This is a genomic window from Dehalococcoidia bacterium (assembly GCA_041653995.1).
Classification (GTDB): Bacteria; Chloroflexota; Dehalococcoidia; order GIF9; family UBA5629; genus CAIMUM01.
In genome coordinates, this window is the sequence record JBAZEK010000001.1 from 230,687 (window position 1) to 346,029 (window position 115,343).

At 52.1% G+C, this 115,343-nt stretch carries 101 protein-coding genes, 5 tRNA genes, 1 rRNA gene and 1 riboswitch (2 of these 108 running past the window's edge); of the genes, 53 read left to right on the top strand and 54 right to left on the bottom strand.

The window, feature by feature from the left end:
- On the top strand, positions 1-805 hold the 3' portion of the coding sequence (locus tag WC359_01100) for an SDR family oxidoreductase (protein ID MFA5399032.1). Its footprint begins 8 nt before the window's first position; only the last 805 of its 813 coding nucleotides appear in the window; the start codon falls outside the window, past its left edge; it ends in the stop codon at positions 803-805.
- Positions 806-1,018: 213 nt separating this feature from the next.
- On the opposite strand, the gene WC359_01105 is transcribed toward WC359_01100, so the two are convergent.
- From WC359_01105 to WC359_01115, 3 genes are all read right to left on the bottom strand, one after another.
- The gene (locus tag WC359_01105) at positions 1,019-1,228 is read right to left on the bottom strand and encodes a YtxH domain-containing protein (protein MFA5399033.1); all 210 of its coding nucleotides are present in this window, start codon (positions 1,226-1,228) and stop codon (positions 1,019-1,021) included.
- Entirely contained in the window at positions 1,221-1,505 is a 285-nt protein-coding gene (locus tag WC359_01110) for a hypothetical protein (protein ID MFA5399034.1), read from the bottom strand. Before WC359_01110 ends, WC359_01105 begins: the two co-directional genes overlap by 8 nt.
- A 312-nt stretch (positions 1,506-1,817) precedes the next feature.
- Positions 1,818-2,432, bottom strand: a complete 615-nt coding sequence (locus tag WC359_01115) for a TetR/AcrR family transcriptional regulator (GenBank protein ID MFA5399035.1) — start codon at positions 2,430-2,432, stop codon at positions 1,818-1,820.
- 171 nt (positions 2,433-2,603) lie between these two features.
- Between WC359_01115 and WC359_01120 the strand changes: the two genes are divergently transcribed.
- The 4 genes from WC359_01120 (at position 2,604) to WC359_01135 (ending at position 7,613) form a co-directional block, all read left to right on the top strand.
- Positions 2,604-3,356 (top strand): SDR family oxidoreductase, encoded by a 753-nt coding sequence (locus WC359_01120; GenBank protein MFA5399036.1) that lies wholly within the window; start codon positions 2,604-2,606, stop codon positions 3,354-3,356.
- Between the two features lie 42 nt (positions 3,357-3,398).
- Positions 3,399-4,691 (top strand): thiolase family protein, encoded by a 1,293-nt coding sequence (locus tag WC359_01125; GenBank protein MFA5399037.1) that lies wholly within the window; start codon positions 3,399-3,401, stop codon positions 4,689-4,691.
- Between the two features lies 1 nt (position 4,692).
- Positions 4,693-6,252, top strand: coding sequence for a long-chain-fatty-acid--CoA ligase (locus WC359_01130; protein MFA5399038.1), 1,560 nt, complete (start codon positions 4,693-4,695; stop codon positions 6,250-6,252).
- Positions 6,253-6,323: 71 nt separating this feature from the next.
- On the top strand, positions 6,324-7,613 hold the full coding sequence (locus WC359_01135; GenBank protein MFA5399039.1) for an MFS transporter: 1,290 nt from the start codon (positions 6,324-6,326) through the stop codon (positions 7,611-7,613).
- Between the two features lie 70 nt (positions 7,614-7,683).
- Here WC359_01135 and WC359_01140 read toward each other — a convergent pair.
- From WC359_01140 to WC359_01160, 5 genes are all read right to left on the bottom strand, one after another.
- Positions 7,684-7,760: transfer RNA gene (locus tag WC359_01140), tRNA-Ile, on the bottom strand.
- A 98-nt stretch (positions 7,761-7,858) separates the two neighbouring features.
- Positions 7,859-8,923 carry a branched-chain amino acid aminotransferase gene (locus WC359_01145; protein MFA5399040.1) on the bottom strand — a complete coding sequence of 355 codons (1,065 nt, stop codon included), beginning with the start codon at positions 8,921-8,923 and terminating at the stop codon, positions 7,859-7,861.
- 35 nt (positions 8,924-8,958) lie between these two features.
- Positions 8,959-9,040, bottom strand: a tRNA-Leu gene (locus WC359_01150).
- A 211-nt stretch (positions 9,041-9,251) separates the two neighbouring features.
- Positions 9,252-9,608 carry a hypothetical protein gene (locus tag WC359_01155; GenBank protein ID MFA5399041.1) on the bottom strand — a complete coding sequence of 119 codons (357 nt, stop codon included), beginning with the start codon at positions 9,606-9,608 and terminating at the stop codon, positions 9,252-9,254.
- A 114-nt stretch (positions 9,609-9,722) separates the two neighbouring features.
- Positions 9,723-9,798, bottom strand: a tRNA-Lys gene (locus WC359_01160).
- A gap of 157 nt (positions 9,799-9,955) precedes the next feature.
- On the opposite strand from WC359_01160, the gene WC359_01165 reads away from it, so the two are divergent.
- The 3 genes from WC359_01165 (at position 9,956) to WC359_01175 (ending at position 13,129) form a co-directional block, all read left to right on the top strand.
- Positions 9,956-10,372 (top strand): archease, encoded by a 417-nt coding sequence (locus WC359_01165; protein MFA5399042.1) that lies wholly within the window; start codon positions 9,956-9,958, stop codon positions 10,370-10,372.
- A 13-nt stretch (positions 10,373-10,385) separates the two neighbouring features.
- Complete coding sequence (locus tag WC359_01170) at positions 10,386-11,840, top strand: RtcB family protein (GenBank protein ID MFA5399043.1); 1,455 nt, start codon at positions 10,386-10,388, stop codon at positions 11,838-11,840.
- A gap of 98 nt (positions 11,841-11,938) precedes the next feature.
- Positions 11,939-13,129 (top strand): acetyl-CoA C-acetyltransferase, encoded by a 1,191-nt coding sequence (locus tag WC359_01175; GenBank protein MFA5399044.1) that lies wholly within the window; start codon positions 11,939-11,941, stop codon positions 13,127-13,129.
- Positions 13,130-13,316: 187 nt separating this feature from the next.
- Here the strand turns inward: WC359_01175 and cimA are convergent, their stop codons facing one another.
- The 13 genes from cimA to WC359_01240 form a co-directional block, all read right to left on the bottom strand.
- Complete coding sequence (cimA, locus tag WC359_01180) at positions 13,317-14,918, bottom strand: citramalate synthase (GenBank protein MFA5399045.1); 1,602 nt, start codon at positions 14,916-14,918, stop codon at positions 13,317-13,319.
- 4 nt (positions 14,919-14,922) lie between these two features.
- Entirely contained in the window at positions 14,923-16,026 is a 1,104-nt protein-coding gene (gene leuB / locus WC359_01185; GenBank protein MFA5399046.1) for a 3-isopropylmalate dehydrogenase, read from the bottom strand.
- 1 nt (position 16,027) lies between these two features.
- A complete protein-coding gene (gene leuD / locus WC359_01190; GenBank protein MFA5399047.1) occupies positions 16,028-16,528 on the bottom strand; it encodes a 3-isopropylmalate dehydratase small subunit in 501 nt (166 codons plus the stop codon).
- Positions 16,528-17,781 carry a 3-isopropylmalate dehydratase large subunit gene (leuC, locus tag WC359_01195; protein MFA5399048.1) on the bottom strand — a complete coding sequence of 418 codons (1,254 nt, stop codon included), beginning with the start codon at positions 17,779-17,781 and terminating at the stop codon, positions 16,528-16,530. Before leuC ends, leuD begins: the two co-directional genes overlap by 1 nt.
- A gap of 57 nt (positions 17,782-17,838) precedes the next feature.
- A complete protein-coding gene (locus WC359_01200; GenBank protein ID MFA5399049.1) occupies positions 17,839-18,243 on the bottom strand; it encodes an MgtC/SapB family protein in 405 nt (134 codons plus the stop codon).
- Entirely contained in the window at positions 18,233-19,780 is a 1,548-nt protein-coding gene (locus tag WC359_01205) for a 2-isopropylmalate synthase (GenBank protein ID MFA5399050.1), read from the bottom strand. Before WC359_01205 ends, WC359_01200 begins: the two co-directional genes overlap by 11 nt.
- A 44-nt stretch (positions 19,781-19,824) precedes the next feature.
- The gene (gene ilvC, locus WC359_01210) at positions 19,825-20,814 is read right to left on the bottom strand and encodes a ketol-acid reductoisomerase (protein MFA5399051.1); all 990 of its coding nucleotides are present in this window, start codon (positions 20,812-20,814) and stop codon (positions 19,825-19,827) included.
- A 40-nt stretch (positions 20,815-20,854) separates the two neighbouring features.
- Positions 20,855-21,424: an acetolactate synthase small subunit gene (gene ilvN, locus WC359_01215; protein ID MFA5399052.1), complete on the bottom strand. Its 570-nt coding sequence runs from the start codon at positions 21,422-21,424 to the stop codon at positions 20,855-20,857.
- Positions 21,425-21,456: 32 nt separating this feature from the next.
- Positions 21,457-23,151, bottom strand: coding sequence for a biosynthetic-type acetolactate synthase large subunit (ilvB, locus tag WC359_01220; GenBank protein ID MFA5399053.1), 1,695 nt, complete (start codon positions 23,149-23,151; stop codon positions 21,457-21,459).
- 15 nt (positions 23,152-23,166) lie between these two features.
- Positions 23,167-24,834: a dihydroxy-acid dehydratase gene (ilvD, locus tag WC359_01225; protein ID MFA5399054.1), complete on the bottom strand. Its 1,668-nt coding sequence runs from the start codon at positions 24,832-24,834 to the stop codon at positions 23,167-23,169.
- A 162-nt stretch (positions 24,835-24,996) separates the two neighbouring features.
- Positions 24,997-27,858 (bottom strand): glycoside hydrolase family 38 C-terminal domain-containing protein, encoded by a 2,862-nt coding sequence (locus tag WC359_01230; GenBank protein MFA5399055.1) that lies wholly within the window; start codon positions 27,856-27,858, stop codon positions 24,997-24,999.
- 69 nt (positions 27,859-27,927) lie between these two features.
- Entirely contained in the window at positions 27,928-29,820 is a 1,893-nt protein-coding gene (locus WC359_01235) for an HD domain-containing phosphohydrolase (GenBank protein MFA5399056.1), read from the bottom strand.
- 18 nt (positions 29,821-29,838) lie between these two features.
- The gene (locus tag WC359_01240) at positions 29,839-33,360 is read right to left on the bottom strand and encodes a PAS domain S-box protein (GenBank protein ID MFA5399057.1); all 3,522 of its coding nucleotides are present in this window, start codon (positions 33,358-33,360) and stop codon (positions 29,839-29,841) included.
- Positions 33,361-33,601: 241 nt separating this feature from the next.
- On the opposite strand from WC359_01240, the gene WC359_01245 reads away from it, so the two are divergent.
- The 14 genes from WC359_01245 (at position 33,602) to arsD (ending at position 42,822) form a co-directional block, all read left to right on the top strand.
- Positions 33,602-33,955: a metalloregulator ArsR/SmtB family transcription factor gene (locus WC359_01245; protein MFA5399058.1), complete on the top strand. Its 354-nt coding sequence runs from the start codon at positions 33,602-33,604 to the stop codon at positions 33,953-33,955.
- 34 nt (positions 33,956-33,989) lie between these two features.
- Positions 33,990-35,057, top strand: a complete 1,068-nt coding sequence (gene arsB / locus WC359_01250; protein MFA5399059.1) for an ACR3 family arsenite efflux transporter — start codon at positions 33,990-33,992, stop codon at positions 35,055-35,057.
- Between the two features lie 70 nt (positions 35,058-35,127).
- Complete coding sequence (locus tag WC359_01255) at positions 35,128-36,165, top strand: permease (protein MFA5399060.1); 1,038 nt, start codon at positions 35,128-35,130, stop codon at positions 36,163-36,165.
- A 17-nt stretch (positions 36,166-36,182) separates the two neighbouring features.
- The gene (locus WC359_01260; GenBank protein ID MFA5399061.1) at positions 36,183-36,434 is read left to right on the top strand and encodes a thioredoxin family protein; all 252 of its coding nucleotides are present in this window, start codon (positions 36,183-36,185) and stop codon (positions 36,432-36,434) included.
- Positions 36,435-36,561: 127 nt separating this feature from the next.
- Positions 36,562-37,146 (top strand): nitrophenyl compound nitroreductase subunit ArsF family protein, encoded by a 585-nt coding sequence (locus WC359_01265; protein MFA5399062.1) that lies wholly within the window; start codon positions 36,562-36,564, stop codon positions 37,144-37,146.
- Positions 37,146-37,865 carry an aromatic aminobenezylarsenical efflux permease ArsG family transporter gene (locus WC359_01270; protein MFA5399063.1) on the top strand — a complete coding sequence of 240 codons (720 nt, stop codon included), beginning with the start codon at positions 37,146-37,148 and terminating at the stop codon, positions 37,863-37,865. The genes WC359_01265 and WC359_01270 overlap by 1 nt, the downstream gene beginning before the upstream one ends.
- A gap of 60 nt (positions 37,866-37,925) precedes the next feature.
- Positions 37,926-38,612 (top strand): hypothetical protein, encoded by a 687-nt coding sequence (locus tag WC359_01275; protein MFA5399064.1) that lies wholly within the window; start codon positions 37,926-37,928, stop codon positions 38,610-38,612.
- 10 nt (positions 38,613-38,622) lie between these two features.
- Positions 38,623-39,327: a PKD domain-containing protein gene (locus WC359_01280; protein ID MFA5399065.1), complete on the top strand. Its 705-nt coding sequence runs from the start codon at positions 38,623-38,625 to the stop codon at positions 39,325-39,327.
- A complete protein-coding gene (locus WC359_01285; protein ID MFA5399066.1) occupies positions 39,327-39,770 on the top strand; it encodes a thioredoxin fold domain-containing protein in 444 nt (147 codons plus the stop codon). Before WC359_01280 ends, WC359_01285 begins: the two co-directional genes overlap by 1 nt.
- Positions 39,771-39,808: 38 nt before the next feature.
- Positions 39,809-40,453: a PKD domain-containing protein gene (locus WC359_01290; protein ID MFA5399067.1), complete on the top strand. Its 645-nt coding sequence runs from the start codon at positions 39,809-39,811 to the stop codon at positions 40,451-40,453.
- Positions 40,454-40,541: 88 nt separating this feature from the next.
- The gene (locus tag WC359_01295) at positions 40,542-40,871 is read left to right on the top strand and encodes a metalloregulator ArsR/SmtB family transcription factor (protein ID MFA5399068.1); all 330 of its coding nucleotides are present in this window, start codon (positions 40,542-40,544) and stop codon (positions 40,869-40,871) included.
- A 46-nt stretch (positions 40,872-40,917) separates the two neighbouring features.
- Positions 40,918-41,475 (top strand): hypothetical protein, encoded by a 558-nt coding sequence (locus WC359_01300; protein MFA5399069.1) that lies wholly within the window; start codon positions 40,918-40,920, stop codon positions 41,473-41,475.
- A gap of 19 nt (positions 41,476-41,494) precedes the next feature.
- Positions 41,495-42,196 carry a cytochrome c biogenesis protein CcdA gene (locus WC359_01305; protein ID MFA5399070.1) on the top strand — a complete coding sequence of 234 codons (702 nt, stop codon included), beginning with the start codon at positions 41,495-41,497 and terminating at the stop codon, positions 42,194-42,196.
- 146 nt (positions 42,197-42,342) lie between these two features.
- A complete protein-coding gene (arsD, locus tag WC359_01310) occupies positions 42,343-42,822 on the top strand; it encodes an arsenite efflux transporter metallochaperone ArsD (protein ID MFA5399071.1) in 480 nt (159 codons plus the stop codon).
- Here arsD and WC359_01315 read toward each other — a convergent pair.
- Positions 42,819-43,445 carry an L-threonylcarbamoyladenylate synthase gene (locus tag WC359_01315; GenBank protein MFA5399072.1) on the bottom strand — a complete coding sequence of 209 codons (627 nt, stop codon included), beginning with the start codon at positions 43,443-43,445 and terminating at the stop codon, positions 42,819-42,821. The genes arsD and WC359_01315 overlap by 4 nt on opposite strands.
- A gap of 193 nt (positions 43,446-43,638) precedes the next feature.
- Between WC359_01315 and guaA the strand changes: the two genes are divergently transcribed.
- The 6 genes from guaA to WC359_01345 all read left to right on the top strand — a co-directional run bounded on the left by guaA (position 43,639) and on the right by WC359_01345 (position 52,084).
- Entirely contained in the window at positions 43,639-45,225 is a 1,587-nt protein-coding gene (gene guaA / locus WC359_01320; protein MFA5399073.1) for a glutamine-hydrolyzing GMP synthase, read from the top strand.
- A gap of 21 nt (positions 45,226-45,246) precedes the next feature.
- Positions 45,247-46,041 (top strand): metallophosphoesterase, encoded by a 795-nt coding sequence (locus WC359_01325; protein ID MFA5399074.1) that lies wholly within the window; start codon positions 45,247-45,249, stop codon positions 46,039-46,041.
- Positions 46,042-46,372: 331 nt separating this feature from the next.
- Positions 46,373-49,317, top strand: a 23S ribosomal RNA gene (locus WC359_01330).
- A 46-nt stretch (positions 49,318-49,363) separates the two neighbouring features.
- Positions 49,364-49,438 (top strand) — tRNA-Met (locus tag WC359_01335).
- A gap of 174 nt (positions 49,439-49,612) precedes the next feature.
- Positions 49,613-49,855 carry a CopG family transcriptional regulator gene (locus tag WC359_01340; GenBank protein MFA5399075.1) on the top strand — a complete coding sequence of 81 codons (243 nt, stop codon included), beginning with the start codon at positions 49,613-49,615 and terminating at the stop codon, positions 49,853-49,855.
- Between the two features lie 693 nt (positions 49,856-50,548).
- Positions 50,549-52,084, top strand: coding sequence for a hypothetical protein (locus WC359_01345; GenBank protein ID MFA5399076.1), 1,536 nt, complete (start codon positions 50,549-50,551; stop codon positions 52,082-52,084).
- 208 nt (positions 52,085-52,292) lie between these two features.
- On the opposite strand, the gene WC359_01350 is transcribed toward WC359_01345, so the two are convergent.
- The 3 genes from WC359_01350 to WC359_01360 form a co-directional block, all read right to left on the bottom strand.
- On the bottom strand, positions 52,293-52,946 hold the full coding sequence (locus WC359_01350; GenBank protein MFA5399077.1) for a cytidylate kinase-like family protein: 654 nt from the start codon (positions 52,944-52,946) through the stop codon (positions 52,293-52,295).
- A gap of 148 nt (positions 52,947-53,094) precedes the next feature.
- Complete coding sequence (locus WC359_01355; GenBank protein ID MFA5399078.1) at positions 53,095-54,324, bottom strand: cation:proton antiporter; 1,230 nt, start codon at positions 54,322-54,324, stop codon at positions 53,095-53,097.
- A gap of 162 nt (positions 54,325-54,486) precedes the next feature.
- On the bottom strand, positions 54,487-55,635 hold the full coding sequence (locus WC359_01360) for a hypothetical protein (protein ID MFA5399079.1): 1,149 nt from the start codon (positions 55,633-55,635) through the stop codon (positions 54,487-54,489).
- Between the two features lie 315 nt (positions 55,636-55,950).
- Between WC359_01360 and WC359_01365 the strand changes: the two genes are divergently transcribed.
- The 3 genes from WC359_01365 to WC359_01375 all read left to right on the top strand — a co-directional run bounded on the left by WC359_01365 (position 55,951) and on the right by WC359_01375 (position 60,584).
- Complete coding sequence (locus WC359_01365) at positions 55,951-57,024, top strand: DUF4325 domain-containing protein (GenBank protein ID MFA5399080.1); 1,074 nt, start codon at positions 55,951-55,953, stop codon at positions 57,022-57,024.
- A 154-nt stretch (positions 57,025-57,178) separates the two neighbouring features.
- Complete coding sequence (locus WC359_01370) at positions 57,179-58,954, top strand: hypothetical protein (protein ID MFA5399081.1); 1,776 nt, start codon at positions 57,179-57,181, stop codon at positions 58,952-58,954.
- A gap of 64 nt (positions 58,955-59,018) precedes the next feature.
- Positions 59,019-60,584, top strand: a complete 1,566-nt coding sequence (locus WC359_01375) for a putative Ig domain-containing protein (protein ID MFA5399082.1) — start codon at positions 59,019-59,021, stop codon at positions 60,582-60,584.
- Between the two features lie 137 nt (positions 60,585-60,721).
- Here WC359_01375 and WC359_01380 read toward each other — a convergent pair whose 3' ends face one another.
- Positions 60,722-61,762 (bottom strand): iron-containing alcohol dehydrogenase, encoded by a 1,041-nt coding sequence (locus tag WC359_01380; GenBank protein MFA5399083.1) that lies wholly within the window; start codon positions 61,760-61,762, stop codon positions 60,722-60,724.
- A 343-nt stretch (positions 61,763-62,105) separates the two neighbouring features.
- On the opposite strand from WC359_01380, the gene WC359_01385 reads away from it, so the two are divergent.
- The 4 genes from WC359_01385 (at position 62,106) to WC359_01400 (ending at position 65,248) form a co-directional block, all read left to right on the top strand.
- Positions 62,106-62,801 carry a DUF1538 domain-containing protein gene (locus tag WC359_01385; GenBank protein ID MFA5399084.1) on the top strand — a complete coding sequence of 232 codons (696 nt, stop codon included), beginning with the start codon at positions 62,106-62,108 and terminating at the stop codon, positions 62,799-62,801.
- Positions 62,802-62,809: 8 nt separating this feature from the next.
- Positions 62,810-63,562, top strand: a complete 753-nt coding sequence (locus WC359_01390; GenBank protein MFA5399085.1) for a DUF1538 domain-containing protein — start codon at positions 62,810-62,812, stop codon at positions 63,560-63,562.
- Positions 63,543-63,878, top strand: coding sequence for a P-II family nitrogen regulator (locus WC359_01395; protein ID MFA5399086.1), 336 nt, complete (start codon positions 63,543-63,545; stop codon positions 63,876-63,878). The genes WC359_01390 and WC359_01395 overlap by 20 nt, the downstream gene beginning before the upstream one ends.
- A gap of 152 nt (positions 63,879-64,030) precedes the next feature.
- A complete protein-coding gene (locus tag WC359_01400) occupies positions 64,031-65,248 on the top strand; it encodes a hypothetical protein (GenBank protein ID MFA5399087.1) in 1,218 nt (405 codons plus the stop codon).
- 91 nt (positions 65,249-65,339) lie between these two features.
- On the opposite strand, the gene WC359_01405 is transcribed toward WC359_01400, so the two are convergent.
- The 9 genes from WC359_01405 to WC359_01445 form a co-directional block, all read right to left on the bottom strand.
- Positions 65,340-66,260: a CARDB domain-containing protein gene (locus WC359_01405; GenBank protein MFA5399088.1), complete on the bottom strand. Its 921-nt coding sequence runs from the start codon at positions 66,258-66,260 to the stop codon at positions 65,340-65,342.
- A 125-nt stretch (positions 66,261-66,385) separates the two neighbouring features.
- The gene (locus WC359_01410; protein MFA5399089.1) at positions 66,386-67,528 is read right to left on the bottom strand and encodes a TlpA disulfide reductase family protein; all 1,143 of its coding nucleotides are present in this window, start codon (positions 67,526-67,528) and stop codon (positions 66,386-66,388) included.
- 110 nt (positions 67,529-67,638) lie between these two features.
- Entirely contained in the window at positions 67,639-69,507 is a 1,869-nt protein-coding gene (locus tag WC359_01415; protein ID MFA5399090.1) for a PAS domain S-box protein, read from the bottom strand.
- Positions 69,504-69,899 carry a response regulator gene (locus tag WC359_01420; protein MFA5399091.1) on the bottom strand — a complete coding sequence of 132 codons (396 nt, stop codon included), beginning with the start codon at positions 69,897-69,899 and terminating at the stop codon, positions 69,504-69,506. Before WC359_01420 ends, WC359_01415 begins: the two co-directional genes overlap by 4 nt.
- A gap of 8 nt (positions 69,900-69,907) precedes the next feature.
- Entirely contained in the window at positions 69,908-71,617 is a 1,710-nt protein-coding gene (locus WC359_01425; protein ID MFA5399092.1) for a transporter substrate-binding domain-containing protein, read from the bottom strand.
- A gap of 127 nt (positions 71,618-71,744) precedes the next feature.
- Positions 71,745-73,205, bottom strand: coding sequence for an HD-GYP domain-containing protein (locus tag WC359_01430; GenBank protein ID MFA5399093.1), 1,461 nt, complete (start codon positions 73,203-73,205; stop codon positions 71,745-71,747).
- Between the two features lie 27 nt (positions 73,206-73,232).
- The gene (locus WC359_01435) at positions 73,233-73,724 is read right to left on the bottom strand and encodes a Rab family GTPase (GenBank protein ID MFA5399094.1); all 492 of its coding nucleotides are present in this window, start codon (positions 73,722-73,724) and stop codon (positions 73,233-73,235) included.
- Positions 73,725-73,797: 73 nt separating this feature from the next.
- Complete coding sequence (locus tag WC359_01440; protein ID MFA5399095.1) at positions 73,798-74,814, bottom strand: hypothetical protein; 1,017 nt, start codon at positions 74,812-74,814, stop codon at positions 73,798-73,800.
- Between the two features lie 2 nt (positions 74,815-74,816).
- Positions 74,817-75,530 (bottom strand): hypothetical protein, encoded by a 714-nt coding sequence (locus WC359_01445; protein MFA5399096.1) that lies wholly within the window; start codon positions 75,528-75,530, stop codon positions 74,817-74,819.
- Between the two features lie 209 nt (positions 75,531-75,739).
- On the opposite strand from WC359_01445, the gene WC359_01450 reads away from it, so the two are divergent.
- From WC359_01450 to WC359_01460, 3 genes are all read left to right on the top strand, one after another.
- Entirely contained in the window at positions 75,740-76,663 is a 924-nt protein-coding gene (locus WC359_01450; protein MFA5399097.1) for a nitroreductase family protein, read from the top strand.
- Between the two features lie 108 nt (positions 76,664-76,771).
- Positions 76,772-78,061, top strand: coding sequence for an MFS transporter (locus tag WC359_01455; protein ID MFA5399098.1), 1,290 nt, complete (start codon positions 76,772-76,774; stop codon positions 78,059-78,061).
- A gap of 140 nt (positions 78,062-78,201) precedes the next feature.
- Positions 78,202-78,828, top strand: a complete 627-nt coding sequence (locus tag WC359_01460; GenBank protein MFA5399099.1) for a glycerol-3-phosphate acyltransferase — start codon at positions 78,202-78,204, stop codon at positions 78,826-78,828.
- Positions 78,829-78,890: 62 nt separating this feature from the next.
- Here WC359_01460 and WC359_01465 read toward each other — a convergent pair whose 3' ends face one another.
- Positions 78,891-81,980 carry a CFI-box-CTERM domain-containing protein gene (locus WC359_01465; GenBank protein MFA5399100.1) on the bottom strand — a complete coding sequence of 1,030 codons (3,090 nt, stop codon included), beginning with the start codon at positions 81,978-81,980 and terminating at the stop codon, positions 78,891-78,893.
- A 322-nt stretch (positions 81,981-82,302) separates the two neighbouring features.
- On the opposite strand from WC359_01465, the gene WC359_01470 reads away from it, so the two are divergent.
- The 9 genes from WC359_01470 (at position 82,303) to WC359_01510 (ending at position 92,362) form a co-directional block, all read left to right on the top strand.
- Positions 82,303-83,121 carry an SDR family oxidoreductase gene (locus WC359_01470; protein ID MFA5399101.1) on the top strand — a complete coding sequence of 273 codons (819 nt, stop codon included), beginning with the start codon at positions 82,303-82,305 and terminating at the stop codon, positions 83,119-83,121.
- Positions 83,122-83,217: 96 nt separating this feature from the next.
- Entirely contained in the window at positions 83,218-84,261 is a 1,044-nt protein-coding gene (locus tag WC359_01475; protein ID MFA5399102.1) for a DRTGG domain-containing protein, read from the top strand.
- Between the two features lie 156 nt (positions 84,262-84,417).
- The gene (gene thrS / locus WC359_01480; GenBank protein MFA5399103.1) at positions 84,418-86,160 is read left to right on the top strand and encodes a threonine--tRNA ligase; all 1,743 of its coding nucleotides are present in this window, start codon (positions 84,418-84,420) and stop codon (positions 86,158-86,160) included.
- An 85-nt stretch (positions 86,161-86,245) separates the two neighbouring features.
- The gene (infC, locus tag WC359_01485) at positions 86,246-86,818 is read left to right on the top strand and encodes a translation initiation factor IF-3 (GenBank protein ID MFA5399104.1); all 573 of its coding nucleotides are present in this window, start codon (positions 86,246-86,248) and stop codon (positions 86,816-86,818) included.
- Positions 86,819-87,016 carry a 50S ribosomal protein L35 gene (gene rpmI / locus WC359_01490; GenBank protein ID MFA5399105.1) on the top strand — a complete coding sequence of 66 codons (198 nt, stop codon included), beginning with the start codon at positions 86,819-86,821 and terminating at the stop codon, positions 87,014-87,016.
- 18 nt (positions 87,017-87,034) lie between these two features.
- Positions 87,035-87,394 carry a 50S ribosomal protein L20 gene (gene rplT, locus WC359_01495; GenBank protein MFA5399106.1) on the top strand — a complete coding sequence of 120 codons (360 nt, stop codon included), beginning with the start codon at positions 87,035-87,037 and terminating at the stop codon, positions 87,392-87,394.
- Between the two features lie 19 nt (positions 87,395-87,413).
- Complete coding sequence (pheS, locus tag WC359_01500) at positions 87,414-88,451, top strand: phenylalanine--tRNA ligase subunit alpha (protein MFA5399107.1); 1,038 nt, start codon at positions 87,414-87,416, stop codon at positions 88,449-88,451.
- A 14-nt stretch (positions 88,452-88,465) separates the two neighbouring features.
- Positions 88,466-90,868 carry a phenylalanine--tRNA ligase subunit beta gene (gene pheT, locus WC359_01505; protein MFA5399108.1) on the top strand — a complete coding sequence of 801 codons (2,403 nt, stop codon included), beginning with the start codon at positions 88,466-88,468 and terminating at the stop codon, positions 90,866-90,868.
- 96 nt (positions 90,869-90,964) lie between these two features.
- Positions 90,965-92,362 carry a CoA-binding protein gene (locus tag WC359_01510; protein ID MFA5399109.1) on the top strand — a complete coding sequence of 466 codons (1,398 nt, stop codon included), beginning with the start codon at positions 90,965-90,967 and terminating at the stop codon, positions 92,360-92,362.
- Here WC359_01510 and WC359_01515 read toward each other — a convergent pair.
- The 5 genes from WC359_01515 to WC359_01535 form a co-directional block, all read right to left on the bottom strand.
- Complete coding sequence (locus WC359_01515) at positions 92,328-94,037, bottom strand: proline--tRNA ligase (protein MFA5399110.1); 1,710 nt, start codon at positions 94,035-94,037, stop codon at positions 92,328-92,330. The two genes, WC359_01510 and WC359_01515, sit on opposite strands and share 35 nt — an antisense overlap.
- A 106-nt stretch (positions 94,038-94,143) precedes the next feature.
- Positions 94,144-95,190 carry a flavodoxin-dependent (E)-4-hydroxy-3-methylbut-2-enyl-diphosphate synthase gene (gene ispG, locus WC359_01520; GenBank protein MFA5399111.1) on the bottom strand — a complete coding sequence of 349 codons (1,047 nt, stop codon included), beginning with the start codon at positions 95,188-95,190 and terminating at the stop codon, positions 94,144-94,146.
- Entirely contained in the window at positions 95,187-96,245 is a 1,059-nt protein-coding gene (locus WC359_01525) for a M50 family metallopeptidase (protein ID MFA5399112.1), read from the bottom strand. The genes ispG and WC359_01525 overlap by 4 nt, the downstream gene beginning before the upstream one ends.
- On the bottom strand, positions 96,245-97,378 hold the full coding sequence (gene dxr / locus WC359_01530) for a 1-deoxy-D-xylulose-5-phosphate reductoisomerase (GenBank protein MFA5399113.1): 1,134 nt from the start codon (positions 97,376-97,378) through the stop codon (positions 96,245-96,247). Before dxr ends, WC359_01525 begins: the two co-directional genes overlap by 1 nt.
- A gap of 162 nt (positions 97,379-97,540) precedes the next feature.
- Positions 97,541-97,957, bottom strand: a complete 417-nt coding sequence (locus WC359_01535; protein MFA5399114.1) for a hypothetical protein — start codon at positions 97,955-97,957, stop codon at positions 97,541-97,543.
- A 212-nt stretch (positions 97,958-98,169) separates the two neighbouring features.
- On the opposite strand from WC359_01535, the gene WC359_01540 reads away from it, so the two are divergent.
- The 3 genes from WC359_01540 to WC359_01550 all read left to right on the top strand — a co-directional run bounded on the left by WC359_01540 (position 98,170) and on the right by WC359_01550 (position 100,515).
- Positions 98,170-98,424: a hypothetical protein gene (locus tag WC359_01540; protein MFA5399115.1), complete on the top strand. Its 255-nt coding sequence runs from the start codon at positions 98,170-98,172 to the stop codon at positions 98,422-98,424.
- A gap of 116 nt (positions 98,425-98,540) precedes the next feature.
- Positions 98,541-99,317 (top strand): enoyl-CoA hydratase-related protein, encoded by a 777-nt coding sequence (locus WC359_01545; GenBank protein MFA5399116.1) that lies wholly within the window; start codon positions 98,541-98,543, stop codon positions 99,315-99,317.
- Positions 99,318-99,345: 28 nt separating this feature from the next.
- The gene (locus WC359_01550) at positions 99,346-100,515 is read left to right on the top strand and encodes a 3-hydroxyacyl-CoA dehydrogenase family protein (protein ID MFA5399117.1); all 1,170 of its coding nucleotides are present in this window, start codon (positions 99,346-99,348) and stop codon (positions 100,513-100,515) included.
- A 73-nt stretch (positions 100,516-100,588) separates the two neighbouring features.
- Here the strand turns inward: WC359_01550 and WC359_01555 are convergent, their stop codons facing one another.
- From WC359_01555 to WC359_01615, 13 genes are all read right to left on the bottom strand, one after another.
- On the bottom strand, positions 100,589-101,431 hold the full coding sequence (locus tag WC359_01555) for a phosphatidate cytidylyltransferase (GenBank protein ID MFA5399118.1): 843 nt from the start codon (positions 101,429-101,431) through the stop codon (positions 100,589-100,591).
- A gap of 71 nt (positions 101,432-101,502) precedes the next feature.
- Complete coding sequence (frr, locus tag WC359_01560; protein ID MFA5399119.1) at positions 101,503-102,060, bottom strand: ribosome recycling factor; 558 nt, start codon at positions 102,058-102,060, stop codon at positions 101,503-101,505.
- Positions 102,057-102,794 (bottom strand): UMP kinase, encoded by a 738-nt coding sequence (gene pyrH / locus WC359_01565; protein ID MFA5399120.1) that lies wholly within the window; start codon positions 102,792-102,794, stop codon positions 102,057-102,059. The genes frr and pyrH overlap by 4 nt, the downstream gene beginning before the upstream one ends.
- Before the next feature lie 2 nt (positions 102,795-102,796).
- On the bottom strand, positions 102,797-103,300 hold the full coding sequence (tsf, locus tag WC359_01570) for a translation elongation factor Ts (GenBank protein ID MFA5399121.1): 504 nt from the start codon (positions 103,298-103,300) through the stop codon (positions 102,797-102,799).
- A 68-nt stretch (positions 103,301-103,368) separates the two neighbouring features.
- Positions 103,369-104,121, bottom strand: coding sequence for a 30S ribosomal protein S2 (gene rpsB, locus WC359_01575; GenBank protein ID MFA5399122.1), 753 nt, complete (start codon positions 104,119-104,121; stop codon positions 103,369-103,371).
- A 153-nt stretch (positions 104,122-104,274) separates the two neighbouring features.
- Complete coding sequence (locus WC359_01580) at positions 104,275-105,405, bottom strand: acyl-CoA dehydrogenase family protein (protein ID MFA5399123.1); 1,131 nt, start codon at positions 105,403-105,405, stop codon at positions 104,275-104,277.
- Positions 105,406-105,434: 29 nt separating this feature from the next.
- A complete protein-coding gene (locus WC359_01585) occupies positions 105,435-106,619 on the bottom strand; it encodes an acyl-CoA dehydrogenase family protein (GenBank protein ID MFA5399124.1) in 1,185 nt (394 codons plus the stop codon).
- A gap of 193 nt (positions 106,620-106,812) precedes the next feature.
- The gene (greA, locus tag WC359_01590; GenBank protein ID MFA5399125.1) at positions 106,813-107,637 is read right to left on the bottom strand and encodes a transcription elongation factor GreA; all 825 of its coding nucleotides are present in this window, start codon (positions 107,635-107,637) and stop codon (positions 106,813-106,815) included.
- 98 nt (positions 107,638-107,735) lie between these two features.
- The gene (gene speB / locus WC359_01595) at positions 107,736-108,623 is read right to left on the bottom strand and encodes an agmatinase (protein MFA5399126.1); all 888 of its coding nucleotides are present in this window, start codon (positions 108,621-108,623) and stop codon (positions 107,736-107,738) included.
- Positions 108,620-109,015 (bottom strand): S-adenosylmethionine decarboxylase, encoded by a 396-nt coding sequence (locus WC359_01600; GenBank protein ID MFA5399127.1) that lies wholly within the window; start codon positions 109,013-109,015, stop codon positions 108,620-108,622. The genes speB and WC359_01600 overlap by 4 nt, the downstream gene beginning before the upstream one ends.
- Before the next feature lie 8 nt (positions 109,016-109,023).
- Positions 109,024-110,244 (bottom strand): CinA family nicotinamide mononucleotide deamidase-related protein, encoded by a 1,221-nt coding sequence (locus WC359_01605; GenBank protein MFA5399128.1) that lies wholly within the window; start codon positions 110,242-110,244, stop codon positions 109,024-109,026.
- 20 nt (positions 110,245-110,264) lie between these two features.
- Positions 110,265-111,560, bottom strand: coding sequence for a phosphomethylpyrimidine synthase ThiC (gene thiC, locus WC359_01610; GenBank protein ID MFA5399129.1), 1,296 nt, complete (start codon positions 111,558-111,560; stop codon positions 110,265-110,267).
- A 46-nt stretch (positions 111,561-111,606) separates the two neighbouring features.
- A riboswitch (TPP riboswitch) is annotated at positions 111,607-111,715 on the bottom strand.
- Positions 111,716-111,785: 70 nt separating this feature from the next.
- Positions 111,786-113,444 carry a hypothetical protein gene (locus WC359_01615; protein MFA5399130.1) on the bottom strand — a complete coding sequence of 553 codons (1,659 nt, stop codon included), beginning with the start codon at positions 113,442-113,444 and terminating at the stop codon, positions 111,786-111,788.
- Positions 113,445-113,611: 167 nt separating this feature from the next.
- On the opposite strand from WC359_01615, the gene WC359_01620 reads away from it, so the two are divergent.
- The 3 genes from WC359_01620 to WC359_01630 form a co-directional block, all read left to right on the top strand.
- A tRNA-Asp gene (locus WC359_01620) sits at positions 113,612-113,685 on the top strand.
- 92 nt (positions 113,686-113,777) lie between these two features.
- Complete coding sequence (locus WC359_01625; protein MFA5399131.1) at positions 113,778-114,404, top strand: glycerol-3-phosphate acyltransferase; 627 nt, start codon at positions 113,778-113,780, stop codon at positions 114,402-114,404.
- A 25-nt stretch (positions 114,405-114,429) separates the two neighbouring features.
- Positions 114,430-115,343, top strand: partial view of a glycosyltransferase gene (locus WC359_01630; protein MFA5399132.1) — the 5' portion only. It continues 250 nt past the right edge of the window; the window shows 914 of its 1,164 coding nt (coding positions 1-914); its start codon is at positions 114,430-114,432; the stop codon falls past the right edge of the window.

Consider the following 115,343-nt stretch of genomic DNA (forward strand, 5'->3'; position numbering starts at 1 on the left):
CTTCCTGAATAGGATCGTTATTATTACAGGCGCTTCCGGCGGTATAGGTACGGCACTGACAAAGGAGATGGACAGGAGAGGCGCAAATCTCGTTCTGGCTGATATTAATTTAAACGGCCTGAAATCGCTGGCCTCCGACCTGAAATCAGATCCTCTGATCGTTCAATGCGATATCACAGACAGGGCGGACGTAAAAAAGCTCGTGGAAGCAGCCGTAAGTAGGTTTTCAAAGATTGACATATTGATCAACAACGCAGGCATTATCAGGCCGGCTCTTTTCGAAAACTGCGACTATGAAGATATCGACGCCCAGATGAAGGTGAACTTCATGGGGGCGGTCAACTGCAGCAAGGGCGTCCTGGCTGTCATGATACCTGCAGAGCAGGGGCATATCGTGACTATTTCCTCGCTGGCCGGTCTGGTTCCTGAAACCTACAGCTCGATTTATACAGCATCGAAATTCGCCTTGAGGGGATTCTTCCTGACTCTTGCCATAGAACTGAGCAAGCATAACATCAAAGTATCAACCATTTTCCCCGATTCCGTCGATACCCCCATGCTGAAGTACGAGGCCTCCCACGGGGGATCTCCGCTTACATTCCTGGGCGAAGCACAAAAACCCCAGAAAATCGTTCAGGCTGTCATAAAAGCGATCGAAAAAGGCAGCCCTGAGATATGTGCTCCCGCTGCGACCGGTATTTTTTCCAAGATAATCATGTGCTGGCCGTGGATCGTTACCAAACTCTGGCCGGTACTGGAACGGATAGGGAAAAAAAATATAAAATCCCGTATAGAGAGGTGTTGAAATGGCTGAAGCGATAAGAGTAATTGTCATTCAGTGATAGTGGGAGGATAAGATGATACGGCTGCGTTGATAAAGGGACGCTCCAGAGCCAAAGCAGCAATTAAGATTGAGGCCTGGCTGTAACAGGGGTATGTTACACGCCAGGCCTTAGAATTGTACTGATAGGACTAAAGAAACTAAATCAGGTAATATTATTTGGAGAAGATAGTTTTATTACTCTTCGACTTTAATAACGGAACCGACAGATTCCTTGATTTTACTGGCTGCCTTTGCAGCCTTCTCTTTAACTTCCAGCGCTTTTTCTTTGACCATGCGCCTGGTTTCTGTCCCGGGTTGAGGCGCATACAGTAACGCAATAGCAGCACCGATTACTGCTCCCATAAGTAATCCGGATAAAAAACCTGAACTTGCATCTCTATTCATCTTGATCCTCCTTTTTCTTAAATATACTGCCAAATATGCTGATGCCCTGCATTATCCCCTGGATCATCGTACCAAACCGGCTTACCGGCCTTACAACTTCCGCATTAACGTAATCTACAATTTCGCTGACCTTGTTTACCATTAAATCCGTTGAGTCAAGCACCGCAATAGTTTTACGATAAAACAGGAAAAGAATGATCGATATGAACACCATTGCTATAGTAGCTACCAGTCCCCAGATGATGAGGATGATATCGCGCCAAGAAGATAATTCCACCAAGTACACCTCCTTAATCAGTGTAACCGACGATTTCAAAAGATGGATTGGGAAGGCAAAACGGCAAAGATTTATCCATAATCAATTTTCCCCATGAATTATCTCCTCCTAATACTCTTTTATCGGTTTGTTCCCCAAACCTATTTGTTAAAGTAAATCGACCCCCACCGTGGAGAACATTATGCATAAAGCCGCATGCAACGAGGAACAGCTTTAAGTATGGCTCTGGTAGATATGATGGTATGATTTGAATTAGTACCGAGCATTCAGACTTTTGGATGATATAAAGGTACTAATGGCTGGTTTTATCAGTTATTGATGTGTAGACAAACCGCTTATCAATACTTTCAGCATGTCTTCTCCCGCCTCCTCAAGGTCAACCTTGCTTCCTGGAAGACACCAGTCGTAAACTATGCCTCTGAGGCTTCGCACTATTATATTTGTGATCTGCTTACTGCTTAAATCGGTTCTCAGTTCTCCAGCTTTTTGAGCTTCCGCTACAAGAGATTCACCAACTATATATAATGACCGCTTCTCCGAGTTGATGTAAGATGCTCTTTTCTTGAATCCCATCTCACTATGAAAAACGGCTTGCATAGTTGGTTTACCGGTTTGGATAATCTTATTAAGCACTAATCGGTTATATGCTACTAATTGATCAATACATCCCTTGAAGTTTGCGATCTCTTTTAAGGCATCCGTCCGGTAGTATTCATCATATGCAATAAAACCCTCCATTATGATCTGGTCCTTGGACTTGAAATAATTATAAAAGGCACCTTTTGAGAGCCCCATTTTATTGCAGATATCATCAACGGTTACCTTGGAATATCCCTTTTTGGCAAATAAAGATACTGCGGTATCGAATATTCCTCTCCTTGTAGATAACGCACGTGCTTTCCGCATTGTCATCTTGGATTTCGGCATATTTAAATTCTCCTTTAGCTTGTCCTTTCAAATATTAACATAAATATTACACTTAATCCTATTTAGAAAAAAGCATTTTGCCCAGCTGCTTGACACTTATCTATACATATAATAACATATTAACATACTGAAGTAACCGACTGCAGTATGTTAGCGTAGGAGAGGATTGTCATGGATTTAAGCTTCCGTAATAAAGTTGTTGTTGTGACTGGTGGGGGCAGCGGTGTTGGCCGTGAAATCACACGCCTTTTCTGTGAAGCCGGGGCAACAATCATTGTTGCCGATTTAGTCCTGGAAAAGGCTGATGAGACGGCCAGGATTTTATCTGGTTTGCCCGGTAAAACTATTGCCATGAAAGCCGATATAACCAATTACGTAGAAGTAAAAGAGATGATGGCAGAAGCAGTAAAAATTACCGGGAAAGTTGACATCCTTGTGAACAATGCGGGATTCGGTGTCCTGAAAAACTTTGGTGATACTACGCCGGATGACTGGATGGTTGATCTCGGTGTCAACCTTTTCGGGACACTGCATTGTACACGAGAACTAATCAACCACATGATCGTGCGTAAATATGGCAAGATTATCAATATCGTTTCAGACGCTGGTAGGGTCGGAGAAGCCTTTCAGGCTACGTACTCGGCCGCAAAAGCCGCGGTTATGGGATTTTCCAAGGCGCTTGCAAGGGAAGTTGGACAGCATGGCATCAACATAAATTGCGTATCACTCGGGGCAACCAAGACCCCATTAATAATGCCATTTATCACGCCGGAAATAGAACAACGTTTGATAAAAGCATACCCGCTGCGCAGATTAGGCCTGCCCCAGGAACCAGCTGCGCTTGTTGTTTTTCTGGCATCAGATAGTGCGGCATGGATCACCGGCCAGGTATATTCGGTAAATGGCGGATTCTCAATGATATAGATTTCAGTTAATCAGTATCGGGATACAAAAGGAGGTTAATTTGTGAAAGAGGTATACGTTATAGGTTCTTTCTCCACGCAGTTCAAGAGATGGACCGATAAATCGGTAAAAGACCTTACCAGGATGGCTTTCCTTGGCGTGCTCGAGGATGCGGCGATAGATGGCAAAGGCATTCAATCTACATGGTTTTCGAATTGCGGCTGGGGATTTGGAATGCCACCCAGAGAAAATGATCCTGGCTCCGTAGCTCAGATGAGTCTGAGGGGTCACATTGCACTGGCTCCACTCGTCCAGGAAGGTTTGTTCCCAAAGTCAATTCCGATCTATAACGTGGAAAGTGCGTGTTCAAGTGGATCTGTGGCTTTTAATGGGGCCTGGAAAGATATTTTGTCCGATCAGTGTGACCTTTCCCTTGCCATAGGCGCTGAAAAGGTCTTTTTCCCCAACCATCTCGATAAAGTTATAGAGAATATAGGCAGCGGGACAGATATAGCCGAACTTCCCCGTTTGGCAGAACAATACAGGAAGATTTGCGAGATTAGCAATAAAGAATGGGGGATGAAGACCGACCATACCTTGCTTATGGATGTTTACGCCACGCTGGCGGCATGGCATATGTGGAAATGGGGCACCACGCGTGAGCAAATTGCAGCAGTGGCCTCTAAAAACCACTTCCATGGTTCATTGAACCCCTTAGCCCAATATCAGTTTGAGGTACCGGTTGACAAGGTACTGAATGACTATGTTGTTAGCTGGCCGCTCACGCGTGCCATGTGCGCACCGATCGGGGATGGTGCAGCAGCAGCCCTGCTATGCTCAGCCAATTACTTAAACAGGTTACCCGTAAGCATACAAAAAAGGGCTGTCAAAGTCCTTGCAAGCGCGGTAGCAACGGGATACAGGCAAACAATAGACGGTCCTTCGATCTCATATTGGGCAGCAGAACGGGCATATAAAATGGCCGGCTTAAAACCCGAGGATATTTCGCTGGCAGAAACTCACGATGCCACTGCAATAGCGGAGATTGCAATTACAGAAATGCTCGGGTTCTGTCCTATGGGACAGGGTGGGAAATTAGCCGAGTCAGGCGCGACCAGGTTTGACGGTGTAAAGCCGGTAAATACGTCAGGCGGGCTCGAATCCAAGGGGCACCCGATAGGTGCGACAGGCCTTTCACAGATAAATGAAATTGTCCTGCAACTTCGCGGTGAGGCAGATAAAAGACAGGTTAAGGATCCGCAAATAGGACTGATCGAAAATGGGGGCGGTGTTGTCGGATTTGATGAATTCTGTTGTGCAGTTACGATTTTAACAAGAAATAAAGGAGGCAAATAGCATGTCAGGAGATATCCAAACAGCGCAGGCTCTTTTTATCAACGCTTTCAAGAAACACAGGGACCGTTTATTTTGCAGGGTGGATGGCCTTGATTACATATACGCCGATATTGACAAGGACTCTAACAGGGTGGCCAATGGTATTCGAAACCTCGGATATACCACGAATGATCGGCTGGCTATTATCCTCCCCAACGGTGTTGATTATGTTGTGGCGGATTTCGGAATATTAAAATCCGGCACCACTCTGGTGCCGCTTAATCTCAATGTTAGTGAGAGTGATATCGCCTATATCTTAAAAGAGGCGGATGTCAAAATGGCAATCATCGATGCGTCATTCGTAGACAAAATGAAGGCTATGATAGATAACCTGCCTGCGCTCAAACATATTGTTGTCGTAGGCGGAAATTCTGGTGGAAAATTCATCAGCTGGGATGATTTTAAGAACAATCAGCCCGATCGCGAAATAATTCCTGATTCTGCACCTGACGACGATGCAGTTATCGCCTTTACAGGTGGGACTACCGGCAAACCCAAGGGAGTAGTTCTGAGTCAGAAAGGGGTTTTCTTTGATATGGTGGCTCACAGTGTTGATTTGCCTTATCAGACAAATGACAAAATGCTGCTTATGACGCCGCTGTCACATGGCGCAGGCACATTAATGCTGGCCGGAACTGTCAAAGGTACAAATTTTCTCATTGAAAAAACTGTGGATCTTGTCCGCGCGCTCGAATTGATCGAGAAGGAAAAAATAACCACTATCTTCCTGGTCCCCACTATCATATACGTATTGCTGGAGTTCTTAAAGCAGAAACAATATGATATCAGTTCACTGAGATTAATTGTCTATGGCGCCGCGCCCATATCGGAAACCCGATTGGCTGAAGCGCTGCAAACGTTCGGCCCCGTACTGGTCCAGGGATACGGACAGACTGAATGTCCAAATATGATCACCACTCTAACGGTTGAAGATCACGTTAAAGCACTGAACCATCCCTCCCTGCTCCAGAGTTGTGGCAGGCCTGACATCATGGTCTCACTGAGAATAGTTGACGATTCCGGCAATGAACTACCTATTGGCCAAATCGGGGAAATCATCATTAATACTCCGTATACGATGAAATGCTATTTAAATCAACCGGAACTCACAGCCAAGACTATAGTAGATGGATGGTTACATACCGGCGATATGGGTAGAGTGGATGAGGAAGGCTACGTTTATATCGTTGACCGTAAAAAGGACATGATCATCAGTGGTGGAATGAATGTATTTCCGACGGAGGTCGAAGAGGTAATCAGGAAACATCCGCAGGTCAATGAAGTTTCAGTTATTGGAGTACCTGATGAACGCTGGGGCGAGGCAGTAACCGCTTGCGTTGTCCGCAAGGGTGATGTTACTGAAGAGGAGATAAAGAACTACTGTAAAGATAGACTATCAAAATATGCGCAGCCGAAAAAAGTCATCTTTCAAGATCAATTGCCGCACACCTTAATCGGTAAAATCGATAAGAAAGCCTTGCGTGAGCCCTACTGGCAGGGTAAAACCAGAAGGGTGAATTAGACGTATCTGTCTTCGATTATAGAAGCAATATTGCAGATTCTTGTTTGATAACCAACGTTAGGAGGTGATCAGTGGCTGAAGATACCGTCGATTCAAAAAAATACAAAGCCGGCAAGGGGGCATCGCTCTATATACTGATAATCTGCACACTACTCTATATGATCAACTACATGGACAGGCAGGTATTAGCTGCGGTGGTAGAACCGATGAAGGCCGCCCTGAAGCTGAATGATGGTGACATAGGGGTTATTGGTTCAGCATTTATACTCAGTATGGCACTTTGCTCTTTCCCGGTAGCCTATATAATTGACCGCTGGAGCAGGCGCAAGGCAATGGCAATCATGGCAATTTTCTGGAGTGGTTTCACTTTTCTGACCGGCAAAGCCTGGAACTTCTGGTCCTTGTTTGTCCCGCGCAGCATGGTCGGTGTTGGCGAGGCTGGTTTCATGCCCGGCGGTATAGCAATGATTGGGGCTGCCTATCCTGCAAAATCACGCGGTGCTGCCCTGGGCATTTTTAACATAGCAGTGCCACTTGGAGTATTGCTTGGATCAGTGCTGGGAGGAGCGATAGCCAAAAGTCAGGGCTGGCAAGCGCCTTTTCTTTATTTCGCTATTCCCGGCGTCATCCTCGGCATACTGGCACTTTTTATGAAAGACTACAAGAGCGTCGCCACAACGCTAAGCACGGGAGTGAAGGTGACCTTTTGGCCTTCAATAAAAACCCTTTTTAAAATACCTTCACTGGTCTGGACAATGTTCGGATACGGCATGGTTGCCTTTATGACCATGGCATTCCTGTTCTGGACGCCGGCCTTTGTGGGCAGGGCCTGGGGTGTGGATGTTGCGGCCGCCAATACGGTGATGGTACCCATAGTACTGGCTGCCATCGTCGGCTCACCCGTGGGCGGCATCCTCGCGGATATCTGGTTTAAAAAGAACCCGAGGGGAAGGCTTTATTTACCGGCCATAACAGTCGGACTGAGCGCACTCTGCTTGGCCGCTGCACTTTACTTACAGCTTAAGGGCATAGGTATGATACTGGTAGTCTGTTACGGCGTGCTAAATGTCATGGGCATGCCCAGTCTGAATGCTATGACACAGGATGTCGCCCCGATAGCCCAGAAGGGCCTGGTCGTGGGACTCGCTGTCTTCTGCATGTATGTCTTTGGCGGAGGCTGGAGCCCTTATGTTGTAGGAGCTATCTCCGATGCACTCGGGCAAAATGCACAGGCTCTGGGTACTGCCTTGACCATAGCTTCTGCCGGGGGTATCCTCGGCGCCTTCTGCTACTTCATGGCCTCCAAAAGCTACGTCGCCGATATCGAAAAGGTCAGGCATGAACAGCTCATTGCAGAGTAAAAATTAATTCGCAGTTGGATGGTTTGGTAACTGTCTTGAATGGCTATTGTTTTAGCTTAAGATATTGAAATGGTGGGCCATTCTGGATTCGAACCAGAGACCCCAGTCTTATCAGGACTGTGCTCTAACCAACTGAGCTAATGGCCCAAAATGCAGACTTAAAGTATATATTCTGTGCTGAAAATGTGTCAAATAGCGGGCGCCGCCGTTTAAAGCTAAATTTAGCGGGCGGCGCCCGCTCAGTTCTATTTAATCCTGGTGATCCAGCTGAATTTGTCCGGCTTTTCGCCGTACTGGATGCCTGTGATGGTATCGTACAGCTTCGTTGAAAGAGCGCCGATTTTGCCGCCGCTTATGACTATCGTCTTCTCTTTATGTGTGATCGAGCCTATGGGAGAAATGACGGCCGCCGTGCCCGTGCCGAAGGCTTCCCTGAGTTTGCCGGACTCCCAGGCCGCGATGACCTCGTCCATAGACAGTTTGCGCTCCACGACCTTCATGCCCCAATCCCGGGCAAGGTGGATCACTGAATCGCGCGTAACCCCGGCCAGTATAGTGCCGCCCAGGTGCGGTGTGATAAGCTCGTCCCCTATATAGAAGAACACGTTCATGGTACCGACTTCCTCGATGTAATGCTTCTGCATACCGTCCAGCCAGAGTACCTGTGTGTAGCCCTTCTTCTGCGCTTCGTGTGCCGCATACAGGCTGGCCGCGTAGTTGCCCGGTGTCTTGGCAAAGCCCGTACCTCCCTCGGAGGCGCGCGTGTGCTCGATCGCTGTTATCAATTTGACCGGGTTCATACCTTCTTTATAATAGGCGCCCACAGGTGAGAGTATTATGAAGAATTTATACGTCTTGGAGACGTGGACCCCCAGGTTGTTATCGGAGGCGAAGACAAACGGCCGGATATACATAGAGTAGCCCTTCTGCTTGGGCACCCATTGACGTTCAGTTTCCACCAGCTTCAGGATTCCATCCATGAAGACCTTTTTATCGATCTCGGGAATGCATAAGCGATGGCAGGAGCGGTTGAAGCGTTCGATATGCTTGTCAGCCCTGAACACGTTGATGGTACCATCCTTGGCTTTAAAAGCCTTCAATCCCTCGAAAACAGCCTGGGCGTAATGCAGGACGGTCAATGAAGGCAGCATATGTATATGTGTGAACGGCGTGATCCTGGCCGGGCCCCATTTGCCGTTCTTGTACTCCATCCTTAGCATATGGTCGCTGAAGACATCGCCGAAGCCAAGACCCGAAAAATCCACCTTGTGGATCTTTGTTTTCTTCGTTTTCCTGATCTGCATCTCCATTGAAGTCACCTAACCTTTGTTATTTATTTGGTAACTGGGGAAGAGGGGACTCGAACCCCTACGCCTTGCGGCACATGATCCTAAGTCATGCTCGTCTGCCAGTTCCGACACTCCCCCGTATTGAAAAGTGCCTGCTATTCTATCAGATATACTCTGGCGAAGCTACGCGTGTCCTATCTCGGATAATCATTGTACGCCACACTGTCTGCAAGTTACAATCTCCGGTCGGCATTTAAAAGCATAGCTGGTAAACAAAAACAGGGAAGCCGGAGCCGGCTTCCCTGTTTTTTTCGATATCGTATTATGCAGTCGAGTTAAAACTGTTCGATTAGTCTCCAGGTTTGCCGATGGTCCAGAGCATCTTGATGGCGCCGATGACGGCTGCCGGGGCAACCAGCACCGTGACATAGGCCAGCACGCCTGCGATGAAGGTATCGACACCCAGGAACTTAAGCGGCGCGAATGCGTTGCCGACCACGATCAAAGCGATCGATGCCAGAAGGAGAGCCTGAACCTCCTTGGGTGTGATGTTGAGGAAGCCGATTATGATGCCGAGTATAACCAGTATGATAGCGATGATGGCATTTCCGGGGAGTACCAGCCCTGCAACCAGAGCAATGACAAGCCCCACGATTAAAGCCCAGAAACCGATAAGACCGACTACCCTTGCTTTGTCAACTGCCATATTATCCTCCTTTATAATTCCTTAAAATTCATTATATACCCTGACGGATAATATTGGAATAGGGAATAATACTTAGATAGCTGTCCCGGAATGAAGCAACCTGTAAAAGAAACCTGGTGAGCCGCCACGGACTCGAACCGTGAACCGGTTGATTAAGAGTCAACTGCTCTACCAATTGAGCTAGCGGCCCGAAAGACTAAATATGGTAGCATCACCCCAAGCTTTTAGTCAAACAGGGTATACGTGTGCGGGCGCACCTGAAGGTACGCCCCGACACAAAACGTAGGGGCTGGTTTTTAAACCCGCCCGTGTTGGGGCCCGCAGTTGCGTTTATAATGTAAGGTGTCATGGGAAGACACTACGAGGTGATAGACCATACCGCCGATATAGGCATTGCGGCATACGGGAGCGACCTCAACTCCCTTTTCTCCAATGCAGCCGCGGGCATGCTGTCCCTGATGATCGAAACCGATACACTGCGATATGACATTGCAAGAGAGATCAGCCTGGCGGCGGAGGATAGCGAAACCCTGCTGGTTGAATGGCTCAACGAGTTGCTTTACATAATATATACAGAGCATCTGGTGCTAAACAAATTTGATATAGTTTTGGATAAGGGACGGCTAACGGCAAAGTGCGCCGGGCAGAGGTTGGAACCGGGAAGCCATCGGTTCATCAGGGAGATCAAGGCTGCCACCTATCACAATCTGGAGATTGTTAATCAAGGCGGCGAGTATTCGGCCAGAATAATTTTCGATATTTAGAGGGATATTAATAATGGTATGGCAGGGTGATTTACGCAGAATCGACGACTATCGCTGGGAGATACCGCAGGATTATAAGAGCGGCATGAAGGTTGCCGGGCTGGTCTATGCCGATAGCGCAATGCTGAATACTATCAGGGATGAGCAGTCGTTGGAACAGGTGGCCAACGTGGCTTTCCTGCCGGGCATCGTCGGCCGCTCCCTGGCCATGCCGGATATACACTGGGGCTACGGATTCCCCATCGGCGGCGTGGCTGCAACACGCATCAGCGATGGTGTCGTATCTCCCGGCGGTGTCGGCTATGACATCAACTGCGGGGTACGCCTGTTACGTACCAACCTGAACGAGGATGAGGTCAGACCGAAAATAAAGGAACTGATCAACCATCTGTTCAACAACGTTCCATCCGGGCTGGGATCGGAAGGCAAGATCAGGATAAGCCGGAAGGAGATGGACGATGTGCTGACCTCCGGCGCTGGGTGGGCGGTCAAAAAGGGCTATGGGAGCAAACCGGACCTCGATGTTACCGAGGAACAGGGTTGCATGAAGATGGCTGATCCGGATAAGGTCAGCGACCGGGCCAAAAAACGCGGATTGCCGCAGCTTGGTTCCCTGGGCTCGGGGAACCATTTTCTGGAAGTGCAGGTTGTCCGCGAGATATACGATCAGACCACAGCCGCCGCCATGGGAATCACCCGGGAAGGCCAGGTATTAATGCTGATACATACGGGATCGCGCGGCCTGGGCCATCAGGTCTGCGATGATTACCTGCGGATTATGGGTGGGGCTGTCAGGAAGTATGATATAGCGCTGCCGGATCGTCAGCTTGCCTGCGCGCCTGTGCAATCCGACGAAGGGCGTGACTACCTGGCGGCCATGTCCTGCGCTGCCAACTATGCCTGGGCCAACAGGCTCTGCATCGCGCATTGGGTGAGGGAATCATTCACCAGGGTATTTGGCAAGGGGATAGACGAGATAGGCCTCGAGCAGGTTTACGATGTGGCCCATAATATCGCCAAGATCGAGGAGCACGTCGTCGACGGAGTAATGGTGAGGCTGTGCGTACACCGCAAGGGTGCGACACGCGCCTTCCCCGCCGGGCAGAAGGGTGTGCCCGACCGGTATATGTCGGTGGGACAGCCTGTCCTGATACCGGGCGATATGGGGAGATGTTCTTTTATCGCCGTGGGCACAGAGCGGGCCATGCAGGAGACGTTCGGCTCCACCTGTCACGGCGCCGGCAGATTGCAGAGCAGGGGCGCGGCCAGGAAGGGGATGCGCGGCTCGGATGTGGCGGACACGCTCGCTGCAAAAGGCATTTATGTAAGGACGGACGACCTGGCATCGCTGGCGGAGGAGGCATCCCATGCTTATAAAGACGTCACCGGCGTAGTTGGAATTGCGCAGGGAGCAGGCATATCTCGCAAGATCGCAATGGCCGAACCCCTGGGCGTTATCAAGGGATAGACCACTAATATCACTATTAAATTAGGCTTAAAGGCGTTTGTCATAATCAGTGCAACCGTGTAGAATTAGTCAGAAATTTTATATAAGGAGTGATAACCATGGGTCTAGCCAGAGAAGTAGTAATTATTGATTATTTACGCTCCCCGTTTTCCCGCTCCCGTCCCAAGGAACCCGAGAAGGATCTTTTGAACGGTTACAGGATGGACGAGGTCCTCGCCATGCTCTGGAACGAGATGATCAAGAGGAACAAGCTTGATCCCAAGGAGATAGACGAGGCCATCACCGGCACGGCCAATCCGCTTCTCGAGAACTTCACCTTCGGCGGAAAGTTCCCGGCGTTTTATGCCAATCTGCCTTTCGAGATCTCCACGCAGCAGGTTGACCAGCAATGCGGCTCAGCGCTGTGCGGAGTAAGGACCGGCGTCATGAGCATTGCCTGCGGCTATTCCGATGTAGTCCTCTGCGGAGGCATCGAGCATATGACCCATATCCCCATGGGCGGCGGCGGCGCCATCAAATATCCGGACGGGCTCATCAACGATCCCAAGTATAAGAAGATCGACCTCATGTTCTCCGTCAACATGGGCTTCACCGCCCAGAAGCTGCAGGAGATGGCGGGCATCACCAGGGAAGATATGGACAAGTTCGCTCTCAGGTCACATCAGCTCGCAGCCCAGTCGAAGGAATGGCTGAAGGGCGAGATTATGCCTGTTGAGATCACACTACCTGATGGCAGCAAGCAGATGTTTGATTACGATGCTGCTGTCAGAGGCGATACCACCCTCGAGCAACTCTCAGGCCTCAAGCCTGCCTATAAGCCCGACGGCTCAATTACAGCGGGCAATGCCTCTCCGTTGAATGCGGGCGCCACCGCTATGTTGATAATGTCGAGAGATAAGGCCAAGAAGCTCGGCCTCAAGCCTATAGCCAGCTTCGTATCGTTCGGAGTTGCCGGCGTTGATCCCACCATCATGGGTGAGGGTCCCGTCCCTTCCACCAAGAAAGCCCTCGAGGCCGCCGGCCTGAAAGCCAAGGACATCGATTACTGGGAGGTCAACGAGGCTTTCGCCGTCGTCACTCTGCGCGCCGTTCAGGAGTTCGGTCTTAAATGGGACCAGGTCAACGTACACGGCGGCGCTATGGCCATCGGCCACCCGCTGGGCGCCAGCGGCATCCGCCTGGTCGGCACCCTCGCCCGGATCCTCAAGGAGAAGAAGGGCAAGTACGGCGTCGCCACTATGTGCGAAGGCGGCGGGCAGGGTATCGCGGCCATTATCAAAGCTGAATAAGGATCAGGTATTTGTAATTAATAGCGGGGCGGCCTTTCGGCCGCCCCGCTTTATTATCCGCCGTGTCATTGCGAGCCCGAAGGGCGCGGCAATCTTGTGTACCCGCAGTCACTCACAAGATTGCTTCGTCACTGCGTTCCTCGCAATGACATTAATCTTTGGAACGCAATTGGACGTGCGCGCGAGCCTATCGCCTGGACTTTTTATCCAGCTTAATCAGGAAGTATTCCATGCTGTCGTTGAGCGCCAGCCAGCTGGCCTCGATGATGTTGGTGGACCCGCCCACGGTGCGCCACTGTACCCTGCCGTTGGATGATTCGATGAAAACACGTACCAGCGAGCCCGTCCCGCTGCTGCCTTCCAGTATGCGCACCTTGTAGTCGATCAGGTCGACTTTAGCCAATCCCGGATAAAACTCCAGCAATGCTTTTCGCAGGGCCTGGTCGAGCGCATTGACCGGGCCGTTGCCCTCGGCCGCTGTGTGCATCACCTTTCCTTCGACGCGCACCTTGATGGTGGCCTCCGCCAGCAACTCGCTCCCGATATCGTAAGCTGAAGGTAAACGCCTGTGCCTCTCCACCACAACCATGTAGTCGACCAGGCTGAAGGGCGGCTTATAGCCCTGCTGCGAGCGAAGCAGGAGCAGCTCGAAGGAAGCATCGGCATCCTCATACTGAAAGCCCAGGTTCTCCAGGTGTTTGACCTGGTCCAGTATCATACGCGCCTCTTTGCCATGGGGCGGCATGGGTATGCCGAGCTCCTTTGCTTTATAAATGATATTGCTTTTGCCGGACAGTTCGGATACCACTATCGTGGGATTGTTGCCCACCAGGGCGGGATCGATGTGCTGATAGCTCTCTCCCCACTTGGCCATGGCGGACACATGCAGGCCGGCCTTGTGCAGGAAAGCGTTGTTTCCCACATACGGCAGGTTGGAAACCGGCGGCAGATTGGCCACTTCGGATACGAAACGCGAAACATCGGTCAGCCGTGACAGCTGTGCTTTGGTCAGGCATCCGACGCCGAGCTTGATTTGCAGGGCCGGTATGATGGAGCAGAGGTTGGCGTTGCCGCAGCGTTCACCGTACCCGTTGATCGTGCCTTCGACATGAACGGCGCCCGCCTTCACTGCGGCCACCGAGACGGCCGTGGACATATCGCTGTCGTTGTGGGCGTGTATGCCCAGCGGGCAGTCCAGTTTCCTGGCTGCCTGCTTTACGGCCTCCGCAGCTTCCCAGGGCAGCGTCCCGCCGTTGGTATCGCAGAGCACCAGGCAGTCTGCCCCTCCCCTGGCTGCCGCCTCCAGAGTACGCAGGGCATAAGCGGGATTCGATTTATATCCGTCGAAAAAATGCTCGGCATCGAAAAAGACCATTAAACCTTTTGATTTGAGGTAGACTACTGATTCATAAATAATCTCGAGGTTGGTCTCGAGGCTGGTCTCGAGTACGCGCCTGACCTGCATATCCCAGGACTTGCCTACTATGTTGGCTGCCCGCGCATGGCTTTGGACCAGCGCCTGCAGCCCGGTGTCCCCGGATGCATTAGTTTCCACACGCCTCGTGCTGCCGAAGGCGACTAATATGGCGTTCTTGAGCTTCAGATTAATTGCCCTGGCGAAGAACTCCGTGTCTTTGGGATTGGAGCCCGGCCAGCCTCCCTCGATGTACCGTATACCGAGCTCGTCCAGCTTCTGCGCGATCTTGAGCTTGTCGGTGACCGTGAAGGAAATGCCTTCCTGCTGTGCTCCGTCCCTCAGAGTCGTATCATAAATTTCAACATTTCTCATAGTATCAGATGCCCTGCTTGATATCGTGTGCAATAGCCTTTCCCATCCCCTCGGTGCCCGTCTCTTTCATACCGTTCGTCATAATATCCTTCGTACGGTAACCCGCATCGAGCACTTTCAGCACCGCCTGCTCCACGGCGGAAGCCTCTTTGCTCAGTCCCAGTGAATAGTGCAGCATCATGGCTGCGCTCAATATGGCGGCGATGGGATTGGCCAGGTTCTGTCCCGCTATATCCGGCGCGCTGCCGTGGATGGGTTCATACAGTCCGAAGGCGCGGGACGATTTACCTGCGGGTATCCCGGCCAGGCTGGCTGAGGGCAGCATGCCCATGGAGCCGGCCAGCATGGACGCCTCGTCCGTTAGTATATCGCCGAACATGTTCTCGGTGACAATCACATCGAAATAAGCGGGATCACGTATCAGTCGCATGGCGCAGGCGTCCACCAGCATATTATCTACAGCGACACCCGGATACTCGCCTGCTAGCTCTCCCGCTATTTGACGCCACAGCCTGGAGGACTCCAGGACGTTGGCCTTATCAACAGATGTCAGTTTGCGGCGGCGCGAAAGCGCCAGCTCGAATCCCACGCGCAGTATGCGTTCGATCTCTTTTTCCGTATAGACCATCGAGTCGACCGCCCGTCTTCCCCGGGAGGTGCTCCAGCGTTTCTTGGGCCTGCCGAAGTACAGGCCTCCGGTCAATTCACGCACCACCATCAGATCCACCCTGCGGACGACCTCAGGCTTGAGGCTGGTGGCATTCTCCAGCACTTTGAGCATCTTAACCGGGCGAAGGTTGGCGAAGAGCCCCAGTTCCTTGCGTATGGCCAGCAGCCCGTCCTCGGGCCTGGTTGCTGCGCGGGGGTCGTCCCATTTGGGCCCGCCCACCGCGCCCAGAAGCACCGCATCGCACCTGCGGCAGGTATCAACGGTCGCCTGCGGCAGGGCGCTGCCGAATTTATCGATAGATATGCCGCCGATAAAGCCAGGTTTATAGGTGAAGCTGTGGCCGAAGCGGCTGCCCACTTCATCCAGGACGCGCCGCGCTTCGTCCGTCACATCCGGCCCGACGCCGTCTCCGGGTAAGACTGCAATGTTGAAATTCAAATCACTGTGTCCCTGCGCTCTTCTTTCGCGTGTATTCGATCAGCCCGCCCGAGTTGATGATCTCCATCATAAAGCCGGGATATGGTTTTGCCCTGAATGTCTTTCCGGTTGACAGGTTTGTTATCGTCCCTGTCGGCAAGTCGACCTCAACCATGTCTCCCCGATTGATGTTGTCCACGGCCTCAGCGCATTCCAGCAGAGGCAATCCGGTGTTGATGGCATTGCGGAAGAAGATACGCGCAAAGCTTTTGCTGATGACGCAGGAGATACCGGAAGCCTTGATGGCGGAGGGGGCGTGCTCGCGAGAGGAGCCGCAGCCGAAGTTAGACTCAGCCACGATAATATCACCGGGTTTGACTCTTTGCAGAAAGTCCGGATCGATATCCTCCATGCAGTGCGCGGCCAGCTCGGCGGGATCGTGCATATTAAGATAACGGGCGGCTATGATGGCGTCGGTATCTATGTTGTCGCCGTACTTGTGGACCTGTCCTTTATGTGACATTATTCCGTCTCCCCGGGCCCGGCGATCCTGCCCAGTATTGCGCTGGCCGCGGCAACAGCCGGATTGGCCAGGTAGACCTCGGATTTGGGGTGGCCCATTCTGCCGACGAAATTGCGGTTGGTGGTGGAGACACATCTTTCTCCCGCAGCCAGTATACCCATATGCCCGCCCAGGCAGGGACCGCAGGTGGGTGTGCTGACCGCTGCCCCGGCCTTAATAAATATCTCGATCAATCCTTCTTTAAGCGCGTCAAGGTAGACCTGCTGTGAGCCGGGAAGTATGATGCAGCGCACGTGCGGATCGACTTTCCGTCCTTTGAGAACGCGCGCTGCCAGGCGCAGGTCGTCCAGCCTTCCGTTGGTACAGCTGCCGATTACCGCCTGATCGATGGGGACATGCCCCACACGGCTGATCGGCCGGGTGTTTGAGGGCAGATGGGGAAAGGCCACCTGCGGCTCGATTTTGGATGCGTCATATTCTGTAATCCGCTCGTATTCGGCGTTCGAGTCGGATGCATACACATCGTACTTATTACGGGTACGTCCCTTGAGATACCGCCTCGTCGTGGCGTCCACCTGGAAAAGACCTGCCTTGCCCCCCGCTTCAATTGCCATATTGGACATGGTGAAGCGGCCGTCCATACCGAGATTATTAATAGCCTCGCCATGGAACTCCATGGCGGAGTAAAGCGCGCCGTCCACTCCTATATCTCCGATAGTAAATAGTATCAGGTCCTTGCCGCCGGTCCATTTGCCCGGCCTGCCGTTATACACGAACTTGATGGTGGGCGGCACCTTCATCCAGATCTCGCCGGTGGCCATGGCAATGGCTATATCGGTCGTTCCCATACCTGTGGCAAAGGCGCCCAACGCGCCATAGGTGCATGTGTGGGAATCCGCTCCCACGATCACCTGCCCGGGCAGCGCCAGTCCCTTCTCCGGCAGGATAACATGCTCGATGCCCATCTGCCCTACCTCGAAATATATCAGCCCGTGCTTTCCGGCAAACTCGCGCATCATACCGGCCTGCGCTGCGGACTGTATATCTTTATTGGGGCAGAAATGGTCCGGTACCATTACGATCCTGGCGGGATCGAAAACATGCGGGATGCCCAGCCGTTCGAACTCCCTGATGGCGATGGGCGCTGTGATATCGTTGGAGAGCACCATATCGCACATTACGTTGAGAAAGTCCCCGGGGCTGACCATCTCTTTGCCGGAGTGCGCTGCAAGTATTTTCTCTGCCAGTGTCATGTCATTAGTCCTCATGCTCGGGCGCAGCTAAAGCAACGCCCCTACACATCTCTGAGATCATCCTTTGGCCCTCGGTATCATGAGGACCAGCACGGTAACAACAGCTGTGGCCACAGCGATAATATAGAGACCGACACCTGCTGCGATGCCTATGGCGGCTGTGACCCAGATGCTGGCCGCGGTGGTGATACCCATGACCTTGTCGCCGCGCATGCCGCGGAAAATAACACCTGCGCCGATGAAGCCGATGCCCGTTACCACTCCTGCCGCTATCCTGGCCGGGTCTACGTTTCCGGTGAATCCGAGCACCGAGACTACGGTGAAGAGCGCGGAGCCCAGGCATATCAGAACATGGGTACGCAGGCCGGCCGGCTTACCGGCTCTCTCGCGCTGGAACCCGATGCCTCCGCCCAGCACGGCGGACAGCAATAGCCGCAGGCCGGCCTCCAGCTCAGGGCTCATCCCCGTTTTCCTCGCGAGGCGACCTCTTGCTGACCAGCAGGCGATTGAGCGCATTCATATAGGCCTTGGCACTGGCCACAATTATATCTGTATCCGATCCGCGGCCGGTATAGGTGGCGCCCTCGCTCTCAATACGGATCAGCACCTCACCCAGGGCGTCGATACCTTCCGTTATCGATGATACGCTGAACTCCGTCAGCGTGTTGGGCACGCGCACGATGCGGTTGATGGCCTTGTAAACCGCGTCCACGGGTCCGGTACCCAGGGCGGCGTCCGCCAGCACCTCCCGATTGGGACCTGTCAGGCGGACTGTGGCGGTGGGCATGCTGTGGTTGCCGCAGCTGACCCCTACATGTTCCAGGTGATAGACTTCGGTGGCGGTGCGCAGCTCTTCTCCTATAAGGGCCTGTATATCCCGGTCTGTGATCTCCTTTTTCTTATCGGCCAGATCTTTGAAAGCTTTAAATGCGTGGCTGAGGGCCGCCTCATCCAGCGAGTATCCGAGCTCCAGCAGTCTTTCCTTAAAAGCATGCCTGCCGCTCAGCTTGCCCAGGACCAGCGCGCTGGAAGGCACCCCAACCGCCCGGGGGTCCATAATCTCGTAGGTGCCGGCCTTTTTGATGATGCCGTCCTGGTGGATACCCGACTGGTGGCGGAAGGCATTGGCTCCCACTATGGCTTTGTTTTGAGGCACCACGAACCCTGTAAGCTCGCTCACCATACGGCTGGTCTTGTATATCTGTGTCGTGTCGATATTGGTGGCGATATGGAATAGGTCGCTGCGGGTTTTAAGCGCCATCACCACCTCTTCCATGGCTGCGTTGCCCGCCCTCTCTCCTATGCCGTTAACGGTGCATTCAATTTGCCTTGCCCCTTTACGAACGGCCTCCAGGCTGTTGGCCACGCCCATGCCGAGGTCGTTGTGGCAGTGGACGCTGATCAACGCTTTGGAGATATTGGGGACGTTCTTGACGATGCCCTCGATCAGCTTGCCGAACTCGCCGGGTGTGGAGTATCCCACCGTATCGGCGATATTGACCGTCGTTGCGCCCGATTCGATGACGGCCTCCAGTATCTCATAAAGGAATTTGGTATCGGTGCGGGTGGAATCCATGGGAGTGAACTCAATATCATTGATATATCCGCTGGCATGTGCAACCATGCTCGCTGCCAGCTTGAGCACATCGTCCTGGCTTTTCTTGAGCTGGTGGGCCAGGTGCATGCTGGAAGTTGAAAGGAAGATATGGATTCTCTTTTTACCGGCAGGCCTGACGGCCTCCCAGGCCCGGTCGATGGCCTCCTGATTGGCATGGCTGAGAGCGCAGACGGTCGCGTTGCTGAGTTCGCGCGCGATCAGGCGCACCGCCTCAAAATCGCCCTGGGAGGTGATGGGGAAGCCGGCCTCGATGACGTCAACGCCCAGTTTCTCCAGTTGACGCGCAATCTCCAGCTTCTCATCGGGGTTGAGGCTGGTTCCTGCCGCCTGTTCACCGTCCCTCAGGGTCGTATCGAAAATAAGGACACGTTCACCTTTCATTGATATAACCTTATATGATGCTCCGGCGGATATGCCCGGGAGTGCTATTTCAACCAGGGCATCATGGCGCGCAGCTTTTTGCCTACCACCTCTATCTGATGCTCGGCCTCCATCCGCTTGAGTGCATTATATACCGGACGGTTGGCCTGGTTCTCCAGTATCCACTCACGCGCAAAGCTACCGTTCTGAACCTCCTCCAGTATCTCCTGCATCTCGGCCTTTACCGACTCGTTGATGATCTGCGGGCCGCGTGTGTAATCGCCGTACTCGGCCGTATCGCTGACCGAATAGCGCATGAAACTCATGCCTCCCCGATGGATGAGGTCGACGATCAGTTTCAGCTCATGCAGGCATTCGAAGTAGGCGATCTCGGGCTGGTAGCCCGCCTCTACGAGAGTATCAAACCCTGCCTTGATCAGCGCGGTCACGCCGCCGCACAGTACGGCCTGCTCACCGAAGAGGTCTGTCTCGGTCTCCTCGGCGAAAGTGGTTTCTATGACTCCGGCCTTGGCGCATCCAATGCCTCTGGCATAGGCCAGGGCCTGTTGCCTGGCCTTACCCGATGCATCCTGGTACACGGCTATGATGGCCGGCGGTCCGGATTTCTCCGTATAGAGCTGCCTGACCATGTGGCCCGGGCACTTGGGAGCGATCATGGACACGTCGATATAGTCGGGCGGCACGATCTGGCCGTAATGAATATTGAATCCATGCGCAAACATCAGTGTTTTCCCCTTGGCCATCTGATCGGAGATCGATTCTTTATAGACTTTGGACTGAAGCTGATCCGGGACGAGCATCATGACGACATCGGCTTTCTTTGCAACTTCGGCCGCATCGAAAACATCGAAGCCCGCCCTCTTGGCGGCCCGATGGCCGTCCGTTCCCCTGGCCTCGGCCACTATGACCTTGAGCCCGCTGTCACGAAGGTTCTGCGCGTGGGCATGGCCCTGGCTGCCGTAGCCTATGATACCTATGACCTTGTTTTTCAATAAGGCCAGGTCTGCATCCTTCTCGTAATATATCTTTGCCATATTACCTCCTGCTGAAATAATTGATTGGATATTTAAAGATTTACCAGTCAGGTACGTTCTCTTCCTCCGGTGCTGCCTGTTCGACGACACGTCTGAGCGGTTTATGCTCCTCGATGGTGAGCGGGCCGGCGCCTCCGCGCGGCAGTGCAATGGTGCCGGTGCGCGACATCTCCCTGATACCGAAGCCGCGCAACAGCTCGATGAGAGTGTCCACCTTGTCCGCCGTGCCGGTTACCACGAGTATTAAAGAATCGGGTGAAACATCTACGATATTAGCGCGGAAGATATCTACGATCTGGATGATCTCGCTGCGCGTGGACGGTGTCGCTTTGACCTTGACCATCGCCATCTCGCGGGCTACCGGGTTATCGCCGGTGATATCGGCTATACGGATGACCTCGATCATCCTGTCGAGCTGCTTCCTGACCTGCTCGATATTAGCGTCATCACCCTTCACCACAATGGTCATGCGCGAAAGGCCTGGCTGCTCGATATGCCCGACCGCTATGCTCTCAATATTGAAGTTGCGCCTGCGCAGCGTGCTGGCGATGCGGTTCAGAACGCCGGGCCGGTCCTGCACCAGTGCGACCAGTATATGTGTATTATCCAAATTATTAAGTCTCCGTCGCTGAGATTCTGCTGCTACTTCTTGATGCTTGCCGCCGGATTGGGCATTTCGAGGAACTCGACGATGGTCTTTCCCGGCGGTACAAAGGGATAAACGTTCTCTTCGGGCTCAACTATAAACTCGATGAGGAACGGACCTTTATGCTCCATTGCCCTGTGGATAGCCGGCCTTACGTCTATCTTCTTGCTGACCTTGATGCCCTTGATACCGTATGCCTCGGCTATTTTAACGAAATCGGGATTATAGAGCTGGGTCCCGAAATAGCGCTTGTTGTAGATAAGCTCCTGCCATTGCCTGACCATGCCCAGCCAGCCGTTGTTGAAAACGGCGATATTGATATCCAGGTCCTCCTGCACCATGGTGGCAAGCTCCTGCACCGTCATCTGGAAGCCGCCGTCGCCGGCTATGCACCAGACAGTCTCCTGCGGGCATCCCACCTTGGCCCCGATAGCGCCGGGCAGCTCGAATCCCATAGTGCCCAGGCCGCCTGATGAAACGAAGCTGTTGGGCTTGTCATAGTAGAAATACTGCGCCGCCCACATCTGCGCCTGTCCCACGCCTGTGACGATAATGGTATCGCCCCTGGTGGCCTCGTGTATCTGCCTGATAATATATTGCGGCAGGATGTCTTCGTGGTTGCGTATCTCCATGGCCGGATGCTGCGACCGCCACTCGTCAAGCTGCGAAAGCCAGGCTATGTGATCCCGCCTTTCTATCTGTTTATTGAGCACCAGCAGCACATTTTTCAGGTCTCCGACGATCGGCACGTCCACCGGTATATTTTTGCCGATCTCCGCGGCGTCAACGTCGATATGCACCACGCGCGCGTGGGGCGCAAAGGTGCTGACGCCGCCCGTAGCCCGGTCATCGAACCTCATGCCCACAGCGATCAGCAGGTCGGAGTTGTGGACGGCCTTATTGGCGTAGCCCATGCCGTGCATGCCCAGCCAACCGTAGCTGAGTACGTGTGATTCGGGGAAGCAGCCTATGCCGAGGAAGGTCGAGACCACCGGTATCTGCGCATTTTCGGCCAGCTCCTTAAGCTCGGGGAAGGCTTTCGATATATTGATCCCGTGTCCGGCGATGATCACCGGACGTTCCGCTGAATTGATCAGGTCGGCGGCCTTTTTAACCTGGGAGGGATGTCCGAATAGCTTGGGTTTGAATCCGGGAAGGTCCACTTTCTCGGGATAGATAAACTCCGCACGGCTCTGGAACACGTCCCTGGGTATATCCAGCAATACGGGTCCCGGACGTCCCACCTGAGCGACATGCGCCGCCTCGCGGACGGCCTTTGCCAGGTCGTTGATATTCAGAACGAGCTGGTTGTATTTGGTTATGGGCACGGTGATGCCGGTGATGTCGATCTCCTGGAAGGCGTCTTTACCGATAAAGTGGGTTGGAACCTGACCGGTAATAGCCAGCAGAGGCACGGAATCGAGATAAGCGTTGGCTATTCCGGTAACCAGGTTGGTGGCGCCCGGGCCTGAGGTTGCCAGGCAGACTCCCAGCTTGCCGGTCACGCGCGCATAGGCGTCGGCCGCGTGGGCTGCGCCCTGCTCATGCCTGACCAGTATGTGACGCAACTGGGGGTACCTGGGGATAGTGTCATAGAGAGGAAGCAGAACACCGCCGGGGAAACCGAAGATGACCTCGACCCCCTCCTTGATCAGGCACTCACATAATATCTCTGCGCCGGTCTTTAACATCTGTGCTGGTCGCTCCTAATCCTCAAATACCGCTCCCTCGCTGGCGGGCCCTACGTTCTCTATGTACCGCTTAAGGAATCCGCTCTTTATGCCGGTTTTGAACGGGCGAAGAGTGCTTAAGCGCTTCTTGATCTCAGCCGCGCTGAGCCCGACCTCCAGCTTTCGGGCAGGTATATCTATACTGATTATATCACCGTTTCTTACGGCGGCGATGGGACCGCGGTCGGCAGCCTCGGGTACAACGTGCCCGATGGCGGCGCCCCTGGTGCCGCCTGAGAAGCGTCCGTCGGTTATCAACGCGACTTTGCTGTCCAGTCCCATACCTGTTATCAATGAGGTCGGTGTAAGCATCTCACGCATTCCGGGTCCTCCGCGCGGGCCCTCGTACCTGATGACGACCACGTCGCCCGCTCTGATCTTCCCTCCTATGATGCCCCTGGTAGCGTCCTCCTCGTTTTCGAAAACACGGGCCGGACCTTTGTGTACCATCATCCTGGGATCGACAGCTCCGCTTTTAACCACGGCTCCGCCCGGGGCGAGGTTGCCGAACAGGATGGCCAGCCCGCCGGTTTTCGAATACGGCCTGGAGAAAGGCCTGATCACATCACGGTTTTTTACCCTGGCATCCCTGTAAATGCTTGAGAGGGGTTTGAGCGTCACCGTCTTGCAATCTCCGTCCAGCAGCCGGGATATCTCGTGCATGATGGCCGGTATTCCGCCAGCCAGATCGAGGTCTTCCATATGCACTTCGCTGGCCGGGCTGATCTTGCACAGGTGAGGCACACTATCGCTAAGCTCGTTGATGTGCGACAGGTTGAACTTGATGCCCGCCTCGTGAGCAACTGCCATCAAATGCAACACAGAGTTGGTGCTGCCGCCCAGCGCCATGTCCACGGCGAAGGCGTTGCCGATGGATGCCCTGGTTATAATATCGCGCGGGCGCAGGTTTTTCTTGAGAATTGTCACTATCTGTTGACCGGCGTGCCGGGCGAGGTGGAGCCTGCGCGAATCGACGGCGGGGATGGTGCCGTTGCCCGGCAAAGCCATTCCCAGCGCCTCGCTGAGGCAGTTCATGGTATTAGCAGTGAACATGCCGGAGCAGCTGCCGCAGCCGGGGCAGGCTGCTATCTCTATCTCCTCGAGCTCGGCCTCGCTGATCTCACCCTTGGCCGCGCCGCCCACGGCTGTGAATACGGAGATCAGGTCCACGGTCCGGCAGGATCCGTCCTTATGCAGTTTTCCCGCCAGCATGGGGCCGCCGCTGATGAATATAGACGGTATGTTCAGACGGACGGCCGCCATCAGCATGCCCGGGATAATCTTGTCGCAATTGGGTATGAAGACCAGTGCATCGAACTGATGAGCCTCAGCCATGATCTCCACAGAGTCCGTGATCAACTCACGGCTGGGAAGGCTGAATTTCATTCCCGGGTGGTTCATCGAGATGCCGTCGCAGACACCAATTGTATTGAATTCGAACGGCACTCCACCTGCGCCTATTATGCCGGTCTTGACGGCGCCGGCGATGGAATTCAGGTGAGTATGCCCGGGAACTATCTCATTGAAGCTGTTGACAACACCGATGAACGGCTTATCGAAGTCGTCGCTGTGTACTCCCACCGCCCTCAGCAGCGCCCTGTGTGGCGCCCTCTCGATACCTTTCTTGATACTGTTGCTTTTCATGTGACAGATACCCCACAACTGAATTTCTCGGATCGCCGGATGGATTCCGTACAGGTACGGTGGAGATTGTAGTAAACTATCACATGTAATTATTTATTGTCAAGGAGAATCAACTTTAGCGGTGTACGGGCGACCAACGGCCCGATTCTTTTCTTAAATAAGTCAGCGCGTGGTATCGAATCTAAGGCTGACTATTTCATGCGCTCCCGCAGAGAAACGTATACAGCCGTCCGGCCCAGTTTTTATATTATCGATGATTGTCTCGTCGAGCCTGCACCTGTGAGCGGCCCCGACAGGCAGGTCCGGCTTTATGCGCACCTTGATTGCCTTGCCGGTGATATTGAAGCCGCGCACGAGCAATCCCGTCCCATCTTCGGGGGTTTTAATTGCAGCGATGACAAACAGGTCGGGAACAACGGTCAGGAAGGAACCTGTCCCGCTGCGTGTGCCGCTATGAGGAATATCTACGACGGCGCGCATGGGGGCATTGAACGCGTAGGCCTGCTGAAAGGACCCGGCCCAGCCGTCAGTATGCGGAACGATCGAATACTCAAACTCATAAGTGCCGTGCATCTGCGCGTCCGGCACTGCCATCCAGGGCGGACCCGCGTGGTCCTTTCGCGTGTCAAGGTTGTCCAGCGACAGCCAGCCGATGCAGCGCAGCAAGGTTAATGCCACCTCCGAGGCCGGGCCTGATTGCAGAACCTCCGCTTCGGGCAGGCCGCGGTTGGCGACCATGAGGCCGGTTTTCCCGTCCGATATGTCGACGAAGGCGCGTTGCGGCTGCTGTGCTGCAGGCTTCTCGAACCAGCTATTATCATGGGCTGGAGCGCCCGCAGGTCTCCCGACGACCTCGAAGTGGCCGTCATAGTATGCTTCACCCGTCTTGAAAGGCGCCGTGAAGTGCGCCCGCAGCCGGTGGTCGCAACAGACGTTGGTTACGCTCGTTGTAAAATCGACCCGTGCAATCCCGCGTGTCAGGACGGCCTTTGTGGTGATCTCGAGGGGCGCTCTGCCGGCAGACCTCGCCATACGATCAGGCGACAGGGAGTCAGGGACGAGCATCACCAAGTTGAGAGTTATGGATTGAGTGACGGGCCCACTTTCGATACGCAGGCCGGTCACAGTGGAGTATTGACGGGAATCAATGATACTGTCATCGGCAGGGGCGCAGTAGTTATACAGGTCTCCACGGTCACCGCCGTCTGTGAAAAAGTTGAGGCCGCTGTAAACCTGTCCGGTCCTTTTATCGGTCAACATGAAATCGTTGCTGCATTCATCAATAGAGACTATCAGGTATTCATTTTCAATGGACTCGGGATTGGCGCAGGCGTTGGCGGCTGCGGCTGCGGGTGACCTCTGTATCCAGTATGTTGCGTATCCCAGAGGCGGCACATCGCCGGCGATGAAAGAGATCTGAGATGGCCGCACCAGCGCTGCCCTGACATGGAATTGCCGGATCGAGGTATCAGTGAGGCAGCTATTCAGTTTATCCTGCCAGGCTTTCAGTGCCGGCTGTCCGCTGTTGTCCACGATGATATCCAGATAGAGGTCGTCGCCCTTACGTTCAATTTCTATATCATGGATCTGGATACCGTGGCTCGAGCCCTGCGCTGCCGTTTCCCACAGGGCGGCGAGCCCCTGCCAGTCCAGGGTCGTATCCAATAATTCCTCCACACCGCCCCTGCCGACGACCTGGTGAGGTATGTTGTTTCCCCGGCCGTCGAGTATCTCGATATCACCGCCTGAATGGCTCAGTATCAGCGACATGGTTACGGCCCCGCTGTTGACCGACGATAATGGATTGAAAACCGTGACCGAGAATATCGCTGCTTTGTCCGGATACGGGCAACTTGTATCGAGAGATATTATTATATCGGACAACGCCCGGCCCGCGACCGCTTCAGCTATCTGCGCGACCTGGTCGAAGCGCGTCCTCATTTCATCGTGTACCTGGTCGACGGAGCAGCCGCAAATGGAGTCGTGGGCGTGGTTCTCCAGCAGCATGCGCCAGGCCAGCGCAGTGAATCCGTCCGGCCGCTCAGGCGATGCGAGAAGGGTATCAGACGGCTGTTTTGAGGCAATCAGCAGGGCGATGGCGCTGTACGGTTCCGCCCATTTCTCCAGCAGGACCTGGCAGCGGTGGTTGCTCTGTTTGATCCACATACGCGATGAAAGCGTGCCCGGCAGCACAGGCTGCCTCATGCAATGGCGTAGCTCGCCTGTAATGGTCGGGATGGCCGTTTTCGATGCGTCCAGCCACTGCTGCAAGTCGGCCAGGTAGAGGGGAAGAGTGGAGTGTATGAAGTTGTATCCAGGCAGGGCTTGATTCAGGAAATTAAGTGCGGGGGTTATTTCGGGGCGCGGTTCTATGTGGTCAGTTCCCTGCATGAGCAGTATGGGGCCGCCCTGCGTGAAGGGGACCAGTTTATCCAGCGCGGTTTTAGCCTCCGCCAGCGTGGCTTCATCGTTGAAGGAAGGTATTTTAACCGCGTTGCTGTAGCTTTCCCTCAGGTGGGCCAGAATAACCCGCGTGCCATCCGGGCCCTTCCACCAAAGCTGGCAGGGTTGATCGCCTATGCCGCGCCAGGCGACGGCGCTGTGCAGGCCGAAGCCGGCCAGCAGCTGGGGCATCTGTCCGATATGTCCGAACGAGTCCGGCAGGTATCCTGCAGTCATGCATGGTCCGAAGCGAGCGGCTGTTTTTCTACCCATCATCAGATTGCGTATGAGAGCTTCAGGGCTGACCAGGAATTCGTCGGGCATGCAGTACCACGGCCCCACCAGTACACGTCCGCTTTCTATATGCTCCCTGAGCTCGGATTCCCGTTCGGGGCGAACGGCCAGGTAATCCTGCAGCAAGATGGTCTGGCCGTCCAGCATAAAATATTTATAGTCCTTATCCGACCTGAGGATACGCAGCAGCTTGTCGACCATGCGCACAAGGTTAAAGCGGAACTGCTGAAAGGTGCGATACCATTCGCGGTCCCAGTGGGTATGAGATATAAAATGGACTTTAATCATTTATTCAGGGGAAACCGTTACGATGCTAAGGTCGGCTTCAGTATATCAAAATGGAAAAACATGCGAGTATCAGGCGGTTACAAATGCGAACCGGCCGCTCCGGAAAAGCTCCAGGCAGGCATCTACCACAGCGGGATCGTACAATTTGCCATTGTTCATGGAAATCTCCTCCAGCGCTTTATCTATGCCCATGGCGGAGCGGTAGGGGCGATGGGAGGCCATGGCTTCGACCACGTCCGCCACCACCAGTATCTTCGCTTCCAGGAGCATGTCTTCCCCCTTGAGTTTGCCCGGATAGCCTGAGCCGTCCAATCTCTCATGATGCTGTAGTATGGCCTGTGCGACGACAGTGGGAAAATCCATACCGATCACGATGTCGTAACCATATTTAGGATGGGTTTTTATCAGATCATACTCGATATAGGTGAGTTTGCCGGGCTTGCTGAGTATATCGGTGGGGATATACATTTTGCCGATATCGTGGATGACCGCCGCCATCCTGACATGGTCGACCCTGTCGCTTTGCAGCTTCATCTCCCCGGCTATGGCTGTCGCCAGAGATGCTACGTTCTGCTGATGGCCGGCCGTATAGGGATCTCTTAATTCCACGATCTTGACCATGGTGCTGATGGCGTCATTCAGCGTTTTCTTGAGCGATTCGTAGCTTTTCACCAGTTTCTCTTCAGCCAGCTTGCGCTCTGTAATAACATCGAACACGGCCACAAAGTACTCCTTTTGCGGGCTGTATACCGATACAGAGAACCACATCTGCAGGGCAGACACGTATGTCTCAAATTGCTCGGGTATGCCGGTCAGGGCCACTCTGCCGTAGATCTCGAATAACTGGGGGTCGTTCTCATATATGCCAGGGATGGCCTCAGATACTTTTTTCCCTGTGATATCCTTCAAACCGGTCTGCTTTTCGAAGGCCTTGTTCACTGCAAGGTAGGTGAAGTCCCGGGGTTGACCATGTTCGAAGATCATCTTGCAGTAAGCAAAACCGTTCATCATGTTCTCGAATAATGATCGGTACAGCTCTTCGCTTTCTCTCAAAGCGGCCATAGTTTGCCTGCGCTCGGTGATGTCTCTTCCCTCGGCCAGAATGCCGACCGCAACATTATTATCATCCCGCAGGACGCTGAACTTGTTCTCCATCCATACGGTACCACCTTTCTTGCAGGAATACTCAAACTCAAGGGTCAGGATGGGATTGTAGTTCGGATCGGCTTCAACCAGAGGAAGCTCACTCAGGAATACTTCGGATGCTGCTTTGAGCGACTCGGGTGTGACCTGCTTCTCCAACGGCATCTGCATAATCTCTTTCGCGGTGAAGCCGCGTAATTTCTCCACGGAGGGACTTATATATATAGTCTTTAAATTCATGTCAGCTATCGCTACTGTATCCGTTGTGTGCTCCGAAAGTAGGCGATACTGTGCCTCGCTGGCCTTTAATGCCTCCTCAGCCATCTCTCGTTCGGTGATGTCGACATGCTGGATAACGGCATTGGTGACTTTGCCCTCGGCGTCGATAATGGGCGAAATGGTGACTTCCAGTATTACATAGGCAGATCTCTGCAATTTGACTGATTTGAGCTGGGAAGAGTCGTATTTCAACTTGAACTTCGCAATGGAACCCTGTGCAAACACATCGCGCACCAGCGGCATAAATCCCTGTTGCTCAACGATGTTGTCCTGCAATACATTATATTTTCCTACCAGTTCCTCATCAGTAACATTGAGCAGATCGCGGCAGGCCTGATTCATTTTAATCAGGGTACCCTGACTATTGGAGATCCACATTGCGTGAGGGCTTTGTTCGATCAGGCTTAAGAGGAAGCCTTCAGAATGTTTCAGGGCATCCAGCGTGCTCTGCAATCTGGAAGGGCTGGATCTGCGCGATGGATGTCCGGCGCCGCCTGCTTTGCTTTTAGCAGGCTTTGACTTATCTGATCTGGTGGTCATTATTTACCTCAAATCCCGTCATAGGGGTTTAAAAGAAAACCTTCCACTTTTAAAAAGCTCCTGACAGGCGTCCGCCACAGCGGGGTCGTATAATTTACCCTTGTTTATCGATATCTCTTCAAGCGCCTTGTTCAGGCCCTGGGCAGGACGGTAGGGACGGTCTGCGGCCATGGCTTCAACGACGTCCGCGACCACCAGTATCTTCGCTTCCAGGATTATCTCATCGCCCTTGATGCCGCCGGGGTAGCCTGATCCGTCCAGCCTCTCGTGATGCTGAAGAATAGCCTGCGCGACAGAGCAGTGGAAATCCATGTCCTTGACAATCTCGTACCCGTAGTGTGGATGGGTCTTGATCAGATTGTATTCTATTTCCGACAGTTTTCCCGGCTTGCTGAGTATATCGGAAGGGATATACATTTTGCCTATGTCATGTATGACCGCTGCTGTCCTGAGCCTATCGATCCGTATATCGTCCAGCTTCATCTCTCTGGCGATGGCGGTCGCCAGGTCGGCCACATTCTGCTGGTGGCCCGCAGTATAGGGATCTCTGGTCTCCACGATTTTAACCATGGCATTGATGGCGTCGTTCAGCGTTTTCTTGGTGGATTCATAGCTTTTGAGCAGCTTCTCCTCAGACAGTTTACGTTCGGTAATATCCCGGCAAACGCAGAAAATAAGCTTTTGGCCTTCTATGACGGCGGCGTTGGTGCTGATCTCAACATCATAGATCGTGCCGTCCTTGCGGCGGTGCCTGGTTTCAAAATGATCGCCTGCCTCATCCACGGAGCGGATCATTTCAAGCGTTTTTTCCTGCGGGAATTGAAATTCCCAATCAAATACGTAGAGTTGATGCATTTCCTCGGGAGAGTATCCAAGCATGGCGGCAAACTGTTTGTTCGACTCATATACCTTGCCGTTCTGATCGAGTATGACGATCCCGTCCCTGGACTGCTCAACCAGGATGCGCCGTCTTAGTACCTCGTCCTCTAATGCCTTCTCCAATTTCTTGCGCTCGGTGATGTCTTTAAACACCGTCAGAATCGATTCAGGGTTGCCTTTTTCATCCACCAGCATGGAAGAACTGATCTCCAGGTAAAACTTGCTGCCGTCTTTTTTATAGCTGGTGAATTCCTGGTTTCTGACCACTGTCTCCTTACGAAGCTTTTCCAGGTTCTCTATTATCATTTCGGAGTTTCCAGGCGCCACCAGGTCCATCACATTCCTGCCCTTCAAATCCTCCGTCGGCTCAAAGCCGAAAACCTCCAGGGCCTGTTTGTTGTTCATAACGATCGTTCCGTTCATGTCCATCAGCCCTATGGCGTCAGGCGAAGTCTCGATAAGTGTGCGATACAAGGCCTCGCTTTCCCGGATTCTCCTTTCTACCAGCCGGTCGTCCGTGATGTCTCGCGCTGAAGATAAAGCGCCCTTTACATTGTTGTTTTCATCCTTGAGCACCCGGCACCACCATGCCAGCAGTCTCTTCTCCCCATCCTTTCGCCTCTGCCAGCTTTCAAGGTAGATAACGTTTTCAGCGCCCTTGAAAAGGGAATCTACCGCAACGTAGGTGTCCTGCTCGCCTTCGAAGTAGTAGCTCGCCTCTTTTCCCAGCATGTCCTCGCCGAAAAAGTCGGTGGCGGCCGGGTTGGCCCATGTATACACTTTATTTTCGTCTACTTCCGCAATGATGTCCGGTATAGCGTCCAGCATGGCGCCGTAGCGCAGGCTCAATGTCCTGAGGGATTCGGAGACGTTTCTTCTCTCGGTGGTGTCATGCGCGATGCCAACGAAATAGCGAAATGAACCGTTATCATCCAGCACTCTGTTGCCGCTGGTGGTATGCCAGCGCCATTCACCCGAGGCATGCCTGACACGATATTCCAGTCCGGGGGTAAAGTGACCGGTCTCGATAAAATAATTCAGCGCGAGCTCGACCATGGGCATGTCATCGGGATGAACGAAAGAGCGGAAGGCCCGGCCCTGCATTTCCGAGGGCTTGAATCCCAAAATCCTTTCTGAGGCAGGAGATACGAACAGAAATACTCCCGCGGCATCCAGCGTGTAGATCATATCAAGGCTGTGATCGATGATCAGCCTGTGCCTCTCCTCGCTTATTTTAAGCGCATCCACCATCTCGGCCTTCTCCTGATAAACCCGTATATTTTGCAGCCGCCAGACCAGTCCCACACCGGCGCCGGCGCCAAGCAACAGCGCGCCGACCAGGGCTACGACCAGCCAGAGTATCTGCAAAAGAGGCTCGTACACCTCCGAGGTATCTATGCGCGCTATCATGAACCAGGGAGAATCCGGTATATAGCGGATGTCTGCGATCACATCTACATCGCGGTAGTCTTTACCCTCCACAATACCCTCATCGCCCAGAACTGCTTTAACGGCCGGCACCTCCGTTTGCGACAACGGTATACGTAGTTTAAGCGCAGCATCCTTATCATACCTCAGCTCGTTAAGAAAAAGCGCATCATCGCCATCACGCCGGACGATTAGCGTCTCAGCCGTAGCAGTGGTTGTTGGCCAGCGGCTGATCAGCGGGTAGAGATAGCGGTGCGGGTCGATAAGCAGGGCCACGACACCCAGCGGCACATTGTCATCCTTTTCCTGGAAGACAGGGACGAGTACCATCATGTGGGGTTGTGAAGATTCATCATGAAAATGGAGATCCGAGACAGTCAGCTTGCCTGAGCGCAGCGCTGCGGCAGCATCCTCAGGTATATGCTGCGAGACAGGCTCGGTAGAATCAGGGACACTCATTCGTACCTTGCCGTCAGTATCAAGCAGTAGCAGTTTCTTGTACTGTCCGATCTGCAGGTAGTGGTACAGCCATGACCGCAGCAGCTCTTTGGAGACCGCATCATCGGGGTATTCCAGATAACTCTGCACGATGTTGGAGAAAGCGGGATTCCTGAAGAGCAGGTTGGCATCCCCGATACGCTCTTTGCGCCATTGAATCAGCTCTCCGGCTTTCAGGTCCGCAATAGCCGAAAGTTGATATTCGACCTGCGACCTGTAATTCCTTTCGTAGCTGCTGTAGAAAAAATGTCCGGCGACAAGGATGCCGATCGACAGGAATACAAATATCAGCAGGAGCGTAAGAGGCGTATATGAATAATTACCCTCAGATGTTTTAGTGCGGTCACCTGGTTTGCGTCGTTTATCCCTGTATATGAACATTATTGACAATACCGTGCTCAACAGAGTTGAAGAAACCGCGAAGATGATCATGCGCAGGATGGGATCAGGGTAGGGAGAGATGAAAAGCGCGCGCGGGAGGAATATCAGCAGCGCGACGACATTGGATATCAGGGCGCCCGCCAGGCCGAAATAATAGGTGCAGTATAAAATGGGGACCAGGAAGAGGATTCTGTGGGGATCGTGAACCGTGTACCAGATTTCCCAGCGCAGGGCATCCAAGCCGAAATAGTCAACCAGTTGGCCGAAATAGTAGATCAGGGCGCAGGCGGCAAAAAGGGCAACCGATATGCCGATATGTTTGGCTCTGGAGTCAGGCTGTCCCATATCGCCCATTACCCCCTGCTATTTCAATAACTGTCTATATAAAAATCGAAGTCAACCGGCATCACTACTTTGAAGTTTAGCGACACATATGAAGACTGTCAATTTGAGCGATTGTGGAAAACAGACATCAAGAGTAAATCGCATAGTCCTGTTCGGCAAACGGACTTGACAGGGTGAAGTGGCTGCATTACCATTAAAAAAACTATATAACAATATCATTATATAGTTATAAAGGATTACGGTGAGACAAATGCGGAATTTAGTCAGGATTTTGAAGTCGCTGTCGGACGAGACCAGGCTGCGCATGCTCAACATGTTGTTTCAGCGTGAATGTTGCGTGTGTGAGATCATGCAGGTGCTGGATATATCGCAGCCGCGCGCATCGCATCATTTGATAGCATTGTATAACGCCGGTCTGCTCAAGATGCGCAGGCAGGGGCTGTTCGCGCTGTATTCAATCGACTGGGAGAACATGCAAACTTACGAGGAGGAGCTGATCAGAGCGGTGCGCAAAGGTCTGGAGGGCAATGAGCAGGCGGAGTCGGATTTGCGCAATCTGAAGAAGGCAAAACGCGTGTTGCCTGATTGCGTGGCTAAAGTTTGATAAAGACAGATACTACCGATATTTGGAGAAAGTGATGTCGTGTACTGAACAGCAAAGCAGGCCGCAGTTATCGGTCCTTGATCGTTTCCTCACGCTCTGGATATTTCTGGCCATGGCGATCGGAGTCGGCCTCGGTTACTTCATGCCGGATGTGGCGGACCTTATTTCCGTTTTCCAGGTCGGCACAACATCTATCCCCATTGCCGTGGGATTGATCCTGATGATGTACCCGCCGCTGGCCAAGGTCAAGTACGAGGACCTGCACATGGTCTTTCGCGACTGGAAGATACTGGGACTGTCGCTGGTGCAGAACTGGCTGATAGGTCCTGTTCTGATGTTTGTACTGGCCATTGTTTTCCTGCATGCTTACCCGGATTACATGGTTGGACTGATAATGATGGGCCTGGCGCGCTGCATCGCCATGGTGATCGTGTGGAATGAGCTTTGCGGCGGGGATAATGAATATGCCGCCGGCCTGGTGGCCTTCAACTCCATTTTTCAGATACTGTTTTATTCGGTCTATGCATATGTTTTCATCACCGTGCTGCCCGGCTGGTTCGGGCTTGAGGGATCATCCGTTAGTATAACCATCTGGGAAATAGCGCAGAGCGTTTTGATTTACCTGGGTATACCGTTTTTCGCCGGGATGCTGACAAGACTTATATTAATAAAGGCCAAAGGCCGTGAGTGGTATGATACCAAATTTATTCCCACTGTCAGCCCGGTTACGCTGGCGGCGTTGCTGTTTACCATCGTGGTAATGTTCTCTTTGAAAGGCCAGATTATAATCGAGTTGCCGCTGGACGTGCTGCGCATCGCCCTGCCGCTGCTCATCTATTTCGTTGTCATGTTCCTGGTATCCTTCTATATGGGAAAGAAGATAGGCGCCAACTATCAGAAGACAGCTACGATCGCGTTCACCGCTGCCAGCAATAATTTCGAGCTGGCTATCGCCGTGTCGGTGGCCGTCTTCGGCATCGGATCCGGGCAGGCCTTCGCCGCCGTGATAGGTCCCCTGGTGGAGGTTCCCGTCTTAATAGGCCTGGTAAACGTGTCGTTGTATTTCAAACGCAAATTTTTCGACCGGGCGGCGCCTGCTTGAGCACAAGAAACAAGCAACCTGATCAATCTGTATTGAATGCTGCTCGCTGATGTTAAAGGAAAGGAAATAAATGGACTTTATTTTGATGTTACTGCAATCGGGCTGGGATACCCTGCTCGACTACCTGTCTCTACATGTTTTAACATGCTTGATCCCGGCGCTTTTCATCGCCGGCGCCATCTCTGTTTTCGTATCCCAGGCTTCGGTGCTGAAGTATTTCGGGCCCAAAGCCAATAAATGGGTCGCCTACGGGGTCGGGGCGGTCTCGGGGACCATACTGGCTGTCTGCTCGTGCACCGTGTTGCCGCTTTTCAGTGGAATTTATATTGCCGGCGCGGGCCTTGGCCCGGCCATCGCTTTTCTTTATTCGGGTCCGGCCATCAACATTCTGGCCATCACATACTCGGCCAGGCTGCTGGGCTGGGATATCGGTTTGGCGCGCGTGGTCGGCGCCGTATTTTTCTCGGTCATCATAGGCTTCATAATGGCGTATATCTTCCGAAAAGAGGAGAAGTCCAAGAGCGACGGGCGTTTTGACACGTTATCCGACGCCGAGAAGGGGAAGCCCTGGTGGCAGGTAATTATATTCTTCGCCATCCTGGTGGGCATCCTGCTGGCGGCGTCCGCTGCACAGTGGATCATACTCGCCGTGCTGTTTGCGGCGCTCGTGATCGTGCTGTGGCGATGGTTTACGATGGATGAGTTCAAGCTCTGGATGAAGGAGACCTGGCGTTTCCTGGTTCTGATCGTGCCCTGGCTGTTAGTCGGCGTTTTCATTGCAGGCATCCTTAAGGCGATCATACCGCCCTCTGCGGTGGCAGGATTGGTCGGCGGCAACACCATACTCGGCAACTTGGTCGCATCGCTTTTCGGCGCCCTTATGTACTTCGCAACTCTGACGGAGGTGCCAATCATCAAGGCCTTCCTCGATATGGGCATGGGCAAGGGACCGGCGCTGGCGCTGCTGCTGGCAGGCCCCGCGCTGTCGCTGCCCAGCATGCTGGCGCTGGGCAAAATCATGGGCTGGAAGAAGACGTTGACCTATGTAACGCTCGTGGTTATCATGGCCACCATTACCGGATACATATTCGGACTGATAGATCAATAATGCAGGAGGAAAAATTCATGGAAATTAAAGTTCTTGGACCGGGCTGCGCCAGGTGCCAGAGCCTGGAGAAGACGGTGAAGGACGTTGTGGCCTCACTGAAACTTGACATAAAGGTCGAGGAAGTCAAGGACATGAAGCAGATCATGCAGTATCCCATATTGATGACGCCCGGCCTGGTGATCAATGGCAAGGTGGTCATGAGCGGCAAGGTTCCGTCCAAAGCTGAGGTCGAGCGCTATATAAGGGATGCCCTTAATGACGAAGGTTAACCCGGAATGCGGATTATCTTCAGGTCTTCACACAAAATTCACATTAGTAATCTACACTTTTACGTGAAAATTTATCAGGAACATATTATGCGATCGCCTGTACATTCAAGGAGGAACATCACCTGACATGCTGAACTCTATTAAGCTCACAGTCATACCATTATTACTTGTGGGGACCATATTTCTGGGCGCTTGTTCGGCACCGACCGTAAATCCCGCTCCGCCTGCCGGTCAGACCCCGGCACAAGACGTGGCCGAACCTGCTGACCAGCCTGTTTCCCAACCTCAGGCCGGGGAGAATCCGGTATCCGGGGCGTCAGTTACGGATAATGCCACCACTGTTGCAGAACAACCGCAGTTATCCCCGCCCAGCCGGGTCGACGTCATATATTTTCATGTTAATCAGCGCTGTGTGACATGCCTGTGTTTTGAACAACACATTAACTATGTAATTGACACATATTTCCAGGATGCGATAGACAGTGGAAAACTGACATATCGCGTATTGAACATACAGAAAGAGGAAAATGTTGATATCGCCAGAAAATATAGAGCAGTTGGTTCGCAGCTGTTTATCAACGTAATAGTAAATGGAATCGACAACATCGAGGATATTCAGAGTATCTGGAGCTGGAAGTGCCCGAGCGACCCAAAGCAATTTGAACGCAAGGTGAGGATCATTATCGAACAAAGCCTCGAAGAGGTTTCCTGATGGATCTATCGACCTTGTCGGCAAATACGAGTATACCTGCTTTATCGGCTTTTTTACTCGGGCTGATGGCCACAGTCGGACCGTGTACCATGGCCACCAATATCGCAGCCCTGGCCTATGTCAGCCGTAATCTGACCAACCGCAAATACGCCATAGCTACAGCGTCATTGTACACGCTGGGAAGGATGCTGACATATACTGTGCTTGGCGCAGTCATTATCTTTCTTGGCCTGAGCATACCTGAGGTTTCCCTGTTTCTACAGGATATCGGCGAAAAGTTTCTGGGGCCTTTTATGATAGCGATAGGCGTATTGATGCTGTTCATTGACAGGATCTCTTTTGGCGGGGCCGGCAACAACCTGTCCAGTATGGGCAGCAAGGTTGCAGAGTGGGGTATAATCGGGGGTCTTCCGCTGGGCGCGCTGTTCGCCCTGGCATTCTGTCCTTATAGCGCCGTGCTGTTTTTTGCCGTTTTGATTCCGCTGGCCTTTAAGTCTGCCGGCGGCATTGCACTGCCGGCCTTTTTCGCTATTGGAACGGGCTTGCCGGTGCTGCTTTTCGGCCTGCTGCTCTCTTTCGGGGTAGCCGGTATCTCAAAGTGGGTCGAAGCCATCTCTCGCGGCGAGAAGATAATGCGGATTGCCGTCGCCATTATTTTCATCGGAATAGGAATATACTACATGCTGCCCTGGTTGAGCTCATTATTCGCAGCCGGATGATTGTCACAAGGAGAGTACATTGTGCGTCAGTTTAATCATATAGGAAGATACTCGCTTATATTGGTTGTACTGGCGATCGCAGTGCAGCTATCCTGTGCTTCGGCTGATAACACAGGCAACCGGCGAAATCATGCGCCCACTATTGAAAAGCTAAATTATGATAAAACTACGTATCATAACAGGCCGGTTAAGATTGAATGCATTGCCAGTGACATTGACGGCGACAGCCTGATGTATTTGTGGGAATCAAAGGAAGGCAATATTACAGGCGAAGGCCGAAGTGTGATATGGACGCCGCCAGGCCGTATGCAGAATTATCCTATTAATCTTGTCGTTACGGATGGCAGGGGTGGAGAGGTTAAAGAGAAAATATATATTATGGTTGTTACGAACGCGGATGGTACTGTTGCACCGAACATAGAGATCAAATTAATATTGGGTGATAACAACACCGTATCAATTGAGAATCAGCGCGTGGGAATCTGGACAACCTCAAATATAGTATGTTCCGTTGAAAATGCCGGAGAAGGCGATTTGATATATGAATGGTCTACAGATTGCGGGAAAATACAGGAGATGAGCGGCCAAGACAGTACAGGGAACAGAATAAGCTGGATCGCACCCGGCGCACAAAGTGATTGTACCGTCAACGTAACCGTTATCGATACTCAACAGGGTGTCGAAGCTAAAGGAAAGGTGAGAATTGGCGTATTCTGTTGTGGCAAAGAAATAACTGGAGATAAATGAGATGCATGTTATGAAACAATTAAATCCGGCAGGTTTGCTGATCGCTATTTTTGTAACAGTCGCATTTGTGCCGCAGCCGGCTTGTGCTCCCCCTGCTCCCATGATCAAGCAGCCGAACCAGTCTCCGGTCATTGAAAGTATAAATTATGCAGCAGATGCCTTTGCCACGATGGATGTGCAGATCGAGTGTCTGGCAAAGGATGCAGACAGCGACAATCTTACATACCAGTGGCAGGCAGAGGCAGGGAAAATATCCGGCAGCGGACCGAATGTGACCTGGATGCCGCCGGACAGGATGGGAACTTACCCGATAACGCTGGTTGTCAGCGATGGCAAAGGTGGTGTAGCAACTGAGAACATCAGCATCAGGGTTGTTACCAACGCGGACGGGACGGCCACTCCGATAGTGGAGGTCAGGTTGAAGCTGGGAGAGGCTGAGCCGGTCATAGTCGATAAACAGCGCGTCCGGATCTGGATGACGACCGACATTCTCTGCATAGTGGAAAATGCTGATAGCAGTAATCTTACCTATATATGGTCTGCCACCGGAGGCGAGATTAAAGACAAAGGTTTGGAAACAAGTGAAGCTAATAAAATTAGGTGGAAAGCGCCCGGTATCCGTGGAGACTATAAGATCATGGTTACAGTAAGAAATGCCCGGGGTCAAGAAGCCAAGGGAGAGGTGAACATCAACGTCTTCTGCTGCGGAAACTGATGATGGATTACGAGGACATGACGCACAATCTAAAAGTTATGTTCCAAGTATTGATATTACTGGCATGTACAGTTCCTATATGCGTCAGCACGGGATGTTCGGCATTTACGGATTTATTCATTGAGAAAGATCTGACTGAGATTCCACTTGACCAGGTGCTGAAAAACGGTAAACCCACATTGGTCGACTTTGGCTGGCGCGACTGTGAACCATGCAAGAAGATGAAAATTGTTCTTGGAAGTCTCGAGTACAAATATCGTGGAAAGCTAAACTTTGTAATCGTGGAAGCATACAACCACAGGGACCTGATGGACAGGTATAAAATTAATGCCATACCTGTGCAGATATTATTCGATGGCAGCGAGCACGAACTTGTCAGGCATGCGGGATTCTGGCCTGAAGAGGATATAATTGTGGAATTAATCAAGGCGGGGATTAATTGAGGACAAGATTAATTGCTTTCATTGTCCTAACAGTGTTGATGTTATCGGGATGCAACTCTTTTAAAACATCCTGTGAAGCTCCCAACAACTCCCCGATTATAGAATCGGTTACATGCACTAACGATGTTTGGGCTTTAGCTGAGAATGAATTGGTCTGTGAAGCCAGCGATCCCGACGGCGACAGCCTTAATTATGAGTGGTCAACCGCTGACGGTAAAATAATAGGTAGTGGAGCGAGAATGACATGGGTTTCACCAGATACCATGGGTACTTACATTGTTTCAGTCAAAGTATCCGATAGCAAAGGTGGTGAGGCTCGACAGACAGTATCTGTACGTGTGTTGACCAATGCTGATGGCACTACGGCGCCGTCTGTAACGTTAAAGATGTCTTTTGATTCTTCCGAAATTGTCACTGAGAATAGAACTGTCAAAGTTGGTACCGCGACTAAAATTATCTGCGATGTCAAAGATGCGGCTGGTAAGAAATTGAGGTATGAATGGTCTGCCGGTGGAGGTAGGCTGAAAGGGGCGAATGCTGACGAAAAAACCTGGTCCACTGTTTTTTGGACGGCGCCGCCTCTCACGCAGGAATATACAGTCGACGTTACCGTCAGGGATGAACAGGACAATGCAGTGGAGGGTCGCGTGATGTTCGACGTGTTTTGCTGCCCGAGGAATTAGAACGCAAGGCCAGCCGATTAAAAGGCGCATTTAATTCACAGCTATCCCTATTTGACAGCAAGTTTTTAATGCTTATATAATTAGAAAAATGTCTAAATCTATAACTCTGGACCTTCAGCAATACGCAGATATTTTTAAAGCGTTGTCTAACGTAACCAGATTAAAGATTTTCATGCGACTGGCCAGTTGCAGTGTTGACGATGATACTTGGAATTTGGATGGACAAATCTGCGAATGCGTCGGTATGCTGGGCAAAGACCTGGGTGTGTCTGCTCCGACGGTCTCGCACCACCTCAAGGAGCTTAAGCGCGCTGGTTTGATCAAGATGAAGAGGCGGGGGCAGCGTATTGAATGCTGGGTTGATCCCGATATATACGCTGCTTTGGAGAAATTTCTACAGCAAACAAATCCCGGCTGAAAAAATTACCTGGAAAATTCGAATTGTCTAGAAAAGGAGATTTGTAATGGATAATGAATCAAAGGCCAATCATAATCGCATGAAGTGGTGGAAAATTGGCCTGTGCGCCCTGGGTTTACTTATGATTGCTGGCGCAATTACATATACCCTGGTCATTCGCAATGCTGGCACCAACGTATCATCCGATGCAGCATCCACACCTGCAGCAATGGCAAAAAATGAGCAAACTTCAACAGGTATCAGTGAATTAAACTGGGTAAAAACTGTAAGTCAGAAGTTTATTAACAGTGAGTTTATCTTTGTTATTCTGCCAGGCAGCGCTGATGCTACGAAAACGGTCGATCAAACTGTTGCCGGTACCATCGATAAGATCAGGGGTGATGGCTCTGTAGTTGACGTATATACGTTAAGTGCCCAGGACCCTGAGTTCCAGATTACGGCCGATAGGTTGAAAATCTCGAAATTCCCGACGGTTTTATTATTTGCTTCCACGGGCAATGGGGCCATCATCAGTGGTGATATAACTGAGACAAAGTTACTGCAAGCTTATCTTACGGTGCAACAGACTTGTATACCCGGCAATTCAGGTTGCTGCCCCAAATAAGGGACTACGTGATACTAATATGGAAGAGTGGATAAAACAGGTTTTTTCGGCGCCTGAATTTGGCGTATTGGTACTGCCTGCGGGATTTTTATTCGGTCTGATAACGGCTTTAGCATGTCTTGCCTGTAGTGCTCCCATAATCGCAGCCGTCATCGGTTATGCCGGCTCGCGTGAGGGTCAATACAAAAGGGACATTTTTGTGTTAGCCGGATTCTTTATGCTGGGAACGGTACTGGCTCTATCCGTGGCCGGTTTGCTGATCGGATACCTTGGCCAGGCTGCAAGCAGCACATTCGGCCTGTACGGCAAGATATTGATAGCCATAGTCGTGATATTCTTTGGTTTTGCGGCTCTGAATATCCTTCCCTTTAAACTGCCCTCAATTAACCTTTCAAATAGTAAACTGCCCGGGGGATTACTGGGCGCTTCGATATTTGGCCTGGGTGTGGGAGCAGCAAGCACAGCGTTCACAATGGGCTGCTGTGGACCCGTGCTGCTTCCCATCGTCCTCGGCCTATCGATGTTAAAAGGCCAGCCCGGGTGGGGTGCCCTGATACTTGCCGTGTTTGCCATTGGTTACAGCCTTCCCATGGTTGCCCTAATACTGGGTGTAGGTGTCGGCAGACTCTCAATAATATCCAATAAAATTGCGGGACCGATCCGTATAGCATCGGGTGTAATACTGATCGCTGCCGGATTCTGGCTGCTGTTTACACTCTGATCAGTTCAGTCTTAAATAAGATGAAGCTATGGGAGGAAGACTAATATGAACAAAGCAACAGTGGCACTGGCAAGCCTGTTTATATTGGTGCTTGCCCATAGAAGTTGAATAAATGTAAATAACGAGTTTTGATAAGGGGAAATCTGGTGAATACAAAAATTATTATTTACGAATCGGACATGTGCTGTTCCAGTGGTGTATGCGGTCCCAGTCCGGATGAATCCTTGATTAAACTGCAAGATGCTCTTGATAAACTAAAGGATTTGGGTGCCAAGGTCGAGCGCTACAGCATCACAGGAAACCCGAAGAAATTCAGGGAAAACCCTGAGATTACCAAGCTTATGCAGGAACGCCAGATCAAAGCGCTGCCGATTACTACCTGGAATGGGAAGGTTGTTAAGGTGGGTAGTTATCCAAGTATTGATGAATTTAAAAAGTATATGGAGGACGGCAATACAGAATTGTCAGCATCAGCTTCAGTAACACCTGGCAGTGAAGTTTGTTGTTCCGGACAAGAAACAACTGGCAATCAAGGCTGCTGTGCCCCGCAGAACTCCTGCGATATAAGTTGCGGTCCGAGCTATAAGAATAATACTGACATCAATACCCGGGGCAAGTGCTGCTAATGTAATAAATTCAAGATATCTTTTTCAAGGATTGCGCCTTTACGAAGGAAGATCGGGTTATTTCCTGTAATGTCGACTATGGTTGACTCCGTACCTCCCGGGCACGGACCGCCATCCAGGATGAAATCTACCGCAGCGCCCAATTGATCCATGATCTGCGCGGCCGTCAGTGGTGCATTGTGATTGTGCAGATTAGCGCTGGTGCCCACGATAGGGCAACCTGCCTCTTTAATCAGGCGCAGCGTTACGGCATGGTCCGGCATGCGGACTGCGATTTTGCCTTCCCCGGCCAGGACTGCGCTGTTAAAGTTCGTCGCCTTATTGAATACCAGGGTGAGCGCGCCCGGCCAGAAGGCGGTTATCAGTCTCGCGGCTGATGGTGGAACATCTGCGGTCATTTCTTTGAGTTGCGACAGGTCGCATATCAACACCGGCAGGGGAAGGTTAAGAGGGCGTCGCTTGACTGCAAAAACCTTCGCTACGGCCTTGTCATCGTAGATGTCTGCGCCCAGGCCGTAGACCGTGTCGGTGGGGTATGCGGCTATTCCGCCCGACCGCAGTACGGCAGCGCACTTCTTCACCTGTTCCAGAATATCAGCGGGGAGATCATTTATTTCAGACATATGACTTTCATCCCTGTACAGCGAAATTGTACATTAAACCGGCCTGCCGCTTAAACATCGATGCGGGTACACAGCATAGCTGTCCTGTGATATACTTTTGCAAATGAGCGGGGCAAAAGACAAGGCGGCCAGCCATCGCGTAGCCACCAGCGACGATATCGAGGTCTCCACTTATCTCGAGATCGCCAAAGAGATGCAAGGGGTACAGGCTTCGCCCAAGCCTGGAGAAATACCTCATGGCGCACGCGAGGCCATAACCATCATCGACTTCGGTTCCCAGTACAGCCACCTGATCGCGCGCCGCGTCAGGGAATGTAACGTTTACTGCGAGATCTTTCCCTACGATACCCCCCTGGAAAAAATCATGTCCATCCACCCGCGCGGCTTTATACTCTCAGGCGGGCCGTCCAGCGTATATGACAAGAACGCTCCATTAACACCCATGGGGATATATGAAAGCCGTCTGCCGGTGCTGGGCATCTGCTACGGCATGCAGGCCCTGACGCACCAGCTTGGCGGGACGGTTGCCCCCGGCGCCAAACACGAGTACGGGCAGGCTGTGCTGCATCTAAGCGATGATAAATCACCGCTTTTCATCGACCTCGAAGAATCGCTGACTGTCTGGATGAGCCACGGCGACGAAATCATGGAGATGCCACCCGGATTTAAGTCCAGCGCATATACCGAGAACTCGCCCAACGCCGTCATCAGCGACGGCGCCAGGATTTTCGGACTGCAGTTCCATCCGGAGGTGGCGCATACTCCGCAGGGCAAACAGATTATCAGGAACTTCCTCTACAACGTCTGCGGCTGCCGGGGTACGTGGACGCCGGGCAATTTTATCCAGGAGAGCATCGCGGCCATCAAAGAGCAGGTTGGGTCCGGCAGAGTCATCTGCGCCCTGTCCGGCGGCGTTGATTCGGCGGTGGCGGCCAAGCTGGTGCATGCCGCCATAGGCGACCAGCTCACGTGTATCTTTGTCAACAACGGCCTGCTGCGGCGGGAGGAGCCGGAGAGAGCGCTGGAAACTTTTCGCAAGAACCTCAGGATGAATGTGGTCTTTGTCGATGCCACCGACCTTTTCCTGGAGAATCTGAAGGGGGTCATTGACCCGGAGCAGAAAAGGAAAAATATCGGCAGGGAATTCATCAAGGTATTCGAGAGCGAGGCGCGGAAGCTGGGCAAGATCGATTTCCTGACGCAGGGCACGCTCTATCCCGATGTAATCGAGAGCGCAACGCCAGAGACTAAAGCGGCGGTTAAAATCAAGACCCACCACAACGTGGGCGGGCTTCCATCCAAGATGGCGCTAACCCTGATCGAGCCGCTTAGATATCTCTTCAAGGATGAGGTGCGCAACGTGGGACTTGAGCTCGGGCTGCCGGAGGACATGGTCTGGCGGCAGCCCTTCCCGGGGCCGGGACTGGCCATACGCATTATCGGGGAGGTCACGCGCGAGAGGCTGGATATACTGCGCGGGGCGGACTGGATCGTGATGAACGAGATCAAGAAAGCCAAGCTGTACCGGCAGATGTGGCAGACTTTTGCCATACTCACCGACCTGCGCAGCGTGGGTGTGATGGGCGATTTCCGCACCTACGGCTATCTGGTGGCTGTTAGGGCTGTGACCAGCCAGGACGCCATGACGGCCGACTGGGCCAGGCTTCCTTATAACTTGCTCGCCACCATATCCAACCGTATCGTGAATGAGGTGCCCGGCGTGAACAGGGTGGTCTACGACATCACCAGCAAACCTCCCTCCACTATCGAGTGGGAGTAGGCCGGTTACTGACGCTGTGATATGAAGATTGCGGCCATCGGCGATCCCCACGGCAACCTGGAGAGAATCCGCAGCATTCCGCTGGAGAAAATGGATCTGGCCCTGCTGACGGGCGACCTGGGTCAGACGGACAACCTGCGCAAACAGGCCTACGAGTTCATCAGCATCAAACGGCCGGGTCCGGAGCAGATAGCAGCCTACGCTGGTGGCTTCAGGGAGGCGTTTATCCAGTCGCACAGGACGGCGCTCAAGCTGGCCGGCTATATAGCGGAATTCTGTCCCGTTTATATCGTGCGCGGGAACGCCGATTTATCCAACTACGATACCAGGAAATTTGCGCATACCTTCCGCACCGAATTGCCTTACCTGTACCAGGACCTACTTAAGATAAAGAATTTGCGTCTGATCGATAACCGGCTGGCGGTTTTCCGTGGGGTGAGGATAGGCGGTTTAAAGTTTTTTACCGATATAAGCTGGGCGCAGGAGTTCGAGCTGGACAGTATACCCGGGATCAAAGATAAGGCTTTGAAGCAAACACAGAATGCCGGCCGGGTGCTGGGCCGGTTCGGGAAGCTGGATATTCTGTTAACGCACGTGCCGCCCTATGGAGTGCTGGATCAGGTTAACTCCAATGTCATACCGCCGTCCTGGGTGGGCAGGCACGCCGGCAGCAGGATCGTACTGGAATACATCAGGACTATGCAGCCGGATTATGTTATCTGTGGGCATATACACGAAGCCGAGGGCTATCGGAGGCTGGGGGCATCGCAGGTATATAACCTGGGGTCGGGCGGCCATAAAATAATAGAGCTGTAGGGGCGTTGCTTTAGCTGCGCCCGAAGATGCGGGCGGATTTAAAAATCCGCCCCTGCATCAAATCCCGTAGGGGCGTACCTTCAGGTGCGCCCGTGTAACAGATTGATTTGACAAAGAAAAGGTATCAAAATATACTAATACGGCATGCGGAAAATTAACGATAGTTGATTTGAGCAGATTTTTGGTGTATACTCTGACAGCTTGGTGAGTACACCAGGCTGTTTTGTTCTTTAACAACCGAATAGTGTATTGATGAATGGTGTCTAGTGTTCTAGTTGCAAATTTTTAGCAGGGATACAGGCCGCAAGGTCTTGTGTTCATGCTGTTGTAGGTCAAAGATAATAAGGGCACAGGGCGGATGCCTTGGCGTTAACAGCCGATGACGGGCGCGGCTCGACTGCGAAAAGCCCCGGTGAGATGTCCAGCTATCTTAAGCCGGGGATTCCCTAATGGGGCAACCCACCTGGCCAAAAGCCAGGTACTCTATATGAGAGGATACCAGGGGAACTGAAACATCTTAGTACCCTGAGGAAAAGAAATCGAATGAGATTCCCGGAGTAGTGGCGAACGAAAGGGGAATAGCCTAAACCACGCCGACTTAGTGGACTTGAGTCTTATGTCGACGGGGAGTTGCAAGGTGCAGCGGATAGTGCTCAAGAGCTATCGCAGAGTAAAAAACTTTCTACTTAGTCAAAGGTCCCTGGAAAGGGCCACCACAGAGGGTGATAGTCCCGTAGATTAAAAGCAGAAAGCTCTGGTTGCATTCTTAAGTACCACGGGACACGAGAAATCCTGTGGGAATCTGGGGTGACCACGCTCCAAGGCTAAATACTGTTAACGACCGATAGTGAACCAGTACCGTGAGGGAAAGGTGAAAAGTACCCCGTTGAGGGGAGTGAAATAGAACCTGAAACCTTGTGCCTACAAGCAGTCAAAGCCTGGATTTATCCGGGTGATGGCGTGCCTATTGAAGAATGAGCCTGCGAGTTACTCTATGTGGCCGGTTAAGTGATTTTAATCATGGAGCCGAAGCGAAAGCGAGTCTGAATAGGGCGAATTATGGTCGCATGGAGTAGACACGAAACCGTGTGAGCTACCCATGGCCAGTGTGAAACCCAACTAACCTTGGGTGGAGGTACGAACCCGTAAGCGTGGCAAAGCTTTGGGATGAGCTGTGGGTAGGGGTGAAATGCCAAACGAACTCGGAGATAGCTTGTTCTCCCCGAAATGCATTTAGGTGCAGCCTCAGGTTATTAACTTGCGGAGGTAGAGCTCTGAATGAGCTAGGGGCCGTGAGGTTACCAAACTCAATCAAACTCCAAATGCCGTAAGTCGAATCCTGGGAGTGAGACCGCGCGGGATAAGCCGCGTGGTCGAGAGGGAAACAGCCCAGATCATCAGCTAAGGTCCCTAAGAGCGAGCTAAGTGGTAAAGGAAGTGATGTCGCTAAAACAGCCAGGAGGTTGGCTCAGAAGCAGCCACCCTTTAAAGAGTGCGTAACAGCTCACTGGTCGAGTGATGTCGCGCCGATAATTTAACGGGGCTCAAGTTCGCCACCGAAGCTATGGATCGCGCAAGCGATGGTAGGGGAGCGTTGTTATCGCAGTGAAGCTCGGGTGTAAACCCGGGTGGAGCAGTGACAAGTGAGTATGCAGGCATAAGTAGCGTAAAGGCATGTGAAAAACATGTCCACCGGAAGTCTAAGGTTTCCTACGCAAGGTTAATCCGCGTAGGGTTAGTCGACCCTAAGCTTAACCCAAAGGGGGTAGGCGATGGATAGCAGGTCAACATTCCTGCACCACCATTTTTTCGTTATCAGCAAAGGAGGGACACAGTAGGATAGGTTGAGCGTACCCATCGGACATGGTGCGTTCCTGATTCTAGGCGTGCCGGGGCAGGAAAATCCACTCCGGCGTCAAGCTGAGGAGAGGGGGAAAAGGAGGGGCAACCCGAGTTGACTCAACCGAGTTCACACTGTCCAGAAAATCTTCGTTGCGAGAATTTATGGTGACCGTACCGCAATCCGCCACTGGTAGACGGGGGTAAGTATCCCAAGGTGTTCGAGAGAACTCACGTTAAGGAACTCGGCAATCTAACCCCGTAACTTCGGAAGAAGGGGGCCCGCGCAAGCGGGGGCACGAAACCGGCTCAAGCGACTGTATAACATAAACACAGGTCTCTGCCAAAGCGAAAGCTGAGGTATAGGGGCTGATACCTGCCCAGTGCCGGAAGGTTAAGGAAAGAGGTCAGGGGTAACCCGAAGCTTTGAACCGAAGCCCCGGTGAACGGCGGCCGTAACTATAACGGTCCTAAGGTAGCGAAGTCCCTTGTCGGGTAAGTTCCGACCCGCACGAAAGGTGTAACGACTTGAGCGCTGTCTCAACGTGAGACTCGGTGAAATTGAAATGGGGGTGAAGATGCCCTCTACCCGCAACTGGACAAAAAGACCCCGGGAGCTTTACTATACCCTGGTATTGGACTCGAGCTGAGCTTGTGTAGGATAGGTGGGAGGCTGTGATGTCGGGGCGTCAGCCTCGGCGGAGCCAACGGTGAAATACCACTCTTGTTTGGTTTTGGTTCTAACCTGCCGAAATGGCGGGGACAGTGCCAGGCGGGTAGTTTAACTGGGGCGGTTGCCTCCCAAAAGGTAACGGAGGCGCCCAAAGGTCCCCTCAGCACGGGTGGAAATCGTGCGTTGAGTGCATTGGCATAAGGGGGCTTGACTGTAAGACCAACAAGTCGAGCAGGGACGAAAGTCGGGCAAAGTGATCCTACGGCTCCACGTGGAAGGGCCGTGGCTTAACGGATAAAAGCTACCCCGGGGATAACAGGCTTATCTTGCCCAAGAGTTCACATCGACGGCAAGGTTTGGCACCTCGATGTCGGCTCGTCGCATCCTGGGACTGAAGCAGGCCCCAAGGGTTGGGCTGTTCGCCCATTAAAGCGGCACGCGAGCTGGGTTCAGACCGTCGTGAGACAGGTCGGTCTCTATCCGTTGTGGGCGCTGGAGATTTGAGGGGAGCTCTCCCTAGTACGAGAGGATTGGGAGGGACGGACCTCTGGTGTGTCAGTTGTCGCGCCAGCGGCAATGCTGGGTAGCCATGTCCGGATGGGATAAACGCTGAAAGCATCTAAGTGTGAAGCCCACCTCAAGATGAGATCTCCCACTGGTTTAACCAGGTAAGATCGCAAGTAGACCACTTGCTTGATAGGCAGCATGTGTAAGCACAGTAATGTGTTGAGCTGAGCTGTACTAATGATCGAGGTCTTTGACCTATACCAGAATGAGCACAAAACCTATTTCATCAATCGCTATTCACGCCGCGGGGTGGAGCAGTGGTAGCTCGTCGGGCTCATAACCCGAAGGTCGCAGGTTCAAATCCTGCCCCCGCTACCAAATTCGAGAAAAATGAAAGCCCGTCTTAGCTAAGACGGGCTTTTTAGTTATGGCTAACAAATCACTGAAGAGCATGATGAATCCCCAGGATCGAGTACAAAGCGTTCAATCCAATTTAACAGTGATGATTTGACATCCTGATGCTTTGATGATAAGTTTAAGCAGAGGTGATATATGGCTGGAGTAAAAGACAGCTTCAAGAGAACAACCATAAGCCTGCGCCCCGAAGAATATGAAGCCTTGCGCTTTATGGCGTTTAAGCGGAGGACCTCAATTGCCGGCGTTATTCGGGAGCTTGTCTACCAACACCTGGAAGATGAAGAAGATATCAAAGATGGCCTGAAGGCTCTACAGGAAAAAGGGCATGCCATGGATTGGGCAACCTTCAAGAAGGAACATCTTGGCCTACAGGATTGAGATCGTCCGTAGGGCCCGGAAACAGATATTATCCTTTCCCAAAGAGGCGCAGTCGGAAATCGCGCTGACGATCGACTTACTGAAGAATAATCCAAGGCCATCTGGCTGTAAGAAACTGCGTGCGACAGCTCTATGGCGTTTGAGAGTGCGGCATTACAGAGTAGTATATGCTGTGGATGACAAAGCTCACCTGGTAACCATTTTGAAGATAGCTGTACGCAGTGAAGGTACCTATCAAGGACTATGAGAGTCAGTCGGATGAAGGTCGCAGGTTCAAATCCTGCCCCCGCTACCAGAAGTGTGATACTCGCCGGAAACTCTTTAACGCTAAAACTTATCGTCACTGAGTTCCCGGCGATTTTTATTTGGCGGACACAGGCGTTGATAAACTGACGCCTCACCTGGACACTGCCGTTGTCTATTACCTCCACCACCTGTTTGCGTATCTCGTTATGCATGTCCGACGTCTGCTTCTTTCAGGATACCTATGATCTGCAAAACTAACGTTGTAGCTGGGACCAAAACTTGTGTGCATAACTTGAGAAGTAGTATATTAAAGGTGGGTGGTTGGACTACAAGAGTATGTCTTTGACAGGGGATCACAGGTTTTATATTTCTTTCTCCTGAGTGAATGTCTGTTCCGGTTCGTTACAACATAGCCAGAATAGGTATGCGAAGCTGGAAAGGAGTACTATGAACGATGGAAAGAGAGGGCATTTTGCACTGGCGGTGGCAGGGCTTATACTCCTTGTCATAGTAATGATTGTTCCAGCCTGCGCACAACCTCCGCCCATCGAGAGCGGGGCGCTGATCCCGGCACTTGCTATTCCTGCTGAGTATCCTGCGAGCGTTGCCATACCGGCGCCTGGATTCATTGGAAGTCCGGCAGAGCCTATATCCATCAGAGCGCTTCAGATCCCCCAGAACCCGTTCATGGCAGCAAACGGCAGGAGTTGTACTCACGATGATGCGTACATGAGCGATACCTACGAATGGGGCGGACCGCTCGGCCAGGACACGCAGGTACTTTCGAGTTATCTGGGTGCTTTCTGTGGAAGTCTGGCTTCCGACAAGGCCGGACGGCTAATCACCGTAAGCGTAGCCACGACAGGCGCAGCGGGTCTCTGGCTCCTTGACCCGGCCACGCTGGCGCCTCTGGCTTATCTGAACCTCCCAGCCAAACCCGTGAAACTCGGAGATCTTCCGGCCGGCGCCTACTTTTACCTTGATGAGAAGGACCGTGTCGTATTCCCGACGGCCGATCGAATGATCTGGATAGTGTCGGTGGACGATGGCCAGAACCGGCCTCGCTTCATCCGGCAAGAGGTCTATGACCTCACCCCCCTGGTACATGAGGATGACGTAATCAATTCGGCCTTGCCGGACTTTTCAGGGCGGCTGTGGTTCACTACCAGGAATGGGGTGGTGGGTACCATCAACCTGAACAACAAGGAGGTGGCTAGCCTGCAATTCGAGGGCGAAAGGATTTGGAACTCCATAGCGTTGGATGAGACGGGCGGCGTCTATGCTGTCTCAGACCACGCTCTGTATCGCTTAGATGCGGATACGAGCGGGCATCCTGCTATTACCTGGCGCGAGGAATATCAATACGGCGACTTGAGCAGACCCAAACCTGGACAGTACAGCTACGGTTCGGGCACCACACCAACGCCGATGGGGCAAGATTTCATCGCCATTACCGATAATGCCGACCAGTTGCACGTGGTAGTCTACCTGCGCGCCTCCCATGTGGATGGCCCGCGCAAGGTCTGCGAAATACCGGTCTTCGAGCCTGGCAAGGGCGCTGCAGAGTGTTCGCTGATCGGCACGGAGAAGTCGCTCGTAGTCGGGAACAACTACGGGTATCTCGGGCCGCCAGCCGTCATTCAGGGCAAGACGACCGAGCCCGGGCTGACGCGCATCGATATCGACCCAAATGGTACCTGTCGTATAGTGTGGACGAGCAAGGAGATCATTCCCAACGTTGCCTCCAAACTGTCGCTGCAGAACGGGTTGGTCTATACGTACACCAAGGATGCGCGGTCGGACCTATTTGATCCCTGGTATTTCACCGCAATTGACTTCGAAACCGGAAAAACGGTCTACAAGGTGCTGGTGGGCACCGGCTACAACTACGATAGTGTCTGGTCTGGGTTGCATCTGGGTCCCGACGGGACCGGGTACGTGGGAGTGCTCGGTGGCGTAGTCGCTATCATGGACAAGGATTGAGTATCGGGAGTTCAGCCGGGGTGTTAACTTTACTATAAAGATATTATAGGAAATGTGATCATGCATTGACCTGCCCCCCGCTACCATGAGTATAAAAAGCCGGCCTGATATCAGAGCGGCTTTTCTATTTCAACGAATGATAAATTTCAATTATTGGGAGAATCTAAGAGCAATTGGCCTGGTTCCGGGAGGGTCAGGGTCATTGAAACTATCTCCTCGCAGGATTCTTGCGCCCTTCCTTATTACGGAGAGCATTGGCAATGATTGAAGCAGCGGCCTTAAAGTTGAGATTCTTCGTATTAATGACTAAATCATATAGTACCGGATCTTCCAGCTCGGCGTGAAAATAGCTTCTGGTAAACTCCCGGCGGCTGCTGTCAGAGTTTACTATCTCTTTTTTCGCCTCTTTTTCGTCCAGCTTCAGGTCGGTCATTACGCGAGTCACTCGCATTTTTAGCGGTGCGATAACAAAAACGTGAAGTGCCCGTGGGTAGTCCTTTAGAATAAACTGGCTGCCTCGCCCGCGGATAACAATACGCTGGGTTTTAGCCAATTCTCTAATAACAGAAGTCAGTCCTTTTAAGTAACGTTTATCATCCAGAGGCATTGCAGAAGTAGATAGATATGCGCTGGCCACACCCCTCCTTATCGCACTCTGTGCTAATGCTTCTCCGATACGTTCCAGGAGGTTGGTGGATGGCCTCTCTTTAGCCATGATTTCAATATCGCTTCGATTAATTGCTGCAGCTACTTCTGCGATTATTTCCCGGTCAACATAGTCAACTTTGAGTAGAGCGGCAGCGAGTTTCCCTATTTCAGGCGCTCCACTTCCCATTTGTCCTCTTATCGTTACTAACGGCATTTGGCCACCTCCTTGATTAGCGTCGGGATACCCGGCGTCTCATTTAACCCGGTCTATTCCCAACTTTAACCCCTATCCTTTAAAATAAATAACCCCGGATTACTTACAAAACACAACTCTACCAGAACTGCCCATGCAATTACCATTCTCATTCCTTACCAGGTTGCTTGAGATTAGTTCCGGCCTTCACTTGAGGAGTACGCCGCTCTTTGAATAACCAGTTCTTTAATACGATTGGAGTTATGACTGTTGTCAGCAGACTCATTAACACCACTGCTGAATATGTATTCTGGAATATCATGGTTCCATTCAACGCTATCAGTGCTACGACCATTGTGACCTCTCCCCTGGGCGCCATACCAAAACCGACGATCAGAGAATCTTTCATATTCATGCCTGACAGTTTCGCTGTGGTGCCACAACCTATGACCTTCGTCAGAATTGCCACCACGGTTAAGGATAGCAGGAACAGCAGAAACTCCAGAGTAATTACGTGAACATCCATTAAAACGCCCAGGGAGATGAAGAAGATAGATGCGAAGATAATTCTAAGGTACTCCGCCCCTTCCCTGAATACCTGTTCATGTCTGAGCCTGATCCCGGCGAAGGAGACGCCGGCAAAAAACGAACCTATTATGGCGGATAATCCTGCCAATTCGGCCAACATGGCATAAAGAAAGGCTACCATGATAGTAAAGAGGAAGATAGCTTCAGGATACTTTTCAGCTACTCCGGTCTTATCCAGCCTGATCATAATTCTGGCAAAAACAAACCTGCCCAGCAAAACACTTGCGATAATAAATCCGATTGCCTTTGCAAGCGCTGTCAAAATTGTTGTAAGCGAAAGTGTGTCTGATACAAATCCCTCTGATACGGATAAAGCCAGCAGAACCAGAACATCATCTATTACCGCAGCACCAATTATTGCCCGGGCAGCTGCGCTCTGCAGTTTTCCCATCTCTTTAAGTACATTGGATGTAATGGCTATGCTTGTGGCTGTCAGCGAAGTGCCGATGAAGATGGAAGCCCTGTAATCAAATGCAAACATCTGCGCTAAAAAGAAGCCGCCAAGCCAGGGTACGATAACTCCAAAGATTGCTATTAATAGGTACTTGAAATGGGCTATCTGTTTGAATCCGAATTCTAATCCTATGGTAAAAAGCAGTACAACAGCGCCTAAATGCGCCATATTTACAACGAACTCAGTAGGGGTGAGCAATCCGATGCAACTCGGGCCCAATAGTATGCCAACGAAAATTATTCCCACCACGGCGGACTGGTTTATCCAGTATGCGATCAGATAGCCAGCTAAAGCCATCAGCAATAGCAGGCTCATCTGAAATTCTGTGGAAGCTAGTATCGATTGTGCTGTCTCCAACAGTCTTTTCTCCGCTTCTTTCGGACTCCTGCACAAATAATATACATTAGACGAATTTAGAGTGTCTAATTGAACGGAATCTATTGCTGAATTATCCTTACGCTGATGTGTAATAGAAGTGATGATTGTGGAATGCTGTTGATTATCCTCATAAGCGGTCGATCAATATCTGAAGACGGCAGCCAATTTTGCACCATCAGGCACTTCTTCAGGCGCCACAGCGAATACGATTCCATTGTTGAGGAAAGTGTATATTGCAGAGAAATCTAATAAATCCTGGTCACCCGGCTGCGCTTCTTGATGCAGAACGGCCCGGCTGTTTTCCTGATCGAAGGTTCCCCAGGCTTGAATACCTACAGCTACAAACAATGTGTGGATCCGACCGTGATAAGATGCCGGTACAACTTCGGTCAGGTTTTTTGTAGCTTTGTCTGTGCCTGAAAGCTCTTGATAGCGTGCGAACGCTTGCGTCCTTGCTTTTATAAAGTATGGCTCTGCAATGGCCCAGGCGCGCCGGCACAATTCATCATTACTCAGATCCTCAGGATTCCCACTGATACCGTCTTCCATTAGATAGTTATAAGTATTTGCTTTAGCATAAATCGGTATCAGGTAATCCACTCCCGCTAATATCAAAGGGACTTGTTCATTGCGAAGTAATTTGCTCAAGCCTGAATCTACTCGATAAAAATACTTGAGGATGTTAGGCTTGATATCATCAGCGCCCCTGCCATGTCCATGAAAAACAGCCGACCGCTCACCCTTTTTAACAGGTGCAGCAGTATGTAGCTGAAGGTCTCGGTCATAACCATTGTGAAGGATATCTGCGAGGCTTTTCGGCATGTTTTTTATAACAACTTCAGCAGCAGTGTAACGTGTGCATTCCAGCAGCCTTACCCTGTTCTGACTCAAGGCCAATACATAAAAATGCACATCACTTGCCAGCAGGGCAAGCAGCGGTTTGATATGGAAACGACAAGTAACAACCACGACTTCTTCAAACGATAATGGGACTCTATAGCAGCGAAATAAACCGGCTGCAGAGAATAATGCCAGACCATCGCTCTGATGTCGCCAGAAGAAAGTACGTTTAAACAACTTGTTAATAGGTTCCAGCAGGGCCATTATCTCTGCGGAAGAAAGACCCATGTCAATCAGACGCACCTGAGCTTCCCGCACCAGGTTCTTCAATCTGATCGGGTCCTGTCTTATTTGTTCTCCCGCGCGATGGGTGGGCAAATAGATCGAGACACATGGTCCCACAGGATTCTCTACGAGTATTCTTACATCATCCATCGACAGCATGCCCATATCCATACCCTCCCTATATTGTAGAATTCAAGAATGTGAGCAAACGTATCCAAGCAAGCTAAATTTCACCAGTGTAACGCACCTGTCCTTATTAATGACCCTGTGTAACAAAGCGCTGTTTCTTCCCACATAAGAGCCCCTACGGAAGCTATTTGCACCGTTATTCCATAATTGTAAATACATGTGACTCAGAAGTACAAATCCCCTCCCGGAGGAGGGCAAGCAATCTAAATGATAGTGGGTTTACAATAAGTTGACAATTAACAATGAATTAGTTTACAATGAGTTGACAATGAAGGGTGGCCAGGTTTACAAATGGTTGACAATACAATAACAAAGGATAAGCTGATCGAGCTGGCCGGGCGAAGCGATAGAATCTTTGCATCCAAATTAGCGGATCAATTCAATGTTTCCCGGCAGTATCTAAACCGCTTAATAAATGAACTTGTTATGGCGGGCAAGCTGGTTAAAATCGGGAAAACAAGATATGCGTATTACGTGCTTCCGGAATATGCGCAAAAACACCCGGAGATTCTGCCGGCACGATATATCAAGACCTACGGCAATGCCTCGCTGGAAGAGCATATTGTACTGAACGAGATCGAACAGGAGTATCCTTCGCTGAAGAAGCTACCTGAAAACATCCGAAGCATCTTTACCTATGCTTTTTCTGAGATGCTTAACAATGCAATAGAACATTCGCAATCAAAGAAAATACGTATCGAAGTTGCCGTTCAGAACAAAAGGCTATTATTTGTCGTGGAAGACTATGGAATCGGTGTCTTTCGCAACGTTATGAAGGAACGGAAACTTGGATCTGAGTTTGAGGCTATGCAGGATCTGTTGAAGGGTAAGACCACTACAGCGCCGGAATCTCATTCGGGAGAGGGAATATTCTTCACGTCTAAAGTGGGTGAAAGGTTTATCCTGGACAGCTATGGGTATCAGCTCATGGCGGATAATGCATTACCCGATGTTTTTATTGAAAGGATTGAGAGAGTAAAGAAAGGAACCCGGGTTACGTTCGAGCTAAATACTTCCTCTCCGCTCCACCTCAATGACGTTTTTAAAAAATACACCAATACCGGGACTGGAAAAGATTATGGTTTTGATAGAACGGAAATAAGGATCAAACTCTATACCATGGCGGGTGTATATATCTCTCGCTCCCAGGCGCGACGCGTTCTGGCGGGATTGGAAAAATTCAAGGTGATTGTCTTTGATTTCGACAAGGTCACTGTCATCGGGCAGGCGTTCGCCGATGAGATATTCAGGGTCTTCCATCATAAATATCCGGATATCAGGCTGGAAACAGAGAACATGAGCGAGAGCGTCGGTTTTATGGTTGAGCGGGCCAGGGCCGAAGCTGAATCCTTAAAAGACCGCTGATTTTAACGCCGGTACTATAGTACTGCACTCGTATAAAACCATTGACAAAGACCTCCCATACAAAGCAGAATATGATTGTCTACGTGCAGTAAGTGGTTTTGTGTGTCGTGTACCTGATTCAGGCAAGTAATTAATAAGCAGGTGGGGTATGAGTATGAGCATTCGCAGATTTACAGGCTATTTGAGGTTAATGGCATGCATTGCGGTGGTGGTTGCCACCCTGCTGGGCAGCGCGGGCCCGGCCGCGGCCGCCTCGCTGTGGACCGGCCTGCCCCAGATCAAATCCTTCTCCGCCACACCGATGGTGCTGCAGGACGGCCAATCCGCTCTCTATTCCTTCGAGGTCAGTAATGCAACCAGCGTGCAACTGATAGAAGCTGGCGAGGTCATACGGGAGATAAACAACCCTCCCTCTACCTCCTGTAAGGGAAACGTTAGGGGCAGGACAACCTACCAGATACCCCGGGGCGCCGGCAACAGCTTTGAAGCCGTACTGCTGGCAAACAATATGGGAGGCAGCCAGCAGAGGATGTTGACTCTCTCCTTTGCCGGCAGTCCGCCTGTAAAGACGGCCGCCCTGGTACAGACGCCATCGGACAACACCTCAACCGCAACCAGGAAACCGGAATGGCTGGGACAGACTTCCGGTTCGGCGCCAGGCGGACCCTCCGGACAGATCGTTGCCTCCTACCCGCCGGCCTTCGAGAAGTGTCCCAAGGGATGCGATTATTGCCTGCAACCGGATGATGCGGCTGCACGGGGTTTTACCAACCAGTGCTCCAAAGGACCTTGCTATTACGCGCCCGATAAACAGCAGTTCTGGTATTGTTACAGCAAACCCAACACAGTGTGGTGTTGCCTGGACGGCAAGGTGGTTGAGACCACCAGAGAAATATGTGTTCAGAAGGGCGGAACGGCCTACGCCACCGAGGCCGAAGCGCTCAAAGGCTGCCAGACAACTACCGTGTGGTGCTGTTTGGACGGCAAGGTGATTGAGACCACCAGGGAGGCATGTGTCCTGAAGGGTGGAACGGCCTACACCACCCAGGCCGATGCGCTCAAAGGCTGCCAGTCACGGGGCTGGTGCTGTGAGTACGGGAAGGTCGGGCAAACCCTCCAGACGCCCTGCTTGCAATCGGGTGGGCAGTGGTTCCTCACCGAGAAGGAGGCCGTCGATGCCTGCGCGTCGGAGATCTGGTGCTGCCGCGATGGCAAAGTCATGCAAACCAGCAGGGAACTGTGTGCCCAGATGGGAGGATCAACTTACAGCACCCAGTCCGACGCGATCAATTCCTGCCAGGCTGAACAGACCTGCTGGTGCTGCTCTAACGGCAAGGTCTTCCAGTCAACAACTTCACAGTGCGCGCAGTACGGCGGCAACTGCTATACGTCCCAGACCGAGGCCACCAGGTACTGCGAGGCCGCTCAAACCTGCTGGTGCTGCGCGAACGGCAAGGTTTTCCAGTCCACGGCTTCTCAATGTGCTCAATACGGCGGCAACTGCTATACATCCCAGAGCGAGGCCACCAGGTACTGCCAGGCAGCTCAGGCCTGCTGGTGCTGCGCGAACGGCAAGGTCTACCAGTCAACAGCTTCCCAGTGCGCGCAGTACGGCGGTAACTGCTATACATCCCAGACCGAGGCCACCAGGTATTGCCAGGCAGCTCAGACCTGCTGGTGCTGTGCCAACGGCAAGGTCTTCCAGTCAACAGTATCACAATGCTCACAGTACGGCGGCAGCTGCTATGCATCCCAGACCGAGGCCACCAGGTATTGCCAGGCAGCCCAGACTTGCTGGTGCTGTGCCAACGGCAAGGTCTTCCAGACCACGCGTACCCAGTGCACGCAGTACGGCGGAAAATGCTATGCATCCCAGAGCGAGGCCACCAAATCCTGCGTGGTGTATACGCGTCCTCCCATTCTACAATGACACGCTTCCCGCAGCCGGGCAGGTTGTTGGATAATTGAATGCGAATTGATATGGAGACGGTGATATGAGAACAGATGATGATAAGAAGCGGCGGCCGGCAATGCTTTTTAAGCTGTGCATATGCTTTCTGGTTGTGTCGATCCTGACTGCGGCAGGTTGTTTTGGCGTAACTCCCAATCCTGTATCCGAAACCCTTGACGAATGCCAGTCCTTTACCACCACCTTCAGCCCGGTCGGACAGGTATGTCCCACGGGGCCCTTCACTTATTTCTACTGGCTATCGGGCGCGCCGCCCACCTGGGTGGTGCTGGATGAGAACACGGGCGTGCTCACGGTCTGTCCTCCCCTGGGATCTGTTGGAGTGTATAACTTCTCCGTGGGAGTAACCGAGATGTGGCCGGGGCCGGTCCCTCCGCCCTGTGCCACGGCCTCTCCTGCTGCGCCTGTGACGATTACAGTTGTGGCTGCTGTGCCTCCCGCTCCGCTCACCATCATCGACACCTTTGTTATGGCCTGGTCCATGGAGAGCTTTCCCTTCTACCTGCCGCTCAGCGCTGTCGGCTGCTCGGGCAACTACACCTGGAGTGCGGCAGGGCTGCCGCCGGGACTCATTCTTGATCCATACACCGGGGAGATCACCGGCGTCCCGCCACTCGGCTCCGCCGGCATTTATAACGTGACCGCCACGGTGACTGATAATTATTACACCTGCGCGGACTGCTGCCCGCCCGCCAGCCGACCCTTCATATTGGTTATCGATTCCTACGGCGACTATACAAGCGGCATAGATTATAGTTCTTACTACGACTTCACTGTGGAGGTCGGCCCCGGCCTGACCGAAGGCACCACGCCGGTGCTGATCGATGGCGCGGCGGAGGCCACCCTGGGTGGCAGCCAGTCGGCGTCCTTTACCGGTCACCCGGGGGAGATGTACCTCACCGGCGTCGAGCAGTCGGTAGCAGGAGCAGATCCCAGTGTCAGGTTCGGTGTAACAGGGCCGCACCAGATACTGGTCAGCGACTCCAACCAAACAGCCCACTTCGATTATGCCGTTGAGGTATTTATCCAGACCGGCAGCGAGCCGCCGGGCGTGTCCGAGCCTCCCGGCACCGGTTACCATGCTCTGGGGAGCGCCTTTACCAGCAGTGCGGCCAGTCCGGTGACAAGCGCTACCCTGCCGGACGTAAAATACGTTTTCAAGCAGTGGATTCTGCCCGATGGCAGTACCAATCTCTGGCGAGACCTGTCTTTCAACGTCAGCGGCGCAGGCAATGTTAAGGCCGTCTATGACACCTATTATCAGCTCACTCTCACGTCGGACAATCCGCCCGTCAATGAAACGTCATGGGAATTAAAGGACAGCACAGCCTCATATAATCTGGCACTGCAGCCCATACCCATGAGCGGGTTCTGGGGCCTGGTGGGTGGCAGGATGATCGCACAGAACGGCCAGGGCACGGTGGTCATGACCGGTCCCCAGACCAGGCAACTCATCTGGGCCTACGACTTCACCATACCGATTATCATATTGGCGGTGATAGTACTGCTTGTTATCGGTATTGTGCTGCTGGTTGTCTATATGCGAAAGCGGCCTAAAGCCGGCGGCGCCACAAAGGGTACAACGGCCTGAACGATTTCTCAATTCAGTAAATAAAGGAAGCCCGTCTTGCGCAAGACGGGCTTCCTTATTGTGACTTGTATCAGGCTCTTATCATCACCGGCAGCATCTTGAAATTGGCAATAGCCTTGAGAGCGTGTGACTCATTCTCAGGATTCTTTTTGTATATCCGTATATATAGCTATTATTTCCTGCAATGTTACATCAACGGGATTGTTGGCCAGATGCCTCTCGTCAGCGGCAACCTCCGCGGCCATGGCCGGGATGTCCCAGGCGATCTTCGGGAGACTGCAATACTTACGGCGCAATGACTTCAATCCATCGGCATGGGCTGCGTCGAAGCGGTTGAGCTTTAATAGATAAGGCAGCACGACCGCCAGGGACTGGCCATGCGTCATGCCCCGGTTGGACAGCGGATAGGCCAGGGCGTGCCCCAGGGTTGTCCCTGTTCCTGTCAGTGCTATCCCGGCCATCAGGCTTCCCATCGCTATATTGCGCCTGCCCTCCGCATCACCGGATAAGGCGCGGCTGATATTATCCCGGCTCAGCAGATATGCTTCCAACGCGAGGGCGCGCGTTATATCATTTCCCTTCCTGGCGCCATAGCTTTCCACGGCATGCGCCATGGCATCCATGGCCGGGCAAACCATGACCGCAGGGGGCATGGTTGTCAGCAGGTCCGGATCGACTATAGCGACATCCGCTGCAAGATTGATATCGCTGAACGACTTTTTGCGCCCTTTGACCATAAGAACGGAATTAAACGTGACCTCACTGCCGCTTCCCGCTGTCGTCGGTATCATGATTTTCGGTACATCGATTTCCAGGGCGGTTTTCTTGGCCACATCCATCGCGCTGCCCCCGCCGATTCCTACCACAAGATCGGGCTCTACCCGGTTAGCGAATTCGACACATTTATCTATATCTTCTACAGATGGCTCGGGAGGTGTGGAAGAAAACATATTAACGGTCATTCCTGCTTCACTGAGGTCGGTGAGTATATCCTTCAGTGACGGCCGTTCAGGCATGCCTTTGCTGGTCACGATGAGCACGTTGCTGCTTCCCTGCGCTTTGATCTCGGCGCTCAGTCTGTGTACCGTTCCCTCGCCGAAAACGATTCTGGTGGCCAGATGAAAAACGAAGCTGCCGATGCCGGCCGGGTGAAAATAGCTTGAACTGGCAACTCTCAATTCCAACACCTCATTCTTTTAAACTATGTCTACCGTTTCGGCTCTATATCTACGCAGGTTTGAATAATCAGAACGTTCTCAAATATAATTATTATAATCAGACTTTACGCATCCCTGAACAATCGGTGTGCTTGCGCAATCGTCCTGATTTATTCCAACTTTTCACCGGCATCGACAACCTCCGGGCACGAATCGTATATACAGATAAGCGCTGTTGCAGTCGGTGACAATCAAATACGAGGGACATAACCTGTATATGGGCTGGACCGGTTGACCTGCCGACTTCAGGGCGAGTTATTCTAAGCCGCGGCGGCTGGTACTGCAAATATGGAAGGAGCCAGGTTTGTTCACTGATATAAAAACGATTTTCTGGGAAGTGATACGGGCTACGCTGCCCATAATCATTACCGTTTTTATCTTAAACCTGTTTATGGCCGGTATCCCGCCGGGGCAGCTATTGCAGTTCAGCATCGGGTCTGTTTGTGTGGTAGTGGGCATGACCCTCTTTTTACTGGGCGTAAAAATAGGGCTGCTGCCTATGGGGGAGGCCATCGGGTCCAATCTGCCGGGCCTGCGTATTCTACCCTATATATTCGGCATTGTTTTTTTAATCGGATTTGCGGTAACTATCGCCGAACCTGACGTGGTAGTGCTCAGCTCCCAGGTAGGCACCGTGTCGCAGGGTAATATCCCGTCCTCCGTGCTGCTGGCGGTGATTGGAACAGGCATCGGTTTTTTCATGTGTGTCGCGATACTGCGCATAATCCTGGGATTCCCACTAACATATCTCATGGCCGGCAGCTATGCGCTGGTGCTTATCCTGTCCTTCTTCGTGCCTCCAGATTTCGTGGCGGTTGCATTCGATGCCGGGGGCGTGACCACGGGACCCCTGACGGTGCCGGTTATCCTTTCCCTGGGCATAGGGTTCAGCTCGGTGCTGGCGCGCAAATCAGTCATCTCCGATGGCTTCGGCCTGATCGGACTTGCCTCAGTGGGGCCCATTATAGGCGTGATGCTGATGGGCATAATCACAGGTTAGGATTCAGCATGTATCTGAATTTGCTGATAAATACAACACTGGATGTAATCAAGGTATTATTGCCGCTGGTTTTTCTCTTCCTGCTGGCGCAGTGGCTGTTTATTAAACTGCCGCGCGACTACGTGGCCAATGTGCTAAAAGGCCTGGCTATCTCCTTTGTGGGAATAGTCATTTTCCTGTATGGCGTCAATCTGGGATTCCTTCCGATGGGTAAAGACCTGGGCGAAAGCCTGGCGACTATTGAGCACAGGTGGTTGCTTATACCTTTTGGCTTTGCCATGGGTTTCCTGGCGGCGTTCAGCGAACCTGCCGTCCGCGTGCTGAGCAACCAGGTTGAGGAATCCTCGGTCGGCTATATCAGGGAGAAGCTGGTGTTGTATACGATTTCAGTGGGAGTGGCTTTTTTTGTCGCCCTGGGCATGACCAGGATTGTATATGGCATTCCACTTCTGTATATAATAATACCGGGCTACGCATTGGCCCTGATATTGATGTGGTTCTGTGACAGCAGCTTCGTTGCTATTGCATTCGATTCCGGCGGGGTCGCAACCGGGCCTATGGCGGTAACGTTTTTAATGGCCATGGCGGTAGGCATAGCTACGGGCATGGAAGGCCGGGATCCCGTTATAGACGGTTTTGGATTGGTAGCCCTTATTGCACTGGCCCCTATTATCTCACTCATGTTTATTGGACTTTTCTATCGCAGTCGAGATAAAGTGATATCAGACGAGGTGAAAGACAATGCCGCAGGAGACAGTTAAATCGCTCATCGTTACCATAGTTAGGCGTGGCTGGGGCGACCGTGTAATCGAGGCTTCCCTGAAAGCCGGAGCCGAGGGGGGAACGGTGCTTTTCGGAAGAGGTGTCGGCGTACACGAGCAGCAAAAGATAATAGGCATCTGCATCGAGCCGGAGAAGGAAATCGTCTTTACTGTGGTTCCCCGGGATAAGGCTGAGAGCATTTTACAGGGTATCAGCAGCACCATCGGCCTCAACAAGCCCGGTCAGGGCATAGCTTTCGTAGTCGAGTTGTCGAAAGTGACAGGTGTAGTGCATGCGCTGAGCAACCTGCCATAACGGTCAGGATTTCGTCCCGTCTGGATTCTTGAGTACGGGCTGAAATCAGGTCTAATCCATAATCACATCTCCAGGCCGGGTAAACGAAAAAGCGGGTGGAGCAGGGGGAACTGCTCAGACCGATAAAAGTGCGGTTGTGATAAAATTAGCCTGTGAACGCCAGTACAGCTAAATGCCGGCAATTATACCGGCTCAGTATGGGGTGCGTGATACTCGTTTGCCTTCTGGGTGCCGCCTGCGCGAACGGCGGCGCTCATCAATCACAGACCGACTCCGCGGGAATGGCAGCAGAGGATGCAACCTCTGCAGGCGTATCTTCGCCCGAGCTTCCGGCGCCGTTGCCCCCTGATTCCGTTCCATCGATTCCCCCTGTTCAAGATGATCAGTCCTCCGCTCAGCCGGATCCGGAAGTGAATCCGGCAGCAGCTAATACCCTCGACGCTACAACCATGATAACCAAGCAGGCATCTACCATGACTCTGACGCTGCAGGATATGGGACCGGAATGGGCGCAGGGGACCGCTGTGCCGGGTGCCATACAGCAGACCAGTTCGTTCAGCAGTGCGTACTTTACTCAGGGTTCAGCCTATGCGCCGGGCGTTCAGAATACGGTGGCTGTTTATCGCAGTATCTCTGCCGCTGAAACTGCTTATACCAAAGAGAAAGAGAAGAACGCAGCTTCGTCGAATCCCGGCATCGGAAATGAATGTCTCTTGAACGACTCCGTGCCGATCAATAAGCTGCTGGTTTTTCGCCAGAACAATGTTGTGGTATGGCTGTGGCTGAAGCAGTACAAAGAAGGTGATATTGAACGCTATGCGCGGATAGTGGAGCAAAAAGTAATCGCCTCCGCTGCGCCGGCCTCATCGGCGGTACAACCATCGTTGACAATTACACCCCCTTCACAACAGGTACCTGATGAGACACCGCAAATTGCTCAGCCCGGCATAACCAAATCGATGGAAGGGCTGGTGACCAAACAGGCATATGATATGGTATTGACCAGGGAGGATATGGGGGCTGAATGGATAAAGGGAAACGTTTCGCCGCCGCCATATCGGGGCAGCACGTCTTCGAGCACTGTTTCTTATTCCCAGGGTTCATCCTTCGCCCCCACGCTGCAGAATACCGTGGCTGTTTATCGCGATAAGGAGGCTGCAGCCGATGTATATGCAGCCGCCATGCCCTCGGGAGTTACGCTGACAAATCCCTCTATCGGGGAGGAGTGCTTCCTGAATAATTCTGTAGCTATCGACAGGTTGCTGGTATTCAGAAAGAGCAACGTAGTCGTATGGCTGTGGCTCAAACAATATAAAACCGGTGATATCGAAGGCTACGCGAGAACCGTGGAGCAGAAGATCACCTATTAATCGCCGAGCGAACCGCGATATTTTTCTATCTGCTAAACCGGTTATCAGGCATTAAGCGAATGCGCTTCAGCTATATTCCGGCAATACTGAATCATTGCTGCGAAACCATAGCTTTGCCGGAGACTCTGATCATCCAGTTCACACGGCTTTTATCTCCGAACCAGTAAGCAGGAGTATAAGGCCATTCAGGCGCAAGGTAATCCGCTCCATTTTCATCACGGATCGATGTATCGGAATGGGTATTAGGCATATCAACCGCGCCCATGCGTAATCCCTGGCCCGTGGGGATGCCGGTATATATGTTGACATAAAAATCGCCGCTGACTTCAACATCGGGTATATCTATATCAGCCCAGGCGCCGGTTGAGTCGATATTGTCGCCGATACGTGTTCTCAGTGGAAACTGGTCCCCCGAAAATGGTGTGGTATAGAGTACTTTTTGATCCGCATCCCAGATCTGCAGATCGCTATTTACGATATGATATCCGGGAGAGCCGTAGATCAAAGCGAATACGCTTACTTTACTTATGCTCAACTGTTTTGAGTCTGATACAAATCTGACCACGTATCCTGTGCTGGGTTTGACCAGAGATAAATAATCTTTGGCAACGCCGTTATCGTAAGCTATTTCCACCTGCTTGAGCACAGATTTCGATATAACGGTAAGCGTCCCGCTCTTTTCTCCGACTGAGATTTTATGTGCGCCCGCCTCGTCTACCGAGAGTGAGAAGACCACGCTCTGCGTATATCCTGGAGCAAGGTTAATCAGCTTCGTGCTGACTTTTTTATCATCCACATACAGATTAACGCCGTATATGGATGAGGTCCCACCTGTGTTCATGACCTTGACACTGACATCGGCTGTTTCACCTTTATTGATTTCCTTTGGACTTATTTCCAGATAAGTGACTTCAAACCTGGCAGGAAGTGTCGCAGGCCGGCAGGCTGTTGATATGGTTATTATTGTCAACGCCGGTAAAAGTATAGCTGTTAAAATTGTTTTTATTTTCACTTATTATTTCCTTGTGGAGGCCCTTGTTTATTGTATTCTGTTAAGCATAACAGTATTCTGGCGAACCTGACCTTGACGTCAAGCAACCTGTCAGTGTAATGGGTGGAGTTCTTATTATACTCTCTTTATTTGGACAGGAATTGACCGGTGAGCCTGTCCAGGTCCTGCGGAGTCTCGAATTCAGGATTCACAGTGCGTATTACTCCGGATTGATCGAGCAGGAATGTTGCCGGGAGCTGCACAACGCCGTAGGAGGAACCGGCGTCTGCCTGGAGGTCCAGTAATACCGGTAGTGTCAGGCCATGGCTCGAACAGTAACTTTTGATCACGTCCTCACGTGCCGGCCCATGCACTGTGATAATGCTGACTCTGTCATCGCCCGCGCGATCAAATGCCTCTTGCAGCAGTAAAATCTTCTTCTGGCAGGATGGGCAATTCATGCTCCAGAATACCAGCAGCACGACCTTGCCGCGGTAACGGCTCAACTGAATGTTTCCGCCTTTAACTGAAGGAAGGGTAAAATCGGGTGCGCGCTGCATTATCCGTGCGCCGTTCTTAAGCGAAATCAAGCCCTCGTATTCGGCGATGATCCGCTGGTTTTGCGGGTCGTTTGCTCTGATCACAAAAGCGGAAATGCGTTCGCCGTCCAGCGGCTGGATTATAGCCTCGTGGTTCGTCCCCGTAGTATTTTCGCTGACCGTGTTTAGGAGGGTGGCCCCCTCTTCCCAGTAGGTCAATTCCGTAACGGCCGGCCGGTCGGTCTCCCAGGTGATCCATAACGCTGAATCCGTTGCTTTAGATATTTGCACATTCGAGATCACAGGCGGCGGCTTCAGGGTGGCAAATGAGTGTCTTTCGGAGATGCTTCTGCTGCCGGAGGCATCAGCGGACAGCAATTGAAAGCTGTAAATTGAATCAGGATACAAGGTTTCTATCCGGATGATGTGATTTGTTATCGGAATGCTGTCTGAAAAGACTCCGATGATTTTTCCCTGCTCATCATAAACAAGGGCATCTATCACCTGAGAGCTGTCCGTAGTGAAACCAATGGTGGCGCTGCCTGTTGTCAGGTCGTAGATCGTTATGTTGTCGGCTATCGATACCTTTGATCCGGGCAGACCGGAATTGCCGGATGGGGAAGCGATAATTGAAAGGGAGATTAATAGCAGGACGATGCCTGCGATGCCCAGGATATAACCGACCACGGACAGTGTATGGATGCCTGTTGCTGCAGTTGGTTTCAGGGTTTCCTTTTTTTCATCATTCATGATTTATCAACGCCTGTATATTCAGACTGATTGAAGCGCATCCAGTAACAATTATAAATCCTGGATGCAGGCGAGGAAAATAAATGGGCTATTGGTTCGATCGGATGATACTACTCAAACTTGAAGTTCTGTTTTCTGAATACGTTCAGGCAGGCGTCCACCACAGCGCTATCATACAGCTTGCCCTTATTGGCGGATATCTCTTCAAGCGCCTTATCCATTCCAAGAGCGGGACGATAAGGCCGGTGCGATGATATCGCTTCTACCACATCCGCCACGGCGATCAGCCTGGCCTCCCGGCATATGGCCTCGCCTTTGAGTCCGCCGGGATAGCCGGAGCCGTCCAATCTTTCATGGTGCTGTTGAACGGACTCGGCAATTGAAGTCGGAAAATCCATATTGCGTAAAATTTCATAGCTTCCCTGCGCATGGGTTTTTACCAGGTTGAATTCGATATTAGTCAGTTTACCCGGTTTGCTCAGGATGTCTGACGGCACGTAGATTTTGCCGATGTCGTGAATGAGCGCCGCCATATAGAGGTTTTCCAGATGGTCACCCCGATACCCCAGTTCTTTGGCTATGGCAATCGACAGCTCAGCCACCCTGTGTTGATGGCCTGCCGTATAAGGATCCCGCATTTCCACGATTTTGGCCATGGTATTGATGGCATCATTCAGTGTTTTCCTGACCTTCTGGTAGCTTTTTATCAGGTCTTGCTCGGCCTGCTTGCGCTCGGTGATGTCTGTTATCAGCGCTGTTATGCCCGCGATCTCTCCATCTTTAAAAATGGGGCGGCTGGAGGTACGGACAAATATGATCCTGCCGTCTTTGTCGGCTATGCGGAATTCAGACGGCTCCATTTGACCGGAAATGAGGCGGTTGTAACTGGACACGACATCCGGCAGGTCTTCCGGCAAGATAATCGAGGTAAATGATTGTCCTATCAATTCGCTGACTTTATACTTGGTCAACCGCTCGACCACCGGGCTGACATAAGTAATTGTCCCCTGATCATCCAGTGTGTAAAAGACGTCGTTGATATTCTCCACCAGCGAGCGGTATTTCTCCTCCGATGTCCTCAGCATTTCCTCAGCTTTTTTACGGGCGGTAATATCACGGGCGATACCCTGAAAACCTACCAATCTTTGCCCTTCATAATAGGGTGCTGACAGAATCTCAACATTATGAAGATTCCCGTCCTTTCCCCGAACCATGTATTCTGCAGGATCATTGGGGGCTTTTCCCGCTATTATGTTCGCCAATCTTTTTTGATGCTGTTCTACATATTCTGCAGGGACGATGTCCCAGATCCCCATGGATAGAAGTTCCGCTTCGCTGTATTTCAGGTTTTCCCACATGACCCTGTTGACCGACAGGAAATTTCCCTTCAGATCGACAATGAAGATTCCATCCGGACTTTGAGCGATGAGAGTGCGATATTTCAACTCGCTCTCCCTCAATTCATCCTCGGTTTTCTCTTGTTTTGTAATCACATCCTCAAGCTGCTTGACCTTTTTTTCAAGCTTGCGGAACAGCACCTCGTTATATTGCTGTAACTCCTCCGTCTCTTTCTCGGGGGATTTCTTGCGGGAGACCTGCTTCTCCTTGCGAGGTTTGTTAAGGACATCTCTAATAATCTTTACCAGCACCTCCGGCTGTTGCGGTTTAATGACAAAGCGGTCGGCGCCCAGGCTCAGGGCAAATTTCTCATCCTTAAGATCTGTATAGGTGGCGGTGTAAAAGATGAACGGGATCCGGCTGAGCAGCTCGTGCGCCCTCCAGCGCCGGCACAGCTCGAATCCGTCCATAACCGGCATGAGTATGTCTGTGACTATAATGTCGGGAGGATTTTTCAGGGCCGATTCCATCGCCTCGGCGCCGTTCCCGGCCGATGTAACATCATACCCCTGGCTTTTTAAAACCGCCTCAAGTAAATAGAGGTTCTGCGCGTTGTCATCTGCAATTAGTATTCTGGTCATTTTTCATTCCATGCCGGATCGATACCGGAGGAATACTTTTCAATTTGTGCCAGGAAGGTATCCGGATCGATCGGCTTTTCAATATAGCCATTGCAACCCGCGCTCAAAGCTTTCTCGCGGTCGCCGGACATAGCGTAGGAAGTCACCGCTATGATAGGAATCTTGCTTAACTCGGGATTACTGCGCAGCCTCCCTGCTACTTCGTAGCCGTCCATGACCGGCAGCTGGATATCCAGCAGGATGAGGTCCGGCCTTAATTCAAGAGCCTTTTCTATGCCCTCCCGACCATCATGGGCCCACAGAACCCGGTAATCCTTTGTTTTCAGTAATACGTTCACAAGGTAGAAATTCTGTTCGTTGTCCTCGATATAAAGTACTGTTCCTTTACTCATAATTACCTCTACACGGGCAGGGCAAAACTGAATGTGCTGCCCTTGCCCCATTCGCTCTCGACCCAGATCCTCCCACCCAGGAGTTCCAGGATTTTGCTGCAGATCGATAGCCCCAGCCCGGTGCCTTCGTGCTGTCTGACCAGACCGCTGTCGACCTGATAGAAAGGTTTGAACAGATTCTCCATATCCTGATCCTTGATTCCCATACCCGTATCGATAACACGGGTTAGTATCTCTCCGTTTTCAAGAGAACATTTCACGCGGACATATCCATGCTCTGTGAACTTGATAGCATTGCTCATGAGGTTGTAGATCACCTGTTCCACGCGCCTCTGGTCGCTGGTGATCGTTCCAACCTCGGGAGATAGCTCCACCTCCAGGGCAATCCCTTTTTTATCGGCCAGCGGCTGCATGCTTCCTGTGACTTTATCGATGGCCGCGCGCATATTGCAGGGCTCCCGTGAGACTGTTAATTGACCTGCCTCTATCTTGGAAATGTCCAGCACATCGTTGATCAGATTAAGCAGGTGCGCAGAGCTATTGCGCACCATACCCATCTGCTTCTTCTGTTCCTCATTCAGAGGGCCGACCAGTTCCTGCTGAAGTATCCCTGTGAAACCGATAATTGAATTGAGCGGTGTACGTAACTCGTGAGACATGGTGGCGAGAAAAGCTGATTTGACCCGGTCGGCTGACTCGGCCGCCTCCTTTGCATCCTGCAGCTCGCAGTTGGCGACTGCCAGTTCAAGGTACTTCTGCTCAAGCTCGGCCGTCCTTTCCTCGACCAGTTTCTCCAGGCGATATCTGTATTTCGCCAGCTGTTCCTCCGCCCGTTTGCGGACTGCGACCTCATCCGTGAGTTCTCGCGTCCTGGCCCTGACCTGCGACCTTAGGATAAAACTGCCGCCGGCAAACAGCAATACAAGCCCTCCTACGGAAGCCAGGACCCAGACAACCCAGCCGGGAAGCACGGGTGTTACAGCCGACTTAACAGCCATCCACTTATCCAGAGACTGGTAGTAGATTGAGCCGTTGTCCTGCTTCAAAGCTTTCACGCGGCGGTCTATTTTCTCTATGAGAGACGGAGTCGATGCGGAGTCTTTGGTCAAAGCGAAATAGAGGAGCGCAGGCTGGAAGATGATAGGCGTTTTAATGAGGCCGTAATCCGTTTCATGTTGATAGCCGAAATCCTTGCTGGTTACTCCTGCGTCGGCTTCACCTTTTGCCACGAGCTCAAAAACTGTGTTATAGCTGTCCACCTCGGTATACTTGCAGTTAATATTGTACGATTTAATGATCTCTTTTATTCCATCGGATCCTTCAACGTTGATGCTGCCCCTTAATACTGCGATGGTTTTTCCTTCCAGGTCGAGGATTGAGTTGATATCAACGCCTTTTCGCGTATATACCCTGGACCAGCTTATATAGACCGTTTCGTGCGAAAAGGCATATTTATCGTTGCGCTCCTCCGTGTAGGCGACGTCGGGCATGATATCGATCTCGTTATTCTCCAGCATTTCCAGGCATTCGGTCCATGTGCCGTGCCTGTATTCAAGAGTCCACCCTTCCTGCGATGCGATGTAGCCAATGATATCCGGCCAGAATCCGGCGGGTTTCCCTGCATCATCGGTGAAGATTTTAGGCTGATTTTCGTATATACCGACCCTGACGATTATTGAATCGTCAGCTGCAACTGCTCCGCCCCAGATGGAAATCAATAAAACAAGAAAGATTACGACGGGGAGTAATCTATATAAGCAAACCCTTAGTGCAGATGCTATTTGCACAATTTTACTCCGTGAACGTACTTCTCATATGTTTAAATTAATATTACTATAACCTGGATTATTCATCGAGTTTGAATCCCTTTTCCCTGAAAAGCCTGACGCAGGCATCGACGACGTCCGCATCGTATGACTTCTCTTTGTTATTCGATATCTCTTCCAATGCTTTGTCTATTCCCAGGGCGGCGCGGTAAGGCCGATGGGCTGCCATAGCTTCAACCACATCAGCCACTGTCAGAATCCGCGTGTACAGCAATATTTCATCTCCTTTCAGTCTGTTGGGATAACCGGAACCGTCCAGCTTTTCATGGTGCTGCAATACAATTTGAGCAATCGGCCACGGGAAATTAATCGTCTTTAAAATATCATGGCCATATTGAGAATGGGTCTTTATTATCTCGAATTCCAGGTCACTCAATCTGCCCGGCCGGGAGAGTATGTCGGCAGGCACATATATCTTTCCGATATCGTGAATAATCCCTGCGATATGGGTTACGCGGACCTGTTCATCGGTCAGGTTCATCTCCCTGGCGATGCTCTCCGCTATCCTGGCGACACGGATCTGGTGCCCTGCCGTATAGCGATCTTTTATCTCGACAATGGTGCTGAATGCCAGTATTGTCTGCTCAAAGGTTTGGTTCAGTACCTCGTAACTTTGCTGCAGGTTTTGCTGTGCGGTATAGCGCGCTATAACCTGGCCCAGGCGCTCGCATACAGCTGCCAGCATGCTGTGTTCCTCCGGGAGGAAAAGCAATTCAGCGCTCTCCGCCCTTGCTTCGAGATAGCATACTTCCAGACGGCCGATCTCTTTGTCCTGGCTTTTGATTGTGCCGGCGATTATATAGGGCGTTTCCTTCCAGTTAGGCGTTGCGTATATATTGTTATCGGTAATCAGCCGGGCACATGCGATATCGGGATGCTGGAAACCGTCCGGAACCAGGTTCACCACGTCCCTGTAGATGGTTTCAAGCGAAGTGATTTTCTCGCTGATAAGGCGGGAGACTCCATAAAGACAATTTAATTCCTTAACCCTTTCCCGTAAATCAGCGGTTCGCTTATTTACCTCGGATTCCAGTAAAAAACTGTATTTTTCCAGATCTTTTTCGGTTCTGAACAGGTCTTCAAATGCCAGGAGGTTGTCTTTAGCGGCCTGTTCCCGCATCTGTGCCCCGGTGAATTCAGCGCCGTGTGTTTTCAATATGAGAATTCTTCTGTTGTCCAGATTTCGTGCGCTCGCTTCGAACCAGCAGGTTTCTCCAGTCGGCATGACCTCGCTCCAGATGCCGGAATCAACTTTTGTTGCGGTCCCTTCATGCCAGAAAGGTATCGCATCCGTGAGAAAGTTCCCCAGGTAGTCAAGTTCGTCCTGGTGTGTGACGGCATCGGCAGCAGTGGAATCGGGAAAATAATAGTGCAGCCAATTTGATCTGGAAGATAGCAATCTAAAGGAGCGGTCTTGGACGTATTCAAGGACGGCTAAATTAAGAGCATCCAGAAGTTTAAAATAAAAATTGTCGTCCATTTAGTCAAATAAACGTGGTACTCATTTTTACAGCATCTTGAGTGCCAGCCTGTTGAACGCTTCTTCGACGTTCTCCCCTGTCTTGGCGCTGGTTTTGAAGATATCCCAGCCTTCGTGGCTCAGCTTATCGATTGCCGATTCCTGTACATCCCATTGTCCGGTGAGATCCATCTTATTCATAAGCAGGACAAACGGCACATCGCGAAAAGCCTGTCCAACGGTTTTCTGGATATTGATAGCGGTATCGAGAGTACCGGTGCGAGTCTTGTCTGCCACGAGCAAGTAGCCTGACATGCCGCGTAAATAGGTGCCCTGAATCTGATGAAAGCCGTTTTCTCCGGCGATATCCCAGATGACAAGAGTCAGGCTCTGGTTCTTCAGTTCGATGACCTTCTTTTCTATTTTGACGCCGATGGTCGTCATGTATTTATCTGAGAACATATTTTCCACAAAGCGGCGGACGAGACTGCTCTTGCCGACAGCGAAGGAACCTAACATGCATATTTTCTTCTGGATCATGAAGTCTCGTCTCCCTTACTGTAATTCAACAGGCGCCCCGATATTCATAAATTAGCGGCGTCCGCTGTTCCCATCATAATATCGATAAAATAAACCCGACGATTATTATTACTATACAAAGAGCCGCCGCGATATAGATAAATAGTACTACATTCTCCGGCCTCTTCTTCTTCCCCTTGTTTTTAACCGGAACAGCTACTGCTTTGTTGGATCTATTATCGGTTTTCTGAGCCTGTGTAAGACAGTACATAAGATCCGGTTTACACGGTTCGAAGGGCGAGGCATCGCCCTTAAAACCTTCCAGCGCCAAATTGTACTCGAACTCGATGTTTTCCAGGATTTCCTTCAGGACAGTCCTCAACTCGGATGGCGGATTGCCCCTGATTACGGATGCCAGGACAGTTCTGGGACCCTGCTCGATCCAGATGGCCAACTCGCCCATATTTAGGTTCTGAAGGGAGCTATCCTCCCTGGCGGCAAACGAATCATTTACGAAATCCTGGATGGCCGTCAGCATGGCAGATACCATATCGGCGTCTTTAAGGTCAACCGATTCAGCCGCTACATGTTGCAGCACCAGTCCGGTTTCTCTATGAATCAGGAAAATCTGCTCCATGCGATAGACCAATGTGTGCATGAGCACAATTTCAGCAAAGGGCCTTCCCGTTCTGAATGATTCCAGCCTCCATTGGATGCCCCGCCAGCTGAAAGTATATTCCAGAGTATTGCTCATGGATTCGACCATGGCCCTCAGGGATTCCGCGATCGACCTGCGGATAGCCGGACCTATGATGGGGAATATGGAATCCGCTAAAAACTTGGGGTCGCGTTTGACCGAGTCTCTGATAACCTCCTCTATGGTGGGCAGGAGGGCTGTGGCCAGTTTGCGGTCTATGGAGGCTCTGATCACTATAGCTTCGGCAATAACCCTGCTCAGCTCCTCAGCACGAATTTTGGGATCATCCATCCTTTCTTTCAGTTCGTTTATCTCGAACTGCTCGGGAGCCAATATCAATGAGCGCAGGGAATTAAGTTCATCGGAATCATGCACGCCGTCTCTTCCCTTATTGCCAGCTGAAATATCGGCCATGTCTATTTACCCCCGGCATCAGCCTTGTGCTCTTTGCCTTCGATGCCTGTTGCGGCATTATGCAGGAATTTTGCCAGGGAGACACGGTCCATTTTTTGCCTGTCGAGTTGCTCAAGGCTGCGCGCTGATTCTGATCTGGCAGTATCGATGTGTTTAGTCAACGATGCGATGTCAGCATCCAACCGTTTATTAATCTCCGCAACTGCTTTTGATAGTCGTTCCTCCAGACTGCTGAAAATCTGACTGTATTCGTTCTTCTGTTGATTGAACTGGCGGGCGGTCTCCTTTTTCATCTCTGAGATGGCCTCATCGAGATGTTGTTCGAGTTGCTTGAATCTCTTCTCATTGTCAGTCGTATGTAAATCGATTTTACGCTCGGTGTCACGGCTGATGTCCGAGATATTTTTTACCAGCAGTTCCTCCAACCTTGCGAACTTCTTATCATTTTCCTGCTGTAGGCTGGCAAATTTAGCGGCCGTCTCTTTGCTCAGTTCGGTGATATTCTTGACCAGGAGCTCTTCAAGCTGGGTGAGCCTTCTCTCATACTCCTGCCGCTGTGCGCCGAACAGTATTTCCCTTATTTGGTCCACACGCTCCCCGCTCTCCGCCGGCGCATTAACGGACAAGGGTGATTTGCTCGCTGTTTGCAGATTAGCGTAGGTGGAAGGAGCCGCCGTTTTCCTCACGCCGTCATCAACCTTCTTGCGAATCGTCATATTAGTTCTCCTATCTCAAGATTAGATATAAGCCCTAATGTGAACCAGATAAGTCTAATAGCAACGTATCATAAAATGCCAATTAAATCAATGCTGTGCGCGACATTTCTCACGTAAGTGGCGCATTTGATAAATTTGTGCCATATGCAATACGATTAACGCAATACCGGCATGAGTTGCTGCCCGGAAATAATACTGGGGGGAGATCAATGGATTCACATAGTAATATAAACGCCTGCGGAGACGGAAAGACACCGGAGCGGATTACGCACACAGTTGATTTAACTACCTGTAAGAAATGCCATCTGTGCGCCGAGATCTGCCCGGCTGGAATTATCAGGGCGGACGATGAAGCCAGGTTTCTGGCTGACAGAATACATCTGTGCATCCACTGCGGCCAGTGTATGGCCGCCTGCCCGACCAGTTCCATATTCATCGAAGGTCTCAGCTATGAGAGGGATTTCTTCGAGCTGCCTCAGCGCAAGGAAAGCTGGCAACAGACTTTTTTAGATCTGATCAGTTCACGCCGCTCCATACGAAAATTTCAGGACAGGCCGGTTCCGCGTGAGCTGCTGGAGAAGATCGTCCAGGCCGTAACGTTTGCGCCTCCCGGATTCACGCCGCTCACCGTCGAGCTGACAGGGGTGAATGATCGCGATCTGATCAGGCGGGCCGTTCCTGTGATGGCTGAAATGTACGACATGTTGCTCAAGATGCAGGCCAATGCGGAATCCAGGGCCGTATTAGAGAAGATGGTGGGAAAAGATACATATCAGGTGCTCGTCGATCATGTGCTGCCGCTCATGCAGGTCAGGATGGCGGCTTTGAAGGCAGGCACCGAAGATACCATCGCCCGCGGAGCGCCGTGCATGATCCTTTTCCACGCCCCTGTTCAGAATGAGGATATATTTATTGAGCTGGCGTATGCGTTGCTTGCCGCGCACTCACTCGGCCTCGGCGCGTGCGCCGTGGGCCTGATACCGCCACCTATCAACAGGAATCCGGAGTTGAAGAAGATGTTCCAAGTGCCTGAAGGCAACACGGTTTTAGCCTCCATGGTGCTGGGTTATCCCAGGTATAAATACTCCCGCGGCATCCGCAGGAGCCCGGCCGGTCTGACATGGATAGAATAAACGTGCCGGTTGAATTGACAGCTATTTGCTAAAAATATATAGTTGTGTCCAGCCTTTTGCCGGAAAAGACCGGCCGCTGACAAAATACTGAAAGTTTGAGGAGGCATCATGCAGAGCGGGCAGGAAGATCAGGACGTCTTAATTAAAGTATCGCGCTGGAAGGTAGGTTATACCATCGTAGTCCTGTTTATCCTTTATATGATGGACTACGCTTTACGTTCGGTCATAGGCCCAATTACCCCCGCTCTTAAATCCAGCCTGGGTTTAAGCGACACCGAGATAGGCTGGCTGATGTCGGTGGTGCTGATCGGCGTTGCTGTTTTCGCCCTGCCTCTTTCATACCTGATGGACCGCTGGAGGCGCGCCAAGCTGGTCTCCATCATCTCTGTTGTCTGGAGCCTGGCCAGCATATGCTCAGGATTCTGCGTCAACTTCGGGCAATTGGTAACAACGCGTGCTGTAGTTGGAATCGGCGAGGCCGGCTTCGTTTCAGGCGGCATGGCCCTCATAGTCGGCATGGTGAAAAAGGCCAGGCGGGCTTTTGTTACTGGCATCTGGGCCGCGGCAATACCCCTCGGTTCCGCCGTCGGCTTCCTGGTTGGTGGTTGGGTAAGCAAGGATTATGGATGGCAGGCGGCCTTCTGGGCGCTGGCGGCACCGGGCGTCATCTTCGGCATACTGGCCTGGTTCCTGCCGGACTACAAAATCCATAAGGATACGCTGCAAAAAGCCGGCGGAGGGAAAACGGCTTTAACCACAACTCTTAAGGAGATGCTCAGTATCAGGACGTTGCCCATACTTTATGTCTCTGTGGCCCTGTCGATGTGTTTACAGCAGGGATCAATACCCTGGCTGACGGTACTGCTTAACCGGAATATGGGAATGGACAATGCCGTGGCTTCCACAGCCTCTTCAGGTATAGCTCTGCTGGCAGTGATCTCCATGCCGCTGGGTGGATGGGTGGCAGACCGTGTCTCGCGCCATAATCCGCGCAACAAAGTTATTGTTATGATAGCAGGATTGTGGGCATGCTCATTACTCATGGCGGCAGGCGCCTATCTGGGATCTCTGCCGATATTTGTGGCCGGCGCTTTCTTCATCCCCTTCGGAGTCTCGGCTCAACTTAATACGGTGCAGGAGATCGTGCCCATCTACCGACGGGCTACGGCCTGGGGCCTGTATATGTTTGCCGGATACTTCCTGGGTGGAATGTGGGGGCCCATCATTATGGGGGCGGTCTCCGATGTGGCGGGCATACAGAACGCCTATATAGTAATCTGCGCAATCGGTATTGCCTCTTCGCTGGGGCTGTTGTGGGCCTGCCGGCACTTTAACGCCGACTACCAGCGCGCCCGTGATGTGGACCGCTCCATGGGGTTATTGGAAACAAGCAAATAACTACATTGCTTAGCATAGTATATGCGGGCGCCGAGGTAGCTATGCCCGTATAATTCCCTGCTTGATGTATCAGCTTTTTTCTTGAACCGATTGGAAAATGCCGGTTATTATATTATGCTTATGGTGTCATGGGGTGGACCGTGGAAGTAGCCATCTGGACTATGGTCGGGCTGATACTGGGGTGCCTGCCTTTTTCCTACTGGGTGGGCCGCGTGTTTGTGCGCAAAGATATCAGACGTTACGGTGACGGCAACCCGGGCGCCACAAATGTTTTTAATGCCGGCGGGCCCGTGTTGTATGTCCTCGCGATACTGCTGGACGCTTTCAAAGCGGCTTTGCCGGTGTGGCTTTCCCAGCAGGTCTCACAAGTGACAGGGCTGGCTATGTTACCGGTGGCGCTGGCGCCGCTGGTGGGCAATATTTTTTCACCCTTCCTGCGGTTCAACGGGGGAACCGGTGTGGCGGTGGTCTACGGCACATGGCTGGCGCTGACCGGGTGGCAGGGGCCTGTAATCATTGCTGCTTCTTTCGGTCTCCTCTTTATCTTCATCAGGGAGACTCCCTGGTGCGTGATCATCGGGATGACCATGGTTACGATATTCCTGTTGATCACGCAGTATCCGTACTATATGGCGTGTGTGTCTGCCGGGCAGGCAGCGCTCATGGGATACAGGCGCAGGCAGAGCTTCTCACACTGGCCGAAGATGCAGAAATGGGTCGACGTGCTGTCAGGCAGGAATAAGACAGATACACATCTGCAATCCTGACGCATATACCGGCGCCTGCGATAGCACAGGCACGTTGATCATTTGTTTCAGCACAGTTTAATCTAATCTTTGTCCCACAGGCTGCGTGTATTCTTGAGCACACTGACCATGGGATCAAGCAGCCTTTCCCTGACCATAGTCCGCATCTCTTCGTGGGTGGCGATATATTCCGCCAGGGGAGGGCTGCAGCGGTAATAAGTATCCACAGCCCAACGTCCCAATTCGCTCTTTAGCAGAATATGGTCGCGGAAGGAACGCAGCGTATCGAGTTCGGCCGCTGTCTGGCTGCCGTAAGCAGCAGTGGCGATGAAGCAGCTGAATGGCCCTATTTTGTTACCTGAGCCGTCGGCGTCCGATCCTTTAATCTTACGCGAGATGGTATCTTTGCCGCCCCTGCCGTCCTGCACCTCGAGCTGCATAACGTGCCCGCCCGACGGGATCTTCCATTTCCATTGTGACTGGCCCGTGTACTGGGATAGCAGGTCGCCATCGAGGTACCAGGAGTAGCTCAGCCTGTCGCCGTCGGCATCCGTTGACTGGCTGATCACCTGAACAGTCTGTCCGACCTGCGGTTGAGGTGGATCGAAGGTAAAGGCGGCCCTGGGAGGATTATTGGCGCCGGGAACAGGCTGCGGGCCTGGTTCTGGTTGCGGCGCCTGCGTAACCGTTATCTGCATCTGATAGAAATTCGATGACCCGGTGCTGTCGGTTACCTGTAGACTCATTGTGTGCGTCCCCGCCGGCGGATTCTGATAAATGCAGTAAGGCTGGTTGGCATACTGCGCTATAGCTATATTGTCAATCATCCAGGCATGGGTCAGCGTATCACCGTCCGGATCCGAGGATTGGCTGCTGGCCACGATGTTGCTGGTCGTTTGCGGCGATGGTGGCGTGACGGTGAAATATGCTGTGGGTGGCTGGTTGCTGTCCGGCGTCGGTTGAGGTGGAGTAGGCTGTGGCGGCTCAAAAGAGTCCACAAAATATTGAGTCTGGGCCGTGGCCACACCGCCCTTGCCGTCTGATGTTGTCAGCACGGCAGTGTGGTAACCGGCGGCCTGACCGGGGAATATGCAGTAGACCATGTTGTTATACTGTGGTAATTGCGATCCATCAATCGACCAGGCATAGGAAAGGCTGTCTCCATCCGGGTCATAAGACTGACTGCTTATGACAATAGTATCGGCAGTGGTGGGGGATTGCGGTATAACCGTAAACTGCGCCACGGGTTTCTGGTTGGCAGGCGGTATTATTTCATCCGATCCCTCCATCTCGCCATCCCAGGGTCCCATCCAGGAGCAGTCGGAATATTTCCAGTCACCCTTGAACGAATTCCCATCTTCAGACATGACGAACAGGAAGGCGCCGGCGTCTTTGGGCGTCTTATACGATGGCGACCTTGACCAGGTTCCGCTGAAGTTGCGGCCGTTGATAGTCCCGTTCAATTTGCCGTTATTGATAGTGTATGTGCCGGTGGCTGAAGCGCCGGATACAGATATCTCCATCGTCCCCCAGTCCGTATTCCACGTTCCGGCCCAGCTGAAGTTGACCGGCTGAGGTGATGGCTGATTATCCGGTTCCGGCTGTGGCTGAGGCTGGCCGATTCTGGTTCCCGGTTTATGCAAGGGGTACCAGCTTGAAGCCGCCGACATGCTGTGGGTGTAGCGGCCTGTGAAGGAGTTGCAGTCACCTGACATGGTCCACTCGATTTTACCTGTCTGATCTTTTTCGACCCAGGTACCGCTGAGCGTGCTACCAGAAAGTGTACCCTCGATGTACCCGGTATAGTTCCAGCCTGAAGGTTTGAATGATCCGGCGACCCTGTTGCCCGATTGCGTCAACTGAAGCTCTCTCGACCAATCGAAATCCCAGGTGCCGGTCCAGTCGCAGGGCGCCGATGGTTCAGCCTGGGGTTGTATCATTTTTAGACCTTTGCGTGTGCCGGACCAGTCGTTCTCGTACCAGCTTCCGGAGGAACCGTAGCGCCAGCGGCCCGTGATCGTCTGGTGCTCGGGGCCTATAGTCAGCTCAACATCTCCTGCGTTATTGGGAGGGCTGTAATCGGGCGATTCGGACCACCAACCTTTAAATGTATCTCCCGTCACGGTGCCGCTGATTTTACCATCGTCATGCGAATATGTGCCTGAAACCTGGTTCCCACTCTGGGACAAGACCATGTCGCCCCACTCGGTTGCCCAGGTTCCGGCCCAGGGGCCTGATACCGGAGTAGGAGTAGGAGTTGGAGTTGGAGTTGGAGTTGGAGGTGGTGTGGGTGTGGGTGTGGGTGTGGGTTGACCTGTCCTGGTTCCTATGATATCTCCGTCCCAGTCGCAGGACCCGTATCTCCACTGCCCATCAAATGATTTGCAGCCGCGCTGCAGGGTAAAAGTGAAATCGCCGGCATCTCGTGGCGGTTGGTAGCTGTCTGCCTCCGACCAGGTGCCTGTGGCGGTTAATCCGTCTACAGTCCCGACTATCCTGCCCCCCTGATAAGTATAGTTGCCTGTAAGACTGCTGCCGTCCTGTTTCAGCGTCAGGTCGCCGAAGTCGGTATCCCATACGCCGGTGAACTGGCATGAGGTTGTGGATGGGGTGATGGGGGTGGGGGTAGGTGGAACGTAGGGAGTAGGGATAACATTGGGTTGAGTATCGGGCGTCGGTGGAACGTATGGAGGTGGAGTAGGTGTGGGTGTGACCGGTTGTGGGGTAACGGAGCCCGACCTGGCGCCGGTTACCGTGAACCTGTCGTCCCACTGCCCATAGTGATATTGCCCTATCATTAAACCTGAGAAAGAAGTGGACGAACTGTTCAGCGTAAGCTTGACCTGGCCATTGATATGCGGATGCTGGTTCGGGTTATTCCAGGTGTTGGACCATGTCCCGGTAAGGTTATTACCTGAAGTAGTGCCGGTCAATTGCCATCCGTAGTAATCGGAGGTGCCCGTCACCTGGCTTCCCGACTGTGTGAACACCATATCAAGATCGTAGGAGTTGATGGTCCCGTATTCCATGATGGTCCACGTGGTATGCCATGTCCCGCTCCAGTTGCCCTCGGGGCGGGCGCCGTCGGCAGATACGGGTATGGCAGGTAATATCAAGCTTGAAGTAAGGAACAGAACCGGTAGCAGCCTCGCGATGAAATGAATCAATCTCATGATCCTCCTCCAAAATAACCGGGTCGCGGATCCTTTAAAATAGGTAGATAAAATTGGTGATGAAATATTTCTATATGTAGCATATCAGAAAAAGCCTGAACATAGTATTCTCGGCGCCGATATGCAGGTGGGCAGGCTGGAATCCCCGGCTGCCAGGGATTATATCGTCAGGTTGGACACTGGCCAACGGCAATCGCTGCCGGTGTGTCCGGTCCCTGATTATTACTCGGCCTGCGTTGAAAATAAAGGCCGGTTGCCTTATCATTTGCTGTCGGCAAACAGCCGATTATTATATAAATCAGCATATCAGGAGGGTAATCTTGTGTTTGAGCTCAGTCAATTTTCTCTGAAGGGCAAAACAGCTATAGTTACAGGCGGTGGCCGCGGTATCGGCAAGGCGATAGCTGTCGGCTTCGCTAAAGCGGGGGCCAAAGTAGCGATCACCAGTCGTAAGATAGCTGACCTCGAATCAACTGCCGCTGAGATCAAGAAATTTGGAGGTGAGGCCTATCCCATCCAGGCGCATCTGGGGAAAATGGAAGAGATCCAGATGATGGTGGCTACCGCCATGGAAAAACTGGGTGGCCGCATCGACATACTGGTGAACAACGCGGGCGCCAGCCCTGCCATGGCCAGCGTGCTTGAGTCGGACGAACGCCTCTGGGAAACGATCATGAACGTCAACCTCAAAGGCATGTATTTTACCAGTCAGGCCGTTGCCAATATAATGAAGAAGCAGGGAGGCGGCAAGATCATTAACATAGCTTCCGTAGACGGCTTCAAACCCGAGCCGGCAGTCAGTGTATACTCCATATCCAAAGCGGGAGCACGCATGATAACCAAAGCTTTTGCAGCCGAGTTAATTGCCGACAATATCCAGGTTAATACGATCGCCCCAGGCCCCATTGAAACCAAGATGATGAATTCGCACTGGGCTCATCTTCCACCGGAGGACGCAAAAAAGACGCACGATATGGTGGCCGGCATGCTCCCATCTGGCCGCATCGGGGATCCCGATGAGATCGCCGGGGCCGCCGTTTACTTCGCTTCGCCGGCTTCAAACTACACTACGGGCACCGAGATGGTTATAGACGGTGGACTGCTGATCAGCACTATCCAGCCTGACTGGATCAAGGACTGATATAGTAGCGTGATACAGGCCGTATCGGCTTCACATGTGGTTTGGGATTGAGGGCTGCGGATATGGGCATATCGCTTACCGGCAGGAGGTAAATGTATGAAAAGCCTGATAGTGGGATCGATGGACGGCAATGCCGGCAAGACCAGTCTGATAATCGGACTGGCTAAGGCGACCGGTAAATCATTCGCTTACATTAAGCCTCTGGGCGACCGTCTGGTTTACCGTAAAAAGAGGGTGTGGGACTATGATGCCGCCCTGCTGACCAATATATTCGGCATGACTCAAGGCCCGGAGGACATAACGGTTGGATTTGAACACCTGAAGATGCGGTTCAAATATGACGAAGAGGGGACGAAAAACCGGGTGCTGGCTATGGCGAGAGATGTCAGCCAGAGCAAAGACATGCTCTTTGTCGAAGGAGGCAAGGATATTGAATTCGGCATCTCCTTCTACTTGAACGTTCTATCGCTGGCCAGATATCTCGGGGGAAGGCTGGTGATAGTGGTGGGCGGTGAGGAAAACTACATTGTGGACAACGTGATTTTTATTAAAAAGTTCCTTTACTTCAACGGCATCGATTTCAGAGGCGTGATTATTAATAAAGTCCGCAACGTGGAGGATTTTAATACGGTTTATGTTCCGATGATGCAGAAAGCGGGTATCGATATCCTCGGGATAATACCCTATCAGGCGGAGCTGACCTTCTTTTCCATGGAATACCTGTCTCAATACTTGCTGGCGAAAGTGGTGGCAGGCAAGAACGGATTGAACCGCAGGGTAAACAATGTTTTTGTGGGCGCTGCTTCTGTTGATTCAGCCTATGCGGATGCTAAGTTTCACAGGGAGCATAAGCTGGTGGTAACCAGCGGCGACCGTTCCGACATGCTGCTGGCATCCTTCGAAGACAAATGCACGGCGGCTGTAGTTATCACTAATAATATTCAGCCGCCCCGCAATATCCTGGATAAGGCTGACGAAAAAGATATTCCGGTATTGATGGTGCCGGTTGGAGTATATGAAACGGCCAAACAGATTGAATCCCTGACCCCCCTGATCACCGCGAAGGATACTGAGGAGATCGCCCTGATGCAGAGACTGGTTAAAGAGAACGTCGATATCGATAGATTGCTGAGAGACTGAAAACATGAAAACAGTCATATGGCACATTTGCGTGAGCACATGCCGGCTGCTATAATCATCTGACACTTGCGGTACGCCGTATTAACCTGATCGTCTCATCGACCTCCCGCAATCATATGCGTGAGGTTTTTATTTGGATACTAGGGAGTAATTTACATGGCTAAGGAAGATAAATCCCAGAAACTGGAGGCGCTGCGTCATTCGGCCAGCCATATTATGGCTGAGGCGGTCCAATCACTGTTTCCTGAAGCCAAGTTCGGCATAGGGCCTGCTATCGAGGATGGGTTCTACTATGATTTCGACCTGCCCCGGCCGCTCGGCGCGGAAGACCTGCCGGCCGTCGAAGCCCGGATGAGGGAGATAATCGCTGCCAACCTGCCGTTTTCATCCGAAGAGATAAGTATAAATGAGGCGAATAAACTTTTTGCCGATCAACCTTATAAGATCGAGCTGATAAAGGACCTGGGCGCCGACAAGGTTACCATCTACAGGCAGGGCAATTTCACCGATCTCTGCCGCGGACCGCATGTTAAAACCACCGGTGATGTAAAGGCGTTCAAACTGGTCAGCGTGGCGGGCGCTTACTGGCGGGGCGATGAGAAAAGGCCCATGCTGCAGCGGATATACGGGGTGGCCTTCACCAGGAGCGTTGACCTGGAAGATCATCTGAAAAAGTTAGCCGAAGCTGCAAAGCGAGATCACAGGAAGCTCGGCAAAGAGCTCGACCTGTTCAGCCTGCACGAGGAAGCGGGCCCCGGCCTGGCTTACTGGCATCCGAAGGGAGCAACTGTCAGGCAAATGATAGAGGATTTCTGGAAGCTTGAACACCGGCGGCGCGGTTACGACATCGTCTATTCTCCGCATATCGCAAAGGTGCATCTCTGGGAGACGAGCGGCCACTGGAATTTCTATCGTGAAAACATGTACTCGCCCATGGAAATCGATGACATACAGTACGTCGTCAAACCCATGAACTGCCCTTTTCATATACTTATGTATAAAACGCAACTGCGCAGTTATCGCAACCTACCCATGCGCTACGCCGAGCTTGGCACCGTATACCGCTATGAGCGCTCCGGCGTGTTGCACGGGCTGGCCAGGGTCAGGGGTTTTACACAGGATGACGCCCATATCTTCTGCAGGCCGGACCAGCTTGAATCCGAAGTAAAAGATGTAGTGGAGCTGGCGCGGTTCATGATGAAATCATTCGGATTTGACGAGTATGAAATGATGCTGTCGACCAGGCCTGAGAAATATACTGGCACGGTGGAGAGCTGGGATATGGCTACCGCAGCTTTACGCAACGTTCTGGAGCAGCTCAAGCTCGATTATGAGGTGGACCCGGGAGAAGGCGTATTTTACGGTCCCAAGATAGATATCAAATTGAAGGATGCGCTGGGCAGGCTCTGGCAAGGCCCGACCATACAGGTCGATTTCCAGCTGCCCGAACGTTTCGATGTCAACTACGTGGCTGAGGATGGACGCGAGCACCGTACCGTGATGATCCATCGCACCGTTTTGGGTAGCATGGAGCGTTTTTTCGCCTGCCTGACCGAGCACTATGCGGGCGCTTTCCCGGTGTGGCTGGCGCCTGTGCAGGCTGTTTTGATACCGATCGCTGACAGGCATGTAGAATATGCCTCAAAGCTGTGTGCGGAAATGAGGTCACATGATATGCGGGTCCAGCTGGATGAACGTTCGGAACGTATGAATATGAAGATACGGGAAGCTCAGTTGAATAAGATACCGTATATGCTGGTGGTAGGTGACAAAGAGGTGGAGAACGGAACGGTATCGGTCCGACTGCGCAACGGTGAAGACCTCGGCTCGCAGAAATTCTCCGTCTTTATGCAAAGGGTGATAAAAATAATCGAATCCCGCGAGCTTCAGGAACTTTGATTTACAGCTATGAAATATGATATATTCTAACCCGTGCAGTTTAATTTTAAGGGAGGGATAGAACAAAATATTTAAAGAACTGAATATCAATCACCGCATTCGCGCAAAGGAGATAAGGCTTATTGGTGATGAAGGGGAGCAATTGGGTGTAATAGCCACTGACAAGGCCCAGCAGATGGCCAATGAAAAGGGATTGGACCTTGTAGAGGTGGCGCCAACGGCAGCCCCGCCTGTATGCAGGATACTCGATTACGGCAAGTACAGGTACGAACAGACCAAGAAGGAAAAAAAGGTACACAGCGGTCAGAGATCCGGCCTGCTCAAGGAGATAAGGGTGAGGCCGCAGGTTAAGGATCATGACCTTGACATAAAGATAAATCGGGCAAAAAAATTTGTTATTGATGGAGATAAGGTAAAGGTACTGGTTGTCTTCAGGGGGCGTCAGATGGTACACCCTGAACTGGGCATCAGGCTGCTTCAGAAGGTTGCGAATGACCTTAAAGGAGTCGCCCAGTTGGACGGCCAGCCGATACATGAAGGCAGGATTATGAGCCTGATTCTTTCACCCATCTCGGCCAAGCAGATGCAGGCTAAAGAGGTGAAAGAGGTGAAAGAGGCCGCACCTGTAAAAGAAATAAAGGTCAAGGAAACAGTATAGATGCCTAAACTAAAGACTCACAAGGGAGCTAAAAAGCGTTTTCATTTCACAGGCACCGGTAAAATAATGCGCATGAAGCAGGGCAAAAGCCATTTCAGACGAAGAAAAGCGGCCAAGGTTAAAGGGCTTTATGATGAGACTATACCCCTGCACAAAGCCGACGTCAAAAGGATTAAAAAAGTATTACCTTACCAGTAGGTATTCAGGAGGACTCAGTTGCCAAGAGTTAAAGGCGGCGTTGTCAGCCACAAACGCCATAAAAAGGTACTTGGATTAACTAAAGGACACAGGGGCAAGCGGCATTCCCTTTACAGGCATGCTCATGAATCGATGCTGCATGCCCTCGATTACGCCTACGGACATCGCAGGGAGCGCAAGGGAGATATGCGCAAGCTGTGGATCGCCAGGATCAATGCCGCGTCGAGGGACGGCGGATTAACTTACAGCCAGTTCATAAACGGCCTTACACAGGCGGATGTTAATATCAATCGCAAAATTCTGGCCGATATCGCCGTACACGACCCGGCCAAATTTTCGGAGCTGGTTAAGGTGGCGGCTGCCAAATTAAAGAACTAATCCCCTGAATGATCGGTAAATGACAGACCAGGTTGAAGAAGTCTCCGTACAAGCCAATGCCGAACTGCAAAAAATAACCAGCATTGAAGAGCTTGAATCCTGGCGCGTTCGTTACCTCGGTAGAAAGAGCAAATTAATCAATATCCTGCGCTCACTGGGCAATGTTCCCATAGATGAAAGACGCGAGCTGGGAGCAAGGGCCAACCAGGTTAAATCCTCTCTGGAAGAGCTATATCAAGCGCGCAAAGAGAAGATCGAACTTTCAAAACACGAATCGCTTGAGCGCGACAAAATAGACAGTAGTCTGCCCGGGCAACCCTATCAGCTCGGGCGCCTTCACCTGACCACCAGGACCATCAGGGAAATTTGCGATATTTTCGCCGGGATGGGATTTAGAGTTGTGGAGGGGCCTGAGGTGGAGTGGGAACACTACAATTTCGAGGCCCTTAACATGCCCGCCGAACATCCTGCACGGGACGGCTTTGCCACGTTATGGGTGGATTATGAGGCGCCGGGTGGTGGCAGGCCGATGTTGATGCGCACGCATACCTCGCCGGTTCAGATAAGAACGATGGAGAAGGAGAAGCCCCCCATCCGTGTGGTCGCTCCCGGCAGGGTCTACCGTTACGAGGCTACGGATGCCACACACGAGTGGATGTTCTCGCAGGTTGAGGGATTGGCTGTGGACAGGAACATCACCATGGCTGACCTCAAGGGCACGTTATTTGAATTCGCACGCCGGCTTTTCGGCCAGGACCGTAAATGCCGCTTCCGCTGTGATTATTTTCCGTTCGTGGAGCCGGGCGTCGAAGTTGCTATCGACTGCTTTATGTGCGGGGGGAAAGGGTGCCGCCTGTGCAGCAACAGCGGGTGGATCGAGATTCTGGGCGCCGGGATGGTGCATCCCGAAGTGCTGCGAGGCTGCAATATAGACCCCGATGAATACTCGGGTTTTGCATTCGGCATGGGTGTTGAGAGGATACCCATACTGCGTTACGGCATTGACGATATAAGGCTTTTCTATGGCAACGACCTGAGATTCCTGAAGCAGTTTTGACCTGAAGGTGCTTGATGAAAGTTCCGTTGAAATGGCTTAAAGACTACGTCGATATCGACATTCCTGTCGATGAGCTTGCGAGGAAGCTTACGCTGGCCGGTCTTGAGGTCTCGGACATTCAGGTCATCGGCGGCAGTTGGGATAAAGTCCTTGTCGGCCGGATAATGACCGTCGAACCGCATCCCAATGCCGATCGCCTGAGGCTGACCACGGTGGACCTGGGAAGCAGGCAGATAACGGTGGTCTGCGGCGCGCCGAACCTGGTTGTTGACGACAAAATCGCCTTCGCGCTGGTCGGGGCCAGTCTGATAGACGGGCATACCGGCAAGGTCGAGGAGTTGAAGCCGGCTAAAATCCGCGGCGTTGTTTCCGAAGGCATGATCTGCGCCGAAAAGGAGCTCGGCATTTCCGACAACTACGAGGGCATTCTGGTTCTACCGCAGGATTACGAGATCGGTCGACCTCTGGCGGATTACCTTGGGGAGACTATTTTAGATATAGATATCACACCCAACAGGGCTGACTGTCTCTCCGTAATGGGCATAGCCCGTGAAGTGGCTGCTATAACCGGCCATCCGTTCCGCATGCCCGATCTGACTTATGAAGAGGGAAGCAAGGGCGCCGAGTCCTACGCTTCCGTGCAGATCAAGGACCCGGATCTCTGTCCCAGGTACTGCGCCGGCATAATCGATGGGATCACCATTAAATCTTCGCCGCAATGGATGCAGGATCGCCTGGCCGCCTGCGGGGCAAGGCCTATCAACAATATCGTAGACGTTACAAACTACGTCATGCTGGAGTTCGGACAGCCGCTGCATGCTTTCGATTACAGGGAGATCAGGGGACAAAAGATAATAGTCAGGCGGGCGGCTGACGGCGAGATCATGTACACGCTGGACGAGGTGGAGCGAAAGTTAAGCAGTGATATACTGCTGATAGCGGATGCGGAGAGGGCGGTGGCTGTGGCAGGCATTATGGGCGGATTGAGCTCGGAGGTCAGGGATTCAACCACCACCATACTGCTTGAGTCCGCTAATTTCAGCCAGGCCGCCATTCACCGTGGTAGCCAGCAGCTTAAACTGGGCAGCGAGGCTTCTGCCAGATTTGAAAAGGGTCTGAACCCGGAGCTTGCCTTAATGGCCGTCAGGCGGGCGGCACAGCTTATGGCGCAGCTTGGCGGGGGTAAGGTCGCCAGGGGCATTATCGATGTCTATCCGGGCAAACAGGAAAGGAAACCGATACCGGTTTCAGAAGCCGAAGTAAAGCGCATACTCGGCATGGATGTTAATGCGGATAATATTAAAAAGTGTCTGAAATCCCTTGGCTTGAATTGCAAAAAGGGAGGGAAGGGGACAGTGCTGGTCGATGTGCCCTGGTGGAGAAACGATATCAACATACCGGTTGATCTGATTGAGGAGGTGGCACGGGCCACGGGGTACGAGAATATTCCCGAGTCCATGCTCAGCTCCCCGCTGCCGACCGGAGAGAGCGTTCCCGCCGTGGCTTTCAGACGCAAGCTGCAGGATATCATGGTGGGGTGCGGATTCCAGGAGATCATAACCTATCCCCTGACCAGCCTTGAAGTATTAGCAAAGCTGTCAGCAGCATCCATAGTACAGAGTCCCGAGCCGCTGAAAATGGCCAACTCCATGAGCAGGGAGCTTGAATACCTGCGTACCAGCCTGCGGGCAGGCATCCTCAACGCCCTGGCCCGCAACCAGCGCAACAGGGAAAACAACATCAGGCTGTTTGAGATAGCCAGGGTATTTTTACCGCGGTCGAAGGACCTGCCAGTAGAAAATGAAATACTGTGCGGATTAATAGATAGTCTAGTACCCGATACGTACTGGCAGCATAAATCCGATCCGGTCGATTTCTATTTTGTTAAGGGTATTGTGGAGACGGTATTGACCAGGCTCGGCATTGAAGCTGAATATCCGACGGGCAACGATGCGACGCTCAACCCCGCCAAATGCGCTGATGTGATGGCTGGTTCGGTTAAAATCGGTGTGATCGGCGAAGTTCATCCCGCCGTGTTGAGGCAATTCGATATCACAGACCCCGCCTTTTTATTTGAGCTTGATGTAGACAGGCTGCTCAAATTAGCATCCAGGCCGCTGATATACAAAGCCGTCTCGAAATACCCGGGCATCACGAGGGACATCGCAGTATTGCTGGATGCGGGCATCGGTTATCAGAAAATAGCGGACATTGTACAGAGCTTTAAACTGGTATCTGATATGCAGCTGTTTGACCTGTATGTAGGAGAACAGGTGCCCGACGGTAAAAAGTCCATTGCGTTCAGAGTGATCTACCAGGCCGCTGACCGCACACTCAAAGATGAGGAAGTAGATAAAGTTCAGCAGCGTATCCTGGAACGGCTCTCTGAAGAGCTGGGCGCCAGCCTGCGTTCCTGATTAGTAAGGGTAAGGGCGTACCGTCAGGTGCGCCCGTATATCAGTAATGTCATTGCGAGGAGCGCAGCGACGAAGCAATCTATGTGAAATAATAAAATGCAAAAACATTTCCTTCACAGGTTTCTCTATCCCTCGAGCGTCGCTATCATCGGCGCCTCCAACAATAAATTCGCCGTTAACTATCACCTGGTGGAAAACCTGGTCAACATGGGCTACCAGGGCAAAATCCACCCTGTAAATCCCAACCAGGATGAAGTGTACGGTATCAAGACGTACAAGAGCTTCGACGATATAGGCGAATATGTAGACCTTGTTATAGTCTCCGTTGCGGCGCGCAACGTCCTCGATATCATAAGGAAGCTGCCGGGCGACAAGATCGGCGGCGCCGTCGTCGTTACGGGCGGATTCTCGGAGATCGGCCCCGAGGGAAAGGTAATTCAGGATGAGATTGCCGGCATACTGAAGGCAAAAGGGATCAGGGCTATCGGTCCCAACGCTCTCAGCCCCATTAACAGCTCCAACAAATTGGTCATCAGCTTTTTCACCATGACCGCTTTGCCTCCGGGTAAAGTTTCCTTCATCTTTCAGTCCGGTATGTATGAGCCACGCTTAAACTGGATGCTCTCCGATTTCCATCTTGGCATGGCCAAACTGATCGATCTGGGCAACAAGATGGACATCAGCGAGGTGGACGCGCTGGAGTACCTGTCTCAGGACCCCGACACAGGGGTTATCTGTCTGCATCTGGAATCCATTAAAGGAAGCGGCCGCCGTTTCTACGAGCTTCTGAAACAGACCACACCTAACAAACCGGTGATCGTCCTTAAGGGCGGCAGGACCGAGGCCGGGGCGAAGGCGGCCATGTCGCATACAGGGTCGCTGTTACAGGGCAGCGATATCGTTTTTGATATTGCCTTGAAGCAGGCCGGGGCCATAAAAGCGGATACGCTGGACGATTTCCTCTATCTGGCCAAGGCGTTTTCCTATCTTCCGGTTCCCGGGGGAAACCGTGTCGCCATCGCCACATTTCCCGGCGGCGAGGCTGTCTTAGCCACTGATACCATCTATCAGAACGGACTGGTCATGGCTGAGCCCGGCAAGGCCAGCTACGAGAGGCTGCACAAGACTTTCCCAGCCTGGGAGATAGCGCTCAATCCATATGACTTCGGCATCATTTATACATTCAGCTCTTTCAACAATAACCACGGTGCCTTCATTGAGGCCATGGCCGATGACGAGGAAGTCGATTGCATCGCAGCCCAGCTTCCTCCTCCTATCTTTCCCATCGATCCCGGGATATTCTGCCCGCCCTTCCTGGCGGCTCCAAACAAAGGCAAACCGCTGGTTGTCTGGCCACCTCACATGCTGCGCTTCGACACCAACATTATCGAGTGGCTCGAAGCGCACTCCATACCCGTTTTCCCCTCAGGCGCGATCGCTATTAAATGCCTCGCCGCGCTCAACCGTTATCGCCGGATTTTACGAGCTTCGTGACAGCGTCAACCAGGCCTTTTAACGGCAGTATTTCAGCCTGTTTGTCCCTGCGCCATTTCAACTCCACGCTGTTGGTTTTCAGCGTGCGTGCGCTGATCACGATGCGCAGGGGTATGCCGATCAGGTCGGCATCGTTGAACTTCACCCCGGGCGATTCAGGCCTGTCGTCCAGCAGTACCTCGATACCGGCAGAAGTCAGCTCGTCGTACAGCTTCTCAGTAGCCTGCATCACCGGATCGTCCTCCACCTTCAGGGGACAAAGGCATACCTGGAAAGGCGCTATGGGCAGCGGCCAGATTATTCCCTTGTCGTCATGGCTCTGCTCGACCGCTGCGGCCAGCAGCCTTCCCACACCGATGCCGTAACATCCCATAACAATAAGCTTGCCGGCGCCGTCTTTGTCCAGGTAATAGGCCCCCAGGCGATCGCTCAGGAAAGTGCCAAGCTTGAAGATGTGTCCTACCTCGATGCCCTGTTGCGATTGGAGCCTGCCGTCGCACCTCGGGCACTGATCACCCGCACTGGCGACTGCGATGTCCGCCAGGGTGTCAACCTTGAAATCACGGGGATAATTGACGTTTTTCAGGTGTGTGTCAGGCTTGTTTGCCCCGGCTACAAAATTGCCGCCCAGCTCGATAGAATCATCGGCCACTATCCTGTGGCCTTTGAGGCTGATGGCCGAGGCATAGCCTGCAACCAGGCCCGCCTCCTTCGTTTCCGCTTCGGTCGCCATGTGTAAATCGTTGCATTTGAGCAGGTTCTTCAGCTTGATTTCATTCACGCCCAGGTCGCCCCTGATGACCACGAAAATGATTTCACCGTCGGCCACGTAAAATACGGATTTCAGGGTCTGTTCAGTTTTGATGCCCAGGAAATTGGCCACTTCCTCGATGGTCGTCATCTTGGGCGTGGAGACCTCCTCAATGGCCAGAGGTTTTTCTGCGGGTGAAGACGTTTTCACGCTGGTGGCCTTCTCTGAATTTGCGGCATAGCCGCACTTGCTGCAATAGATGATCTGGTCTTCGCCGCTCTCGGCTATCAGCATGAACTCATGCGATGCCTTGCCTCCGATGGCGCCGCTGTCGGCCTCAACCATCAATGCCGGGAGCCCACACCTGGCATATACGTTTTTATATGCCTGTATCATCTTATTGTAGCTTTCATCCAGTGCGTCTTCATCGACATCGAAGCTGTAGAGGTCCTTCATGATGAATTCACGCACCCGTAAAAGACCTCCCCGCGAGCGCGGCTCGTCCCTGAACTTATTCTGTATCTGATAAAGCAACTGGGGCAGGTCGCGGTAGCTCTGCACGGAACGCCTGACCAGGTCCGTGATCACCTCCTCGTGCGTCGGGCCCAAAGCCAGCCTATGTTCCTTGCGGTCTATCACTGTAAACAGGGTTTTATCGAACGAAGCCAGGCGGCCGGATTTCTCCCAGAGCTCGATGGGCTGCAGCGAGGGCATCATCAACTCCTGTCCGCCGGCGCTGTCCATCTCGCTGCGGATGATATCCTCGATTTTTTTCAGCGCCCTCCATCCCAGCGGCAGGTAAGAGTACACGCCAGTGGCCACCTGCTGTATCATGCCGGCCCGCACCAGCAGCCGGTGGCTGACACAGTCGGCGTCCGACGGCGCCTCTTTCAATGTCTTACCCAGTAATCTGGAGAAACGCATGTTATTAATCCCCTCAAATTTAATCAGTAGCTCATTTTAGAATATTTAAGCTTGAATAAAAAGGGCGGATGCTGCCCGGTGGGCCCGGACTCTCAGGCGGGCGAAGCTACAAATTTTCGATCTCGTCTTTGAGCGCCCGTAAATAGCCGCTCTCGCTGACGGTCCGTATGACACGGCCTTTCTTAAATATAGCGCCCCTGCCTTTGCCGCAGGCTATGCCCAGGTCTGCTGCCTTTGCTTCGCCCGGGCCGTTGACCACACAGCCCATGACGGCGATTCTAACGGGCTTGTCGATAGAGTCGAGATAATTGCTGACCTTGACGGCCAGATCCACTATATCGTACTCGCTGCGCCCGCAGGACGGACAGCTTATCAGCACCGGTCCCCGCTGACGCAGGTTAAGGGATTTCAGAATCTCGTACGCGGTGAACACCTCTTCGCGCGGATATGAGCTGAGCGAGACCCTGATGGTATCGCCTATGCCATCGTACAGTAGTATGCCGATCCCTGCTGCGCTCCTGATAACGCCGGTGCGGGGTAGCCCGGCTTCAGTTATGCCCAGGTGCAGCGGGTATGCGGTCTTCCCGGCGATACTGCGGTAGGCCTCGATGGAAGTGGGCACATCGAAGGACTTGAGCGCAATTTTGATCAGGCCGAAATCCATGCTCTCGAGCAGTCGGACCTCTTCCATCGCTGTATCGACCATGTAACCTGCAACCGAGCGACCCGGCTTTTTACCGGGGGGAAGGCTGCCGGAATTAACGCCTATGCGTATAGGCACTTCTCTCGTTTTAGCCTCAGCCACGACTTTACGGATCTGCTGTTTATCGCGGATATTGCCGGGATTGATGCGAAGACCATCGGCGCCGCCGGCCAGGGCCGCCAGGGCCAGGCGGTAATCGAAATGTATATCAGCAATCAGAGGGATGGAAATGCCTCGTTTTATCTTTGTAATGGCCGCCGCGGCCTGTTGATCCGGGACGGCCACACGGATTATTTCACAGCCGCAATCTTCCAGCTCCCTGATCTGATTGATGGTGGATCGCGCGTCTCGTGTATCCGTTTTGGACATTGACTGTATCGATACAGGGGCGCCGCCGCCTATGATCACGCTGCCCAGCCGTATCGGTTTGGAGACGCGCCGCTTCTTCAAGGCAGCAAGCTTTCTCCGCGGATGATGCGGGCGACGTCGAAATAGCTGATCACAATGATAAGCAGTATCATGGCCAGGAATCCTATCATATGAACCAGGCCTTCCTTTTGAGGCGAAATCCTTTTGCCCCGCCTTGCCCATTCAAGCAGAACAAAAACAAGCCTGCCGCCGTCCAGGCCCGGTATCGGCAGCAGGTTAAATATACCCAGGTTGATGCTGATGAGGGCGGCAAACTCCAGCAGCGGGCTGATGCCGGCTTTGATTACCTCTCCCGTCAGCTGTGCAATAGCTATAGGCCCGGCAAGCTGCGGCGCAGTGCTCCTGACGAACCAGCTCATGACTTCGTTCTTGAAAAGTATGAGGATCTCCCAGCTGTGTACAACGCTGGTGGGCAGCGCCTGCCAGAAAGGCATGGATTCCACTACCGTGGTCATGTCGGACGAGGTAAGCACGACTCCTGTGGCGCCCTGCCCCTGTGGTGGGACCCAGCGTGGAGTTAAAGATAGGACTTGCCGGCTGGCATCGGGCTTCTGGATGACCATGGCCGTATCATTGCCCAGGTTCAACTGTATTTGGTAACTCAGATCGGCACGGTTTTTTATGGTATGCCCGTTTACCTCTACTATCCTGTCGCCTGCCTGGATGCCCGCCGCTTGAGCTGGCGAGCCGGCGGCCACCTCCTTTATCAACACGTTCTCAATGGTGACGTCATGCGGTATCATGAAACTTACAGTGAAGAGAACGATCGGCAGAAGAATGTTCAGCAGCGATCCGGAGACGAGTACGAAAAATCTTGTGCCGATGCTTTTACTGGCCAGGCTGCCCGGCGTTGAGGGGTCTTCTTCCCCCAGAAGGCGTGTGAAACCTCCGAACGGTATCCAGTTGATGGAGTAAATGGTCTCTCCGTATTTAAACCCCCAGATCCTGGGAGGCAGGCCCAGGCCGAATTCCTCGACCTTTACCTTCGACATTTTGGCGGCGGCGAAATGTCCTATCTCGTGAGTGAGGATCAGTACGATCAGCAGAACTACAAAAACCACGATGGTCAATATCATTAAATATCCTTCCTTGCTACTTTTAGGGCTGTATCACATGCCCACCTGTCCGACCGGAAAATATCCTCGATTCCGGGATTTGAAACCGGCCTGTGCATATGCAGGGTTTTCTCTATTATTGTAGCAATTTCCGTGAAGTCGATACTATTGTTAAGAAACAGGTTAACGGCTGTTTCATCCGCGGCGCATAACACGGCAGGATATGTATCCCCCAGCTTTGCCGCCTCCAGCGCGAGCTTGAGGCAGGGATAATTCACGTAATTGACCGGCTCAAAGGTGAGGGTATGCATCCCGCTGAAATCCATCGACTTTATTTGCGGATTGGGCATTCTTTGCGGATAAAACAGCGCATATTGAATAGGCAAATGCATATCAGGGATGCTCAGCTGTGCCTTGATGGAGCCGTCCTTGAACTCGACCATGGAATGAATGATGCTCTGCCTGTGTATGATGACCTCGATCTTTTTATAGGGCAGGTCAAAGAGCCAATGCGCCTCCATCACCTCCAGGCCTTTATTGAAAAGCGTGGCTGAATCCACGGTGACCTTTTTACCCATTTTCCAGGTGGGGTGGTTCAAAGCCTGCGCTGCAGTTACCCCGCGCAGCTTCTTTACAGGCCAGCCGATGAAGGGACCTCCCGAGGCTGTCAGAAGGAGCCTGGACACACCGGAAGCTTCGCCCTGCAAGCACTGCCAGACCGCGCTGTGCTCGCTGTCTATGGGCAGGATAGTGCCTCCATGTCTGGCAGCAAGCTGCTTCAACAGGGATCCTGCCATGACCAGTATCTCCTTATTGGCGATAGCTACGGTCTTCCCAATCCGGAGGGCAGCCATGGCCGGTTTCAAGCCGGCCTTGCCCGTCGTAGCAACAATGACCATATCCACATCCGGATGTACGGCCATTTCCTCCATCTTTACGGGCGCCGTGCCCCCGGGTAATTTTAAAGTGGGTGAGCAAAATGCGAACAGCGGTTTGAATTCGCGGACCTGTTGCAGCAGCAGTTTGGTGTCGTTGCCGCATGCCAGCCCTGTTACCTGCAGTTTGTCTGGAAAGATGCGGATGATATCCAGGGTTTGCTGGCCGATGGACCCGGTCGATCCCAGCACGACAATGTTTTTGACTTTGTTTTTCATCGCGTTAACTTGACATCAGCATAATCTTACAGCAAATCGATTGCACCGACCATTGTAAGATGAGGTGAGTATAAAGCAAGCCCCGGCGAAATCTGTTAATGTAGTTTAACAGTGCCGGGGCTTGCTTTACCCGATGTAATATCAATGAATGGTCGATGTTGATTACATCTGTGGTAGTTCCAGTATGAGGAAGCCCGCCACGACGAGGATTATGAAAATGGTCAGCAGAATCATATATATGACGGACAGGACAATGCCCCAGATGAGCATCGACCTGGCTTTCTTTGGATCTTTATCTTTATTGACCGCCCAGGCGATGATACCGCCTATCCAGCACCAACCGCCGAAAAGCAGCGGCAGTATAACCAGCAGCCACCATGCGCCACTAACCGGCCTGACCGCAGGTGTTGTGTCGACAGCTACAGGCACATCACTCTTAGCCATAAACAGTTTATTGGCGCAGGTCGGACAGTATACTTTTTCCTGAAGCTCCGTCCTGCAAGCGATGCAAACCATTTTACCACAACTCACACATGCTCCAACCGCATCTTTGCCAGGGTGATAAGAACAATCAGCCATAAAAGCCCTCCTCCAGCTAAATCAGCTATAAGTATGCATATTATAGACAACGTAAACGCCCAATGCAATTAAAAATTATTGCATCCTCGTGTATAATAATATTCTGTTGAAGGAGGTAGCAAAAACCGGGGGAAACCGACCTTTAACTGATTCTCCGTCTGTACAGGGTAACTATAGCAGCCATTGCGTAAAGAACTTGAGGAGGACATACAATGCCGAAGCAGAAAATTCTGAATTGCCCTTTAAAATTTACCAGCAAGACACTGGAAGCGGATGGTTTCGTAAAGAAGGAAACCTGTTTATGTGATGAGGATGGTTGCGCATGGTGGAGGCCCACCACAAATATGTGTGCGGTCAACAACCTGATCGAGGTTATGAACAAACTCGAATTAACTGCTGGGCTGCAGCTCAAAACCCTTTTACCCGATTTCCAATCCAGGACCACCATAGTCGACGTTGAGCGATAACGTCTGATAATGCCTGTGTCACAACTCAGGCGAGGCCACGCCAGCCTGTCTGGCAGGCGGAGATAGAGTGATTTGAGTTATAATGTAGCGCGAAATTAAACAATCAAGGAGGTCTTATGGCTTACGATACACTATTACTGGAAAGGGAGGGTGCGGTAGGAATCATTACCTTAAACAGGCCGCCGGTAAACCCGTTCAATTACGCGGCAATCGACAACCTTGGTAAGGCATATGCCGAACTGGAGAATGACAAGTCTGTCCGGTCTATTATCATTACCGGCGGGGGTGAGAAGGCCTTTTCCGCCGGCTTTGATATCTCCAGCTTCGCCGATCCCATGAACATCTGGTTGCCCAGATTGGGGCATATGGTTTTCAGCCGCATTGAGAGGGGTCCCAAGCCGGTTGTTGCCGCCATCAACGGCTTTGCCCTCGGCGGGGGATTTGAACTGGCCATGGCCTGCCATTTTAGAGTAATGGTCGAAGCCGAAAAGGCGACACTCGGCCTGCCGGAGATCAACCTCGGTATCATACCGGGCTGGGGCGGCACGCAGAGACTGCCCAGGCTGATCGGGCGCACTCGGGCGCTGGAGATCGCACTTATGGGCAGGAGAATCAATGCCAAAGAGGCTTTCGAATGGGGTCTGCTGAACAAGGTATCCAAGCCGGGCGAAACGCTCAAAGACGCCAAGGAAATGGCCACCGCACTGAGCAAGCGGGCGCCGCTCGCCCTCAAGGCTATTTTGAACGCAGTGGTGCTGGGTGTGGATACCAATATGGCGGCGGGTCTTGATATTGAGCTGGAAGGCTCGAGGATGGTTGGAATGTCCAAAGATGCTATGGAAGGGATGACTGCGTTTATGGAAAAACGCGACGCCAAATTCACGGGTGAATAAATAAATAACATACAGGAGATACGTATCAATGAAAGCTGCAGACGTTAAGACAATCACGGTAGTTGGATCCGGCGACATGGGACACGGCATCGCCGAGGTTGCCGCCATGGCCGGCTACAAAGTCAACATGTACGACATCAAACAGGAATTCGTTGACAAGGGCATGGGTAAGATAAAAGATAGTCTTACCAAGCAGGTCTCCAAGCAGAAGATGACGCAGGAAGCCATGGACAAGATCATGGGCCTGCTAAAAGGCTTCACGGTGTTGAAGGACGCGCTTAAAGACGCGGATTTCATGATCGAGGCAGCCCCGGAGATCATGGAGCTCAAGCAGAAGATATTCAAGGAATGCGATGAGAACGCTCCCAAGCATGCCATTTTGACCACTAATACATCCAACATGAGCATCACCAAAATCGCCTCGGCCACCAATCGACCCGATAAAGTCGCTGGGCTGCACTTCTTCAACCCCGTGGCCATGATGACCCTGGCAGAGGTGATCAGGGGCGAGAAGACATCCAATGAGACCATGGATGTAACCTACGACCTGATGAAGACCTGGAAGAATTTCAGGGGAGCCATGGTGCCTATCAGGGTTGAAAAAGACACCCCGAGCTTCGTTTATAACAGGCTGGGCGCACCGGCTGCTCTGTATATGTCAGAGCTGCTGGAGAAAGGCGTGGTGACCCCGGAAGCAGCCGACGCGAAGGTTAAATCCCTCGGGATACCCATGGGCCCGTTCGAGACGTTTGATTTCGTGGGTCTCGACGTGATGTACCACAGCCAGGAATACCTGGCCGGAGTGCTCTCACCCGAATATAAGCCGCGCAGCTGGCTTGAGAAGAAAATGAAATCCGGCGAGCTGGGAAAGAAGACGGGCAAAGGGCTCTTCGATTGGTCGGCCGGACGTCCGGCCATCGATGTAAGCAAGGCCGATCCTAATTTCGATCCCATGGACATTATCTGCCTGCAGGTCAATGAGGGTACCAAGCTGATCGAGGCAGGTGTTATCAAGACTCCCGCCGAGATAGACCTGGCCATGGTGCACGGCGGCGGCGGCATGTTCGGCCCCTTTGCACTGGCCAAGGGCATGGGATGGGACAAAGTCGCTGAGAAATGCGAGGCCGTAGCCAAGAAGACAGGCATCAAACAATTCATGCCTACTGAGACCTTGAAGAAAGGCAATATCACTATCTAAGTAGAGATACTGTAAAACACAGGCGGGGTTGGTTGCCGGGCGTTAATCCGATGCCGTGGAAAGCGGCCAGTGGTTAGCCTGGCAGCCAACCCTGATTATTTACCAGAACGATCAAGTAGTATGCCACGGGAGCGATGAGCAGGTGGCTGTCGATGCGGTCGAGAAAACCACCGTGACCGGGCAATAAACTGCCGGTATCCTTGGTGTGCATGTTCCGTTTCAAAAGAGATTCCACCAGGTCTCCGATCTCTGCAAGTACACCGATGATCAATCCTGCTGCAACCATCTGCCAGTAATAAAGCGGTAGCTTAAATGCGATCGCTAAAATAACGGCGGTTATGATGGAGAATGCCAGGCCCCCGGCCGCTCCCTCCCATGTTTTCCCGGGGCTTACGGATGCTGCCAGAGCATGTTTTCCCAGGTTGCTGCCTACAACATAGGCGCCTACATCACAAAGCGCTGTGCATGATAGTACCAGGAAAAGCCAGCCCATGCCGTTGTCCATCTGCCGGATCGTTACATAGTAGGAAAGCAGCCATCCCGTGTACAGGATACCGGCTACGGTCCAACCCCAGTTGATAAAAGCGTTATCCTTGTTTGATCTGAACAGCAGCCAGATAAGCGGAACAAGCGTCATCAGTGACAATAGAAGCGGCAGAATAAAATCGTGGGGATACGGCAGAAAGGACAGGTTGTACTGCTGTATGTAGGCGTTAACTATCAGCAGGACGGCAAATACCATGCCGAACCAGCTTAGCGGCTGTACTCCCCGGGCTCTTACAATTCGATAGAACTCGATGCAGGCCAAAACTGCTACTATAGATGCGGCGGCCACCAGTGGGATGCCGCCCAGTATGATCAAAACCGCAACAATGGCGGCCAATACAAGTCCGGTTACAATTCGCTTGACTATCATTTCCCTTAAAAGCTAATGGCCGGCAGCGGGCAGCCAACAGGTCCGAAGGCGGTTAAGCCCCGGAGAGGGTTTTATACCTCCAGAATCTCAGCTTCCTTGCCTTTGCCTATCCTGTTGACGTTATCGATATAGCTGTCTGTGAGCTTCTGTATCTGCTCGGAGGCTCGTATACTCTGATCCTGGGAGATCTCCTTATTTTTCTCAGATGCTTTTAGCTCTTCGACAGCTTCCCGGCGAATATTACGCACGGCCACCCGCGATTCCTCAAGTCTCTTATGTACAATCTTGATCAAATCTTTTCGCCTATCCTCTGTAAGAGCCGGGATGGAGATTCTGATGTTGTTGCCGTCGTTGATGGGGTTAAGCCCTAAATCGGATTTCAATATAGCTTTGTCGATAGTGTTGATGATAGTGCGGTCCCAGGGATGTATGGAGATAGTTTTGGGGTCTGGGACCGAGATGGAAGCAAGTTGTATCAGCGGTGTTAAAACACCGAAGTAGTCGACTTTGATATGTTCGACCAGGGCAGGAGACGCGCGCCCGGTTCGGATGGATGACAATTCCTTATTCAAAGCTTCGATGCACTTTTTCATCCTGGAGTCAGCATTCTTCAGTATCTTATCCGTCATTCCTTATCCTCACTGGTGACCCTTGTCCCGATATCTTCTCCCTCGATGACTCTGATTATACTGTCCTTTTCCTGTGAATCGAATACAATTATAGGCAGTTTGTTCTGCTGGCACAATGAAAAAGCTGTGATATCCATTACCTCAAGTTGAAGGGCGAGCGCTTCCCTGTGCGTAAGGTGCCGGTATTTCTTGGCTTTCGGATTCTTCCTGGGATCGGAATCGTAAATGCCGTCCACCCTGTTCTTGGCTACCAGCAACACGTCAGCGTTGATCTCGATGGCGCGTAATGCAGCAGCCGTATCCGTGGTCATATAGGGATTTCCCGTGCCGCCTGCAAAGATTACTACGCGTTTTTTCTCGAGGTGACGTATGGCTCTTCTGCGGATGTGTGGCTCGGCTATGGCCTGGACCGTGATAGCTGACTGGGTCCTGCTGACGACGTGGTTGTTTTCCAGGGCGTCTTGAAGGGCCAGTGCATTGATAATGGTTGCCAGCATTCCGGCATAGTCGGCCGTAGCCCGGTCCATGCCGGCAGCCTCAGCGGCTGCGCCCCTCCAGAAATTGCCGCCGCCCACCACGATCGCCACCTCTATTCCCTGTTCGTTGACTTTTTTAATCTGTTTGGCTATTAAATCCAGTATGAGAGGATCAATACCGAAACTGCTATCCCCCATGAGGGCTTCGCCGCTCAGCTTAAGGAGTACTCTTTTAGAATTTGTCTTTCGGGTAGACAATTTCAATAGCCCAGTTCAAAACGTACGAACCTGCGGATTCTAATATTCTCACCTGTTTTTGCAACTGTCTCGGTTATTATATCCTGTATCGATTTGGCCGGATCTTTGATAAAGGGTTGAAGCAGCAGGCATATTGTTGCCGGATCTTCCTCATTACCTGCGGGCAGATCGTCCTTGGAAATATACTGGGGCGCCATAGCGGAGACCTGCAGCGCTATATTATGCGCAAGTTCCTTGAATTCCGGAGTACGGGCCACAAAATCGGTCTCACAATTCAGTTCAATCATGACTCCCAGATGGTTGCCCGTGTGCACGTAACACTCGATCACGCCCTGCTCGGCCGACCGTTCGGATTTTTTCTTGGCAATTGACAGCCCGCGTTCCGTGATAATCGCGCAGGCTTTATCGAAATTGCCCCCGGCTTCGGTCAGGGCTTTCTTGCAATCCATTACACCGGCCCCTGTTTTCTGCCGGAGCTCTTTAACTGTATTTGCTGAGATATCCAAATCAGTCCTCCTTTGGCATCGTGAGAGCTATTCGCTCAAAGTAACAGTGATAAGCGGGAATGAGGAAATCAGGGCGAGGTTATCTCTGCTGCGACCGGTTCCTCGGTTTCCTCTTCCTTGGTCTCTCCCGCTTCGGCAAGCATCTTGCCTTCGAGGACGGCATCAGCGATATGCATGCAGATAACTTTGATGGCCTTGATAGCATCGTCGTTTGCCGGGACGATGTAATCGATTCCGTCGGGATTGCAGTTGGTGTCAACCGTAGCCACAAGTTTCACGCCGACTTTCCGGGCTTCGCTTAGGGCGATTTTCTCCTTGGTCGGATCGATGATAAAGATAGCGCCCGGCAGGGCTGTCATTTCCTTGAAGCCGCCCATTAGCCTGTTGAGCTTGGCCATCTCCTTCTCAACCTTCAATTTATCTTTCTTTGACATATAGTCAAGCTCGCCCCTCGAGTTCTTGTCCTCCAGCCTGACCAGGTAATCGATTCTCCCCTGTATGGTGTTGAAATTGGTAAGCATGCCGCCCAGCCAGCGCTGGTTGACATAATACATCCCACACCTCTTAGCCTCTTCTTCGATTATATCCTGGGCCTGCTTTTTGGTGCCGACAAACATGATAGTCTGACCGTTGCTGACCATGTCCCTCACAAATGCGCAGGCCTTGTTCAGCAGCGTGACCGTCTGTTCGAGGTCGATGATATGTATGCCGTTTCTTTGCGTGAAGATATAGTTCTTCATTTTAGGATGCCAATGCCCGGTCTGGTGACCGAAATGGGCGCCGGCTTCCAAGAGTTGCTTGACCGTAACTGAATCTGCCAAATTCTGTTAACCTCCTGAAACAAGAGAGAGTCGCTTATTCAAAACCGGTGAAAAGTATAACATAACAATAGTCTCAGGGCAATTTGGTGCAACAGGCAAACAAAAATCCCCTGCCCGGTCGCGGGCAGGGGATTCTGTTAAATTGCGAATCTGTTATTTGAGGCCTATTTGCTGTGCAACGAGTTCCCTGTGGAAATCGGTGCTGCCGTAAACTGTATCGGCCGCCTTGGCTCTCTGGAAGTACAGCGGGGCGTCATGATCGTAGCTCGTACCGATGCCGCCGTGAAGCTTTACGCCCAGGGCTGTGACCGTCTTGTATGCCTCGTTGATATAAGCCTTGGCCATGGAAGCTTCCTTGGCGCTGGGTAGATCGTTGGATTCCATCCAGGCCGCCTCGTAAAGCAGATACCTGCTGGTGCCCATGGTCATCCACATATCGGACATCTTGTGCTGCAGTGCCTGGAAGGCGCCGATGGGCCTGTCGTACTGCACGCGCTCTTTGGCATATGCCACGGTCATCTCGACCACGGTCGTAAGTCCACCCAGGGACTCCGCGGATTTAAGGATGGAGCCCTTGCGGATGATCGTCTGAAGAATCGACCAGCCCTTGTCAACCTTGCCCAGAACGTTCTTGGCCGGGACGGCCACGTCTTTGAATACCACTTCGCAGAGGTGATCGTGGGCAATAGTGGGTATAACCTCGGTCTTGATGCCGGACGATTTGGCATCCACCAGGAAAAGGGTGATGCCGTCTTCGCCACTGCCGTCCTTGGTCCTGGCTACGACGATCATATTGTCGGCCACGTGGGCGCTATCGACGAATACCTTGGTGCCGTTCAGTATGTAATCATTGCCCTTAGGTGCGGCTTTAAGAGTGATGCCGGATGCGTCGAACAGGCCGTTTTCCTCAAACCAGGCCAGTGTGAGGATGCAGTTGCCGTTGGAGATCTTGGGCAGCAGGTCTTTCTTCATCTCATCGGAGCCTGCTTCTACGATCGCGAAGGTATTGACAACCGTGCTGATGTAGGGCCCGGGAAGGATATTCTTGCCGACCTCTTCGATGTGCATGGTCAGATCTTCGAAGGAGTATCCCATCCCCTCGTAATCTTCCGGGATATTAAAGCCAAGCCAGCCCAGCTCGGCCATTTTCTGCCACAACGCGGGGTCGTAACCCTTAGGATCTTTTGCCAGCTCTCTGACCTTGGCCTTGGGGCATTCCTTGGTGAGGAAATCCCTGGCTGACTTTTTCAAAATCTCTTGCTGTTCTGTAAATCTGAGATCCATATTTCCTCCTTACTAATTACGCATCCTGATTATTTCATCCGGGGAAGGCCGAGGCCGTACCAGGCAATGATGTTGCGCTGGATTTCGTTGGTGCCCATCGACACTATAGGCACGAAGCAGCCCTGGTAGGTATACGCGGGGCCGCCGTTCATCTTGGCAAATTTAGAGTGCTCGGCCTGGCCATAGGGTCCTAAAATGTCGCAAGCTACGTGAGCGTATTTTTCCATAAGTTCGCTGGCGAAGACTTTTACTGCGGCAGCGTCCATCAGACCCATCTCATTCCTGTTCTGCTGGTCGGCTACGCGATAGGCCAGTGTGCGCACGGCCTCGAGCTGGCATGCCATATCTGCTACCTTATTTCTTACCATGGGGTCCCTTGACAGAAGCTGTCCGCCGCGTTTAGTTTCATTGCAGTAGTTGACCAGCTCTTCCACGCCCCTGACCAATCCGTAAACCATATCGAGGTTGGACCTTTCGAAGCCAGCCAGCACGTTGACCACGGCCCAGCCTTCGTTCTCCTGTCCGACGATATACTTGGTGGGGATGTGCACGTCATCTAGGTAAACTTCATTATATACGTGGGAGCCGCTCATGTAGGGTATGCCCTTTACTGTGATGCCGGGGCTTTTCATATCGCACAGCATAAAGGTGAGGTTGTGGTGCTTCTTGGCGTTGGGGTCCGATTTGTAGACGCCGAATGCCCAGTCGGCAAAATGAGCGCCGGTGTTCCAGGTCTTCTGGCCATTGACGATAAATTCGTCGCCCTTGCGCACTGCTGACGACTGCAGTCCCGCCAGGTCCGATCCTGAGTTGGGTTCGCTCCAGAGTTCGCAGAACATGAGTTCGGCGTTGGCAATTTTGGGCAGGAACTCCTTCTTTATCTCTTCGCTGCCTGCAGCAAGCAGGGTCGGGGCAAGCATAGACACGCCGAAGATATCGGAGCCGGCAAGGTCGTAATAGCCGCGCGCCTCGGCGAAGAGAACCTTGTCCATCATTTCACCGGTTCCGCCGTATTCCTTGGGCCAACCGAGAGCAAGCCAGCCTCTTTTGGCGAACTCTTTGGCGCAGTACCGGTGGAAATTCCAGCCTTCTTCGGTGTCGAACTGGCTTTCGAAGCCAACCCAACTCTTGGGCTTCTTCTTGTCCAGTTCTGCGCAGACCTTGTAACACTCCTTTCTGTGTTCTATCTGTTTGTCCGTCAGTCTAAAGTCCATGGTTCCTCCTTATTATTAATTCGTATTTTTGTACTAAATTAATAGTTTCCCGCTTTATACCCGTAGCCTGTGAATTGGCTCACATCAATGACCGTGCTTTAAAACCGTATTATTATAATTAAAACCGACCGATAATTAAAGTCAGCTAATAATTTGGGCTGCAGTCACCGGCGCTTGATTGCTCCGTCAATCACTATTTTAATATCTCGATAATTCGATATTTGAGTACTCCTGAAGGGGCCGTCACTTCCAGCGCTTCGCCGGCTTCTTTATTGAAAAGTGCCTGCCCCATCGGTGAACTAAGTGAGATCTTACCCTGCTGGATATTGGCCTCTTTGGAGCTGACCAGCGTGTACTGTATTCTCTCGCCTGATTCCACGAAAGATATAATAACCGTATCCCCCATCGTTATTCTGTGGCTTTTCTCCTCCGGCGACTCGATCACTTTAGCGCGCTTCAGCGTGTTCTCCAGGTCGCGTATCTGTCCCTCGACATGGCCCTGTTTTTCGCGCGCAGCCTCCAGCGGCGCGTTTTCGCGGAAGTCTTTGTCCGCCGCAGCCCTTCTTAACTCCTCACTGATCTTCGGCCTCTCTTCTTTCAGCGCATCCAGCTTCCGCTTCAATTCCTCATGCCCTTCCCTGGTGAGAATTATGGGTTCCTCGACTTTAACTGCACCCGGTGTTTGTTGTCTGACGGACGGCTTTTTCACCCTGATATGCGGCGCCAGATTGGACGAAGTCATGCCCTGTTTATAGCAGAATGATAGAAAAGCCTTTATAGTGTTGAGATGTTCTATAGTCTGGGAAGTACCTGAGTGGAATTGTTCGGAATAGCTGGACGTTGCCTGTCCGGTCAGGTCGATGATGGGTCTGTCCAGGCCATACCAGCGTGTGAATTTAAGCAGTTCCTGCTGAGTCCCCGGGGCTGATTCGGTTGATACAGTTGAGAGGAACCGGGTGGCAGCTTCGCCGAGACTGGTTCCAGGATTGACTGGCAATGGCTTTTGTTTCGAGGGCATTTTTCGCTAAACCGGTAAATATTAATACGGCATCGAGCAAGTTGTCAATCTTATTAACAGGCTGGATTGAGCTTTAGCAACCTGTGCGGTTTGACGGGTTACATACCCGCAAAGAAGCTGTAGCCGATTAATTTATACGCCAGTTTGGCGGCTGTAAAGGAGCAAGAAGCAGGCCCCTGATCGGGGCAAAGCTCCACCAGGTCAAATCCCACTATTTTCCTTTTTTCCGCCACAGCCCTCAGCAAACTGAGGATATCACTCCAGCCCATGCCGCCCGGCTCGGGCGTGCCTACCGCAGCCATGATGGAAGGGTCCAGAACGTCAAGGTCGATGGTGATATAGACATTTTTCAACAGTGAATCGATGATATTGGAATGGGACAGGTTGAGACTATTATTATCGACTATGAAAGTTGATAAGCCCCTGGACTTGATAAACTCATGTTCTTCAAGGCTCATACTGCGAATGCCGACCTGTGTCACCGGACATATCTCAAGCGCCCGCCGCATAACGCAGCCGTGCCCGAACTTTGTGCCGAGGTATTGATCGCGCAGGTCGGCATGCGCGTCAAGCTGCAGCACCGAGAAGTCGGCGTACTGCTGGTTATATGCTTTAATCGATCCATAGCTGATAGAGTGTTCGCCGCCCAGCATTACGATAAATTTGTTCGCATCGAGCAGCGATTTTACAGTGCTGTATACACGCTCGGCCATGGCTTCAGGGCTGTCCATAACGGGCTCGATGCCGGGAAGTGTATGTATTCCCATGCTGTAGAGCTCTTTGCCGAGCTCGATATCGTACCATTCCAGATAGTAAGATGCTTCGATGATGGCCCTGGGGCCGTTGCGTGTGCCGCTGTGCCATTCCGTTGTGCCGTCGTAGGGCACGGGCAGCACTGCCACACGGGAGGATTTGTAATCGGAGTGTGGAGAAGGTAGCCCGGCGAAATTGCCCGGTTGGCTCAACAGATGGCTGATTTCGCTCATATCGAGTTGACTTCAAGGACTTCCCGGCATTCTTTGAGCTCTCCCGGCTCCCATTCGCGCCGCACCAGACAACTCCTCATCCTTGTCAATTCGAATTTATCCCGCATATCCCTGATGATACGTTCCGCATCAAAATCCTTGCAGGAGAATACATCGATGTTGATGAAGGCGCGTTCAACGAAGGTGTGCAGGCTTATATGGCTCTCCGCTATAAATACAAGGCCGGATACTCCCCAGTCCTCGGGTTTGGCGCCTGAGTATCTGAATACAATCGGGTCCGATATCTTGGTCATGCCTATCTTACCCGGGTAGGCGTTAAGCAGATCGTGAATGAAGCTCTCATCCTGGAGTATCGTTTTATTTTTTCCAAATCCATCAATTATCAGGTGCATTTTATCTCCTACAGCATGATTTTTCTTAATTCAAACAGGGCGGCGATGGCAGCCCTCTGCTTAATCTGCAGCCGTGTTCCGGGATAGGTCCGCTGGAATGTGTATGTTTTCTTGCCGTCGTCGATTCCTATCAGGATGGTTCCCAGCTTATGGACAGCATCACCATTCTCAATGACGCCGGCCAGTCCGACACCGACTGAAGTATCGAATTCCCGCCTGACTGAAGTGGCCATCTCGCGAACGGCTTCCGGGCTCAGCGGTCCATATCGGGATATCACGTTCTTGTCGATGCCGCATCTTTCTCCCAGCTCAGAGCGGTTAATCACTATACCACATTTAAAAAATTGTGAGCCACCCGGCACATTGGTTATAGTGTTGGCCAGTATGCCGCCGGTATCGGTTTCCATTGTGGAGAGGCTCATATTTTTCTTGATGAATAAATCCGCGATGATCGTCTCAAGCGTATCGGTATCCGTGCCCCAGATATAATCGCCCACGAGGGGACGTATTTCATCGGTGGTGGTTTTTACCAGATGCTTGGCCTGATCCAGGGAATCGGCTTTAGCTGCGATGCGAAGGTGAATGCCGTCGGGCTTGGCGTAAATGCCTACAGTGGGATTACGGGCAAGCAGAAATGACTTCGTAATCTCCCCCAGTTTAGCCTCGCTGAGGCTGAATGTTTTTACGGTGCTGGAATAAATGACAGCTGCGCAGAACTCGCGCTGCAGCCTTGGCGCCACAACGCTCGACCACATCTGCTGCATCTCACCGGGAGGTCCGGGCATTGCGATGATAACGTGTCTGTCTCGCTCCACCCACCAGCCGGGCGCCGTACCACGCGGATTGGGGATGACCTGGCAGGACGGGATAACGGCGGCCTGCTTTATATTGCTCTCAGGCATCTCCATATTGAAATGCTTGAAAAGCTCCTTGAACTGCGCAACCAGTGACTGGTCTATCGATATGGGTTCCTGGAAAAAGTCTGCGATTGCTTCGCGTGTAATGTCATCCTCAGTCGGTCCCAGTCCACCCGTTGTAATGATGATGTCGGACCTCTGCCAGGCGTGATTGAGAGTCTCGATGAGCCTTTGCCTGTTGTCGCCCACGGTGGATATAAAATGCAGATCTATGCCGAGTAAAGGCAATTGGCTGGCCAGATAAGCGGCGTTCAGATCCGTTATCTCGCCGAGCAGTAACTCAGTGCCGATCGAAATTACTTCTGCCTTCATCTAACGACATAATATCCCTGTTAACATTTATTGGCTGTAACACCCAGGTACTTTTCAACCAGGTCCATGGCGCAATATTCCCCGCACATGCTGCAGGCGCGCCCCTTCACCGCATATTTAGACCTTATTTCTTTGGCCTTATCGGTATCGATGGATAACTCGGCCTGTGCATCCCAGTCCAGGTGTTTGCGGGCCGTGGACATCCGGCGGTCCCAATCGGCAGCCTTACCCTGGCTCCTGACGATATCTGCCGCGTGAGCGGCTATGCGGGAAGCGATAACTCCATTTCTGACGTCCTCGGAGTCGGGAAGTGAAAGATGCTCGGCAGGTGTCACATAGCAGAGGAAATCCGCTCCGTATGCGCCAGCAATGGCACCGCCGATAGCACCGGTGATATGATCGTAGCCAGCGCCTACGTCGGTAACCAGGGGTCCCAGTACATAAAAAGGCGCGCCTTTGCACAGGCTCTTCTGCAACTGCATATTCATCCCGATATGATTCAGCGGCAGGTGTCCCGGCCCTTCAACCATGACCTGTACTCCCGCCTTCCAGGCGCGCTCCACCAGCTCACCCAGCGTGACCAATTCCTGTATCTGGGGACGGTCGGAGGCATCGGCCAGGCTGCCCGGCCTCATGCCGTCGCCCAGGCTGAGAGTAACATCATACCTGGCGGCTATATCGAGCAGCCTATCGTAGTGTTCATAAAGAGGGTTCTCTTTTTCGTGATAAAGCATCCAGCCAAGCAGAAAAGCCCCTCCGCGTGATACCACGTCTGTGACACGTCGCTGGCTCTTTAAGGATCGTATGGCGCTTTGAGTAACACCGCAGTGGACTGTTACAAAGTCAACACCTTCGGCGGCCTGTTCCTCGATGGCTTTAAATATATCATCCGCAGTAGCCTTAACTATAGGCCCGTACTTTTGGCCGGCCTCTACCATAGCCTGGTAGATGGGGACCGTGCCTATGGGAACGCTGCTCTGCTTTAAAATGGCACGGCGCACTGCCCTGATATCGCCGCCGGTGCTGAGGTCCATGACCGTATCGGCGCCGTATTTAATCGACACACGGAGCTTCTCCAGTTCACCTGCCATAGTGCCCACATCTGATGAAGTACCGATATTGGCATTAACCTTGATTTTCAGCCCTTTGCCTATCCCGCAGACACCGCTTATCGGGTGATTTACATTGGCGGGGATGACAGCGCTGCCCGATGCTATGTTCTGACAGAGGCAATCGGCATCCAGTTGCTCTGCGAAAGCAACCTTTTTCATCTCGGGAGAGACGATGCCTTTTTTTGCCTGCTCTATTTGTGTCATTGTATTAAAAATAAAAAACCAAGAGTCGCCGTCTTACAAGCGTAACCCTTGGCTGTTACCGCTTCCCTACGCTCGAATTACCGAGAGCAGGTTTCAAGGGTTCTCCGGTCGAACGGAGTCTCAGCCTGCCAGTCTAAGCACCCCCAGCGGCTAATTTAATTATTAGCAATGGTTAATATAGCATGGCAACGCTTTAAAATACAAGTAAAAGCGTGATTCTTGATTCTATCTATATCTGCTCCTGCTGATAAGAGCAATGATGCCGAACACGATTATGGCTATGATTAAAGCAATGATAGTCAAGGCGATGGCGATCACCAGAGGCGAGGCCGCTCTGGATTCAAATTGCCAGGAGTTCGACCATTGGCCGATTTCTCCCGCATCATTGACCGCCCGCACCCGCCAGTAATAAGTGCCTGTATCGGGCAGCATGGACCGCTGCAGGTTGAACGATGTTGTGGTGATATCGTCTTTCTGCATGGCTGTTCCGGCGAAATCCGGCGATATTGATATCTGAAGTGAGTATTTCATCCCCGTGGTATCAGTATTTGCCGACCATCCCAGTACGGCAAGGGAAGCATCGGCGCCGCCTGACTGCGGTGCGGGACCGATTCCGAGCAGACTACCGGGTGATTTAAATAATCCTGTTATAGTATCTATCACTGAATTATAGTTATAAAAAGTTGCGCCGGGGCCGGGAGAGAGAAGCTGAAGCGATGGCGGCGGCAGGGAGCCGGACGTGTAGCTGGCCTGCGCAAGGCCACCCTTGTTGCCGGCGGCCTCTATTGTGTGCGTTTTGCCCGCCTTGGAAGGCGCTTTCATGGTCAGGGTGAAACTGCCCCGGGCATCAGTGGTAGTGGTTGCATCCGTCGCCGACCTATCATATTTAATGGCGATTATCTCATCTGCGTTGAATCCGCTGCCGTCAATTCTCACATCCCTGCTGCCGATGACGGTACTGGGCATAAGTTGAATACTGGATGTGACCTCAAATTCGAGGTCGGGCACGATACCGATGGGTGTAAAGCTGCTGCCGTAAACACCCAGTACATGCCGTCCCTTAACGGAGGGCGGCACGGTGATGACGTAGCTGAATGTGCCGTTGGGCTGAGCCACCACGTTAGTATCAATTATGGGGCCGTCCCACGTGAATGTCAGGCCATCTTCTCCGGGTCTAAAACCGACACCCGTAATGGTTACCCTGGTTCCGACCGGGCCTGATGCCGGTGTTGATTTACAGAAGGGAGATACAGTGAATACCAGATCAGGAACTTCGCCCGGGCCTGTAGAGGGGCTGATGGCGTTTATAATGTATTCGCCCTTCGGCACCGTGGGCACATCGAACTGGGCGCTCCATGAGCCTGTTTTGTCAGCCTGAATCGGCGATTTGGACAGGGGAGTGCCGTCCCAGTTGAATTTGATTTCGCTTTCGTTAGGCGCAAAGCCGTAGCCGAAAATATAGATGCGAGTATTGATCTTACCCCAGGGCGGCTCACACAGGATGCTGGGGCGGACTGAAAAATTGGAAGTTGCCGTGATATTCGACCAGTTGCTGTCATCGGTCACTTTCACTACATGAATGCCCTTGGATGCGGTAGGGACATCGAATTTATGGTTGATCTCTCCAGATTTGGAGATGGGGACGTTTTGCACCAGTTTTTTATCATCCCAGTAAATCGTCGCCATCTTGCCGATGAACCCGTCCCCGGTGATGGTTATCTTCGTACCCATCTTGCCCGAGTCAGGATTCAGCGTGATCGACGTTGCATAGACGCGGGAGGGCATCATCAATATGATCGACAGCATAATGGGAAGCAACGCTGCGGCGAAAAATAGAATCCCGGGGGTAACAGAGGTTTTAATGTTGCGGTATTCAAATACCATTACAATCTCCATAATCGGCAGATACTTATGAATCAAGTGTAAGCTTATAATAAAAAAGATGATAAATCAATTGTTTAAACGTGATGGCCGCTGGTTTGACACTGCTTACCTATGTTGATAGACTTTTACAGCAGTTTCAGCCCCTTCTGGCTGCTTTACGTATTCATGGCCCCGTGGTGTAGCGGTCTAACATGCCACCCTGTCACGGTGGAGATCGTGGGTTCGAATCCCATCGGGGTCGTGTCCAATTTTTTCCATGCTTGACACCCATCTGCTTTTTCTATAGCATTGCCGTCATCCGAAAAGCTACGTATAATCGATTATGAGGGCATTATGATCGATACAGCGATAGTTACAGTGCTGGCAATAGCGGCCTTTTTTCTGGGCGCCTGCCCTTTTTCATTGTGGATCGGCAGGTTAAAGCTGCGAAAGGATATAAGGAACTTCGGCGACGGCAATCCCGGAGCGACCAACGTTTTTAGAGCAGGCGGAAAAGTCTGGGGTGTCGTTGCACTGATAGCGGACATACTCAAGAGCATGCCCTTTGTCTTTATAGCTCTGTGCGTGCTTAATTATTCTCAGTCGGTTGGCTACATTGTCGCTGTTTGCGCGGTGCTCGGACATGCGTATTCCCCTTTCCTGGGATTTCACGGCGGAAAGGCGCTGGCGGTATTCGCCGGGACCCTGGTAGCCCTGAGCCGATGGGACATCATCATCTGCCTGGCTATACTGTTCTTTATCGGATTTCTCTTCATAAACAACGATGCCTGGACGGTCATGTGCGGACTGGCCGGAACACTGGTGTACCTGTCGCTGACAGGTGCGGATACCTGGGAAATAGCTTTTATGGCCTGCATTACTGCCATTCTTCTGATCAAGCACTTGCAGGGATTGAAGAAATCACCCGGCACTTCGGGGCGATTGCGAAGCTGGATCAGGTCCAGAAGGAAAACAGCCTGACATAATATTTTAGGATCGGGATCAATTGATATATCAACTTTTTGTACTGGCCGGCCTGGCATTATTCTTTATTAACCTTATCCTAAACCTGGCTGCCCTGAAAAGGCCCTCCCGGAAGGCGGCTGTTCCCCCGGACCAGCCTCTTGTGTCTGTCCTGATCCCGGCCAGAAATGAAGAGGAGAACATAGGCAGGTGCCTTGCCTCGGTCTTGAATCAGGATTATCCCAACTTCGAAGTGCTTGTGCTCGATGATAACTCCTCCGACCGAACGGCAGAGATAGTAGGCGGGATAGGCGAAAATGATAAGAGGCTGCAATTAATAAAAGGTAAGCCACTGCCCGACGGATGGGCCGGGAAATGCTTCGCCTGCCACCAGCTTTCACAGAATGCACGCGGGAGCTGGCTGCTTTTCATCGACGCTGATACGGTCAGCCGGTCTCACATGATCAGGAGTACGCTTCAGCTGGCAATTTTGAATAATGCCGCTATGCTTTCCGGATTTCCCCGGCAGAAGGTCTCCGGTATAACGCAGAAGATTGTTATCCCTATCCTTTTCTATTTCCTTGTCATGAGCTGGTTCCCGCTCTGGTTATTCCATTCATGGAAGAAGCCGGGGCCGACACTGGCCATCGGGCAATTCCTGCTGTTTAAACGCGAAGATTACCTGGGGCTCGGGGGACACGAATCGGTTAAATCGAGGATCATGGAGGACGTCTGGTTCGGCATCGAGATGCACAAACATGGGCGGCGTATTCTCTCGGTCAACCTGAGCGGGGTATTGACCACTAAAATGTATTCCAATATGGGGACCATGGCAGAGGGGTGCATCAAGTGGTTTTACTCGGTGTCAGCCCTCTCTCCGCTGGTTATGGTCGGGTCAGTCCTGATAGCCTATATATTTTTTCTGGCGCCTTTTTACTGGGCATGTGCACGTCCGAT

Bases quoted from the DNA above. Each gene is read 5' to 3' on its own strand.
- WC359_01105 (MFA5399033.1), bottom strand. From the start codon at position 1,228: ATGAATAGAGATGCAAGTTCAGGTTTTTTATCCGGATTACTTATGGGA.
- WC359_01115 (MFA5399035.1), bottom strand. From the start codon at position 2,432: ATGCCGAAATCCAAGATGACAATGCGGAAAGCACGTGCGTTATCTACA.
- WC359_01120 (MFA5399036.1), top strand. From the start codon at position 2,604: ATGGATTTAAGCTTCCGTAATAAAGTTGTTGTTGTGACTGGTGGGGGC.
- WC359_01130 (MFA5399038.1), top strand. From the start codon at position 4,693: ATGTCAGGAGATATCCAAACAGCGCAGGCTCTTTTTATCAACGCTTTC.
- WC359_01145 (MFA5399040.1), bottom strand. From the start codon at position 8,923: ATGGAGATGCAGATCAGGAAAACGAAGAAAACAAAGATCCACAAGGTG.
- WC359_01155 (MFA5399041.1), bottom strand. From the start codon at position 9,608: ATGGCAGTTGACAAAGCAAGGGTAGTCGGTCTTATCGGTTTCTGGGCT.
- WC359_01165 (MFA5399042.1), top strand. From the start codon at position 9,956: ATGGGAAGACACTACGAGGTGATAGACCATACCGCCGATATAGGCATT.
- WC359_01170 (MFA5399043.1), top strand. From the start codon at position 10,386: ATGGTATGGCAGGGTGATTTACGCAGAATCGACGACTATCGCTGGGAG.
- WC359_01175 (MFA5399044.1), top strand. From the start codon at position 11,939: ATGGGTCTAGCCAGAGAAGTAGTAATTATTGATTATTTACGCTCCCCG.
- cimA (MFA5399045.1), bottom strand. From the start codon at position 14,918: ATGAGAAATGTTGAAATTTATGATACGACTCTGAGGGACGGAGCACAG.
- leuD (MFA5399047.1), bottom strand. From the start codon at position 16,528: ATGTCACATAAAGGACAGGTCCACAAGTACGGCGACAACATAGATACC.
- leuC (MFA5399048.1), bottom strand. From the start codon at position 17,781: ATGACACTGGCAGAGAAAATACTTGCAGCGCACTCCGGCAAAGAGATG.
- WC359_01200 (MFA5399049.1), bottom strand. From the start codon at position 18,243: ATGAGCCCTGAGCTGGAGGCCGGCCTGCGGCTATTGCTGTCCGCCGTG.
- WC359_01205 (MFA5399050.1), bottom strand. From the start codon at position 19,780: ATGAAAGGTGAACGTGTCCTTATTTTCGATACGACCCTGAGGGACGGT.
- ilvC (MFA5399051.1), bottom strand. From the start codon at position 20,814: ATGGCAAAGATATATTACGAGAAGGATGCAGACCTGGCCTTATTGAAA.
- ilvB (MFA5399053.1), bottom strand. From the start codon at position 23,151: ATGTTAAAGACCGGCGCAGAGATATTATGTGAGTGCCTGATCAAGGAG.
- ilvD (MFA5399054.1), bottom strand. From the start codon at position 24,834: ATGAAAAGCAACAGTATCAAGAAAGGTATCGAGAGGGCGCCACACAGG.
- WC359_01230 (MFA5399055.1), bottom strand. From the start codon at position 27,858: ATGATTAAAGTCCATTTTATATCTCATACCCACTGGGACCGCGAATGG.
- WC359_01235 (MFA5399056.1), bottom strand. From the start codon at position 29,820: ATGACCACCAGATCAGATAAGTCAAAGCCTGCTAAAAGCAAAGCAGGC.
- WC359_01240 (MFA5399057.1), bottom strand. From the start codon at position 33,360: ATGGGCGATATGGGACAGCCTGACTCCAGAGCCAAACATATCGGCATA.
- WC359_01245 (MFA5399058.1), top strand. From the start codon at position 33,602: ATGCGGAATTTAGTCAGGATTTTGAAGTCGCTGTCGGACGAGACCAGG.
- arsB (MFA5399059.1), top strand. From the start codon at position 33,990: ATGTCGTGTACTGAACAGCAAAGCAGGCCGCAGTTATCGGTCCTTGAT.
- WC359_01255 (MFA5399060.1), top strand. From the start codon at position 35,128: ATGGACTTTATTTTGATGTTACTGCAATCGGGCTGGGATACCCTGCTC.
- WC359_01260 (MFA5399061.1), top strand. From the start codon at position 36,183: ATGGAAATTAAAGTTCTTGGACCGGGCTGCGCCAGGTGCCAGAGCCTG.
- WC359_01265 (MFA5399062.1), top strand. From the start codon at position 36,562: ATGCTGAACTCTATTAAGCTCACAGTCATACCATTATTACTTGTGGGG.
- WC359_01270 (MFA5399063.1), top strand. From the start codon at position 37,146: ATGGATCTATCGACCTTGTCGGCAAATACGAGTATACCTGCTTTATCG.
- WC359_01280 (MFA5399065.1), top strand. From the start codon at position 38,623: ATGAAACAATTAAATCCGGCAGGTTTGCTGATCGCTATTTTTGTAACA.
- WC359_01285 (MFA5399066.1), top strand. From the start codon at position 39,327: ATGATGGATTACGAGGACATGACGCACAATCTAAAAGTTATGTTCCAA.
- WC359_01290 (MFA5399067.1), top strand. From the start codon at position 39,809: ATGTTATCGGGATGCAACTCTTTTAAAACATCCTGTGAAGCTCCCAAC.
- WC359_01295 (MFA5399068.1), top strand. From the start codon at position 40,542: ATGTCTAAATCTATAACTCTGGACCTTCAGCAATACGCAGATATTTTT.
- WC359_01300 (MFA5399069.1), top strand. From the start codon at position 40,918: ATGGATAATGAATCAAAGGCCAATCATAATCGCATGAAGTGGTGGAAA.
- WC359_01305 (MFA5399070.1), top strand. From the start codon at position 41,495: ATGGAAGAGTGGATAAAACAGGTTTTTTCGGCGCCTGAATTTGGCGTA.
- WC359_01315 (MFA5399072.1), bottom strand. From the start codon at position 43,445: ATGTCTGAAATAAATGATCTCCCCGCTGATATTCTGGAACAGGTGAAG.
- guaA (MFA5399073.1), top strand. From the start codon at position 43,639: ATGCAAGGGGTACAGGCTTCGCCCAAGCCTGGAGAAATACCTCATGGC.
- WC359_01325 (MFA5399074.1), top strand. From the start codon at position 45,247: ATGAAGATTGCGGCCATCGGCGATCCCCACGGCAACCTGGAGAGAATC.
- WC359_01340 (MFA5399075.1), top strand. From the start codon at position 49,613: ATGGCTGGAGTAAAAGACAGCTTCAAGAGAACAACCATAAGCCTGCGC.
- WC359_01345 (MFA5399076.1), top strand. From the start codon at position 50,549: ATGAACGATGGAAAGAGAGGGCATTTTGCACTGGCGGTGGCAGGGCTT.
- WC359_01350 (MFA5399077.1), bottom strand. From the start codon at position 52,946: ATGCCGTTAGTAACGATAAGAGGACAAATGGGAAGTGGAGCGCCTGAA.
- WC359_01360 (MFA5399079.1), bottom strand. From the start codon at position 55,635: ATGGGCATGCTGTCGATGGATGATGTAAGAATACTCGTAGAGAATCCT.
- WC359_01365 (MFA5399080.1), top strand. From the start codon at position 55,951: ATGGTTGACAATACAATAACAAAGGATAAGCTGATCGAGCTGGCCGGG.
- WC359_01370 (MFA5399081.1), top strand. From the start codon at position 57,179: ATGAGCATTCGCAGATTTACAGGCTATTTGAGGTTAATGGCATGCATT.
- WC359_01375 (MFA5399082.1), top strand. From the start codon at position 59,019: ATGAGAACAGATGATGATAAGAAGCGGCGGCCGGCAATGCTTTTTAAG.
- WC359_01390 (MFA5399085.1), top strand. From the start codon at position 62,810: ATGTATCTGAATTTGCTGATAAATACAACACTGGATGTAATCAAGGTA.
- WC359_01395 (MFA5399086.1), top strand. From the start codon at position 63,543: ATGCCGCAGGAGACAGTTAAATCGCTCATCGTTACCATAGTTAGGCGT.
- WC359_01410 (MFA5399089.1), bottom strand. From the start codon at position 67,528: ATGAATGATGAAAAAAAGGAAACCCTGAAACCAACTGCAGCAACAGGC.
- WC359_01415 (MFA5399090.1), bottom strand. From the start codon at position 69,507: ATGACCAGAATACTAATTGCAGATGACAACGCGCAGAACCTCTATTTA.
- WC359_01420 (MFA5399091.1), bottom strand. From the start codon at position 69,899: ATGAGTAAAGGAACAGTACTTTATATCGAGGACAACGAACAGAATTTC.
- WC359_01430 (MFA5399093.1), bottom strand. From the start codon at position 73,205: ATGGACGACAATTTTTATTTTAAACTTCTGGATGCTCTTAATTTAGCC.
- WC359_01435 (MFA5399094.1), bottom strand. From the start codon at position 73,724: ATGATCCAGAAGAAAATATGCATGTTAGGTTCCTTCGCTGTCGGCAAG.
- WC359_01440 (MFA5399095.1), bottom strand. From the start codon at position 74,814: ATGGCCGATATTTCAGCTGGCAATAAGGGAAGAGACGGCGTGCATGAT.
- WC359_01445 (MFA5399096.1), bottom strand. From the start codon at position 75,530: ATGACGATTCGCAAGAAGGTTGATGACGGCGTGAGGAAAACGGCGGCT.
- WC359_01450 (MFA5399097.1), top strand. From the start codon at position 75,740: ATGGATTCACATAGTAATATAAACGCCTGCGGAGACGGAAAGACACCG.
- WC359_01455 (MFA5399098.1), top strand. From the start codon at position 76,772: ATGCAGAGCGGGCAGGAAGATCAGGACGTCTTAATTAAAGTATCGCGC.
- WC359_01465 (MFA5399100.1), bottom strand. From the start codon at position 81,980: ATGAGATTGATTCATTTCATCGCGAGGCTGCTACCGGTTCTGTTCCTT.
- WC359_01475 (MFA5399102.1), top strand. From the start codon at position 83,218: ATGAAAAGCCTGATAGTGGGATCGATGGACGGCAATGCCGGCAAGACC.
- thrS (MFA5399103.1), top strand. From the start codon at position 84,418: ATGGCTAAGGAAGATAAATCCCAGAAACTGGAGGCGCTGCGTCATTCG.
- rpmI (MFA5399105.1), top strand. From the start codon at position 86,819: ATGCCTAAACTAAAGACTCACAAGGGAGCTAAAAAGCGTTTTCATTTC.
- pheS (MFA5399107.1), top strand. From the start codon at position 87,414: ATGACAGACCAGGTTGAAGAAGTCTCCGTACAAGCCAATGCCGAACTG.
- pheT (MFA5399108.1), top strand. From the start codon at position 88,466: ATGAAAGTTCCGTTGAAATGGCTTAAAGACTACGTCGATATCGACATT.
- WC359_01510 (MFA5399109.1), top strand. From the start codon at position 90,965: ATGCAAAAACATTTCCTTCACAGGTTTCTCTATCCCTCGAGCGTCGCT.
- WC359_01515 (MFA5399110.1), bottom strand. From the start codon at position 94,037: ATGCGTTTCTCCAGATTACTGGGTAAGACATTGAAAGAGGCGCCGTCG.
- WC359_01525 (MFA5399112.1), bottom strand. From the start codon at position 96,245: ATGATATTGACCATCGTGGTTTTTGTAGTTCTGCTGATCGTACTGATC.
- dxr (MFA5399113.1), bottom strand. From the start codon at position 97,378: ATGAAAAACAAAGTCAAAAACATTGTCGTGCTGGGATCGACCGGGTCC.
- WC359_01535 (MFA5399114.1), bottom strand. From the start codon at position 97,957: ATGGCTGATTGTTCTTATCACCCTGGCAAAGATGCGGTTGGAGCATGT.
- WC359_01540 (MFA5399115.1), top strand. From the start codon at position 98,170: ATGCCGAAGCAGAAAATTCTGAATTGCCCTTTAAAATTTACCAGCAAG.
- WC359_01545 (MFA5399116.1), top strand. From the start codon at position 98,541: ATGGCTTACGATACACTATTACTGGAAAGGGAGGGTGCGGTAGGAATC.
- WC359_01550 (MFA5399117.1), top strand. From the start codon at position 99,346: ATGAAAGCTGCAGACGTTAAGACAATCACGGTAGTTGGATCCGGCGAC.
- WC359_01555 (MFA5399118.1), bottom strand. From the start codon at position 101,431: ATGATAGTCAAGCGAATTGTAACCGGACTTGTATTGGCCGCCATTGTT.
- frr (MFA5399119.1), bottom strand. From the start codon at position 102,060: ATGACGGATAAGATACTGAAGAATGCTGACTCCAGGATGAAAAAGTGC.
- WC359_01580 (MFA5399123.1), bottom strand. From the start codon at position 105,405: ATGGATCTCAGATTTACAGAACAGCAAGAGATTTTGAAAAAGTCAGCC.
- WC359_01585 (MFA5399124.1), bottom strand. From the start codon at position 106,619: ATGGACTTTAGACTGACGGACAAACAGATAGAACACAGAAAGGAGTGT.
- greA (MFA5399125.1), bottom strand. From the start codon at position 107,637: ATGCCCTCGAAACAAAAGCCATTGCCAGTCAATCCTGGAACCAGTCTC.
- speB (MFA5399126.1), bottom strand. From the start codon at position 108,623: ATGAGCGAAATCAGCCATCTGTTGAGCCAACCGGGCAATTTCGCCGGG.
- WC359_01600 (MFA5399127.1), bottom strand. From the start codon at position 109,015: ATGCACCTGATAATTGATGGATTTGGAAAAAATAAAACGATACTCCAG.
- WC359_01605 (MFA5399128.1), bottom strand. From the start codon at position 110,244: ATGAAGGCAGAAGTAATTTCGATCGGCACTGAGTTACTGCTCGGCGAG.
- thiC (MFA5399129.1), bottom strand. From the start codon at position 111,560: ATGACACAAATAGAGCAGGCAAAAAAAGGCATCGTCTCTCCCGAGATG.
- WC359_01615 (MFA5399130.1), bottom strand. From the start codon at position 113,444: ATGGTATTTGAATACCGCAACATTAAAACCTCTGTTACCCCCGGGATT.
- WC359_01625 (MFA5399131.1), top strand. From the start codon at position 113,778: ATGATCGATACAGCGATAGTTACAGTGCTGGCAATAGCGGCCTTTTTT.